117 protein-coding genes, 4 tRNA genes, 1 rRNA gene and 1 other annotated feature (1 of these 123 running past the window's edge) are annotated in these 115,343 nt (G+C 39.4%); of the genes, 18 read left to right on the top strand and 104 right to left on the bottom strand.

Features of this window, described 5'->3' with window-relative positions:
- A protein-coding gene (locus H9D55_RS01195; protein WP_186076116.1) for an ABC transporter permease crosses the window boundary here: on the bottom strand, positions 1-456 show its 5' portion. It extends 567 nt beyond the left edge of the window; 456 of the gene's 1,023 nt are visible here — the first part of the coding sequence; its start codon is at positions 454-456; its stop codon lies off the left edge, out of view.
- A gap of 78 nt (positions 457-534) precedes the next feature.
- On the opposite strand from H9D55_RS01195, the gene H9D55_RS01190 reads away from it, so the two are divergent.
- The 3 genes from H9D55_RS01190 (at position 535) to H9D55_RS01180 (ending at position 3,655) form a co-directional block, all read left to right on the top strand.
- Complete coding sequence (locus H9D55_RS01190) at positions 535-1,197, top strand: response regulator transcription factor (RefSeq protein WP_186076115.1); 663 nt, start codon at positions 535-537, stop codon at positions 1,195-1,197.
- Entirely contained in the window at positions 1,190-2,545 is a 1,356-nt protein-coding gene (locus tag H9D55_RS01185; RefSeq protein WP_186076114.1) for a HAMP domain-containing sensor histidine kinase, read from the top strand. The genes H9D55_RS01190 and H9D55_RS01185 overlap by 8 nt, the downstream gene beginning before the upstream one ends.
- Before the next feature lie 288 nt (positions 2,546-2,833).
- Positions 2,834-3,655: a hypothetical protein gene (locus tag H9D55_RS01180; protein WP_186076113.1), complete on the top strand. Its 822-nt coding sequence runs from the start codon at positions 2,834-2,836 to the stop codon at positions 3,653-3,655.
- 56 nt (positions 3,656-3,711) lie between these two features.
- Here H9D55_RS01180 and H9D55_RS01175 read toward each other — a convergent pair whose 3' ends face one another.
- The 19 genes from H9D55_RS01175 to H9D55_RS01085 all read right to left on the bottom strand — a co-directional run bounded on the left by H9D55_RS01175 (position 3,712) and on the right by H9D55_RS01085 (position 27,203).
- Positions 3,712-5,061 carry an IS1096 element passenger TnpR family protein gene (locus H9D55_RS01175; RefSeq protein WP_186076112.1) on the bottom strand — a complete coding sequence of 450 codons (1,350 nt, stop codon included), beginning with the start codon at positions 5,059-5,061 and terminating at the stop codon, positions 3,712-3,714.
- A 265-nt stretch (positions 5,062-5,326) separates the two neighbouring features.
- Entirely contained in the window at positions 5,327-5,554 is a 228-nt protein-coding gene (locus H9D55_RS01170) for a hypothetical protein (RefSeq protein WP_186076111.1), read from the bottom strand.
- A 59-nt stretch (positions 5,555-5,613) separates the two neighbouring features.
- A complete protein-coding gene (locus H9D55_RS01165; protein WP_186076110.1) occupies positions 5,614-7,212 on the bottom strand; it encodes an alanine/glycine:cation symporter family protein in 1,599 nt (532 codons plus the stop codon).
- 115 nt (positions 7,213-7,327) lie between these two features.
- Positions 7,328-8,188: a class C sortase gene (locus H9D55_RS01160; RefSeq protein WP_186076109.1), complete on the bottom strand. Its 861-nt coding sequence runs from the start codon at positions 8,186-8,188 to the stop codon at positions 7,328-7,330.
- An 8-nt stretch (positions 8,189-8,196) separates the two neighbouring features.
- A complete protein-coding gene (locus tag H9D55_RS01155) occupies positions 8,197-9,048 on the bottom strand; it encodes a class C sortase (protein WP_186076107.1) in 852 nt (283 codons plus the stop codon).
- The gene (locus tag H9D55_RS01150; RefSeq protein ID WP_186076105.1) at positions 9,041-9,898 is read right to left on the bottom strand and encodes a class C sortase; all 858 of its coding nucleotides are present in this window, start codon (positions 9,896-9,898) and stop codon (positions 9,041-9,043) included. Before H9D55_RS01150 ends, H9D55_RS01155 begins: the two co-directional genes overlap by 8 nt.
- An 84-nt stretch (positions 9,899-9,982) precedes the next feature.
- Positions 9,983-11,398, bottom strand: coding sequence for a SpaH/EbpB family LPXTG-anchored major pilin (locus H9D55_RS01145; protein WP_186076103.1), 1,416 nt, complete (start codon positions 11,396-11,398; stop codon positions 9,983-9,985).
- A 21-nt stretch (positions 11,399-11,419) separates the two neighbouring features.
- Positions 11,420-14,650 carry a SpaA isopeptide-forming pilin-related protein gene (locus H9D55_RS01140; RefSeq protein ID WP_186076101.1) on the bottom strand — a complete coding sequence of 1,077 codons (3,231 nt, stop codon included), beginning with the start codon at positions 14,648-14,650 and terminating at the stop codon, positions 11,420-11,422.
- A gap of 130 nt (positions 14,651-14,780) precedes the next feature.
- Positions 14,781-16,193: an aspartate ammonia-lyase gene (gene aspA, locus H9D55_RS01135; RefSeq protein ID WP_186076099.1), complete on the bottom strand. Its 1,413-nt coding sequence runs from the start codon at positions 16,191-16,193 to the stop codon at positions 14,781-14,783.
- Positions 16,194-16,213: 20 nt separating this feature from the next.
- A complete protein-coding gene (locus tag H9D55_RS01130) occupies positions 16,214-17,299 on the bottom strand; it encodes a M24 family metallopeptidase (protein WP_186076097.1) in 1,086 nt (361 codons plus the stop codon).
- An 11-nt stretch (positions 17,300-17,310) separates the two neighbouring features.
- On the bottom strand, positions 17,311-19,284 hold the full coding sequence (locus H9D55_RS01125; RefSeq protein ID WP_186076096.1) for an alpha/beta hydrolase family protein: 1,974 nt from the start codon (positions 19,282-19,284) through the stop codon (positions 17,311-17,313).
- Between the two features lie 47 nt (positions 19,285-19,331).
- The gene (locus tag H9D55_RS01120) at positions 19,332-20,273 is read right to left on the bottom strand and encodes a FecCD family ABC transporter permease (protein ID WP_186076094.1); all 942 of its coding nucleotides are present in this window, start codon (positions 20,271-20,273) and stop codon (positions 19,332-19,334) included.
- Entirely contained in the window at positions 20,263-21,090 is an 828-nt protein-coding gene (locus tag H9D55_RS01115; RefSeq protein ID WP_186076093.1) for an ABC transporter substrate-binding protein, read from the bottom strand. Before H9D55_RS01115 ends, H9D55_RS01120 begins: the two co-directional genes overlap by 11 nt.
- Positions 21,091-21,197: 107 nt before the next feature.
- The gene (gene argS, locus H9D55_RS01110) at positions 21,198-22,844 is read right to left on the bottom strand and encodes an arginine--tRNA ligase (RefSeq protein ID WP_186076091.1); all 1,647 of its coding nucleotides are present in this window, start codon (positions 22,842-22,844) and stop codon (positions 21,198-21,200) included.
- Between the two features lie 3 nt (positions 22,845-22,847).
- Positions 22,848-23,249: a DUF1934 domain-containing protein gene (locus H9D55_RS01105; RefSeq protein ID WP_208454716.1), complete on the bottom strand. Its 402-nt coding sequence runs from the start codon at positions 23,247-23,249 to the stop codon at positions 22,848-22,850.
- Positions 23,250-23,395: 146 nt separating this feature from the next.
- Positions 23,396-23,899 carry a YwhD family protein gene (locus H9D55_RS01100; protein WP_186076087.1) on the bottom strand — a complete coding sequence of 168 codons (504 nt, stop codon included), beginning with the start codon at positions 23,897-23,899 and terminating at the stop codon, positions 23,396-23,398.
- Between the two features lie 12 nt (positions 23,900-23,911).
- Positions 23,912-25,207, bottom strand: coding sequence for an HD domain-containing protein (locus H9D55_RS01095; RefSeq protein WP_186076085.1), 1,296 nt, complete (start codon positions 25,205-25,207; stop codon positions 23,912-23,914).
- A 10-nt stretch (positions 25,208-25,217) separates the two neighbouring features.
- Positions 25,218-26,387 carry an MFS transporter gene (locus tag H9D55_RS01090; protein WP_186076083.1) on the bottom strand — a complete coding sequence of 390 codons (1,170 nt, stop codon included), beginning with the start codon at positions 26,385-26,387 and terminating at the stop codon, positions 25,218-25,220.
- Between the two features lie 21 nt (positions 26,388-26,408).
- A complete protein-coding gene (locus tag H9D55_RS01085) occupies positions 26,409-27,203 on the bottom strand; it encodes a lipoate--protein ligase family protein (protein ID WP_186076081.1) in 795 nt (264 codons plus the stop codon).
- Between the two features lie 129 nt (positions 27,204-27,332).
- Here H9D55_RS01085 and hemQ point away from each other — a divergent pair, with 129 nt between their 5' ends.
- Together hemQ and H9D55_RS08185 are read left to right on the top strand one after the other, a co-directional pair.
- The gene (gene hemQ / locus H9D55_RS01080) at positions 27,333-28,079 is read left to right on the top strand and encodes a hydrogen peroxide-dependent heme synthase (protein ID WP_186076079.1); all 747 of its coding nucleotides are present in this window, start codon (positions 27,333-27,335) and stop codon (positions 28,077-28,079) included.
- A gap of 75 nt (positions 28,080-28,154) precedes the next feature.
- On the top strand, positions 28,155-28,277 hold the full coding sequence (locus tag H9D55_RS08185) for a hypothetical protein (protein WP_268883994.1): 123 nt from the start codon (positions 28,155-28,157) through the stop codon (positions 28,275-28,277).
- 215 nt (positions 28,278-28,492) lie between these two features.
- On the opposite strand, the gene H9D55_RS01075 is transcribed toward H9D55_RS08185, so the two are convergent.
- The 3 genes from H9D55_RS01075 to H9D55_RS01065 are packed head-to-tail and all read right to left on the bottom strand — an operon-like array spanning position 28,493 to position 29,756.
- Complete coding sequence (locus tag H9D55_RS01075) at positions 28,493-28,864, bottom strand: DUF423 domain-containing protein (RefSeq protein WP_186076077.1); 372 nt, start codon at positions 28,862-28,864, stop codon at positions 28,493-28,495.
- 12 nt (positions 28,865-28,876) lie between these two features.
- Positions 28,877-29,107 (bottom strand): hypothetical protein, encoded by a 231-nt coding sequence (locus H9D55_RS01070; RefSeq protein ID WP_186076075.1) that lies wholly within the window; start codon positions 29,105-29,107, stop codon positions 28,877-28,879.
- On the bottom strand, positions 29,100-29,756 hold the full coding sequence (locus H9D55_RS01065) for a uracil-DNA glycosylase (protein WP_186076073.1): 657 nt from the start codon (positions 29,754-29,756) through the stop codon (positions 29,100-29,102). The genes H9D55_RS01070 and H9D55_RS01065 overlap by 8 nt, the downstream gene beginning before the upstream one ends.
- A 117-nt stretch (positions 29,757-29,873) precedes the next feature.
- Between H9D55_RS01065 and thiD the strand changes: the two genes are divergently transcribed.
- The 4 genes from thiD to folE2 are packed head-to-tail and all read left to right on the top strand — an operon-like array spanning position 29,874 to position 32,718.
- On the top strand, positions 29,874-30,704 hold the full coding sequence (thiD, locus tag H9D55_RS01060) for a bifunctional hydroxymethylpyrimidine kinase/phosphomethylpyrimidine kinase (protein ID WP_186076071.1): 831 nt from the start codon (positions 29,874-29,876) through the stop codon (positions 30,702-30,704).
- 59 nt (positions 30,705-30,763) lie between these two features.
- Positions 30,764-31,129, top strand: coding sequence for a DUF1806 family protein (locus tag H9D55_RS01055; RefSeq protein WP_186076069.1), 366 nt, complete (start codon positions 30,764-30,766; stop codon positions 31,127-31,129).
- Between the two features lie 10 nt (positions 31,130-31,139).
- Entirely contained in the window at positions 31,140-31,838 is a 699-nt protein-coding gene (gene bshB2 / locus H9D55_RS01050; protein WP_186076306.1) for a bacillithiol biosynthesis deacetylase BshB2, read from the top strand.
- Between the two features lies 1 nt (position 31,839).
- Positions 31,840-32,718, top strand: a complete 879-nt coding sequence (gene folE2 / locus H9D55_RS01045; protein WP_186076067.1) for a GTP cyclohydrolase FolE2 — start codon at positions 31,840-31,842, stop codon at positions 32,716-32,718.
- 101 nt (positions 32,719-32,819) lie between these two features.
- Here folE2 and tadA read toward each other — a convergent pair whose 3' ends face one another.
- The 4 genes from tadA to H9D55_RS01025 are packed head-to-tail and all read right to left on the bottom strand — an operon-like array spanning position 32,820 to position 36,167.
- A complete protein-coding gene (gene tadA, locus H9D55_RS01040; RefSeq protein WP_186076065.1) occupies positions 32,820-33,305 on the bottom strand; it encodes a tRNA adenosine(34) deaminase TadA in 486 nt (161 codons plus the stop codon).
- Positions 33,295-33,993: an HAD family hydrolase gene (locus H9D55_RS01035; protein WP_186076063.1), complete on the bottom strand. Its 699-nt coding sequence runs from the start codon at positions 33,991-33,993 to the stop codon at positions 33,295-33,297. The genes tadA and H9D55_RS01035 overlap by 11 nt, the downstream gene beginning before the upstream one ends.
- A 14-nt stretch (positions 33,994-34,007) precedes the next feature.
- The gene (locus H9D55_RS01030) at positions 34,008-34,964 is read right to left on the bottom strand and encodes an NAD-dependent epimerase/dehydratase family protein (RefSeq protein WP_186076061.1); all 957 of its coding nucleotides are present in this window, start codon (positions 34,962-34,964) and stop codon (positions 34,008-34,010) included.
- Between the two features lie 15 nt (positions 34,965-34,979).
- Positions 34,980-36,167: a glycine C-acetyltransferase gene (locus H9D55_RS01025; RefSeq protein WP_186076059.1), complete on the bottom strand. Its 1,188-nt coding sequence runs from the start codon at positions 36,165-36,167 to the stop codon at positions 34,980-34,982.
- A 175-nt stretch (positions 36,168-36,342) separates the two neighbouring features.
- Between H9D55_RS01025 and H9D55_RS01020 the strand changes: the two genes are divergently transcribed.
- The 4 genes from H9D55_RS01020 to H9D55_RS01005 are packed head-to-tail and all read left to right on the top strand — an operon-like array spanning position 36,343 to position 40,196.
- Complete coding sequence (locus H9D55_RS01020) at positions 36,343-37,530, top strand: M20 metallopeptidase family protein (protein ID WP_186076057.1); 1,188 nt, start codon at positions 36,343-36,345, stop codon at positions 37,528-37,530.
- A complete protein-coding gene (locus H9D55_RS01015; RefSeq protein ID WP_186076055.1) occupies positions 37,521-38,705 on the top strand; it encodes a M20 metallopeptidase family protein in 1,185 nt (394 codons plus the stop codon). The genes H9D55_RS01020 and H9D55_RS01015 overlap by 10 nt, the downstream gene beginning before the upstream one ends.
- Before the next feature lies 1 nt (position 38,706).
- On the top strand, positions 38,707-39,885 hold the full coding sequence (locus tag H9D55_RS01010) for a M20 metallopeptidase family protein (protein ID WP_186076053.1): 1,179 nt from the start codon (positions 38,707-38,709) through the stop codon (positions 39,883-39,885).
- A complete protein-coding gene (locus H9D55_RS01005) occupies positions 39,885-40,196 on the top strand; it encodes a TM2 domain-containing protein (protein ID WP_186076051.1) in 312 nt (103 codons plus the stop codon). The genes H9D55_RS01010 and H9D55_RS01005 overlap by 1 nt, the downstream gene beginning before the upstream one ends.
- A gap of 232 nt (positions 40,197-40,428) precedes the next feature.
- Here the strand turns inward: H9D55_RS01005 and tuf are convergent, their stop codons facing one another.
- The 29 genes from tuf to H9D55_RS00860 all read right to left on the bottom strand — a co-directional run bounded on the left by tuf (position 40,429) and on the right by H9D55_RS00860 (position 70,901).
- The gene (tuf, locus tag H9D55_RS01000) at positions 40,429-41,616 is read right to left on the bottom strand and encodes an elongation factor Tu (RefSeq protein ID WP_186076049.1); all 1,188 of its coding nucleotides are present in this window, start codon (positions 41,614-41,616) and stop codon (positions 40,429-40,431) included.
- A 116-nt stretch (positions 41,617-41,732) separates the two neighbouring features.
- Positions 41,733-43,814 (bottom strand): elongation factor G, encoded by a 2,082-nt coding sequence (gene fusA / locus H9D55_RS00995; RefSeq protein WP_186076047.1) that lies wholly within the window; start codon positions 43,812-43,814, stop codon positions 41,733-41,735.
- Positions 43,815-43,874: 60 nt separating this feature from the next.
- Positions 43,875-44,345, bottom strand: a complete 471-nt coding sequence (gene rpsG, locus H9D55_RS00990; protein ID WP_186076045.1) for a 30S ribosomal protein S7 — start codon at positions 44,343-44,345, stop codon at positions 43,875-43,877.
- Positions 44,346-44,396: 51 nt separating this feature from the next.
- Positions 44,397-44,807: a 30S ribosomal protein S12 gene (gene rpsL, locus H9D55_RS00985; RefSeq protein WP_186076043.1), complete on the bottom strand. Its 411-nt coding sequence runs from the start codon at positions 44,805-44,807 to the stop codon at positions 44,397-44,399.
- A gap of 260 nt (positions 44,808-45,067) precedes the next feature.
- Positions 45,068-48,727 (bottom strand): DNA-directed RNA polymerase subunit beta', encoded by a 3,660-nt coding sequence (gene rpoC / locus H9D55_RS00980; protein ID WP_186076041.1) that lies wholly within the window; start codon positions 48,725-48,727, stop codon positions 45,068-45,070.
- 37 nt (positions 48,728-48,764) lie between these two features.
- A complete protein-coding gene (rpoB, locus tag H9D55_RS00975; RefSeq protein WP_186076039.1) occupies positions 48,765-52,313 on the bottom strand; it encodes a DNA-directed RNA polymerase subunit beta in 3,549 nt (1,182 codons plus the stop codon).
- A gap of 240 nt (positions 52,314-52,553) precedes the next feature.
- The gene (locus H9D55_RS00970) at positions 52,554-53,153 is read right to left on the bottom strand and encodes a class I SAM-dependent methyltransferase (protein WP_186076037.1); all 600 of its coding nucleotides are present in this window, start codon (positions 53,151-53,153) and stop codon (positions 52,554-52,556) included.
- 87 nt (positions 53,154-53,240) lie between these two features.
- Positions 53,241-53,612 carry a 50S ribosomal protein L7/L12 gene (gene rplL, locus H9D55_RS00965; protein WP_186076035.1) on the bottom strand — a complete coding sequence of 124 codons (372 nt, stop codon included), beginning with the start codon at positions 53,610-53,612 and terminating at the stop codon, positions 53,241-53,243.
- A gap of 39 nt (positions 53,613-53,651) precedes the next feature.
- Positions 53,652-54,170 (bottom strand): 50S ribosomal protein L10, encoded by a 519-nt coding sequence (gene rplJ / locus H9D55_RS00960; protein WP_186076033.1) that lies wholly within the window; start codon positions 54,168-54,170, stop codon positions 53,652-53,654.
- Positions 54,171-54,199: 29 nt separating this feature from the next.
- Positions 54,200-54,353 (bottom strand) — a sequence feature (ribosomal protein L10 leader region).
- Between the two features lie 44 nt (positions 54,354-54,397).
- Positions 54,398-55,096 carry a 50S ribosomal protein L1 gene (rplA, locus tag H9D55_RS00955; RefSeq protein WP_186076031.1) on the bottom strand — a complete coding sequence of 233 codons (699 nt, stop codon included), beginning with the start codon at positions 55,094-55,096 and terminating at the stop codon, positions 54,398-54,400.
- A 68-nt stretch (positions 55,097-55,164) separates the two neighbouring features.
- A complete protein-coding gene (gene rplK / locus H9D55_RS00950; protein ID WP_186076030.1) occupies positions 55,165-55,590 on the bottom strand; it encodes a 50S ribosomal protein L11 in 426 nt (141 codons plus the stop codon).
- Between the two features lie 139 nt (positions 55,591-55,729).
- Positions 55,730-56,272: a transcription termination/antitermination protein NusG gene (gene nusG / locus H9D55_RS00945; protein ID WP_186076028.1), complete on the bottom strand. Its 543-nt coding sequence runs from the start codon at positions 56,270-56,272 to the stop codon at positions 55,730-55,732.
- 18 nt (positions 56,273-56,290) lie between these two features.
- The gene (gene secE / locus H9D55_RS00940; protein WP_186076026.1) at positions 56,291-56,467 is read right to left on the bottom strand and encodes a preprotein translocase subunit SecE; all 177 of its coding nucleotides are present in this window, start codon (positions 56,465-56,467) and stop codon (positions 56,291-56,293) included.
- A gap of 19 nt (positions 56,468-56,486) precedes the next feature.
- Positions 56,487-56,621: a 50S ribosomal protein L33 gene (gene rpmG, locus H9D55_RS00935; RefSeq protein ID WP_186076024.1), complete on the bottom strand. Its 135-nt coding sequence runs from the start codon at positions 56,619-56,621 to the stop codon at positions 56,487-56,489.
- A gap of 52 nt (positions 56,622-56,673) precedes the next feature.
- The gene (locus H9D55_RS00930) at positions 56,674-57,258 is read right to left on the bottom strand and encodes a sigma-70 RNA polymerase sigma factor region 4 domain-containing protein (RefSeq protein WP_186076022.1); all 585 of its coding nucleotides are present in this window, start codon (positions 57,256-57,258) and stop codon (positions 56,674-56,676) included.
- A 59-nt stretch (positions 57,259-57,317) separates the two neighbouring features.
- Positions 57,318-57,842, bottom strand: coding sequence for an NYN domain-containing protein (locus H9D55_RS00925; protein ID WP_186076020.1), 525 nt, complete (start codon positions 57,840-57,842; stop codon positions 57,318-57,320).
- Between the two features lie 2 nt (positions 57,843-57,844).
- Positions 57,845-58,582 carry a 23S rRNA (guanosine(2251)-2'-O)-methyltransferase RlmB gene (gene rlmB, locus H9D55_RS00920; protein ID WP_186076018.1) on the bottom strand — a complete coding sequence of 246 codons (738 nt, stop codon included), beginning with the start codon at positions 58,580-58,582 and terminating at the stop codon, positions 57,845-57,847.
- Positions 58,583-58,587: 5 nt separating this feature from the next.
- Positions 58,588-58,968 (bottom strand): Mini-ribonuclease 3, encoded by a 381-nt coding sequence (locus tag H9D55_RS00915; RefSeq protein ID WP_235963072.1) that lies wholly within the window; start codon positions 58,966-58,968, stop codon positions 58,588-58,590.
- Positions 58,961-60,355: a cysteine--tRNA ligase gene (cysS, locus tag H9D55_RS00910; protein WP_186076016.1), complete on the bottom strand. Its 1,395-nt coding sequence runs from the start codon at positions 60,353-60,355 to the stop codon at positions 58,961-58,963. The genes H9D55_RS00915 and cysS overlap by 8 nt, the downstream gene beginning before the upstream one ends.
- Entirely contained in the window at positions 60,339-60,992 is a 654-nt protein-coding gene (gene cysE / locus H9D55_RS00905) for a serine O-acetyltransferase (RefSeq protein WP_186076015.1), read from the bottom strand. Before cysE ends, cysS begins: the two co-directional genes overlap by 17 nt.
- 256 nt (positions 60,993-61,248) lie before the next feature.
- Entirely contained in the window at positions 61,249-62,700 is a 1,452-nt protein-coding gene (gltX, locus tag H9D55_RS00900; RefSeq protein ID WP_186076014.1) for a glutamate--tRNA ligase, read from the bottom strand.
- Positions 62,697-63,182: a 2-C-methyl-D-erythritol 2,4-cyclodiphosphate synthase gene (gene ispF, locus H9D55_RS00895; RefSeq protein ID WP_186076012.1), complete on the bottom strand. Its 486-nt coding sequence runs from the start codon at positions 63,180-63,182 to the stop codon at positions 62,697-62,699. Before ispF ends, gltX begins: the two co-directional genes overlap by 4 nt.
- A gap of 1 nt (position 63,183) precedes the next feature.
- Positions 63,184-63,855: a 2-C-methyl-D-erythritol 4-phosphate cytidylyltransferase gene (gene ispD, locus H9D55_RS00890; RefSeq protein ID WP_186076010.1), complete on the bottom strand. Its 672-nt coding sequence runs from the start codon at positions 63,853-63,855 to the stop codon at positions 63,184-63,186.
- Complete coding sequence (locus H9D55_RS00885) at positions 63,856-64,896, bottom strand: PIN/TRAM domain-containing protein (RefSeq protein WP_186076008.1); 1,041 nt, start codon at positions 64,894-64,896, stop codon at positions 63,856-63,858.
- A gap of 24 nt (positions 64,897-64,920) precedes the next feature.
- Entirely contained in the window at positions 64,921-66,288 is a 1,368-nt protein-coding gene (gene radA / locus H9D55_RS00880; protein WP_186076006.1) for a DNA repair protein RadA, read from the bottom strand.
- Between the two features lie 193 nt (positions 66,289-66,481).
- A complete protein-coding gene (locus tag H9D55_RS00875; protein WP_186076004.1) occupies positions 66,482-68,932 on the bottom strand; it encodes an ATP-dependent Clp protease ATP-binding subunit in 2,451 nt (816 codons plus the stop codon).
- Position 68,933: 1 nt separating this feature from the next.
- On the bottom strand, positions 68,934-69,953 hold the full coding sequence (locus H9D55_RS00870; RefSeq protein ID WP_186076002.1) for a hypothetical protein: 1,020 nt from the start codon (positions 69,951-69,953) through the stop codon (positions 68,934-68,936).
- Positions 69,954-69,957: 4 nt separating this feature from the next.
- Positions 69,958-70,431 (bottom strand): UvrB/UvrC motif-containing protein, encoded by a 474-nt coding sequence (locus tag H9D55_RS00865; protein WP_186076000.1) that lies wholly within the window; start codon positions 70,429-70,431, stop codon positions 69,958-69,960.
- A gap of 5 nt (positions 70,432-70,436) precedes the next feature.
- Positions 70,437-70,901, bottom strand: coding sequence for a CtsR family transcriptional regulator (locus tag H9D55_RS00860; RefSeq protein WP_186075998.1), 465 nt, complete (start codon positions 70,899-70,901; stop codon positions 70,437-70,439).
- Positions 70,902-71,081: 180 nt separating this feature from the next.
- Between H9D55_RS00860 and H9D55_RS00855 the strand changes: the two genes are divergently transcribed.
- Together H9D55_RS00855 and H9D55_RS00850 are read left to right on the top strand one after the other, a co-directional pair.
- On the top strand, positions 71,082-72,296 hold the full coding sequence (locus H9D55_RS00855) for a NupC/NupG family nucleoside CNT transporter (protein ID WP_186075996.1): 1,215 nt from the start codon (positions 71,082-71,084) through the stop codon (positions 72,294-72,296).
- 100 nt (positions 72,297-72,396) lie between these two features.
- Positions 72,397-72,852, top strand: coding sequence for a stage III sporulation protein AH (locus H9D55_RS00850; protein ID WP_186075994.1), 456 nt, complete (start codon positions 72,397-72,399; stop codon positions 72,850-72,852).
- A 21-nt stretch (positions 72,853-72,873) separates the two neighbouring features.
- Here H9D55_RS00850 and rpsN read toward each other — a convergent pair whose 3' ends face one another.
- Positions 72,874-73,143, bottom strand: a complete 270-nt coding sequence (gene rpsN / locus H9D55_RS00845) for a 30S ribosomal protein S14 (RefSeq protein WP_186075992.1) — start codon at positions 73,141-73,143, stop codon at positions 72,874-72,876.
- Positions 73,144-73,261: 118 nt separating this feature from the next.
- On the opposite strand from rpsN, the gene H9D55_RS00840 reads away from it, so the two are divergent.
- Positions 73,262-74,575 carry a Mur ligase family protein gene (locus tag H9D55_RS00840; protein ID WP_186075990.1) on the top strand — a complete coding sequence of 438 codons (1,314 nt, stop codon included), beginning with the start codon at positions 73,262-73,264 and terminating at the stop codon, positions 74,573-74,575.
- A gap of 289 nt (positions 74,576-74,864) precedes the next feature.
- Here the strand turns inward: H9D55_RS00840 and H9D55_RS00835 are convergent.
- The 30 genes from H9D55_RS00835 to H9D55_RS00690 all read right to left on the bottom strand — a co-directional run bounded on the left by H9D55_RS00835 (position 74,865) and on the right by H9D55_RS00690 (position 100,458).
- Positions 74,865-74,938: transfer RNA gene (locus tag H9D55_RS00835), tRNA-Ile, on the bottom strand.
- A gap of 13 nt (positions 74,939-74,951) precedes the next feature.
- Positions 74,952-75,026, bottom strand: a tRNA-Gly gene (locus H9D55_RS00830).
- Positions 75,027-75,031: 5 nt separating this feature from the next.
- Positions 75,032-75,104, bottom strand: a tRNA-Thr gene (locus H9D55_RS00825).
- A gap of 25 nt (positions 75,105-75,129) precedes the next feature.
- Positions 75,130-75,202 (bottom strand) — tRNA-Val (locus tag H9D55_RS00820).
- Positions 75,203-75,433: 231 nt separating this feature from the next.
- Positions 75,434-76,924 (bottom strand): lysine--tRNA ligase, encoded by a 1,491-nt coding sequence (lysS, locus tag H9D55_RS00815; RefSeq protein WP_186075988.1) that lies wholly within the window; start codon positions 76,922-76,924, stop codon positions 75,434-75,436.
- Positions 76,925-76,937: 13 nt separating this feature from the next.
- Positions 76,938-77,930: a tRNA dihydrouridine synthase DusB gene (dusB, locus tag H9D55_RS00810; RefSeq protein ID WP_186075986.1), complete on the bottom strand. Its 993-nt coding sequence runs from the start codon at positions 77,928-77,930 to the stop codon at positions 76,938-76,940.
- On the bottom strand, positions 77,923-78,399 hold the full coding sequence (folK, locus tag H9D55_RS00805; RefSeq protein WP_186075984.1) for a 2-amino-4-hydroxy-6-hydroxymethyldihydropteridine diphosphokinase: 477 nt from the start codon (positions 78,397-78,399) through the stop codon (positions 77,923-77,925). Before folK ends, dusB begins: the two co-directional genes overlap by 8 nt.
- Positions 78,399-78,764 (bottom strand): dihydroneopterin aldolase, encoded by a 366-nt coding sequence (gene folB / locus H9D55_RS00800; protein WP_186075982.1) that lies wholly within the window; start codon positions 78,762-78,764, stop codon positions 78,399-78,401. Before folB ends, folK begins: the two co-directional genes overlap by 1 nt.
- The gene (gene folP / locus H9D55_RS00795) at positions 78,764-79,552 is read right to left on the bottom strand and encodes a dihydropteroate synthase (RefSeq protein ID WP_186075980.1); all 789 of its coding nucleotides are present in this window, start codon (positions 79,550-79,552) and stop codon (positions 78,764-78,766) included. Before folP ends, folB begins: the two co-directional genes overlap by 1 nt.
- Before the next feature lie 155 nt (positions 79,553-79,707).
- On the bottom strand, positions 79,708-80,643 hold the full coding sequence (cysK, locus tag H9D55_RS00790; RefSeq protein ID WP_186075978.1) for a cysteine synthase A: 936 nt from the start codon (positions 80,641-80,643) through the stop codon (positions 79,708-79,710).
- Between the two features lie 81 nt (positions 80,644-80,724).
- Complete coding sequence (hslO, locus tag H9D55_RS00785) at positions 80,725-81,591, bottom strand: Hsp33 family molecular chaperone HslO (RefSeq protein WP_186075976.1); 867 nt, start codon at positions 81,589-81,591, stop codon at positions 80,725-80,727.
- A 48-nt stretch (positions 81,592-81,639) separates the two neighbouring features.
- Positions 81,640-83,706, bottom strand: a complete 2,067-nt coding sequence (gene ftsH / locus H9D55_RS00780; protein WP_186075974.1) for an ATP-dependent zinc metalloprotease FtsH — start codon at positions 83,704-83,706, stop codon at positions 81,640-81,642.
- Positions 83,707-83,779: 73 nt separating this feature from the next.
- Positions 83,780-84,322 carry a hypoxanthine phosphoribosyltransferase gene (gene hpt, locus H9D55_RS00775; protein WP_186075972.1) on the bottom strand — a complete coding sequence of 181 codons (543 nt, stop codon included), beginning with the start codon at positions 84,320-84,322 and terminating at the stop codon, positions 83,780-83,782.
- A 5-nt stretch (positions 84,323-84,327) separates the two neighbouring features.
- A complete protein-coding gene (gene tilS, locus H9D55_RS00770) occupies positions 84,328-85,530 on the bottom strand; it encodes a tRNA lysidine(34) synthetase TilS (RefSeq protein ID WP_186075970.1) in 1,203 nt (400 codons plus the stop codon).
- A gap of 59 nt (positions 85,531-85,589) precedes the next feature.
- Entirely contained in the window at positions 85,590-85,967 is a 378-nt protein-coding gene (locus H9D55_RS00765) for a S1 domain-containing RNA-binding protein (protein ID WP_186075968.1), read from the bottom strand.
- Between the two features lie 97 nt (positions 85,968-86,064).
- On the bottom strand, positions 86,065-86,448 hold the full coding sequence (locus H9D55_RS00760; RefSeq protein ID WP_186075967.1) for an FtsB family cell division protein: 384 nt from the start codon (positions 86,446-86,448) through the stop codon (positions 86,065-86,067).
- A gap of 95 nt (positions 86,449-86,543) precedes the next feature.
- A complete protein-coding gene (locus tag H9D55_RS00755; protein WP_186075965.1) occupies positions 86,544-86,810 on the bottom strand; it encodes an RNA-binding S4 domain-containing protein in 267 nt (88 codons plus the stop codon).
- Positions 86,807-87,970: a MazG nucleotide pyrophosphohydrolase domain-containing protein gene (locus tag H9D55_RS00750; RefSeq protein ID WP_186075963.1), complete on the bottom strand. Its 1,164-nt coding sequence runs from the start codon at positions 87,968-87,970 to the stop codon at positions 86,807-86,809. Before H9D55_RS00750 ends, H9D55_RS00755 begins: the two co-directional genes overlap by 4 nt.
- Positions 87,967-91,440 carry a transcription-repair coupling factor gene (gene mfd, locus H9D55_RS00745; RefSeq protein WP_186075961.1) on the bottom strand — a complete coding sequence of 1,158 codons (3,474 nt, stop codon included), beginning with the start codon at positions 91,438-91,440 and terminating at the stop codon, positions 87,967-87,969. The genes H9D55_RS00750 and mfd overlap by 4 nt, the downstream gene beginning before the upstream one ends.
- The gene (gene pth / locus H9D55_RS00740) at positions 91,433-92,005 is read right to left on the bottom strand and encodes an aminoacyl-tRNA hydrolase (protein WP_186075959.1); all 573 of its coding nucleotides are present in this window, start codon (positions 92,003-92,005) and stop codon (positions 91,433-91,435) included. Before pth ends, mfd begins: the two co-directional genes overlap by 8 nt.
- Before the next feature lie 57 nt (positions 92,006-92,062).
- Positions 92,063-92,689 (bottom strand): 50S ribosomal protein L25/general stress protein Ctc, encoded by a 627-nt coding sequence (locus H9D55_RS00735; RefSeq protein WP_186075958.1) that lies wholly within the window; start codon positions 92,687-92,689, stop codon positions 92,063-92,065.
- Positions 92,690-92,813: 124 nt separating this feature from the next.
- Positions 92,814-93,794 carry a ribose-phosphate diphosphokinase gene (locus tag H9D55_RS00730; protein WP_186075956.1) on the bottom strand — a complete coding sequence of 327 codons (981 nt, stop codon included), beginning with the start codon at positions 93,792-93,794 and terminating at the stop codon, positions 92,814-92,816.
- Between the two features lie 13 nt (positions 93,795-93,807).
- Positions 93,808-94,929 carry a DapH/DapD/GlmU-related protein gene (locus tag H9D55_RS08240; protein WP_186075954.1) on the bottom strand — a complete coding sequence of 374 codons (1,122 nt, stop codon included), beginning with the start codon at positions 94,927-94,929 and terminating at the stop codon, positions 93,808-93,810.
- A 111-nt stretch (positions 94,930-95,040) separates the two neighbouring features.
- Positions 95,041-95,373 (bottom strand): septation regulator SpoVG, encoded by a 333-nt coding sequence (spoVG, locus tag H9D55_RS00720; RefSeq protein ID WP_186075952.1) that lies wholly within the window; start codon positions 95,371-95,373, stop codon positions 95,041-95,043.
- Between the two features lie 57 nt (positions 95,374-95,430).
- Positions 95,431-95,802, bottom strand: a complete 372-nt coding sequence (locus H9D55_RS00715) for a RidA family protein (RefSeq protein WP_186075950.1) — start codon at positions 95,800-95,802, stop codon at positions 95,431-95,433.
- Positions 95,803-95,826: 24 nt separating this feature from the next.
- The gene (gene purR / locus H9D55_RS00710; protein ID WP_186075948.1) at positions 95,827-96,657 is read right to left on the bottom strand and encodes a pur operon repressor; all 831 of its coding nucleotides are present in this window, start codon (positions 96,655-96,657) and stop codon (positions 95,827-95,829) included.
- A gap of 35 nt (positions 96,658-96,692) precedes the next feature.
- Entirely contained in the window at positions 96,693-97,535 is an 843-nt protein-coding gene (gene ispE / locus H9D55_RS00705) for a 4-(cytidine 5'-diphospho)-2-C-methyl-D-erythritol kinase (RefSeq protein ID WP_186075946.1), read from the bottom strand.
- A gap of 437 nt (positions 97,536-97,972) precedes the next feature.
- Entirely contained in the window at positions 97,973-98,890 is a 918-nt protein-coding gene (locus H9D55_RS00700; RefSeq protein ID WP_186075944.1) for a metal ABC transporter substrate-binding protein, read from the bottom strand.
- A 9-nt stretch (positions 98,891-98,899) separates the two neighbouring features.
- Positions 98,900-99,733: a metal ABC transporter permease gene (locus H9D55_RS00695; protein WP_186075943.1), complete on the bottom strand. Its 834-nt coding sequence runs from the start codon at positions 99,731-99,733 to the stop codon at positions 98,900-98,902.
- On the bottom strand, positions 99,730-100,458 hold the full coding sequence (locus tag H9D55_RS00690; protein ID WP_186075941.1) for a metal ABC transporter ATP-binding protein: 729 nt from the start codon (positions 100,456-100,458) through the stop codon (positions 99,730-99,732). The genes H9D55_RS00695 and H9D55_RS00690 overlap by 4 nt, the downstream gene beginning before the upstream one ends.
- A 204-nt stretch (positions 100,459-100,662) precedes the next feature.
- On the opposite strand from H9D55_RS00690, the gene H9D55_RS00685 reads away from it, so the two are divergent.
- Positions 100,663-101,226 carry an NADPH-dependent FMN reductase gene (locus H9D55_RS00685; RefSeq protein ID WP_186075939.1) on the top strand — a complete coding sequence of 188 codons (564 nt, stop codon included), beginning with the start codon at positions 100,663-100,665 and terminating at the stop codon, positions 101,224-101,226.
- Between the two features lie 148 nt (positions 101,227-101,374).
- On the top strand, positions 101,375-101,650 hold the full coding sequence (locus H9D55_RS00680) for a hypothetical protein (RefSeq protein ID WP_186075938.1): 276 nt from the start codon (positions 101,375-101,377) through the stop codon (positions 101,648-101,650).
- Positions 101,651-101,685: 35 nt separating this feature from the next.
- Here H9D55_RS00680 and H9D55_RS00675 read toward each other — a convergent pair whose 3' ends face one another.
- From H9D55_RS00675 to rrf, 17 genes are all read right to left on the bottom strand, one after another.
- Positions 101,686-101,967, bottom strand: coding sequence for a Veg family protein (locus H9D55_RS00675; RefSeq protein ID WP_186075936.1), 282 nt, complete (start codon positions 101,965-101,967; stop codon positions 101,686-101,688).
- 117 nt (positions 101,968-102,084) lie between these two features.
- Positions 102,085-102,969, bottom strand: coding sequence for a 16S rRNA (adenine(1518)-N(6)/adenine(1519)-N(6))-dimethyltransferase RsmA (gene rsmA, locus H9D55_RS00670; RefSeq protein ID WP_186075934.1), 885 nt, complete (start codon positions 102,967-102,969; stop codon positions 102,085-102,087).
- Positions 102,966-103,523, bottom strand: coding sequence for a ribonuclease M5 (gene rnmV / locus H9D55_RS00665; RefSeq protein ID WP_186075932.1), 558 nt, complete (start codon positions 103,521-103,523; stop codon positions 102,966-102,968). The genes rsmA and rnmV overlap by 4 nt, the downstream gene beginning before the upstream one ends.
- A gap of 36 nt (positions 103,524-103,559) precedes the next feature.
- Positions 103,560-104,330 carry a TatD family hydrolase gene (locus H9D55_RS00660; RefSeq protein ID WP_186075930.1) on the bottom strand — a complete coding sequence of 257 codons (771 nt, stop codon included), beginning with the start codon at positions 104,328-104,330 and terminating at the stop codon, positions 103,560-103,562.
- Between the two features lie 10 nt (positions 104,331-104,340).
- Positions 104,341-106,308, bottom strand: a complete 1,968-nt coding sequence (metG, locus tag H9D55_RS00655; RefSeq protein ID WP_186075928.1) for a methionine--tRNA ligase — start codon at positions 106,306-106,308, stop codon at positions 104,341-104,343.
- 26 nt (positions 106,309-106,334) lie between these two features.
- Complete coding sequence (gene rsmI / locus H9D55_RS00650; protein WP_186075926.1) at positions 106,335-107,156, bottom strand: 16S rRNA (cytidine(1402)-2'-O)-methyltransferase; 822 nt, start codon at positions 107,154-107,156, stop codon at positions 106,335-106,337.
- Positions 107,153-107,407, bottom strand: coding sequence for a GIY-YIG nuclease family protein (locus H9D55_RS00645; protein ID WP_186075924.1), 255 nt, complete (start codon positions 107,405-107,407; stop codon positions 107,153-107,155). The genes rsmI and H9D55_RS00645 overlap by 4 nt, the downstream gene beginning before the upstream one ends.
- Positions 107,400-108,128 carry a tRNA1(Val) (adenine(37)-N6)-methyltransferase gene (locus tag H9D55_RS00640; RefSeq protein ID WP_186075922.1) on the bottom strand — a complete coding sequence of 243 codons (729 nt, stop codon included), beginning with the start codon at positions 108,126-108,128 and terminating at the stop codon, positions 107,400-107,402. The genes H9D55_RS00645 and H9D55_RS00640 overlap by 8 nt, the downstream gene beginning before the upstream one ends.
- 44 nt (positions 108,129-108,172) lie before the next feature.
- Entirely contained in the window at positions 108,173-108,493 is a 321-nt protein-coding gene (locus H9D55_RS00635) for an initiation-control protein YabA (RefSeq protein ID WP_235963071.1), read from the bottom strand.
- The gene (locus H9D55_RS00630) at positions 108,490-109,290 is read right to left on the bottom strand and encodes a PSP1 domain-containing protein (RefSeq protein WP_186075920.1); all 801 of its coding nucleotides are present in this window, start codon (positions 109,288-109,290) and stop codon (positions 108,490-108,492) included. Before H9D55_RS00630 ends, H9D55_RS00635 begins: the two co-directional genes overlap by 4 nt.
- Before the next feature lie 5 nt (positions 109,291-109,295).
- Positions 109,296-110,189: a hypothetical protein gene (locus tag H9D55_RS00625; RefSeq protein WP_186075918.1), complete on the bottom strand. Its 894-nt coding sequence runs from the start codon at positions 110,187-110,189 to the stop codon at positions 109,296-109,298.
- A 3-nt stretch (positions 110,190-110,192) separates the two neighbouring features.
- Complete coding sequence (locus H9D55_RS00620) at positions 110,193-110,522, bottom strand: cyclic-di-AMP receptor (protein WP_186075916.1); 330 nt, start codon at positions 110,520-110,522, stop codon at positions 110,193-110,195.
- Positions 110,522-111,151 (bottom strand): dTMP kinase, encoded by a 630-nt coding sequence (gene tmk / locus H9D55_RS00615; protein ID WP_186075914.1) that lies wholly within the window; start codon positions 111,149-111,151, stop codon positions 110,522-110,524. Before tmk ends, H9D55_RS00620 begins: the two co-directional genes overlap by 1 nt.
- Before the next feature lies 1 nt (position 111,152).
- Positions 111,153-112,388, bottom strand: a complete 1,236-nt coding sequence (locus tag H9D55_RS00610; protein ID WP_186075912.1) for an aminotransferase class I/II-fold pyridoxal phosphate-dependent enzyme — start codon at positions 112,386-112,388, stop codon at positions 111,153-111,155.
- A 61-nt stretch (positions 112,389-112,449) separates the two neighbouring features.
- A complete protein-coding gene (locus H9D55_RS08220) occupies positions 112,450-114,006 on the bottom strand; it encodes a glycine betaine ABC transporter substrate-binding protein (RefSeq protein WP_186075910.1) in 1,557 nt (518 codons plus the stop codon).
- Positions 114,006-115,100 (bottom strand): betaine/proline/choline family ABC transporter ATP-binding protein, encoded by a 1,095-nt coding sequence (locus H9D55_RS00600; protein WP_186075908.1) that lies wholly within the window; start codon positions 115,098-115,100, stop codon positions 114,006-114,008. The genes H9D55_RS08220 and H9D55_RS00600 overlap by 1 nt, the downstream gene beginning before the upstream one ends.
- A 146-nt stretch (positions 115,101-115,246) precedes the next feature.
- A 5S ribosomal RNA gene (gene rrf, locus H9D55_RS00595) occupies positions 115,247-115,343 on the bottom strand; the annotation flags it as partial.

Genomic DNA, 115,343 nt, shown 5'->3' with positions numbered 1-115,343 from the left:
GACTTCATAGGCCACATCATCGTAATCACGCGCTTGGATTGTATCGCCGATTGCGTATGTTTTTGATAATGTTTCATCAAGTAAAATTTCGTTGTCTGACTTTGGTTCGTGACCTTCAACTACTAAATAGTTCACAGCGTCGTCACTGTATAAGAGTTGAATTGCGCTCGCCTCTTGGATACGTAGCATCTTCATACTGACGAAGTGGTAGCCGTTATCTTCGGCTAATTTTGTATCTTTATCTTCTAAAACCGATTGGTTAATTTGATTGTCGGCTTCTTCGTGCACTAAGATGTGATCACCATTTAGGTTCTCAATCATTGAAATGTTATCTTTACCTAACCCTTGTGCTAAACTAGAAACAAACATGACTAAGAACGCAAGTAGGAACAGAATTAGTCCGATAAGTAGATATTTAAACTTATAATATTTAAGTTCTTTAAATGCGATATTCATAAAAAAAGTCTCCTTTGTCTTATTAACTATCTATAAGTATAAGAATTTAATGTGAACAGAATATGAATGGAGGAAATTATGCGACATTTATTAATTGTGGATGATGAACAAGCGTTACGTGAAATGGTTGCGCACGGTGTAAGTAAGTTTTATGAGACACATACGGCGGTTAATGCAATGGATGCAATCAACGTTTTAGAAGAAATGATGATTGACCTTGCGATTATCGACGTGACGATGCCTGGCATGAACGGTTTCGACTTGTGTGCCCGCATCAAGGATGAGTATGAAATTCCTGTAATCATGCTGACGGCTCGCAGTGCTTTAAACGACAAAAGACAAGCCTTCGAAGCAGGGACGGATGATTATGTAACGAAGCCATTTGAGATGGAAGAGTTATTATTTAGAATCAATGCGGTGCTTGCAAGATATGGTTCACGCGATTTGTTGGAACTTGGGAATGTTACTGTGATTGAGTCGGAGTACGCGGTTGAGGTCGATGGTCAAGAGATGTATTTCCCAAGAAAAGAATTTGAATTATTGAATACACTCATTAAAAATTATCCGAATGTACTAACACGTGATCAGTTAATTGAAACAGTTTGGGGATATGATTTCGACGGAGACGAGCGCACAGTCGATGTACACATAAAACGAATTCGTAAAAGATTAACACAGGTCAACTCAGGAATAGAAATCGATACAGTGCGCGGTGTGGGATACAAGGTGTCCGATGTATAAAAAATTATCGACTCGATTTATTATTGCTACACTTCTAATGATGACACTCAGTAGTTTGCTTGGGTTCATCTTAACGAATGTGTACTATCACTACACTGAAAAGCCCAAGAATGACGCGCGCGTAACAAAGATTTTGCTGGAACAAAAAGATTTTGCCGAAACCCATAATATTGATGCTGTCGAAATGTTTTCGGAAATAGCGAGCTTAAATTTCCAGGTGCTCACGGTAAAAGATGGAGAGAAAAAATATTACGGTACACCATTTAGAAAAGATAACGTGCCGCTTGGTACATTGGAATCTGACGATTCAATTTATCACGGGATTGCTGATCGAGAGTTTAATTTATTTATAACTGGTTTTTTTGATAATGAAACGAAAAATACAGTTGGTACAAAGATGACGATAAATGACGAGACATATGAGGTATACTTACGACCTGATGTCGGGAATTCGATGGGTGAATTCAGAGTATTCCTTGCGGTGCTGCTTATCTTGGTCGTTGTTTTCTCAATCGTTTTCGTGTTTTTATCTTCAAAACTCGTGACATTACCAGTGGTAAGATTGTCGGAACAAACACGTGAAATCCAAAAAGGGAACTACGATGTGAGCCAATCTGTGGTGAGGCGAGACGAAATTGGAACGCTCGCACGCGAAATGCAAGCAATGAGCGAGTCCATCAAACAGCACCAAGAAATGAACGAACGATTCGTGGCGAACGTGTCTCATGAAATTCAGTCGCCAATCTCGAATTTGTTACTTTTACTTGAACGGATGAAAGAAACAGGTGATTTGTCCTATATCGAGTCTATGGAGCATCAGTCGACACGACTGTCGAACTTGACGAAGCAACTTTTATTGCTCGCGAGCATAGAACAGTCGGAGCAGACTCTGGAGAAAGAACCATTTGGTGCGAAGGCGTTTATAAAGGATCTCGTGTATACGTACAGTTATCTACTTGACCAGAAGGATATCTTCTTGGTGACGGATGTGAATGACATTGAGTTATATGGGAACGAAAACTTACTGTATACGGCGCTGTCAAACATTGTGAACAATGCCATCAAGTTCTCTTATGAAGGAGGAGAAATGAACATTTCATTGAAGCAAATTGGCAAATACGTGGAAATAAAGGTACGCGATAACGGTAAAGGTATGTCAGAAGAGATGCGCAGACACCTATTTGAGCGTTTTTACAAAGCCAATCAAAAAGAAGACCACATACCATCGAATGGCCTCGGCATGTCGATTGTACAAGAAATAATAGATCTACATGATGGCACGATAGATGTGTGGTCGAAAGAAAAAGAAGGCACGGTTGTGACGATGAAGATACCTCATATCAGTTAAATACAATTTGGATTGAACTGTTTCCTGATGCACTAGGAAACAGTTTTTTTCAAAAAACACTCTTAGAATAAGCAATCAAAACGTTATTCATGGAAGATAACTCATAGGATGATTTTTCTCTTCTAACCTCTCGTTTAATTTCCTTAGGTCACATTATAACTATCCCCCTTTTCATCTTGTTATTCGTTTAAGATTCTTTATGATAAATATGTTTAAAACGTCAGAAAAATGTTTCTATTTACGGTATTCGGAATGTAGTATATTCTAAATTTAGAGGGGGCGTCTGTTATGTATACCATTGTCGATTTAAGTAATGAAAAAAATGGCTATTACACATATCAATTAAAAAAAGACAATAAGATCGTTGTCCTGCTTCGCGCGCATCGCGAGCGTGAATATGGCAACTCATACATACTAAGAGTGATCGATACAACCTCGATGACCGACCTTTCTACGGTTCGAACTGAATGGCCTGTACCTTATTTTATGATCAGTAAGTTGCTTCAAGAGTTAATGAAAAATAATATCAAAGATGACATTTATTTGATCGATACATATGATCCACGGTTGGTGCGCATCATCTCGGATTTCAACTTTGAACTCGCCTACAAAAACTACTTTGGCTCGATTGAAATTGATACGCTTATTCATTATTTGGAGCGTCAGACAAAGACTCATGCCCTGATGAATTATTATCCTGTGACCGCATATAACAAGGAACCTTTAATTAAAAAAGCCATGGAAGTGTATGAATCAAACTTTAATATTGAAGATAAAAACAAGCTTCCCTATTCATACTGGGAAGCTCAATTAGCGAATGACCTAGACATGTTAAATTCCGTGGCTCTTTATCCAACAAAGACTATTCGTGGATATGCGTTTCTTTATAAAGTGATGTACGAAGTAGATATTGGCCACGTTTTTTACGATAGTTTAGAGTCGAAGGAACGCGTTGTGTCATCTCTATTGGCTTCACTACGCTCGATGCGTGGGGAGATTGAAGAAGTATTTTTAAATATTCGTGCGAGAGATATTTATACGTCAGATTTATTTAAAACGCTCGACAAATCTGAATTCTTTAACCAATGTGTATATAAAATGAAAAAATAAGACTTAGAGGGTTTTGCCTGATTTTTAGTTCAGGAGCACCACTTAAGTCTTATTTTTTACTCTGTCATTGGTCTTCTTATCATGAATTTACGCGATAAGTTTTTATTAATTGCAGTGATTGGGAATCTTTCGCGATAATTTTCAGATCGTGCTTTATTGTAAGTACGTGCGTAATCGATGTGCGTTTCATCTTCTAAAACTTCGAGTGCATCATTTAGCTTTTCGATTCCACCGATATTTTCAATTGGAATCGGTCCTCTGTATTCTGTGACTTTTGGAACTTCGCGGTCAACGATGCGAGTACCAATGAGTGAGACGTTCACCTCATAATTGTCATCACTATCATAGTAAAACTTAAACGATTGATACTTATTGAAAAGGTGGTCTACCTGAACGATGTTTGCAGACAAAGTCCCCTCTTTTTCGTAGATTTCATATCCGCCGATTTTGATTTTTGAATTCGTGCCGTTTGTCCATAAAAAAGATTCTTTCAATATGTACATCAGTTCATAAAAATTAAGTCTAACTGGAATGACTATATCTCTCTTGATTTCTCTTTTTCCTTCTATAGTGGCGTGGATGTGATACGCGTTATAGTTCGCATCTTCTTGTTCGCGTGTTTCAATCTTTTTAAAATCGATTGTGCGAAGTGCTTCTAAGACATCTTGGTGCATAACTAAATAATCCGGATGTACTTTGACGAGTAGCCCGATTTTTTCTGCGACGCTCCATCGCGGCTTGCGCTCGAAAACGTTATAATTGTCGCGGATCATTTCTTCGATATGCGTGAGGTCCTTGTAGCTCAAGTGTTCAAGGACATGAGGTAAGTGACCCGGTGCCGTGATATACGAAATGACAGCTTTTAGAAAATCATCTTTGTACTTTCCGTAGTGAGTGATACCAAGTGTACTTATAATTTTTTTTAGTTGCGTTGATGTTAGATTGTCGTATAGCCAGTAAATTGGACCCGTATACATATTGCTAAGTTTTGAAATTTCTTCAGGCTCTAGCGATTCATCATGCCCGATGCGCATGTTATAAGGACTCATGATGCCTCTGTTTAAAAGTGCTTGGTCGATCGCGTGCACGACATCTCTGTGGATCACGTAACTGTTCCTGTCTTCTTCCAACATATACTGAAAGTCATAAAGCGTGCCATAATGAGATTTATTTTTTACGTGATACACATTGTTATCTGGGTCTTCGTCTACTAAATCATGAATACGTTTCGCCTCTGCCATAGACAAGACATCCACCATTTTATTGAATTGGTTTTCATCTTCAAAGTCATCTAATTTAAAATCAATATAGTCGTCAATTGTTAAAAAATCACGTGAATGGATGAGCGTTGCGCGTAATAGTGCATCCTCTCCCATATATATCGAATAAAATTCTCTTAGTTCCATAAAATTCCCCCGCGTAACTCTTATCTCTATATTACTTGTTTCTTGCTAATTTCACTAGTAAAGGGAAAAATAATCTCAATATATTGGCGTAATTTTAATGAGTAAAGCGCATATGGTGCGATACTTAAAATCGTTAGTGAAGATACTTACACCGACTCTGTGATTTAAAAAGTCCGAGATGTAAATTCATAATTAAGTTTTGATGTGATTGCAGATAAAAACACGCACTGAATATTATATTCAGCGCGTAAAAATTCAAAAATGATCACTTATTTTTATCTTCAAAGGTATGATAAATCAAGCGAATAATCATTTCTAATACGATTATAAATACAATGACGCAAACGAGTTTCACAATCGTCGACGCTTCATTTAAAAAGTCTGAATTTAATAACAGGTTCCACAGTACAACAAACACGACAATTCTGATTAGGTTTGCTAAAAATGATTGACCGCCTCTATGGCCATCTCCTTCAATAATTTTATTATTCATAAACGCTCCTTAAAAAAGAGACCGGTCCATACAATGAAGTATGGTCCGGTTTCTTAACTTTATTTCTTGTCGTAACTTGGATTAAATGAGTCGATTTCTCCTGTTTCTCTGAGTCGATCCGGATAATCTTCAAGCCAGAATTTTGCTTCTGGTAGTACCTTCGGATCTGGTGTAAATAGTGCATATTTCCCAGAACCTTTTTCTTTCATCTGTTTTTCGTAGTCTTTCAGTGCAGCAACTGCTGGCTTAAACAGAATCCAAATACCAATAATATTTAGCCATGCCATCGCACCTACACCGAGATCCCCAAGGTCCCATGCGAGTTCTGCTGTACGGATTGTACCAAAAACAGTTGCAAAAATTAACATCGTACGCATGATATTCATGAATATCTTACTCGTTGATGCTGACATGTTTCGCGTCAGATAAGCAACGTTCGTTTCTCCCATGTAAGAATATGCTAAAATCGTTGTAAAAGCAAAGAAGAATAATGCGATTGCAACGAAGTATGAACCAAAGCCAGAGTATGCTGGGTCAAATACGTAATCAGCACCTGCAAATGCTTTGTCTATACCGGCTTGAACGTACATTGCAGTACCTGAGTAGTCTTTTGTTCCATCTACACTTTGTACATAGACATCTCCGTTATACAGTAAGCTCGGCATGCCGTTTCCATCAACTTCGCCGTTCGTTGTGTTATACGTTCCAGATAAAAGTATGATTAAACCTGTCGCAGTACATACAAATAATGTGTCAATATATACTGAGAATGACTGTACAAGTCCTTGCTTCGCAGGGTGAGAAACCTCAGCTGCTGCAGCTGCGTGAGGACCAGTCCCTTGACCTGCTTCGTTTGAATACAGCCCACGTTTTACACCAATTTCAATCATTGCACCTAATATACCACCAAATGATGCTTCTAAGTTAAATGCAGATTTAAAGATTAAAACAAATAGATCTGGCACTTCTTTAATATTCATAACAATCACTACAATCGCCATGATTATGTATAATATTGCCATAAATGGTACGATTGCCGTCGCTACTTTTGCGATAGATTTAAGGCCACCAAATACAATTAACGCTAATAGGATTGCAAGAACTACACCAACTACCCAATATGGTATGCCCCATGCGTTATGGAAGCCTGAAGCAATCGCGTTGGATTGTACTCCTGGTAATAGTAAACCCATTGAAATAATTGTGATAATTGCGAACGCGATACCTAAAACTTTACCAATACCGCCCTTGATACCATATTCCATATAGTATGCAGGTCCCCCACGGTACTCTCCACGTTCTTCGCGCTTGTAAATCTGACCGAGGGTGGATTCTATAAATGCAGTTGATGCACCTAGGAATGCAGTTGCCCACATCCAGAATAACGCACCAGGACCCCCGATGAAAATCGCTGTAGAAACTCCGACGATGTTACCTGTACCTACACGCCCAGCAAGCGAAAGCGCAATTGCTTGGAAAGAAGAAATACCTTTTGGTGATTTCTCACCTTGGAACATAAGTCGAATCATTTCTTTGATGTGTCTGACTTGGGAAAATCTTAGCATGAGCGAGAAAATAATACCTGTTGCTAATAGCCCGTATACTAAAGGTTTACTCCAAACCAAATCATTTAGAAATCCTACAAGTTCATTAAACATTGAACACACCTACTTTTCTGAATAATATAACAAATTTATTGATTTAATTATATACCATCATGAATGCGTTTTCAATGTTGTTTAAATATAAAGTGATATCCATTTAATACATTGATTATTTGTTCTGCTGATTTTTTATACTTCTTGAACGCCAAATATGGTAGAGAATAAGTATCGTTATAAATATAACTGTGCCAATCAAGTAATTCTGATATACAGAAATAAATCTCTTCCATCCTGGATGATCTTTATTAGTAACTTCTACCAATTCTTCGGAATAAGGAATTCGCTCGGCAGTAACAATAAGACGATGCGAATTAATCATGTACGGTGTACAAGTAATTAGCGTAAGCAAATCTTTGCCTTCTCTAATATTTAACACTTCAGTCTGATCAGGAGTCACTTCACGTATTTCAAAGACTTTATAAGCTAAAGTCTCTTTCATATTTGTAAAAAAGATTAAATCACCTTTTTTTACTTTTGGCAAATCTGTAAATAGCTTCTTATCCGGTAATCCTCTGTGCCCTGTGACAACTGAATGAGACGACTCACCCCCTACTGGAAGAGATGTCCGTTCTAGATGTCCAATGCCTTTTTGCAGTACTGTCTCTTTTGTACCAGCATATACAGGTAGTTCTTGATGGATTCTTGGAATTCGAATGGTTCCAATCATTTCATTCACTTTTAGCATATCCGCATATAAATCTTCGCCTTTTTTTATGTCATCCGCTGTAAAAAAATCAAGTAAAGTTTCATTTTCTGATAGTGTGGCATTATATGCTTTCGCCTGTTTAATACGTTCTTCTAGTTTTAACTCTTCCATTGTTTTTGTTTCTGATTTATACTGTTTTACTTCAGTTGTGCTCTGATAATCATAATAAACCGCAGTAATTAACGGATAAAGTAAAATACCGAATCCAACAGATAAAAATAATATAAATTTAAGTGTTTGCCATTTACTTGTTTTTTGTGTCATAAGTATACCTACTTTTTCAGTTGCTTTACACGTAGAATGAATAATATACCCAGTACATTAATCAACAGTATCAGTATCCAGGATTCTGATAGAACTTTTAATCTGTCTAAAAAGTCAATTTCATTTTTCTCGAATGTAGTCGCTAGAGGTTCGTTGTCTGGCGGTGAAATTTTCTCACCTGTTTCATCAGAACGTTCTGCATAAACAATGATCCTTTTTTCTGCATCTACTGTACAGGTAATCAAAGTGATCATATCTTTATTTTCACGAATCCGCAGTACCTCGGTTTGATTGGGCCATACGATTTCTCCACCTGTCACTCTATAATGCAGGGTTTCTTTATAGTTATTAATAATAATTTCGTCACCTTTTTTAAGTTTATCGATATTCGTAAACCATTCCACATAAGGTGAATAGGAGTGAGCAGCTATCGCACTGTTTGTGTTATTTCCTCCTACAGGATAACTTGTTCCTGAAACATGCCCAGCACCACGCTCCATGTTTTCAAGCGTTGCATCTGCATATATAGGATAGTGAATATCCAATGTAGGAATTTCTATTGTGGCTATCGCATCAGTAAAATCAGCATCATCAGGTAATGACGGTTCTTCTACTTCAAATGATTGTACCGGTGGTTCTTCTATACTTTGAGTTTCATTTGAATGATTGAGTTCATTATTTTGTCTTACAAATTGATTGTATTGGTTAATTTGAGCAGATTCACTCACTTGGAATCCCTCTGTAATCTCACTGGATATCTCAGACACACGATAGTTATAATACACTTTAGACACCAATGGATAAGTAACAACTAGAAGTCCAACTAAAAAAAGTAACGTTGCAAGCGTAATTCTATTCATAACCCTGACGTCTCTTTCTAGTTATTTTATAAATTATCCAGAGTAAGAGTGTAATTCCAATACCAATTACATAATATTTATATACTTTTAAGAATCTATACCACCATGGACTTTGTTCCTCTTCGTGGAGTGTTTCAATTTCTGGTGTATAAGGTACACGTTCTGCTGTTACGATTAATCGATGACTATTAACCATATAAGGCGTACACGTAATTAAGGTCATCAGATCTTTATCTTCTTGTAAGTTTAGGACCTCGGTTTGATGTGGAAGTACCGTTTTAATGTCATAAACTTTATACGCAATGATTTCTTTAATATTTTTAAAGTAAATCATATCTCCAATTTTTACTTTTGGTAAGTCCGTAAATAACTTTTTATTAGGTAGTCCCCTGTGTCCAGTTAATACTGTATTTGTATTATTACCTCCAACAGGCAGTGACGTACGTTCTAGGTGTCCGATTCCTTTTTGTAATACTTCTTCATTCGTTCCTGCGTATACCGGCAACTCCTGATGAATAGAGGGGATTTCTATTGTACCTATCATCTCATTGACTTCAAGCATTTGTGCGTACATATGTTTACCTACTTCTAATTCTTTTTCAGTATAAAAATCTTGTAGTGTTTCATCATAGGATAAACTTGCATTATACGCTTGTGCTTGTTCAATTCTCTTATTAATCTCTTTTGCTTCTATTGACTCAACCTCTTTATTAAAGGTATCTATGTCTTGGGATGCATCATAATCATAATAAACCGCTGAAATCATTGGATATATGAGTATCATAAAACCAATAATAAAAACCAGCGCTATCACCATGTTCATTATGTTCAGTTTCCCTTGTTTTTTCATAATACACACCCTCAGATACATTTAATAAAAAAGTAGAGATATACCTACTTTTAAAGTATAGTATATCTCTATGTCACTATAAATCTATTCTGCCATGTTTCTGCGACGTAACATCATAAATGCAGCAAACATAAGTAGTAAACCGACAACTGTAAATATCACAGTACCTGTACCACCTGTCATCGGTAAATCTTGTTTCTTGTTTAAAATATTCATTGCGTCTGCGGCTACTAATTCAAGAGCTGTTGGATCAGCCCAGTAAGAGTTCGCATCTACAGTAAATGACGTTTCAGGGGTAGTTGGTAGTGCGTACCCGCCTGGTGCTTTAGTTTCAACTAATGTATATTCTCCATATGCAAGCCCCGTTATTTCAAACGCACCTGTATCATCCGAAACTAAAACTTTAGCTTGAGATTTATCAGCTACCCAAGTTAAGTTTTCAGCTAAGTATTCTCCGGCACTATTTTTAATAACAAACTCAGCATCTTTAAGTGCTTCTTCAGACGCATTCACTTTCATGAACTTCTTACCACCAGTTGCTACTGTAGGTGGTGTATCCACATCAACTTCACCAGTAACTCCGTGGTTATTATCAAATTCTAGCATCGCATTGTTTTCAATATCTTTACCTATTACTGCGGTATCATTGATTACTGCTTCTAAGTAAATACGTAGTTGACCGTCGACACCTGCGTTAGCCAGCTTATTAAGACCAGCTTGTTCAAACATAACTTTTACATTTTGTCCATCGACCTCTAATGTATAGTCAGTGCCTTCTTCCATAGTCATTCCATTTAATTCAACACTTAAACTTTTATAAGTTAGTTGTGAATCTAATTTATCAGTAACAATAAAAGTCTTATACTCTTCAATACCTTTAACAATGGAAGGTTTAATAATCCAGTTAAACGAATCTCCGATATTAAACGAAGCCTCTTTCGTGCCTTCTTCCTCAACATCTTTGTCCACTGTTGGTGTATCTTCTAGAATATTTTTAGGATACACGTGTAGATTTCCTATAAATCCAGTTCCTGCCTCGTTAGTAAGTGGCAGTGCTAATCCAAATGGCACAGCATGTGATTCTTTTACAGCTGTCGAACCATTTTCTACAAACCAGTAAAACCCTTCTACTAATCCTGAAACAGTAGTTTTACCTGATGCATCTGTTGGACTAGTTGCTGTTCCTTCAACTCCTAAATATTTAGAAGCTTTTTCTACTGAGTCATAACTTCCTGGATCTGATTTCATAGTTGCCAATTGTTCTGCAGTCACTGACCAATAAGTAAATGTAATATTTGAGATCGGTTCTCCGTCAGGTGCAGCACTTCCTGTTAACTCTTCAAACGTTGTTTCTCTAACCTCATTACCTGTGATTTTGTGAATTGTTAAATCTGTCACACCGTTTGTTTCAGCGGAAGCCGTTTGTGTAAATGGCATTACTATACTGAAAAGCATAGTCAGCACAATCAGTTGTGAGAGTCTCTTAAATGTTTTTGACATAATCTTATTCTCCTTTAATTTTTATTTATAACTCCTACGTCTTTTATAAAGTACGTAAGTAATTATCATGATTCCTAAACCAAAAATCCATATTGTACCAAGACCGCCAGTATTCGGAAGCTCTTGAGTATCGTTGAGTACCTTAAAGTCGGTAATATCTTCACCTGACAATTCCACAGGTTCACCTGTTTCGTATGACCAAATTTTTATAGATCCATCAATGAGTATTTCGACTTCATATTTATAATCAATTTTTCTATAACCACTTGGTGCTTTTACTTCCGTAAGCGTATATTTACCTGGTATCAGATCGTTAAATATAACTTGTCCTACGTTGTTCGAAGTAACATTCTGAGTCATCGTCGCAGCTTCCTTATTTGTAAGTTTAAACTCAGCTCCACTTAAACCTTCATTTAAATCATTTACTTTTTTGAACTCAAACTGGTACGTTGTGGGTATATTTTTGAATTGATAGAGATTATTCGGCATCGAATAAATCACGTCACCTACTATATAACTTCCATTATCTAGCAACTTTAAAGAATATTCTTTTGTATCTAGTATATAGCCTGTAGGTGCTGTTTTTTCTTTTAATATATAAACGCCTGGTCTTAAATTATTAAAGCGCACATTACCATTTTGATATATTGAGGTCACGGTTTGGTTGTTTCCAGATAACGTAAACTCCGCACCCTCAATTTTCTCATTGGTCTTCGCATCCAACTTTTCGAATTCTACAAAGTACCCTTTCGCTTCAGGTACAGGATACTCTCTTAATTGGCTGGAACCTTGTGTCGGTTTTAATGTAGTTGTACCGTTCATTGGGTAGAAAACATTTGATTCAAAATTGGGCGAATCCGTCCTCAATTTCACTTTATAACTAATGTTTACCCAATCATTTTCACCTAAATTTAGTCCATTTAACTGAATCGTTCGAGTTGCATTATTATAACTCACTTGTACTGAGTTTAGTTTTTCTGGACTGGATGCAGTCAACACATAATCAGATGCATCGAACACATTATTGCTACCTAAATCTAGATCAAACATGCCACCAATGGGGTCGTTAATTTGTCCACTTCTAATACTATTCAATGTTATTTTAGTAATTTCTTCCAATACCGATTGTAATTCGGATGAGGCATTACTCGTATTGAAAGAATATGACGGGTCTGACGCAATTTTCTTTAACACGTTATCCATTTGTGCATTACTCGCGCCACTAGATCCCTGAGCAGTGTCCAAACCTATTGTAATAATTGGTACACTTGGATGATCATTTTGTATACGCTTCGCCTCGGAGATAACTGCTTGTCCATGGTTACTTACATTTACTCCATCTACACTATATCCCCCAAAAAGGAAGCTACTTCCTGTCCCTAATCTTTGATTATAATTAAAATTACTTAGACTCTCTTCTCCTGTAGCGTTTCGAGCTCTATAACTATATGTTGGTGCACCATCCGTGATAACGATCATCATTTTATTTGCAGCAGTAGAGTTTTTTAATATCTCTTCTCCTTCACGTAAACCGAGTTGCGTATTCGTTCCACCTGACGGAGTTGCAGGAATTCTACTCATAATTGTCGCGGCATTATTACTATAGGTTGTATTGCCGGATAAGATGTTTGTTGCGAAATTGACTACCGCAAATCGAACTTGTGCATTTGGGTTAGTGCTATTTTCCCGAGTCGCATTTGTGACAAAAGTGGTCAAGTCACGTTTCATATCCCTCCATCTAGGGCCCGCCATACTCCCTGAATTGTCTACAACTAGTACGATGTCTAGTGGCTCTTTTTTCTCTATTTTTTTCCCTTGTGTCTTAACATTCACGGTATAAGTATTTAAGTCGTTTTCTACTGCCTCGCCAGTTTTTGATAAATATCCTTCTTCATACTCAACTGGCTGGGGGACTCTGTTTCTGTGTAATCCTTCAACATTCCAACTCATACTTGTGATACTACCTACGTGAGTATTCTCAGGCTGAGTTAATGCTGAAAGTGATCGTTGACTGTAACCCATCATGGTTTGAGTTGATAACGCTGGATATTGAGGCGCACGATAATCCTCATAACTCGGTGGCTCTTCAGAATCGATCACATCTTTTGGAATCTCATCAGTACTTTCAGGAGAAAGTTCATCTTCTAATTCGTCTTTAGGCGTGTCTACTTCTTCCTCTTCATTAGCTGAATCTGTTTCGTTCTCTTTTTCTTCACTACCATCTTCAGCACTTTCAGGTGATTGTTCAGACTCACCCTCTTCCTCTGATGTCTCTAAATCGCTAATGCTGAGATTGTATCCGTCTATATCAACTTCTACATCTTCTGAATTTACACTTACTTTGTAGTCATTCTCAATATTTGGTGAGGAATATTTAGGTAAATCGTGTACCGTGTAATTCGTGTCATCAGGTGAGATCTCAATACTTTTTACTTTTGAGTTGTCTTGGTTATGTACATCTAACGTGAATCCTTTTTTAGATGTATTATGAATGTCGCCAGATATGTCTGTGCTTTGGAAGTGATGTAGAATTGTATAATCTTCTACTTCTGTTTTGTAATTAAGTAAGGGTTCTACTTGAATATCATATTGAATTAAGTTTAGATTATCATCAAATTTACGTAGTTCTGTATATTCGTAATTAGCTGTGTCACGAAGTTCTCTATAGGAGTTTGGAACTTGTACTCCATTAGAGAGTAATGTTATTTTAGTCGGAGTTTTTTCGTAGTCTTTCGGAGTATTTTGATAACTTACCTTTCCGTCTATAGTAATATACTGGTAAATTGCATCTTTCGCTGTAATACGGCTACCATTATATGTGGTTGATAATGTTGCATGATAATCTGAAACGTTAGTATCTGTAATGTTAGTAAAAAGTTCAATTCGTACATGCTTTTCTTTATCTGGAACTTTTATAAGATAATATCGTTCATTCGCATCATTATAGTGCTCTGTAATACTAATCCCATTGTGACGAATATTTTCAAGCGTACGTTGGAGATTTAACACATGGTCTCCTTTAAGACTCAACTTTAAAGTGTCTTGGGTTAATGAGCGTTCATCTATATTAATGTCTGCCATAAAACTAATGGTTTTTTGGTCTAATTGATTGGCAGTAAGGGTCATGATCTGCTCATTATTAGACGACCGAGTTTGAACATCTGCTCGAGCAATACTTAAAAATGATTCGAAAATAATCATATTAAGCAATAGTACCAGGACAAAAATAGAGTGTACCTTAGCATATTTCATCAAATACCTCCTATATTATTACATTTTATAATTTTATAATTTTATCACTTATATTATATCATATCTAAATTTTAAACGCTTACTTATTTAAAATAAAAAAAGCTCAACTGTGTACAGTTGAGCTTTGATATTATTCTTCTGGCAACTCAGTGATGCCAATATTTGTCATTTCAAACGCGTTTAGCACATGGTTAATTTGATTTTCAGACAATATACCTTTTTCTAGTATTAACTCGCGAACGCCTTTGCCTGTCTTCATAGCATCTTTAACGATATCTGATGATGCTTTGTAACCGATGTGTGGTACAAGTGCTGTAATGACTCCAAGTGAACGGTCTACATATGCTTGCATTACTTCTCTGTTCGCTTCGATACCTACTATGCAGTAGTCTGTAAATGAGCGGAATGCGTTTGTCATAATGTCGATTGATTGTAATAGGTTGAACTGAAGTACTGGACCCATAACATTTAACTCGAACTGACCTGCTTCAGAGGCAAGAGTTACTGTAAGATCGTTTCCTTGTACCTGGAATGCCACTTGGTTGATCATTTCTGGCATAACCGGGTTTACTTTACCAGGCATGATTGAAGATCCTGGTTGACGAGCTGGTAATACGATTTCTGCGAGTCCTGCTTTGGGACCTGAAGCCATCATACGGATATCATTCGCAATCTTAGACATGTTTATCATCGCGATTTTAAGGTTAGCAGAAACTTCTACATATCCATCAGTGAATTGAGTTGCATCTACTAAGTTTTCTGCAGATACAAGTTCATATCCTGATATCTCGGATAAAATTTTAACAACATGCTTGATGTACTCAGGTTGAGCATTTAAACCCGTACCTACAGCTGTTGCACCGATATTAATTTCTTTTAAGTGTTCTAATGAAAGTTCTATTCTAGCAATGTCTCTTCCAATTACACGCGCGTGAGCACCAAATTCTTGTCCTAAACGAATTGGCACCGCGTCTTGTAAGTGGGTACGTCCCATTTTAATTACGTCGTCAAACTCTTCAGCTTTTTGGCTAAATGCTGCTTGCATATCTCTCATAACATCGAGAAGTTTTTCTGCACGCATGATTACTGCAATGTGGATTGCCGTTGGAACTGAGTCGTTTGTAGATTGAGCCATGTTTACGTGGTTGTTTGGGCTGATGAAATCATAATCGCCTTTTTCACGGCCAAGGATTTCGAGCGCACGATTTGCAATTACTTCGTTACCATTCATGTTAATTGATGTACCAGCTCCACCTTGGATTGGGTCAACAATAAATTGGTCGTGTAATTTACCTTCAATAATTTCTTCTGAAGCTTGTACAATAGCGTTTTTAATCTCTTCGTCAAGATCACCGATCTCAAAGTTTGCGATTGCTGCTGCTTTTTTTACCATCGCAAGTGCACGGATTAAATCATCGTTGATTTTGTTTCCTGTAATTGGGAAGTTCTCTAATGCACGAACTGCTTGTACCCCGTAATATGCACTATCCGCAATTTCTTTCTCTCCAATAAAATCTGATTCAATTCTTGTCTTAACTGACATTCTAACTATTCCTCACTTTGCTATTTTAATTTCATGTCATCAAGGTTTTTAGGGAATTTATTAAATACGTAAGCACCTGAATCCTCTACATAGAGTGCATCTTCTATACGAACTCCAGCCACTCCAGCCTTATAAATCCCTGGCTCAATCGTGATAACGTTTCCAGTGTCTATTATATCATGATTGTTGCTATCAACAGAAGGACTTTCGTGTAAATCATGTCCGAGTCCATGTCCTACTCTGTGTGTAAAGAATTCACCAAATCCATCCGCTTCAATAGAATCACGCGCCGCTTTGTCTATCTCACTGAATTTAGTACCCACTTTAGCTGCTTCAATCCCTGCTATATTTGCCTTTAAAACAGATTCGTAAATGGCTTTTTGTTCTTTATTTGGTTCACCAATAATAAAAGTACGCGTCATGTCTGATACGTAGTTATCTTTAGTAACAATACCGAAGTCGATAAGTAGGAAATCACCTTTCTTAATTACCGTGTCACCAGTGTCACCATGTGGTTTTGCTGCGTTCTTACCCGCTAGGACAATCGGACCGAATGATGGAGCAACTGCGCCAAGTGATTTGAACGTGTCAACCAAGTGATCTGAAACTTGCTGCTCGGTCATGCCTTCTATTTCCATATCGAATAATGTATGCAGCGTTTTTTCTGTGATGTCAACAGCTTCTTGTAACTTTTGTTTGTCATCTTCGTCTTTGATGCCACGCAGTTTGTTAACTGCGTCTTGAATAGATGTGATGTTTTTATCTTCTACAATTTCAAGGAGACGCTTGTAGCGGTTAAATGTAAAGTGATCTCCTTCAACAGCTACAGTTGTTGCGCCATCAAGTACTTTAAAGACTTCCTTGAATGCATCTTCACCATCACGGTGTGGCAAGAACTCGTCGACCTTCGCGCTACCTTTTACCGCTTCGTCGTCGAGCGCTGGGTATACAAGTGATGTCGTGCCGTTTTTCTTAACGATTAACGCAAGTAAACGCTCGTGTGGGTCTGAAAACATTCCTGTAAAGTAAAATACGTTCATGGGATCTGTGATAATTGCAATATCTGTATTCATTTCTTCTGTAAGTAACTGAATTTTATCTGACATAAATACTCTCCTTATTGTTCTAAATACTGGTTAAACCAGTTTGTCATGTACTCGAGTCTTGCGATTCTTAAATTTGGTGCGCCTGTACGAGATAAGTTGTGGTCCGCATCTGGGAATCTCACAAACTGAGTATCTTTACCTCTATATTTTAACTCAGTATAGAGTTGCTCGGCTTGCTCGATAGGACATCTGAAGTCATACTCACTATGTAAAATGAGTAGTGGCGTTTCAATGTCATCAACATACTTGAGTGGTGAATGCTTCCAAAGCGTATCTAAGTCATCGATCCCTGCCATAATCTGCCAGTCTGTGAAGTAGTACCCGATATCCGATACACCTCTGAAGCTGATCCAGTTTGAAATTGAGCGCTGCGTCACTGCCGCCTTGAAGCGATTCGTATGACCAACGATCCAGTTCGTCATGAATCCACCGTATGATCCGCCCGTAACGCCAAGATTGTTTCCATCAATAAAATCATACTTTTCTAAGATAAAATCAACCGCTGCCATGATGTCTTTGTAATCACCATTGCCGTAATCGCCACGAACCGCGTCAACAAATTCTTGTGAGTAACTATGAGAACCTCTTGGGTTAACGAACAGTACTGCATAGCCTTGTGATGCCAACACCTGCATCTCATGGAAGAACGTGTTTGCGTAAAATGCGTGTGGTCCCCCATGAATGTTTACAACCATCGGGACTTTTCCTGATTCGTAATTTGCAGGTTTCATGAACCAGCCGTGAACTTCGGTTTCATCGAAACTTTCGAACACGATATCCTCTGGGTCAACAAGTTCTGTCTCGTCAACATAGTCTTTGTTGACTTCCGTTAACTGCTCAAGTGTTTCTGATGCTAGGTCAAATTTATACAGTTCACTTGGTGACACTGGAGTTGAAATCGTCATGTACACTGCGTCAGAGTTCGCGTCCATACCATATATGTAATGACGTCCTTCTAGTAATGGTTTAACCTCTCCGTCAATGTTACCTTTCCAGAGATTCACAGAACCGTCATCCGATAATAGGAAAACAAACGCCGTGTCGTTCACCCAAACAGCTGGGCTACCTTCAGTGGATTGTTGAATGTCTTGAACAACAGCATCACCTGCTGGCTTATCGAGTTTACCTGTCAGGTCTATACGTTGGCCAGAACTGATTTCATACAGTTCTATGTTTGGATGCGTCGCGTTTTCATACTTACGGTCCATTGCAGTAATGAGTAAGTGTGTGTCATCTTTATTAGTCTCAACGCTAATTATGCCACCCTCTGATCTCTCAATTTCAGTGTCCTCACCGTTTAGATGAATATATAACTTTTGTGAGAAGTTGAAGTCTGGATTCTCACTCTTATCTGTCGCGTATACAAATCCACCGCGAATCGTTTCATACAGTGTAAAGTTCTCTTCTCCGCTCTTCACTGTCGTCACTTCGCGCGAGTCCAGTTTAATCATTTTGATTTGTCTGAACGCAGGTTCAACAGATCCAAATGGACCTGGGAGGCCATCAGATTTGTATTTCATGCGATTGACAACAACTGGTTCTGGGAACTTCTCGTCGTTGTCCTTATTTTTAGAGTGTTCGTCTTTTTCATCAACGGGCACTGATACATGGTAGAACACTTTGCTACCACCCTTGCAGAACATGGCGTTGGACACACCATATTTCTCGTCTGTTAACTGTTCACGTTCTCCTCCTGCTTCACGCAGGATAAACAACTGTGGCTTATCATTATCGCCATTTGCAATAAATACTGACATATTGCCTGTTGGGCTATGCATGATGCTGCTTAAACGTTCTTTGCTATACGTTAATTTTAGGTTTCCTTTGTCACTATACTGATGTAAATGTGTGTAATACGTGTTGTTGTCTTCATCGAGACTTGTCACATAATACGTCACGCGTTCAGAATTCGGCACCACTTTTGGCGTAGATACTGACTTGATGTTAAAAATATCGTTAATTTGTACTGTTTTCTTCTTGTTCATGCGCACTCTCCTAAAAATCATCTTTAAATTTATTCTAACAGATATAATTATGTCATTCTTATCATGCGTTTATAAAGCAATATGAATATGATTGGCACACCAGATAGCATCACGATGATCCCTGTCGGTACTGTATATGGCATTAGAATCACGCGTCCCACTACATCCGCAACAACTAAAAATATACTTCCAAATAATGCTGATTGCATTAATAGCTCTCTTGTTTTCATCGGTTTAAAATACTGCAACGTTTGTGGAACAATGATTCCGACGAGTCCGATGATTCCTGTTAGGCTGATGAGTGCGAGTGGGGCCAAACCTAAAACCACAAGCATCATGAAGCGTAACCTTCCGACATTGACACCTAAACTATGTGCACGCAATTCTCCGAGCGTTAGATAATCTAATAATAGAGCATTTTTTAATGCATAGATTGCAGAACCTAAAAACAGAATTCCTACGATCAAACAATGATAAATATTTGCGTTACCGAACGAGCCAAACATAAATGTGAGTAAGTGATTAGTCTTGTCCGGCTGAAACAAAATAAAGATGTACAACAGTCCACTAAATAGTGCCCCGAGTAATATCCCCGTAATAATCAGCGTCGCTGGCGCATATTTATAGTCTAGCCTTTTCGAAATTAGAAGTACGATTCCGAGAGTCATTAACCCTGTCGTTATCCCAAATAATGAGATAAAAACAATCGGTAAGCCTAACGAAATCGCAAAGAATGCACCGAGCGTTGCACCGTTTGCCATACCTAGCGTGAAACTATCGGCCATCCTGTTCTGAAGAACCACTTGATACACTGCACCACTCATTGAAAGAGCCGCTCCTCCAAGAGCCGCGAGCACCGTCCTGGGAATTCGTATTTCTGTCAACACAAATAATTGTCCCTGTAGATCATTAAAAACGTTGATTGGTCCAATGAGAATCGACAGCAATGAGACAATGATGAGTCCCATCACTAAGTTACTAGTTTTCATCGTTAAAACACTCTGCGAGTGACTTCATGCCTTGGATGATCCTAGGTCCTGGACGGGATACTAGGTTCACATCTGGTGTACACTGATTTCCAAGATCTGTAATATCTAAAGATTTCAGACCTGGTGTCGATTTCAACATATCTCTGAAGTCTTTATCACTCATATCTGTCAAGTTAATTGCCACTTGTGGTTCATGCTTCACTAAAGATTCGTTCGATACAACAGGATAGCCTTTTAAATCACTGAAGACGTTGACCATCCCTGCCCCTTTTAACAAGCTAGAAATAAATGTATCTCTACCGACCGTGTAGATTTCAGGTGTTGGAGATAAAAACACGACTGCCCTTTGCTTGGTCTTTGGCTCAATACTTTCTTTGAACTCCGTAAACTCTGCTTCAAGCCTCTCAACAACATCATCTGCTTCTTGAGACTTACCTAGGAAGTTTCCGACTGTTTCTATATCACGAAATACATCTTCAATAGAAGTCGCATCTGCTACCACGAGTACTTTCGCACCAGTCGCTTTTTTAACACGTTCTATTTCTGAACTGATACCATCATTTATGCTTTCATGAGATACGATATGTGTTGGCTTCTCAGCAATAACTTTCTCAACGTCAAAGTTGAACGTGTCGATTTTAGTAATATCATCAGACTTTACCATGTCCGGAAAGTCATCAGATACCGTCACCATGACAAGCGAATCAAAAAGCCCGAGCTCTGACACAATCTCAGTATTAGACGGAATGAGAGAAACGATTCTCATTTCTGTATCATGTTCTTTTTGACACGCAGCGAGCGTTATCATAATAAGCATTATTAGCACTAAATATACTCTCTTCATAGATTCTCCTTTATATATTAGTTATTTTTCTAAAGATATGTAAAAAGCCAAGCGTACATTTATGTACGCTTGGCCCTATCTTACATTTTTTCTGGCGCTGATACACCAACGAGTCGTAATGCATTCTCAATTGTTTGACGCGTAGCCTCAATCATAGCTAGGTATGCGTAGGTTTTGTCTTCATTTTCACCAAGTACTTTTTCTTGGTTATAGAATTTATGGAACTCGCTTGCGAGTTCTTGTACGTAGTTTGTGATTCTTTGGTTTGCACGATTTTTCGCTGCATTTTTAACAATTTCAGGGAAGCTACCGATCTTTTTCAGTAACTCTAACGCCTGTGGATGTTCGATGACATCATAGCCTTTTGTCGTATCAATCTCGAATCCTTGCTCTTTTGCTTGGCGTAGAATTGAGCAAATACGCGCGTGTGCATACTGAACGTAGTACACAGGATTTTCGCTTGATTCAGATTTCGCTAAGCTTAAGTCGAAGTCAAACGGCGTGTCTGCACTTCTCATCGCTAAGAAGAAACGCGCTGCATCTACTCCAATTAATTCCATGAGCTCACGTAACGTAACAGCATTACCTGTACGCTTACTCATCTTCACTTCTTTACCATCTTCAATTAAACGAACCATCTGCATGATTTCAATTTCTAGGCGTTCTGGATCTTGTCCTAATGCACCAATCGCACCTTTAAGACGGTTAATGTAACCGTGATGATCTGCACCAAATAGATTGATGAGGGTATCGAAACCACGTTCTAACTTGTCGTAGTGGTACGCAATATCTGGCATTAAGTACGTGTACGAACCGTCAGACTTAATTAAAACTCTGTCTTTATCATCTTTAAAGTCTGTCGTACGCAACCATAACGCACCGTCTTCTTCATAAGTGAACCCATTTGCTTTAATAGCCTCAAGTGCCGCTTCAACTTCATTTTTCTCGTACAATGACATTTCACTAAACCAGTTATCGAAATGAACACCAAAGTCAGCTAAGTCTTGTTTTAAGTTTCTCATCTCATATTCGACACCGAGTTCACGGAATTTTTTAATACGTGTTTCGTCGTCTAGGTCTTTGTATTCAGGGTGTCTCTCGGCAAGTTCGACACCGATTTCCTTGATGTCCTTTCCATGATACCCATCTTCAGGAAGTGACATGTCTTCTCCGAGCGCTTGGAAGAATCTCGCATCGATTGAGCACGCTAAATTGTTAATTTGGTTACCCGCATCGTTGATGTAATACTCACGGCTCACATCGTATCCAGCGAAATCTAATATATTCGCTAACGTTTCACCGACCGCTGCGTTTCTCGCGTGACCAATGTGGAGTGCACCTGTTGGATTCGCTGAAACAAATTCTATTAGGATCGACTCTTTGTCGTCACGAACCGTGCGACCGTAGTTTTCTTTCTCTTCTAACACGCGGTCGATGATATTTGTAAGTGATGCGCTGCTCATTTTAAAGTTAATAAACCCAGGCCCCGCAATGTCTACAGATTCAATACTCAGTGCCTCTTTGTCTAAATTATCAACAAGTTCTTCCGCAATGACTCTCGGGTTCTTACGAGCAAGTTTCGTTAACACCATCGCCAAGTTTGTTGAGAAGTCTCCGTTGTTTTTATCTTTAGGGATTTCAATTTTAATATCTGGAATCGTTTCGATATTTTGAGTCTCAGTGACTGCTACTTTTAAAGCGTCTTGTAGTTGTTGTTTAATATCCATACGCTATTTTTCCTCTTTCTTTAATGTGTACTTGTAGTTACCAAGTTTTTCATCGCCTTCATAAAGATCGTAATCAATGTGTATAACATTATCATTTAATTGAATATCGTTCGTGTGTACAAAAAAATGGTGTCGCCCTGCAAGTGATTCATAAAACGTATCGGTAAGTGTGTCTTTAACAAACGTAAAGTTCATATTGATGACACCACGTCGCCTAATTTTGACTCTATTTTCTTCAACTTTCAGTACGCATTTTAATTTGTGCTCATCGAGCGCTTCGGTATACAGATAATACGTGCTTCCTTTTTTCGTTTTAACATTGACATCAAGCGTCTGTTCAAAGCGTTTATTCTCAGTACTTGTTGCCACAACTTGTGTTAATTTATACGTTTGTCTCACCACCATGATTTGTATATTATAGCATAAAAAGGTACTAAAAAAGGCAGAGCATGCGCTCCACCTTTAGTGTCTTAGTTATACTATATAACTATATTTTATTGTATCTTTATTTTGATTATATATCAAATGGTTATTTGAAAAACCGAGCTATTTTAGAGTACTTTTTGTAATTCTTTAGAATTTGTCCACATTTCTTTGTTATGATTCATCAGAAATTCTTTTAATACCGCTTTTGCCTTATCGTCTAAAATACTCAGGTCAATGCGCCCTTTTAGTGCGTGGTCAAGTGAGTTCACGTGTTCGTGCATCATTTTATATCCACGGCGTTTTTCTTTATTGACCATTTCGTAACATGCAGTTACTCCGCTGTATGCCGGACCTTGCTCTAGTCTTTCAACCGCAACCCACACTAGGAAATATTCTTTTTTTCCTTCCCCTTCTGCTTCACTCTTATCCGTTACCCATTTCACACGCTTCTCAACTTCAGCGCGCGCATGTAATCCACCCATGTCGATCCAAACCTCATATGTGTCTAAATCGATAAACACAGGTGCAACGTTTTCTAAAGATATTGCTCCAATATTTACACCCCGGTGTCCATCTAGTGGATCATTTTTAATGATATTAAATTGGAATCCTGGTTTTTTATCTGACAACAAAATCTCCTCCTATGACAATTCGTCAAGCAAATCTAAAATACGCGATTTTAGCTTCTCATTCTCTATATTATTGACTTTTTCCTTAGGAAAGTACAACTTTGAGTCAAATCTATGAATTCCTGTAATTGAATTTATGATGATTGACTGAGAACTAATTTCTCTGACTTCACCATTACTTTTTAACAGGTGAATCGGTCTTCTCGTATCCTTGCTACCTGGACGATCATAATCGTATGGCATGTCAGAATAGCTATCTGAGAACAAGTTGTACTTCGGATCAATGCCTGCTTCAGTAAAGAGCATATTAAGTTCGCTCATCGTGATATATGAGCCGTCAAACGGAATGTACTTGAAAAGTTCACGGTTCACAAAACGGTCCGCGAGTTCACTTAAGACCTCATCTTTCTCATACATCCACTCCTGAAGATAAAAATTCACGACCATCTCGTCCAGTATCAGATAATCTTCGACAGAAACATCCTCGTCGAAAAATGGCTTCAAATATTTAGGCTCTTGTAAGAATCTATATCCTTCTTTATATAGTTCTTGCGCACGTCTAAATATTAATGTAAGTAATACTTCCCCTCCACGTGAAACTGGATGGAAGTACACTTGCCAATACATTTGATAACGGCTCATCAGATAATCCTCGACCGCGTGCATTCCCGTTTCTTTAATTAAAATCTCATCTTTCGTTGGAATCATCACACGAAGCAGTCGATCAATATCAAACTTACCATACTCTACTCCCGTGAAATAAGCGTCTCTCTGAAGGTAATCCATGCGATCTGCATCAATCTGACTCGAGATCATGCTCACGATAAGCTTATTCGGATGCGTATGATCGATAACACTCGCGACTTCTTCAGGAAACGTGTCTGATACTCTTCTTAAGACCTTATTGACTTCAGTGTCTCCTAAAATAATTTTTCTCGTATAATATTCGTGATCTGTGTTAAAAATTTTTTCAAAACTGTGAGAGAACGGTCCATGTCCAAGGTCATGTAGGAGTGCCGCAGATAATGCGAGCACTCTGTCTTCATCATTCCACACTTCGTACTTTCTGAAGTTACGAATCATAATTCTCACAATTTCATACACACCGAGTGAGTGATTGAATCTCGAATGTTCTGCTGAGTGAAAAGCCATATATAACGTACCAAGTTGTCTGATACGTCTTAGTCTCTGGAACTCACGTGTTTTTATGAGATCCCAGATCACTTGGTCAGTGACGTGTGCATAGCTGTGGATTGGATCCTTGAACACTTTCTCATCTTTTAATTTTTGGTTTTTATATGGAATCATGGCGTCCCTCCTATACAGGACGTGTTAATTTTGGTTTTACAAAGATAATAAAATGAATTAATGCAATTGCAATTGGTAGCACCATCAGTTGATACATCTGACCGTAACCTACGGCTCCTGCAATCAAACCTAAGATCAGTGGTCCAAAGCCAAGTCCGATCTCTAAACTAATGAAGAATGTAGATGTTGATAGGCCGATATTGTCTTTATCTCCAAGTTCAACACATGTTGCTTGTGCGATACTCTGATAGTTCCCCATTCCGAGACCAATCACCGCGGCACTCACAAGAACCATCCAATCACTGATTGCACCACCTAGAATGTAATATCCTATTGCGTTGAATATAATCGTTGTGATGATTAAACCAACCGAACCTTTTTGGTCTAAGATACGACCAGTGATCGGACGTGTGAGCATCGTTGCTGCTGAGTATACGATAAAGAACAGCGATGCTGCAAGTACGTAACCATTCAGTATTGTGTACGTACCAATAAATGCGAATATCGTCGACTGTGTGAAACCAAGAATCAGGATACCAGGTGCCATCACTGCTGCTTTTTTATCAATTACTTTGAATTGTACATTCCTATATTTACTATAACTGTTATTTGTCTTCACGAAAAGAAACAATACCGTCGTAACCGCCATGATAATACCAACAATGACTAGCATCTGATTGAAAGACATATCTTTAAATATAGTAAAGCTTGCAAATGGACCGATTGAAGATGCAAGAACTAAACTCAAGCTGAAGTAGCTGATTCCTTCTCCCCTTCTATCTTTCGGAAGAATAATTGTCGCAAGCGTATTTAAAGCAGTACTGATATATCCAGTTGCGAAACCGTTTAATAGTCGCACAATAATTAAAAAGATAAGACCATAATCTAAAAAGTAGAACGCGTATGTTAGAAAGAACATCGCTACTCCACCCCACACTACATTTTTAACCCCAACTTTATTAATTAGGTTACCACTTACGGCGCGCCCTGATAAAATACCCAAAATAAATACACTCGCAACAAATCCTGCGAGTGATGGTCCAATTCCATATTTTTCCATGGACACACCACTCACCGTAACTAGTGTTGTGTACATACTAAACATCAAAATAAAATGAAAAATAAAAACAATAATAAATTCTAAAGTAAATATTCTTGAGCGTACTTCGCTCACACTCATGATAAAACTCCCTTCATTGCTCTATATGTCAAAACGTGCATTCCGCTTTTTCATATTGAGAAGAAATTTTTTGTAATCTTCGTGTGTCTTGTCGAATGGCGGTAACACGCTCATTCCGCCATAGCGTTTCGTTAACACATCCTTTATGCGACCTTCAATGAGCTCTACAGTGAATGGCTCTCCTGTCAATTCCGACAAGCTCGCCATGACGTCTGGCACAATTTTTGGATACATAAATTTAGACGATTCTTCTGCTCGTGCGTGCGAGTAGAATTCCTTCATGATCCTCGCACGATCTGCACCGCTTCCCATTACTGCTATATATATTTGAATTGAAACACCATCGCGAATGCGTCGTTGAGAGATTCCCGCAAACTTTTTGCCACCGATAGATAAATCAAAATTTCCTGGGCAATAACTCCCCACAATTTCATACGCATCGATTGTTTCGTGTGGTAAGATATCTTTCATTAAGTTGAACATGAGTTCATATCCAATCTCTATCGTTGAAGCTTCATCTTTATGTACAATCATAGAAAGATTCAATATTCCTTTGTCTAACACAACACCAAGTCCACCACTGTTCCTCACAATGTAGTTCATGCCACTGTCCTCTAGAAATTTTATTCCAGACTCTAAATTCGGTAAACGCATATCTTGTAGACCAAGAATAACAAATTCGTCGTGCACCCACGTTCTTGCTTTATTAATATGGTCCTCTGACACCAAGTGCATCAAGAGATCATCGTATGCAAACGATTCAAACGGATGCTTTGTGTATTCAATCGGTAAAAAATGCCAAGTCTGTTCGTTCATAACTACTCCTCAAAAATTTCATTATTTTTATATTATACTTAATTCGTCACAATTTTTCAGAATATCAACTTTAAGTTCAAATTTTAATTAGATACAATGAACTTAACCGTAAATTCTGGAGGGATTTTAATGAGTGAAGCAGTTAGTACATTAGATGGTTGGTGGAGTCTGCACCTACTCTACAACGTAGATTGGACAGCACTCCGTCTACTTGACGAGGCAGAACAAGACGCACTGATCTCTGAATTACAAGCTTTCTTAGATAAACAACAAGCTGTACAAGATGAAAAGAATGGAAGTTATGCGTTCTACAACATCACAGGTCAAAAGGCAGATTTATTATTATGGTTACTTAGACCAACTGTAGATGAGTTAAACGCACTTGAGCTTGAATTCAACAAGCTTCAGATATCTGAATTCTTAATGCCATCATATTCATATGTATCTGTTGTTGAAATGTCATCATATCTTGCAAAAGATTCGGATGAAGATCCGTATGAGAACCCATACGTGAAATCAAGACTATATCCTGACTTACCTAAGTCACAGTACATTTGTTTTTATCCTATGGACAAAAAACGTGATGGAGATGACAACTGGTATATGCTACCAATGGAGGAACGCCAGAAACTGATGCGTGACCATGGGATGATCGGACGTTCTTATGCAGGTAAAATCAAGCAATATATTACGGGCTCACAAGGTTTAGATAAATACGAATGGGGAGTAACTCTCTTGTCTGATGACATGTTAGAGTTCAAGAAAATCATCTACGAGATGAGATTCGATGAAACATCTGCACGTTATGGCGTGTTCGGTGACTTCTACGTTGGTGTCCACATACCTAACGATCAATTAGATCTGCTTTTCAAATAATTAATATTAAAATGTTTCGTGTTTTCCAAAACTGTGTATTATATAAAGTACAAAGAATTTAGGAGGACACATTGAATGAGTAGACTAATTAAACGTGCGCTTGTCTTTATCGCTCCAGTTGTTATTGGTAAAGTAGTGGACAAGATCATGAATAAAAACACTTCAAAAAATCCGTATACAACCGGCAAAAAACGCTAATATATATTAACGCCTCTTAAATTGTACTTAATTTAAGAGGCTTTTTGTGTCTGTAGACTCTGTGCAAAAACATAGGTGGAATGGCGAAATTTACAAGTTGGCATTTACTTACCAAATCCAGAAAAACAAATGAACATTTTCTGGAAAACATGATTACCCTCAAATAAAATTAAAAAATCATGCTACCATACTGGTAACATGATTTTACTGAATCACTAAGCAGGGATTTTAAGTGCGCCAATGATCACCATCACCCAAGATGCAATAAAGAATACGCCACCAATCGGTGTAACTGCACCTAAAATCTTAACGCCACTCAATGCTAATACGAAAAGGCTCCCGCTAAATAAAATAATACCCACTAACATAATCCAACCAGCTGTTCCAAATAGTTGTATACCCGTCATATGCTTTAACACACCAATCAATATGATTCCTAACCCATGATACATCTGGTAACGACATGCTGTTTCCCATACTTGTAAGTAATGCTCTGATAATTTCCCTTCTAATCCGTGTGCGCCAAACGCTCCACAAGCTACGCTTATTAGCGCGTTAATTGCTCCAACAATAATTAATACCTTCATAATTGTACTCCTTTAAAAATCAAAAATAGATGTTGCATTTGTCTTCTCTTCAGCGAGCAACAGCCCGTCCAAATTTTTGCGCTCTGGAATCTTACGTTCCTTAGGCTCTTCTTTCACTTCCATGTTTTTATCTTCTTTTAACACTGCCACAAGGCGCTCTACCGCATATAAGTGCTTGTCGTCATTCGACGCTTCGTACTTATCAAGTTCTTCATGAATCTCATTTAAAATACGTTTACGCATCTCTCTCACTCCATTCTACCTCAGTCTTTCCAACTGATTCCAAGAAGTCATTCGTTTCGCTGAACGGCTTCGATCCAAAGAATCCACGGTATGCTGATAATGGGCTCGGATGGGCGGATTGAATAATCTTGTGCTTACTCTCGTCAATTAGTTTAATTTTCGATTGCGCAGGTTTTCCCCACAAGATAAAAACAACGTCCTCTCGATACTTGGAAACGGCCTCGATCACCGCGTCCGTGAAAACTTCCCAGCCGATACCCCTATGGGAATTGGCTTGGTGCGCATCAACTGTTAGCACGGTATTCAAGAGAAGCACACCTTCTTTTGCCCAGTCTGATAAAGAACCAGTCGTACGTGTAATCCCTAAATCATTCTCTAATTCCTTATAGATATTTCTTAGGGATGGTGGGAACTTCGCCCCGTCACGCACCGCAAATGCCAAACCATATGCTTGATTGATGTTGTGATATGGATCTTGCCCGAGAATTACGACCTTCACATCTTCAAACGGCGTTAGATCAAATGCTTTATATATCTCATCGCGCTTCGGAAATACCTTCCCCTCACTATACTTCTCATCTAAAATTTCGTTAAGTCGTGTAAAATCATAGTTATTTTTAATCTCACTAAAGACATCTTGCCATTCCACAGGATCCCCCCTATTTCTTTAATATTATACCATTTTTATAATGAGCATGAGGGTAGAATGTTACATGATTTAATAGTAGAATATAGATATTATTTGATTCTTAAGGGGCGTTAAAACATGGCATTAAAGAAGACTTTAACAATTGCAGGAACGGACTGTTCAGGTGGCGCAGGCTACGCTGCAGATTTAAAAGCATTTGAACAACACGGAACGTATGGATATTGCGCATTAACTTCTATCGTTTCTATGGATCCAGAAACATGGTCACACCGCGTTTCACAAGTTCCACTTGAAGTCGTAAAACAACAAATTGAAACTGCACTATCTTTAAACCCAGATGCAATCAAGACAGGAATGCTTCCAAGTGAAGAAATTATTTCTGTTGCGAAAGATGCATTCTTAAATAGCAGCGCTAAATTCTTTGTCGTTGACCCAGTTATGGTATGTAAAGGTGACGATGAGGTGTTAAACCCAGGTTTAGTTGTAGCGATGCAGAAACATTTAATTCCGAATGCAACGATTGTAACGCCAAATTTATTTGAAGCAGGTCAACTTGCGGAGGTTAAAACACCAGCCACACTCGATGAAATCAAGGAAACTGCTAAGATTATCCACAATAAAGGCGCTAAATACGTCGTAGTTAAAGGTGGTACTGGTATTGTTGGAGATAAAGCCATCGATGTGTTCTATGATGGTGAAACATTCACGTTACTATCTGCAGACAAGATTGATGCATCATATAACCACGGTGCTGGGTGTACATTTGCAGCAAGTGTAACTGCAGACTTAGCAAACGGTAAGACACCACTTGAAGCAGTGCGTGACGCGAAAGCATTTGTCACTAGCGCAATCAAGCATGGTTGGAAAATGAATGAGCATGTCGGAGTTGTGACTCACGGTGCTTACAATACAGTTGAAGAAATCAAAGTAGAGACTGAAACTTTATAAATGTTTAATGAAAGAGATAGAGTCTTCTATCTCTTTTTAAATATAGATTGGAGATTATCATGGAACTAAAACCACTAGATGAAGAAAAAGTTCAAGCGCTCTTGGACGAATATAAAAATGAACCCGTATACATTCACGTCGAAATCACAAATGGTGTATATGCGAGCCACAATAACGATGACGTATTTAATACAGGAACATTCTTAAGAAATATTCCCGTGACGTACACTGAAGGTAAACTAAAAGGTGGCAACAACTTCGAGCATCGTGTTGGTTTAAAACTCGATAACGGCGGCTGGGTCTACGTGACTGGACTATCTCACTACACTGTTAATAAGAACGATGAGTTTATCTTACATGGTATCGATCACTCAGGTAAACTTGCAGCAGCCTTAGAGATTTCAAGGAAAGAATTTAAAAAATAGGAGTTTTATGATGACTTTAAAAGAAGAATCACATGTACTTGTTGTATTCCCACACCCAGACGATGAAGCGTTTGGTGTGTCAGCAACAATTATGAAATATAGAGATATGGGTGTGCCTGTGACCTACGCATGCTTGACGTATGGCGATATGGGACGTAACGTTGGTAACCCACCGACGACTAGAGAAGATTTATGGAAGATTCGCAAGGCTGAACAAGAAGAAGCCGCACGCTTAATGGATCTCTCTGAACTTAAGTTTTATGGTTATAGAGATAAAACGCTTGAGTTCGAAGAAAAAGGTAAGGTTAAAAACGATGTTCTTGAATTACTGCACGAGTTAAAACCTACAAGATTAATTTCTTTTTATCCTGGATATTGTGTGCACCCAGACCACGAAGCTACAGCAGCTGCGGTCTTAGATGCAGTAGCTGAATTGGATAAGAAAGACCGTCCAACACTTACTCTCGTTGCGTTTGATAAACGTACGTTCGAAGATTTAGGAGAACCAGACATTCAAACAGAAGTTAAAGATTATACAGATCGTAAATTGAAAGTGCTATCCGCACACGTGTCACAAACAGCTAAATTATTAATTGATTTGAGCAAAGATACACAAGTCAGTGAGATGGCACGAGAACGTTGGTTTGAAAAAGAGAACTTTTACCTTTATGATATAGAAGATTGGATTAATAATAAGGGGAACAATTAATATGGTTGGAATAGATTTTTCTAATCGCGAAGCGCGATATAGACACTTTGGTTCAGTCGAACCAATTAAAGGTACGAAACCTAAAAATAAAGAAGACATGGTAGATCTTCAAAACACAAAAAAGGACTTTCTATTTAGTGTAGATTCAGTTGGTATTAACAACTTAAAATATCCTGTAGTGATTGGCGATTACCAATCTGTTGGTACATTTGAACTTGCGACGAGTTTAGAACGCGACGAAAAAGGGATTAACATGAGCCGTATTTTAGAATCACTAGAAACTGAAAACAACAAAGGGGTTTCACTAGACTTTGAAACAATTGAAAAAGTATTAAGCGTACTTCAAAAAAATATGAAGCAGAAGTCAGCTGAACTTACAGCAACAGGTACTTGGTTCTTCAGTAAATATTCACCCGGCACGAACCTACATGCTGTGGCGAACGCTGATGTTAAATACCATGCTGAATATGATGGTGAGACGCTCACTAAAAAGCAGTTTGGTATGACTGGTATGATTACGACACTATGCCCTTGCTCTAAAGAAATCAGTGAGTATAGCGCACATAACCAGCGCGGTTACATCAAAGTTCTTCTCGATATTGACAATACGAAAGAACTTCCTGAAGACTACAAGGAAATCGTCTATAACGCGTTAGAAATTAACGCATCGAGTCAGCTCTATCCGATTTTAAAACGCACAGATGAAAAAATGGTAACAGAGCGCGCGTATGAGAATCCACGCTTTGTAGAAGACTTGATTCGTTTAGTCGCATATGACCTTGCAGATCTAGACTGGGTAAAAGGATTCGAAGTAGAATGCCGTAATGAAGAAAGTATTCATCAGCACGATGCTTTTAGTAGACTTAAATATACAAAATAAATAAAACACGCAACCCTTTGAGAGATTGACTCCCATAGGATCGCGTGTTTTTTGTGAGAATTTAGAAGCTGAATGTTGTGCCTTTCAAAATATGCACCACCTCATTCGGTAGTGCGCTCTTTTTTCTCTCGCTTTTTCCGGTTTCTTAATTCTCTAAAGAAGACTTTCAACATCTGTCTGGATTCTTCTTCCAAAACGCCTGATATCACCTCTGCACGGTGATTGAATTCTGTCGTGTCTAAAAGATTCATGAGACTGTCGACCGTGCCGCCTTTTGGGTCGCGTGCTCCGTACACCACTAGTGGCACACGACTCATCACAATTGCCCCACTACACATGACGCACGGCTCTAGCGTGACATAGAGCGTACTGTCTTCTAAACGAAAACTGCCCACCTCTTTACACGCCGCTTCAATCGCTAAAAGTTCCGCATGCGCCGTCGGCTGCTGCGTCGTCTCTCTCAGATTATGCGCACGCCCAATTATCTCTCCGTCTTTCACAACCACTGCGCCAATCGGGACCTCATCTTTTAAACGCGCGAGCTCTGCTTCTTTCAGCGCCTCTCTCATGTAGAATTCATGATTCATCTAAGATAAACTTCCCGTCTTTAAATAGATCTTTCACGCTGTCCACGATGTGGTCGGCACCTTCAAGGTGGACACTCTCACACGTGCCCGACAATACTCCGATTGTCGTTACGCCTTCGTCTTTTCCTAGAAGTGTGTCCGCACTGTTGTCTCCAACCATCACGACTTCTTTAAGATTAAGCCCCGCTTCAATTTGATCTTGCAGCACCCTAATATCCGGTTTGCTGTACGGTGTGTCGTCCCCACACACAATCTCTGATATATATTCCTCAAGCTCAAATTTTTTAATGAAATTAAGTGTGCTCTGTCTGGAATCTGAAGTAAGTATCATATTGGTGTAGCCGAGTTTTTGTCCAGTTTTGAGCGCTTCTACAGCACCATCGATGAGTACCATATTATCATGCAACTCGTCCAAACTGTTCTCATAGTATGCTTTTGCCCACTTGCCTCCACCTTCATGAATACCTTCAAATGCATGGTGAATATCTTTACCCGTGCCAGATGCGATCACTGAGTTCGGCATTATTTCTCCGTCTCGTATACCGAATGTTTCTGCTAGCTCTTTTGGATCATCATTTATTTCAAATTCATCAATAAAGTCGCTGATGCACCTGTGCGCATACGGTATCCAAATTTTATGATAGTCAAGGAGCGTACCATCTTTGTCATATATGATCACTTTCTTCATTTTCTATCCCTACTTTATTTTGCTGTATTCATCTGTTCACGAATACCAGAAAGCATCTTTTCAGTCATCTTGTCTAAGTCGTACGCGCATTTAAAGTTCCATTGTTTCTTCGCTTCATCACAGTTTAAACTATTTGGCCATGACTCAGCAATTGCTTGACGCATTGGATCTACGTCATATCCAAGTTCAAATTCAGGTATATGTTTTCTAATTGAAGCTGCAACCATCTCTGGATCTACACTCATCGCGCTTACGTTGAACGCGTTGCGTACAGTTAATTTCTCTGGATCGGCTTCAAGTAAATCGATAATACAGTTGATTGCATCGTCGATATACATCATATCCATGAATGTACCTTTATCTATAAAGCTCTTGTAAGAACCGTTTTTCAGCGCTTCAAAATAAATTTCACACGCGTAATCTGTCGTGCCGCCACCTGGTTCTTGTTCGTAAGAGATTAAGCCAGGGAATCTAACTGAGCGAGTATCCACGCCGAATCGCTCATGATAATAATCAAGAAGGAGTTCACCAGCTACCTTATTCACACCATACATAGTCGATGGACGTTGAACAGTCTCCTGTGGTGTATTGTCTTTTGGTGTAGATGGACCAAACGACCCTATTGAACTTGGTGTAAAGTATAGTGCACCAACCTCACGTGCTGCTTCAAGCGTGTTCATTAAACCACCCATGTTAATTTCCCATGCGCGTTTAGGCTCTCTTTCAGCCACAGCACTTAAGAGTGCTGCTAAGTGAATAATCGTGTCTGGTTTGAATTTTTTAGTCATTTCCATAACCGCATCACTGTCAGTAACGTCAAGAATTTCGAATGGCGTGTCTTTCATCTTTCCCCGCTCTGGAATTCTTAAGTCTGTAGGTAATACGTTTTCTTCTCCATACAATTCACGTAGTTTAACGGTTAATTCTGTACCAATTTGACCAAGGGCACCGGTAATTAAAATTCTTTTCATTGTGCTTAAATCCTCCTAGATAATGCCGAGCTCTTTTCCAACTTTTTCATAAATTTTTAATGCGTCATCGAGCATTTCTTTTGTGTGTGCTGCAGTTGGCATGTTACGTACACGTCCCGTACCTCTTGGTACTGTTGGGAATACGATTGATTTCGCGTATACACCCTCTTCTTTAAGTCTCTTAGAAAATTCCTGAGTTAATTTTTCTTCACCAATGATTACAGGTGTGATAGGCGTTTCTGAATGCCCGATGTCGAATCCTAAATCTTTAAGACCAGCCTTCAGGTAGTCCCCATTTTCCCATAATTTGTCGTGAAGTTCAGTAGATGCCATTAGCTTTCTCACCGCTTCAGTGATTGCTTTCGTGTCTGCAGGTGTTAGTGCTGTTGAGAATAAGAATGGACGTCCGGCTACTTTTAAGTAGTCGATTAATTCTTGCGAACCTGCAACGTATCCTCCTACAACACCGATAGCTTTAGATAAAGTACCCATTTGCATATCGACTTCTTTTTCTAAACCGAAGTGCTTAACAGTTCCAGCACCTTTACCCATAACACCCGAACCATGCGCGTCATCAACATAAGTGATTAGGTCATACTCTTTAGCGATTTCCATGATCTCAGGAAGTAATGCAACATCTCCGTCCATTGAGAATACACCATCAGTAATAAACATTACTTTGTTGTACTCGCCAGATTCAGTTGCTTCTTTCGCTTTTTGTCTTAAGTCTTCCATGTCTGAGTGGTTTACGCGTATAATTTTTGCACCAGATAAGCGACATCCATCAATGATTGATGCATGATTTAACGCGTCAGAAAGAATTGCATCACCTTTTTTCATGATTGCTGGAATTGCACCTTGGTTTGCATTGAAACCAGAAGTAAACGCGATTACAGCTTCTGTACCTTTGAATTCAGCTAAAACGTCTTCTAACTCTTTGTGTAAATCTAACGTACCGTTGATTGTACGTACGGCGCCTGCACCTACTCCGTGACTATCTACTGCATCTTTAGCGGCTTGCTTCAGGTCTTCATCAGTAGCAAGACCTAAATAGTTGTTTGACGATAGGTTAATAAGCTTTTGGCCATCAATTGTGATGACAGGTCCGTTTGCACCGTCAACAACATCGATTTCATTGTATAACCCATTATCTTTTAACTCAGTGAGTTGTGTGTTTAAATATTCTTTTAAAATTTGAGACATAAAAAATGCCCTCCTTATAATGTTAATTCTATTTTAACAAAAGTAAGCGATACCCTTAACTAAAAACATTTATTTGTATAAAGTTTCAATATTCTTTCAATTTATAATCGTTCATCTTTAGAATAGTCTGATTTTTTGCTAAAATTAAACAAACGCGACTTATGGAGGAATAGAGATGTCAATTAAAGAAATTGCAACAAGTCTAGAAGACAAGATGGTAGAAACGAGACGTTACATGCACATGCATCCTGAAGTTTCGTTTAAAGAAGAAAAAACATATGAATTTATTTTAGATAAACTTAAGCAATATGATGGGTTAAAGATTCGCGAAAATGTGGGTAAGAACAATGAAACAACAGGGAAAGGACTGTTCGCTACATTTGGTGAAGGTCATCCGCACATCGCATTCCGTGCTGATTTTGATGCACTTCCTATTGTCGATCAGAAGGATGTACCATATAAATCACAAAACGAGGGCGTAATGCATGCGTGTGGTCATGACGGACACACGTCTACCCTAATCGCTCTTGTCGATGCTGTAAGTCATAATAAGGATAAACTTAAAGGATCCGTGTCATTTATCTTCCAATTCGGTGAAGAAACAGCCCCTGGTGGTGCGAAGTTCATGATAGAAGACGGCATTTTAGAAGATGTCGATAAGGTTTATGGTCAACATTACTGGAGCCAATTTCCAACTCATGAAATTCGCACGCGTAAAGGTGAGCTGATTTCATCCCCAGATACATTTAAAGTAAAAATTAAAGGTCGTGGTGGACATGCTGCTCACCCTGGAAATAATATCGACGCAATCTTAATTGCAGCTGAAATGATCACGAGTCTGCAAACTGCGGTCGCACGTCAAATTGCGCCATTAGAAAATGCTGTTGTGACGATTGGTAAGATATCTGCTGGTAATTCATTTAACGTCATGCCAGACGTTGTAGAGTTCGAGGGTACAGTGCGTACGTTCAAGCCAGAAATAAAACAAAAGATTAAAGAAATTTTCGAATTAGAAGTCGAATATACAGCGAAAAAGCGTGGCGCTATTGGAATGCTAAACTACATAGAAGGATATCCCGCGGTTGTAAACCTTGACCGTGAAGCTGAAGTGGTTGAAGAAGCAGCTAAAGCGCTCGGACTCGAATTCGTTGAAGCAAAACCATCGATGATCGGTGAAGACTTCTCGATGTATATTCAAGACAAGCCTGGTGCGTTCTTCTATACAGGATCAGGTAGTGAAGGTAAGAACTCAACATTTGCGCACCATCACGAAAAATTCGATTTAGATGAAGATGCAATGAAGACTGCACTACAGATGTTTATGAAAATTCTAGAAATTGAGGAAGTGGTGACATGGGGATAGACCTCGTAGAGGAAGCGCGCGAACACTTCGCTGAAACCGTACGACTGCGACGTCACTTTCACATGCACCCAGAACTTTCCTTCAAAGAAGTTGAAACACCGAAATTCATAGCCGAGTACCTAAAGGATATTGGAATTGAAGTGGAAACAGGTGTTGGTGGCAACGGCGTTGTTGGTAGACTTAATATAGATAGAAATAAGCCAACCGTCGCACTCCGTGCTGATTTTGACGCACTTCCGATTCAAGACGAAAAGAAAGTTCCATATAAGTCGCAAGTAGACGGAGTTATGCATGCGTGTGGACATGATGCTCATACTGCTGTACTACTTACTGTAGCGAAGATTCTTACTAAACATAAAGATGAATTGAAGGGTAACGTTGTTTTTATATTCCAACATGCGGAAGAAGTGGACCCTGGTGGTGCCATTCAGATGATCAACGACGGTTGTCTCGAAAATGTCGATGCAATTTTTGGTATGCATGTTTCGAGCCATATGGAAGTCGGTGAAATGGGGTACAAATATGGTGTCGCAACTGGGATGCCAGATGATTTCACGATTACTTTAATTGGTGAAGGTGGCCACGCGGCGAAACCACATAAGACGATTGACCCGGTGGCTGCTGGAATTGTGCTCTGTCACGACTTGCAATACAACATTACGCGTAAGATTTCACCTATGGATAACGCTGTATTATCTATCACCATTTTTAATGCGGGAACTCAGCATAATGTTATTCCGGATCGTGTGATGATTGGAGGCACTCTGCGCACGTTTAGCTATGAGACACAGAAGAGACTGATAAAAGAACTGAATCGCTCTCTGCGAGGCGTACAGACCTCTCATGGAGTCCGTTTCGAGCTTGACTATATGAAAGGCTATCCTCCTGTTATAAATGATGACGAGATGGTTGATTTAGTTCGTGGCGTGATGGATAACGTATCCACAGTGACTAGAACGAATAAATTAGAGAAAGATCTTGGTGGAGAAGATTTTGCGTACTACTTAGAAAAAGTGCCTGGCGCATTTTTCTATACTGGGACTAAGAATACTGCACTAAATACTGATTATGCACACCACACATCTCACTTTGATATTGATGAGCATGGGATGAAAAACGGCGTTGCCGTGATGCTTGGTGCTGCACTTGATTACTTAAATAAGGAGCATGAATAATATGGATATAAAAAAAGTTATAGAGGATCATTTTGAAGACACACTTAGGATGCGTCGCCATATGCACATGTATCCAGAGCTTTCTTTCCAAGAAGAAAACACGAAGCAATACATTTATGATGAACTAAAAAATCTAGGCATTGAGGTTAGAAGAGACGTTGGTGGAAATGGTCTCGTTACAAGACTTCACGTAGATGATGAATACCCTACAATCGCATTCCGTGCAGACTTCGACGCATTACCTATCGATGAAGAGGCGGATGTTGAGTTTAAATCTAAGAACCCTGGCGTCATGCACGCCTGCGGACATGATGCACACACAGCAACTCTCATGACGCTTCAAAAAATATTAGTTAAACATAAAGATAAACTCCCGGTTAACGTTGTGGCGATTCACCAACATGCGGAAGAACTTCCACCAGGTGGCGCGATTTCTATGATCGAAGATGGTGCATTAGACGGAGTCGATTATTTCTTTGGCACTCACGTGTCGTCATTATTTCCGGTGAACCACATCGGTTGGAACTACGACACGATGTACGCAAATGCTGATTCATTTACGATTACTGTAAATGGACACGGCGGACATGGAGCAGAGCCAGAAAATGCAATTGACCCGATTGTTGCATCAGCATCTTTAATCTCGCAACTACAAACGATTGTGTCGCGTTCGGTGAGTCCACTCGACTCTGCAGTTGTATCAGTAACAGCATTTAACTCAGGAGTTGCGTTTAACGTTATTCCAAATAAAGCAGAAATTAAAGGTACGATTAGAACATACGAGCAAGATGTGAGAGAACTCATAGCAAAACGTATCAAGGAGCTCTGTACTGGAATTGAAGTAGGTTTCGGTGTTAAGATTGATGTGGATATAACATACGGATATCCTTCTCTTAAAAACGATGTGGATATGACAGACTATGTTGTAGATGTCGCATCGAATGACAAGATATTCATAAGAGACGTTGTTGAAATCCCATCATCCATGGGTGCAGAAGACGCTGCGTATTACTTACAAAAAGTACCTGGATGTTACTTCTCCACAGGAGTTGGAAATGTGGAAAAAGGAATAGATGTGCCACACCATAACCCACTGTTCAACATTGACGAAGAAGGGATGAAAGCAGCCCTCGAAGTATTCTTAAAAATTATAATTAACTTTGATCAGGTGAAGAAATAATGAGAAATCTTTCTCTAAACGAAAAGATATATGTTGAATCATATGTCGAAAACAATAAGAAAAGTATGCTACTTGCATACCTATTGTGGTTCTTCCTAGGAATGCTAGGAATCCATAGATTCTATTTAGGGCGCTGGATTAGCGGACTCATACTTCTATTACTCACGGCACTCACATCATGGTGGACAGCTGGAATACCAACAATTATCTGGTTATTCATAGACATGTTCTTAATCATACCAATGGTAAATAGCACAAAGCGTAAAGCATATCGCGAAGCGATAAGAGAAATTAATAGAAGTAAAAGATAGGATATGAAGAGACCCCTTAGGGTCTCTTTTTTAATAATTGGTTTAATTTTGACAGGTATAGGATAATATTGGCAATTGCTTATAATCAATTAGAAGATGAAGAACACATCTCCCTGTTCCGACATCTCATTTCTAATCTTTCTTTCATCCTTAATAGTCTAATCTTTCTAAAACAAAAAAACACTTCTAGACATTGTCTAGAAGTGTTATAAATCATAAGATTTAATTTTTATTAAGCGTCGATTCCAGTTACAACACCAGAACCTACAGTACGTCCACCTTCACGGATTGAGAAACGTGTACCGTCTTCAATCGCGATTGGAGAAATTAATTCAACATCCATTTCGATGTTGTCTCCAGGCATTACCATTTCAGTACCTTCTGGTAAGTTCACTACGCCAGTTACGTCAGTTGTACGGAAGTAGAACTGAGGACGGTAGTTAGTGAAGAATGGAGTATGACGTCCACCTTCTTCTTTAGATAAAACGTAAACTTCAGCTTTGAATTTGCTGTGTGGAGTGATTGATCCTGGAGCAGCTAATACTTGACCACGTTGGATGTCTTCACGTGATACACCACGTAATAACGCACCAATGTTGTCTCCTGCTTCAGCGTAATCTAATAATTTACGGAACATTTCTACTCCAGTTACAGTTGTCTTAGAAGGAGCTTCAGTTAAACCAATAATTTCAACTTCTTCTCCAACTTTAACTTGTCCACGCTCAACGCGTCCTGTAGCTACAGTACCACGACCAGTGATTGAGAATACGTCCTCAACTGGCATCATGAATGGCTTGTCAGAGTCACGCTCTGGAGTTGGGATGTACTCATCCACAGCTTCCATAAGTTCTAAGATTTTCTTCTCATACTCTTCGTCACCTTCAAGTGCTTTAAGAGCTGATCCAGCGATTACAGGAATGTCATCGCCAGGGAAGTCATATTCAGAAAGAAGTTCACGAACTTCCATTTCTACTAATTCAAGTAATTCTTCGTCGTCTACCATGTCAACTTTGTTTAAGAATACAACAAGTGCTGGTACACCTACGTTACGTGAAAGTAGGATGTGCTCACGAGTTTGTGGCATTGGGCCATCTGCAGCAGATACTACTAAGATTCCGCCGTCCATTTGAGCAGCACCAGTGATCATGTTTTTAACGTAGTCTGCGTGTCCTGGGCAGTCAACGTGAGCATAGTGACGTGATGGTGTTTCATACTCAATGTGTGAAGTATTGATTGTGATTCCACGCTCTTTTTCTTCAGGTGCGTTGTCTACTTGGTCATAAGACTGAGCAGCTCCACCATAGTGTTTAGCTAATACAGTTGCGATTGCAGCTGTTAATGTTGTTTTACCGTGGTCTACGTGACCAATTGTACCAATATTGGCATGCGTTTTCGAACGGTCAAATTTTTCTTTTGCCATTTTGAAATACCTCTCCTTATTATAAGAAAATTATTATTATTCTGCCCAAGTAAATTGGGCAGAAGTGTATCTATACAATTTATACATGTTTACCAATGAAAAATCAAGTATATTGATTATTCACCCGTGTTTTTCTTGATGATTTCCTCAGAGATCGATTTAGGAACTTCCTCATAATGGTCAAATACCATTGAGTAAACTCCGCGACCTTGAGTATTTGAACGCAAGCTAGTTGCGTAACCAAACATCTCTGAAAGTGGAACGAATGCATTAACTACTTGTGCGTTACCACGAGCGTTCATACCTTCTACACGTCCACGACGTGAAGTTACGTCACCCATGATATCTCCAAGATATTCTTCAGGCATAACGATTTCAACTTTCATAACAGGTTCTAAGATTACTGGTTTACATTTCTTAGCCGCTTCTTTTAGAGCAAGTGATGCTGCGATCTTGAACGCCATCTCAGATGAGTCAACGTCGTGGTAAGATCCATCAAATAATCTTGCTTTAACGTCTACTAATGGATATCCAGCAAGAACACCGTTTTCAAGTGCATTTCTAAGTCCATCTTCTACAGCTGGGATGTATTCACGTGGAACTACACCACCAACAACGTTGTCGATGAATTCAAATCCTGCACCTTGTTCATTAGGGATAAATTCAATGTGTACGTCACCGTACTGACCGCGTCCACCAGACTGACGGCTGAATTTACCTTGTACTTCTGCTGATTGTGTGAATGTTTCACGGTAAGAAACCATTGGCGCACCAACGTTACATTCTACCTTGAATTCACGTTTCATACGGTCAACAAGTACGTCTAAATGTAATTCACCCATACCACCGATGATTACCTGACCAGTTTCTTGGTCAGTATAAGCAGTGAAAGTTGGGTCTTCTTCTTGTAATTTAACAAGGGCAGTAGTCATTTTATCTTGGTCAGCTTTTGATTTAGGCTCAACAGATAAGTGGATTACTGGCTCAGGGAATTCCATTGACTCTAAGATAACGCCAAGTTTTTCTTGAGTTAATGTGTCACCTGTACCTGTATCTTTAAGTCCAACTGCAGCAGCGATATCACCAGAGTAAACTGTTGAAAGTTCCTCACGTGAGTTCGCGTGCATTTGAAGAATACGTCCTACACGTTCACGTTTACCTTTTGTTGTATTTGAAACGTAAGAACCAGACTCTAGTTTACCTGAGTAAACACGGAAGAATGTCAACTTACCAACGAATGGATCCGTCATAACTTTAAATGCTAAAGCCGTGAATGGCTCGTCATCGCCTGGTTTTGCTACGTATTCTTCTTCTGGGTTGTCAACCATGTGACCAACGATAGGTCTTACGTCAAGTGGTGATGGTAAGTAAGAAATAATACCATCTAGGAGTAATTGAACCCCTTTGTTTTTGAATGCTGTACCACAGAATACTGGATAGAATTCAACAGCACAAGTCGCATCACGAATAGCTTTCTTAAGCACGTCTTCTGGAATGTCTTCTCCACCGAGGTATAATTCCATGATTTCTTCGTTAACGTCAGCTAAGCCTTCGATTAACGCTTCGCGCATTTCAGTTGCTTTTTCTAGGAATTCTTCCGGAATGTCTACTTCTTCAACGTCTTGACCTAAGTCATCATTGTAAAGGTAAGTTTTCCAGTGAACTAAGTCGATGATTCCTCTGAAATCATCTTCTGCACCAATTGGGAATTGAACTGCATGAGCGTTTGCTTGTAAACGATCTCTTACAGTACCAATTGCGTATTCAAAATCAGCACCAATTTTGTCCATTTTGTTTACGAATACAATACGAGGTACCCCGTAAGTAGTCGCTTGTCTCCATACTGTTTCAGTTTGTGGCTCAACACCTGATTGAGCGTCTAATACTGTTACAGCTGAGTCAAGTACACGTAAAGAACGTTCAACTTCAACCGTGAAGTCTACGTGTCCAGGAGTATCAATGATATTAACACGGTGACCATCCCACTCAGCAGTTGTTGCAGCTGAAGTGATTGTGATTCCACGTTCTTGTTCTTGCTCCATCCAGTCCATCTGTGATGCACCTTCGTGAGTTTCTCCAAGTTTGTGGATACGGCCAGTGTAATAAAGGATACGTTCTGTAGTAGTCGTTTTACCAGCATCGATGTGAGCCATGATACCGATATTACGAGTATTTTCTAATGAAAATTGTCTTGTCATAGAACTTGTTTCTCCTTCCAAGAGTTAATCTATTTTAACTAACAGACTACTAGCCGAAAATTACCAGCGGTAGTGAGCAAATGCTCTGTTAGCTTCTGCCATTTTATGCATTTCTTCACGACGCTTAACTGAAGCGCCTGTGTTGTTTGCTGCATCAAGAATTTCGTTTGCAAGTCTTTCAACCATAGTTTTCTCTCCACGAAGACGTGAATAGTTAACTAACCAACGAAGTCCTAAAGTTGTACGTCTTTCTGGACGTACCTCAACTGGTACTTGATAGTTAGATCCACCAACACGGCGTGCTTTAACTTCAAGTAATGGCATAATGTTATCAAGTGCTTCTTCGAAGACTTCCATCGGATTTCTACCTGAACGTTCTTCTACTAAATCAAACGCACTATAAAGAATTTTTTGAGATGTACCACGTTTACCATCAACCATTAACTTGTTGATTAATTTAGTGATTAATTTAGAGTTATGAATTGGATCCGGTAATACGTCTCTTTTAGCTACTGGGCCCTTACGTGGCATAGCAAGTTCCTCCTTCCATAAAATGATTGCTTTTTCGAGTTTATTTTTAATTTATTTAGGTTTCTTAGCACCGTATTTAGAACGTCCTTGCATACGTCCATCAACACCTGAAGTATCAAGCGCTCCACGAACTACTGTGTAACGTACCCCTGATAAGTCTTTTACGCGTCCACCACGAACAAGTACAACTGAGTGCTCTTGTAGGTTGTGTCCAATCCCTGGGATATATGCGTTAACTTCCATGTTGTTTGAAAGTCTAACACGTGCATATTTACGTAAAGCTGAGTTCGGTTTACGTGGAGTCATCGTACCAACACGTGTACATACACCACGTTTTTGTGGAGCATTGTTACGAGTAACTTCTTTCTTCAAGCTGTTGAATCCTCTGTTTAATGCAGGCGCTTCAGATTTAGTCGTTTTAGATTTACGAGGTTTTCTGATTAACTGATTAATTGTAGGCATTCTTCATTTCCTCCTCTCTTGATTCAAATAGTCCACACATCCAGGTGGTTCATTTTTAAACAATAAAAAATTTGTAAGAATTTTAAGCTCTTACAACACATTTTTATCCGTGCGTTACCCCAATATGAGTAACCTTAAATATTGTAACACCCAACCAAAGGTGCTGTCAATTATTTCTAGGACATTTTTTAAGTTAAAATTAATAAAATAAACACTTCCGACCAAACAAATTTTTGACCGGAAGTATTCAGTTTTAAATATTATTTTTCACTTGTGGCTTCTTCAGCTGCTTCTTTCTCCGCTTGAATTCTTTCTTCTTCAGCGTCGATTCTAGTTTGTTGACCTTCTACTTCAACTTCAACGTCACGGTATTTAGGCATACCTGTACCAGCAGGAATCAACTTACCGATAATAACGTTCTCCTTGAGTCCAAGTAAGTCATCGCGTTTACCTTTGATTGCTGCATCTGTAAGAACACGAGTTGTTTCTTGGAATGATGCTGCAGAAAGGAAGCTTTCTGTTTCAAGTGATGCTTTTGTAATCCCAAGTAACACAGGCTTAGCTGTAGCTGGACGCTTTCTTCCTTGGAATACAACTTTGTTTGCTTCTTGGAACGTGTGAATATCTACTAATGCACCTGGGATAAGTGTCGTTTCACCCGCATCGATGATGCGAACTTTACGTAACATTTGTCTGACCATTACCTCAACGTGCTTGTCGTCGATTTCTACCCCTTGCATGCGGTATACTTTTTGAACTTCTTTCAATAGATATTCTTGCGTTCTATTTAAACCAGCAACTTTCAGGAGCTCTTTAGGTTCAATAGATCCGTCTGTTAGCGTTTCACCTGGTATGACTGTTTGTCCTTCTTCAACAATCACGCGTGCTGCTCCAGGAGCTACGTAAGTTCTTGTCTCTTCATGGCCCTTAACCTTAATTTCTTGCTGGCGATCTTTGATGAGTTCGATTGATTGGATTGTACCTTCAATCTCAGTAATTACAGCTTGACCTTTAGGGTTACGCGCTTCGAAAAGCTCTTGGATACGCGGTAAACCTTGAGTGATGTCTGACCCTGCTACTCCACCTGTGTGGAATGTACGCATCGTAAGCTGAGTTCCTGGTTCACCAATAGATTGCGCTGCAATCGTACCAACCGCTTCCCCAACTTCAACTTTTTCACCCGTCGCAAGGTTTTTACCGTAACATTTTTCACATACACCATAGCGCGTGTTACATGTAAATGCTGAACGGATGTAAACTTCTTCAATTCCTGCATTGACAATTTCTTTCGCGATATCAGATGTAATTAATTCATTTGCACCAATGATAACTTCATCCGTATTTGGATGTCTCACTGTTTCTTTCACATAACGACCTTCGAGACGATCAAATAGTGGTTCGATAATTTCTGAACCTTCTTTGATCTCACTGACTTTAAGCCCTTTATCAGTACCACAGTCAGCTTCTCTAACGATTACGTCTTGCGCAACGTCTACGAGACGTCTTGTCAAGTAACCTGAGTCTGCTGTCTTAAGTGCTGTATCCGCAAGACCTTTACGCGCACCGTGTGTAGAGATAAAGTACTCGAGTACTGTTAAACCTTCACGGAATGAAGATTTAATTGGTAATTCGATAATCTGACCAGACGGGTTTGCCATGAGTCCACGCATACCTGCAAGCTGAGTGAAGTTTGACGCGTTACCACGTGCTCCTGAGTCTGCCATCATGTAGATTGGGTTGAACTTATCAAGGGACTCCATCAGCTGATCTTGAATGTCGTCTTTAACTCTAGTCCACATTTCAATTACAGTGTTGTAACGTTCTTCTTCAGTGATTAAACCTCGATCGTATTGTTTTTGAACAACTTCAACTTTTTCTTCTGTTTTAGCAATGAGTTCTTGCTTGTTCGGAAGAACGATAATGTCTGATACCCCAACTGTGATACCTGCACGCGTTGAATATTTGAATCCTAAGTCTTTCATTAAGTCTAGCATTACAGATGTTTCTGTGATGTGGAACTTGTTGAAGACTTCGGCAATAATTTGTCCTAAGAATCCTTTGTCAAAAGGCTTTACAACCGCGGTATCTCTAAACTTGCCTACAAGCCCTTCTTCACCTAGATCTTCTGCTTTGATGAAGTAACGATCTGGAGTTTTACGTTCCAAGTTTTCGCGCGTCGGCTCGTTGATGTACGGGAAGCTTGGTGGCATAATTTCGTTGAAAATCACTTTACCAACGGTAGTCATAAGGATTTTATCCGTATGCTCTTCGCCGATTTTCTCAACAGGCATATTACCTGTGTGAACACCGATTCTTGTGTGAAGTGATGCATAGCCCGAACGGTATGCCATGATAACCTCTTCATAGTCTTTAAAGATGTGTCCTTCACGTTTTGTGTTTTCTTTTTCAAGTGTTAAGTAGTAGTTACCAAGTACCATGTCCTGAGATGGTGTAACAACTGGTTTACCATCTTTTGGGTTAAGGATGTTAGAGGCCGCAAGCATGAGCATGCGTGCTTCTGCTTGTGCTTCCTTAGATAAAGGTACGTGAACCGCCATCTGGTCACCATCGAAGTCTGCGTTATATGCAGTAGTTACGAGTGGGTGAAGACGAATTGCGCGACCTTCTACTAATACTGGTTCGAATGCTTGGATACCAAGTCTGTGTAAGGTAGGTGCACGGTTTAACAGAACTGGATGCTCTTTTATTACGTCTTCTAATACGTCCCAAACTGATTCGTCTAAACGCTCAATTTTGTTTTTCGCATTTTTAATGTTTGTAGCAAGATCTCTTGCAACAAGCTCTCTCATTACGAAAGGTTTGAATAACTCTAATGCCATTTCCCTTGGTAAACCACATTGGTACATTTTAAGACTCGGACCTACAACGATAACCGAACGTCCTGAATAGTCTACACGTTTACCAAGTAAGTTCTGTCTGAAACGACCTTGTTTACCTTTAAGCATATGAGAAAGTGATTTAAGTGGTCTGTTGCCAGGTCCTGTTACAGGACGGCCACGACGACCGTTATCGATTAAAGCATCTACTGCTTCTTGTAACATACGTTTTTCGTTTTGAACGATGATGCCAGGAGCACCAAGGTCAAGAAGACGTTTTAAACGGTTGTTACGGTTGATAACACGGCGGTATAAGTCGTTTAAATCGCTTGTCGCGAAACGTCCACCATCTAATTGAACCATAGGTCTGATATCTGGTGGAATAACTGGAAGTGCATCGAGAACCATCCACTCAGGTTTGTTTCCAGAGTGACGGAATGCTTCTACAACTTCTAAACGACGAATTGCACGAGTTAAACGTTGACCTGTCGCAGTTTCAAGTTCAGTTTTTAACTCTTCTAATTCTTTTTCTAAGTCTACTTTTTGAAGAAGTTCTTTGATTGCTTCCGCACCCATTTTTGCAGTAAACGTATTACCGTGCTTCATGTAATATTCACGGTATTCACGTTCCGATAATAGTGTCTTCGATTCAAGTCCAGTTGATCCTGGTTCAATGACTACATAAGATGCGAAATAGATAATTTCTTCTAAATTACGCGGAGACATATCAAGTAACAGTCCCATACGTGAAGGTATTCCTTTGAAATACCAAATGTGTGAAACAGGGGCAGCGAGTTCAATGTGCCCCATTCTTTCACGACGTACTTTCGCACGTGTAATTTCTACACCACAATTTTCACACACATGACCTTTGTATCGTACACGTTTATATTTACCACATGCACATTCCCAGTCCTTTGTTGGTCCAAAAATCTTCTCACAGAATAAACCGTCTTTTTCTGGCTTAAGTGTTCTGTAGTTAATTGTTTCTGGTTTTTTAACTTCTCCGCTAGTCCATGAGCGGATTTTCTCAGGTGATGCAAGCCCGATCTTCATATACTGAAATCTATTTACATCTATCAATGAGCTTTCCTCCCTAAAAGTTTCTTGTAAGTGGAGCTTACTCTGTAACAGTTTTCGCTGCTTCAGCTTTCTCATCTACTTCTTTTGGTTCACTCGGTGCAAAATCATCTTCTGATGCATGCATTTCTACTTCATTGTCGTCTTCGTCCATGATTGAAACATCAAGACCAAGTGATTGTAGTTCTTTTAAGAGTACACGGAACGATTCTGGAATGCTTGGCGCTGGTAAGTTTTCACCTTTAACAATCGCTTCATAAGTGTTCACACGACCGATTGTGTCGTCTGACTTAACCGTAAGAATCTCTTGTAATGTATACGCTGCACCATATGCTTCAAGCGCCCATACTTCCATCTCACCGAAACGCTGACCACCGAATTGCGCTTTACCTCCGAGTGGTTGTTGTGTAACAAGTGAGTATGGTCCTGTACTTCTTGCGTGTAGTTTATCGTCTACCATGTGTGAGAGTTTAAGCATGTACATGACGCCGACAGATACACGGTTTTCAAATGGTTCCCCTGTTCTTCCGTCATAAAGTACTGTTTTACCATCTCTAGCAAGTCCTGCTTCTTCCATAGTGTTCCAAACGTCATCTTCGTTGGCACCATCGAATACAGGTGTTGCCATCTTAAGTCCCATTTCACGAGCGGCCATACCCAGGTGTAATTCAAGCACCTGACCAATGTTCATACGTGATGGTACCCCGAGTGGATTTAACATGACATCGATTGGCGTACCGTCCGGTAAATAAGGCATGTCCTCTTCCGGTAAAATCTTAGAAATTACACCCTTGTTACCATGGCGTCCCGCCATTTTATCTCCGACTGAGATCTTTCTCTTCTGAACGATATACACGCGAACTAACTGGTTAACACCAGGTGATAGTTCGTGCCCGTCTGCTCTATTAAATACTTTAACATCTAAGACGATACCACCCGCACCGTGTGGCACACGTAATGAAGTATCACGTACTTCACGTGCTTTTTCACCAAAGATTGCGTGTAACAGACGATCTTCTGGCGTTTGCTCAGTAACACCTTTAGGCGTTACTTTTCCGACTAAGATATCGCCGTCTTTTACTTCCGCACCGATGTGAATAATTCCACGTTCATCAAGCTTCTTCATTGCACTTTCTGCAACGTTTGGAATATCTCTTGTGATTTCTTCTGGACCAAGTTTTGTATCTCTTGATTCCGATTCGTATTCTTCAATGTGAATAGAAGTATACACGTCGTCTTTAACAAGACGTTCTGACATGATTACAGCATCTTCATAGTTATAACCGTCCCACATCATAAATCCAACAACTAAGTTACGGCCTAATGCCATTTCTCCATTGTCCATGGATGGTCCATCTGCTAAGATTTCGCCTTTTTCTACTTCTTCTCCAACTTCAACAATTGGTTTTTGAGTGTAGCACGTTCCTGCGTTTGAACGCACGAATTTCACTAGATTGTATTTGTCGAGTTCAGTTTCAACAAATTTGCCGTCACCTTTTTTATCTTCTAAACGGCGTACATGAATCTCACGAGATTCTACGTGTTCAACGATACCTTTGTAGCGTGACACAATTGCTGCACCTGAGTCTTTTGCTGCTACGTGTTCCATGCCTGTACCAACATACGGTGATTCAGGAATTAATAGTGGCACAGCTTGACGTTGCATGTTCGCACCCATTAGTGCACGGTTCGCGTCGTCGTTCTCTAAGAATGGAATACATGCTGTCGCTGCAGATACAACCTGCTTAGGAGATACGTCCATGTAGTCCATACGTTCGCGTGGCATAACAGTGTTGTCACCGCGGAAACGACAAATGATGTCCTCATTTACGAATGAGCCATCTTCTGCAAGAACTGCATTCGCCTGAGCAACTACATAGTTGTCTTCTTCATCGGCTGTTAGATAGTCAATTTCTTCCGTGACTCTGTTCGTTTCTCTATCTACTCTTCTGTATGGTGTTTCAATGAAACCAAACTCATTCACGCGCGCATAGCTTGAAAGTGAGTTGATTAGACCAATGTTTGGGCCCTCTGGAGTTTCAATTGGACACATACGCCCGTAGTGAGAATAGTGAACGTCACGTACTTCCATTCCTGCACGTTCTCTAGTTAACCCACCAGGCCCCAGTGCTGATAAACGACGTTTATGTGTGAGCTCTGCAAGTGGGTTTGTTTGGTCCATGAACTGTGATAATTGCGAGCTACCAAAGAACTCTTTAATAGATGCAATTACAGGACGGATATTAATTAATTGTTGTGGTGTAACTGTGTCGATGTCTTGGATAGACATTCTTTCACGGATAACACGTTCCATACGTGCAACACCAATACGGAACTGGTTTTGCAGTAATTCACCTACAGAACGTAAACGTCTGTTACCAAGGTGGTCAATATCATCTGTGTCTCCAACACCATGTAATAGGTTGAAGAAGTAGCTGATTGACGCAATGATATCTGAAGGTGTAATAGATTTTACTTCGTTGTCAGGGAATGCGTTCCCGATAACGTTAGTAGTGCTATCTGGTAATTCTGAGTTATTTGAGTTAACTCTGATTGATTGAATCTCAACAGGTTCATCTAAAATACCTTGTTCAAAATCAAATGTTTTCATGTTTGCACTTGTTTCAAGTACTTCCATAATAGAGTCGAGCGTGCGTCTATCAACTGTAGTACCTGCTTCTACTACAATTTCACCTGTTTCAGAATCTACAATAGGCTCTGCTAAAACTTGGTTGAATAGACGGTTTTTAAGATGAAGCTTTTTGTTCATCTTATAGCGTCCTACTGCTGCTAAGTCATAACGTTTCGGATCGAAGAAACGTGTATATAGTAGGTTTCTCGCGTTTTCTACTGTTGGTGGTTCACCTGGACGTAGACGCTCGTAAATTTCTAAGAGTGCTTGATCGACAGTTTCAGTTGTATCTTTGTCTAAAGTATTACGTAGGTACTCGCTGTCCCCAAGAAGATTTACGATTTCTTGGTCAGTTGTAAATCCAAGTGCACGTAAGAGCACTGTAATTGGCATTTTACGAGTACGGTCAATTTTTACGTACACAGTGTCTCTAGCATCGACTTCATATTCGAGCCATGCTCCACGATTTGGTATAACCGTTGCTGTGTAACTCGTTCTTCCATTCTTATCTACCTTATCTGCATAATAAACAGATGGGCTTCTTACAAGCTGAGATACGATAACACGTTCAGCACCATTGATGATAAACGTACCAGTATCCGTCATGAGTGGGAAGTCACCCATGAATACTTCTTGCTCCTTAACTTCACCAGTTTCTTTAATAATGAGTCTTACTTTAACGCGAAGTGGCGCAGAGTACGTTGCATCGTGGTTTTTAGCCTCTTCAACGTTATACTTTGGCTCTCCAAGTTTATAGTCGACAAACTCAAGCGAAATGTTTCCTGTAAAATCTTCTACAGGAGAAATATCTTTGAACATTTCGATTAAGCCAGAATTTAGAAACCATTCGTATGAATTTGTTTGGATCTCTATTAAGTTTGGTAACTCCAACTTCTCTTCGATACGTGCATAGCTTCTACGTTTTGCATGTTTTCCATACTGAATCACTTGACTCATCGACAGATTCACCCCTAAAAAAATTTCCCACTATTATCAACAGATAGACCTCATAAGACAAAAAAGAAAACGGAATTACATAACCCCATTTCCTATTTAGCATTGACTTATTCGTACGGAACTATCAATATCATCGCAAAAATGTGCATACTTATTGATAATAATATTCATTTAATAACTATAACACAATGAATTTGTCAAGTCAAATTTATTTACTTTAACATTTGACAAATTAAACATTTATATTTTTGTTTCTTTAAATGCTTTTAAAATATAATATCCTTTGTCTTTTCTAACGATTTCTACATTCCCAAAAAGACGTTCTAATTCTTTCTTGTAGGATGGCATACCCTGCTTCTTCTGAACGACCATATAAAACAAACCACCACTATTTAATCTATTAAAACCATCTTGTAAAATTTCCATGACAACTTTTTTACCAACTCTAAACGGTGGGTTCGTAACATACAGATCAGTCCTAAAATCTGTTACGTCGTAGCTCTCGCGTTCCATAACCTGTCCCGTGACTTGATTCACTTCTAAGTTTTCGAGTGACACATCGATCGCATCTCTATTGACTTCAACCATCAGCGGCTTTGTCTTAAAGTGATCAGCGATAATCACTGATATTGCGCCGTAACCTGATCCCATATCGATAAAGTCAGAAGGACTCTCAACTGTGTCGATCACTGCTTCAATTAAAACATTCGAGCCATAGTCGACTGCGTCTTTTGAAAACACACCTCGGTCTGTTTTGAATATATATGTCTTTCCGCGAAACGTGTGCTTAATACGTTGATATACATGCGCTGTATCATCAGTTGTGTAGTAATGAGACAATTCGTACTCCTCCTTATCACTTACAAAGATAGCAGAAAAAAGACTCATAAACCAATGTTTATGAGTCTTTTTTATTTAGACACAAGATTATTTAATTTCTACGCCTGCGCCAACTTCTTCAAGTTTAGCTTTAAGCTCGTCTGCTTCTTCTTGTGAAACGCCTTCTTTGATAACTTTAGGAGCGTTGTCTACCATTTCTTTAGCTTCTTTAAGACCTAAACCAGTTACCTCACGTACTACTTTGATAACTTTGATCTTAGAAGCACCAGCGTCTGTAAGTTCAACGTCGAATTCAGTTTTCTCTTCAGCGCCAGCGTCTCCGCCTGCTGCTCCAGCTGCTGCTACAGGAGCTGCTGCAGTTACTCCAAATTCTTCTTCAATTGCTTCTACTAATTCGTTTAATTCTAAAACTGACATTTCTTTGATAGCTTCAATGATATCTTCTTTTTTAAGTGCCATTTTAATTTTCCTCCATTTTAATTTAATTAAATAACTTGATTAAGCTTCTTCTGTTGCTTCTTCTGTACCTTCTTCTTTTTGCTCGCTAACAGCTTTAACTGCATAAGCGAAGTTGCGCATTGGCGCTTGTAGAACAGAAAGGAACATAGAGATAAGTCCTTCTTTTGAAGGTAATGTTGCGATCTTTTTGATGTCTTCAGCAGAAGTTACTACACCCTCAACAACTGCACCTTTAATTTCTAAAGCTTCGTTGTCTTTACTAAATGTGTGAAGTACTTTTGCAGGCGCAATTACGTCTTCATTAGAAAATGCGATTGCGTTTGGCCCTGATAGAAGTTCATCTAATCCTTCGATTCCAGCTTCTGCTACAGCACGACGTACCATAGTGTTTTTATAAACGTGGAAGTCTACACCTGCTTCACGTAGTTGTTTACGTAATTCAGTTGCTTCCGCTACTGAAAGACCTTGATAGTCTACGATTACAGTTGAAACCGAGTTTTTGAATTGCTCTGCGATTTCTGAAACGAGTTGTTTCTTCATCTCGATAACATTTGACATTCAGTTACACCTCCATAATATTGTGTCTTGGTGCAATAAAAAAAGCACCTTTTACCTTCGGCAAAAAGTGCTTGAATATATATAGTATATACAAGTCATTTTTTCATTGCCTCGGCAGGATGGTCTTTTAAGTATTCAAATAATAAATACTCCTACTGTCTTAGGTAAGTTTATTAAAATTCACAAGAGTAAATATATCAAATATATCTACCCTTGTCAATATATAATTAGTCGATTCTTACTGCAGATGGCTCAATAGTCACACCAGGACCCATTGTGCTTGAAACTGTTACACTCTTGAAGTAAGTTCCTTTAGCTGAAGCAGGTTTCGCCTTAACTAATGCATCATGTAATGCATTGAAGTTTTCTACTAATTTGTCTGTACCGAATGAGACACGACCGATAGTAGCGTGAACAATACCAGATTTTTCAGCGCGGTATTCTACTTTACCAGCTTTAATTTCTTCAACTGCTTTTTTAACATCCATAGTTACAGTACCCGTCTTAGGGTTTGGCATTAAACCTTTTGGTCCTAATACGCGACCTAGTTTACCAACTTCACCCATCATGTCAGGCGTTGCAACGATTACGTCAAAATCAAACCAACCACCGTTGATTTTTTGTGCAAGTTCAGCCTCACCTACGTAGTCTGCTCCTGCTTCTTCAGCTTCTTTAATTTTGTCGCCTTTAGCGAATACTAATACACGTTGTGTCTTACCTGTTCCGTTAGGTAAAACCATCGCACCACGAATTTGTTGGTCGTTTTTACGTGTATCAATACCTAGGCGGAAAGCTACATCTACTGATGCATCAAAGTTAGCAATGCTTGTTTCTTGAGCAAGTTTTACTGCTTCTTCGATTGAGTAAGTAGATTCTTGATCGAATTTCTCTAGCGCTGCTAGATACTTTTTACTTCTCTTAGCCATTATATATCCTCCTTGTGGTTATAGCGGGTTAACCTCCCACATTGTACCAATACTAATTTTAAAATTTATTATCCTTCTACAGTGAAGCCCATGCTTCGTGCTGTACCTTCGACCATACGCATAGCCGCTTCTACGTCAGCTGCGTTTAAGTCTTCCATCTTCGTTTCAGCAATTTCACGAACTTGATCTTTAGTTACTGTTGCCACTTTAGTTTTGTTTGGCTCTCCAGAACCTTTTTCAACTTTAGCTGCTTTTTTAAGTAATACAGCCGCAGGTGGAGTTTTAGTAATGAAAGTGAATGAACGGTCTTCATATACTGAAATCTCTACTGGAATAAGTAAACCAGCCTGATCTTGCGTTTGTGCGTTAAATTCTTTTGTGAATCCCATGATGTTAATACCTGCCTGACCTAATGCTGGCCCAACTGGTGGTGCAGGAGTTGCTTTACCTGCAGGGATTTGTAACTTAACAACGTTGATAACTTTTTTAGCCACGATGTCAACCTCCTCTTTATCGTGATGTGGTCACAGGATGTTAAAATTTCATCCTCCCACTCGCATTCTTTATAAAAAAAGATGGTCGTAATTTACGACCATATTATAATACCATATTAAACTTTAGAGTTCAAACGTTTTAGTTATGTTTTTCAATTTGATCGTATTCAACTTCAACTGGAGTTTCACGACCAAATAACTCAACAAGAACTGTCAGTTTAAATTTCTCTTTGTCGATGTAATCAATGACGCCTTCTTGATTTTTGAAAGGTCCATCGATAATCGTAACGTGTTCACCAAGTTCAACGTCGAAATCTACTGTACGCTCATTCATACCCATTGAACGTAAGATAAATTTCATTTCGTCTGGTAATAGTGGATTCGGTTTAGAACCAGCACCCTGTGAACCTACGAAACCTGTTACCCCAGGTGTATTCCGTACGACATACCATGATTCATCCGTCATCAGCATTTCAACTAATACATATCCTGGGAAAGTTTTCTTCTTTTGAACTTTCTTTTTACCGTCTTTAAAAGTCGTTTCTTCCTCTTCAGGAACGACGACGCGGAATATTTGATCTTGCATGTTCATAGACTCAAGCCTAGCAAGCAAGTTCTCGTTTACTTTGTTTTCATATCCAGAGTACGTATGAATTGCATACCACTGTTTCTCTTCGGACATCTAACCGCTCCTTTAATATTATACTTTGTCTATTAAGAAAGTGATGCCTAGGTCTATTGCATAGAAAAAGAATAAGAAAAAGACTACTGTAACTACTACAATCGTCGTGTAATTCACTACTTCCTTACCTGTTGGCCAACTTACTTTTTTCATCTCGCTAACTACATTAGCAAAAAAGTTTTTATCATTATTCATTGGAAATTATCCTCCTACCTCATATAGAGCTCTTATGAGTAGTATGACGGTTGCACGTCTTACAATATTTTTTAACTACTAATCTTGTGGAGAGTGAACCTTCCACTCTATAATTTCTGTTGCCACATTCACTGCAAATAAGCGCGACCTTCACATCGTTGCCTCATTTCAATTCTTATTTACTATACCGATTAGAAAGCGGTTTGTCAATAAACCCAAGACTTAAGTTTCTTCTGATTTATTCGGTATACCGTGTTTTTTATGGACTTTTCACTACGTTTAAACTGCGATGCAATTTCTCTAACGCTGAAACCCTTCTCTATATATGCATGTACTTCACTTTCAAACTCAGAAAGTGGTACGGATTTATAAAAGTTTCCTTTAAAGTCTTCTAATATAAGATTACCATACGTTCGGTATTCTGCCATCTCATCTCTTCTAGATTCGAGAACGCCTTCATGAAACACTTCGTTCTTCGTTTGCTCAAAGTTTCTCTTCCAATAATTCATGAGTTCAAAATACACACTTCTAAGACAATAGTTTTCAAAGTTACCAACAGCGGCTTCATATCTTTTACAAAGCTGAATCGTAAACTCCATCATCGCTTGCTCCATATCTTCTCTAGTGTGTGGGTCAAAAGTGTGTCTATATGTCATCTTTCGAACGTTCGGACGGATCACCTTGTCAATTTCATCAAACTTTTCTAAATTGCCGTTCTTAACGTCTAGTGCATACTGGTTTAGTTTCGCCTTCTCTCTGATAAGATACACGATTTTTCTTATAAAATACATGAAACCACCTCTTGTTTTTAAATCCATCATAAGTAGTACACATGTATTTTACAAATCAGTCAGTAGAGGCCACGACGCAGTTTCTCAAGTTTTAAAAGCGTTTCTTCATCAATGTCTAGTTTCGTCTTAGGGATTTTTCGATTATTAATAAAAACCTCTTCCGAAATATTTTTTTCAGCATAATCGAGTTCAATCCACATTTCTCTAGAAGACATGCGATACGCTCCGTAAGAAAATATTGCGTTTTGTTCAGGTAGGTCAGACGTGACTACCGTAATATCTGTTAAGTGAGGATGATACGTGTTGTAAACAAAACGTTCGATGTATTCATCTGCCGTTTCTTTTTCTTTAGTAAAAATAACCTTGATATCATAAAAGTCATATTCTGTTTCTTTAGACCTCACTTCGTACGCATCAAACACACAGAGTATTTCATACTTTGATACTGCTGCGAATTCACTAAGAACGCTCAACAATTCTTCGCGTGCGAGCTCTAAACTATTCAGGCTGTCTTGAAATAGTCGTTCTTTCGCACCGATCAAGTTATATCCGTCTACTAACAGTATATTTCTCTTCTTTCGCACTGTTATTCACCTACCGGATTTTGCTTACGATACACCTCATACATGAGTAAAGCTGCAGATACACTCGCGTTTAAACTCGTGATCTTACCAACCATCGGAATCGATACTGTGAAGTCACATTTTTCTAAAGTCTTCTTAGAAATGCCTTCCCCTTCACTACCGATGATGAGTAGCGTGTTGACGTCTGCTGGATAACCACGATAGTCCATGTCTGCGTGTTGGTTCGTACCAACCGTCCAAAACCCCGCTTCTTTCAACTTATCAATCGTTTGGTTTACGTTTGTCACACGACACACAGGCACATATTCTATCGCTCCCGTAGATGTACGTGCAACCGTTTCAGTCACTTGAACACTACGTCGATTTGGAATAATGACTGCGTCAAATCCAGTTGCATCTGCCGTTCTAAGAATAGACCCTAAGTTATGCGGATCTTCTAATCCATCTAATAAAATAAAGTTCGCGCGTTTACCGCTGAACGCCTCAATCAATGTCTCTAAAGATGTGTAGTCATACGCACTGAGAAGAGCAATCACACCTTGGTGTCTTTCCTTTGTATGTTCTTCTAATTTATTTTTCGGTACTTTCTGAACGACAACACGTTCTTTTTTCGCCAATTTCATTATTTCTTTTAGTTGTTCCATTTGTGCAGTATCTTGTATGAGAATCTTGTTGATATCCCTAGATCCTTTTAACGCCTCACGTACAGCATTTCTTCCAACTACAACTGATTCAGTCACATGCTTCACCCCAATTTATATATTTCTTTCATTATTTCTTCGATTCGTTCATGTTTACCAGACAAATATAACTCCCCAATGAGCGCTTCCATGCCTGTCGCATTGCGATACTCTTTAATCGATGCGTTCTTAGCTCTCGTCGCGCTGGATTTATTGCGCGCTTTTCTCGCGATATCCCACTCTTCCTCAGTGATAAATCCCGCTTCACGAAGCGTAAGTAGCGCGTGGGATTGACCCTTCGCGCTAACTAATGCATTCGCTTCCCTATGTGCAACATCAGCTCTAATAGTTGGAGTCTCTTCTATAATATTCCTTCTAATATACGTGCCATATACCGCATCACCAAGATATGCTTTCGTTAAGTCGTGTACGTCTATATTACCCACGACGGAATCTCACTCCGTCTTTTGTATCTTCTAAGATGATACCTTCAATTGTTAGATAATCACGAATTTCATCTGCTCGCTCGAAGTTCTTTTCTTTACGTGCAATTTCTCTTTCTTCAATTAAGCGCTCAATTTCTTCATCAATTAGTACTTCAATTGTGTTTAACTCAATGCCAAGCACTGATGTGTATACGTCATATGCATCAATATAACGCTGCAAGACTACTTTATTCGTCGTCGGTTTTCTTAGGTAACGGTTCAATCCGCTTGCAAGATCGTGCCATGCACTCACTGCGTTCGCTGTGTTGAAGTCATCATCCATGTAGCGTTCGAAATCTTTTAAGTTATTTTCAACGAAGTCCAGTTCATACTGATCGACTTCCGTTGAAATCGCACCTTTAAGACGCTCTTTGGCATCTTTAATGGCATTTTCGATACGGAATAGTCCTTGTTTCGCACTTTCAATCAGCTCTAAGTTGTAGTTGATTGGACTTCTGTAATGTACTGAAAGCATGAAAAACCGTAAGACGTTCGGGTTAACTTCTTTGATGATGTCATGTACTAGGATAAAGTTCCCGAGTGACTTAGACATCTTTTCGTTGTCGATATTGATGTACCCGTTATGCATCCAGTAGTTTGCGAATGTCTTATCTGTACGACACTCACTCTGTGCAATTTCATTTTCATGGTGAGGGAATGTTAAATCTTGCCCACCCGCATGGATATCAATCGTATCACCAAGATGGCGTCTCGCCATTACTGAGCACTCAATGTGCCAGCCTGGACGACCGTCTCCCCATGGTGAATCCCACTTAATTTCACCGTCTTTTGCTGCTTTCCATAATACGAAATCAAGTGGGTCTTGCTTCTTCTCACCTTGAGCGATACGTGCGCCGACTTTTAAGTCATCGATCGATTGATGAGAAAGCTCACCATAGTTTTCGAAAGAACGGGTCTTAAAGTAGACGTCACCATCCGCTTCGTATGCGTGACCTTTATCGATTAAAACTTTAATGAAGTCTATGATGTCATCCATGTGATCCATAACACGTGGATGCACTGTTGCGCGCTTAACGTTCAATGCCCCCGTATCTTCGAAATACGCTTCAATAAAACGCTCTGCGATTTCAGGGACAGTCTTTCCGAGCTCTTTGGAAGCTTTAATTAATTTATCGTCAACATCTGTAAAGTTAGAGACAAAGTTTACGTCGTATCCTTTGTATTCGAGGTAGCGCCTCACCGTGTCAAATGCGATCGCTGGTCTTGCGTTACCGATGTGAATGTAGTTATACACAGTAGGACCGCAGACATACATCGAAACTTTACCCTCTTCTAGCGGCTTAAACTCTTCCTTTTGTCTTGTTAGCGTATTATATATGTGAACCATGGTTAACTTCGTTCCTTTCTGCTTGTTTTAACTCTTGTAATTCGCGTTCTACCTCTAGTATTTTAGTTAAAATTGGATCTGGTAAGTTTCTGTGCTCAAAGTCTTGTTTAGGTACACGTTTCCCGTTCTGCCTCACGATGTGACCTGGAATACCAACCACTGTTGAATATTCTGGAACATTTTTTAAGACAACGGAGTTCGCCCCAACATTTGAGCCTTCACCAATTCTAATATTGCCGAGTACTTTAGCACCTGTTGCAATGAGTACGTTGTTCTCAATATCCGGATGACGTTTGCCACACTCTTTACCTGTACCACCTAAAGTAACCCCTTGGTAAATCGTTACGTCATCACCAATTGTTGTCGTTTCACCGATGACGATACCCATTCCGTGGTCAATAAATAATCGTCTCCCGATTTTTGCACCCGGGTGAATTTCGATTCCTGTAAAAAATCTTGTGACCTGACTGATCACTCTCGCCGTTATAAATAATTTCTTTTTGTAAAACCAATGTGCGATTAAGTGCATCCACACTGCATGTAATCCTGAGCTTGTTAAGAACACAAGCCACTTACCTGTTGCTGCTGGATCGACTTCACAGACCATTGTTAGATCTTCTCTTATACGCTTAAACATTGTTCCTCCTTAATTAAACTCTCTAAATGTTGGTACTAAAAAGCACCTCTGCCCGTAGATTCGGACAGAGGTGCTTCGCACGGTTCCACTCTGAAGTTTAGCTTTTATATTTAAATTATACTGCAAAGGGCAATTTTCTACTTAGTTTTGTTGCCCTCACACCAACCGGACAATCGCTGATTTACAAACTAAATAAATACTAAATCTTTGCAGAGTGATTATACACCAACTCGTGCGTCTCTTTCAACAGTTCTGTTTAGGCTAATGCTTTAACGCGATCGAGCACTTTGTCTTTTCCAATCAGTGAAATTGCGTTGGGAAGTTCTGGACCTTTTGTCTCTCCAGTAATTGCTACACGGATTGGCATAAATAGATTTTTACCTTTAATGCCTGTCTCTTTTTGAACTTCCTTGATTGCTTTCTTGATTGCTTCTGGTGAAAAGTCTTCTAATGTTTCGAACTTCGTATATAGCGCAGTCATTAACTCAGGTACCTGTTCACCTTTCAGTATATCTTCCGCATCTTCATCAAACTCAATTTCGTCGTTAAAGAATTGCTCAGAAAGCTTCGTAATTTCTGCAGCGTAACTCATCTGTGGTTGATATAACTTTACAAGTTCGCGTGCCCAGCCCTTAACTTCTTCAGAAGGATTCTCTTCAATCATACCCTCTTTAATTAAGAATGGTAGGGCCATCTCAAAGACAGTTTCTGAATCTTTTTGCTTCATGTACTGATTATTTACCCACTCAAGTTTCACCTTATCAAAGAACGCTGGTGCTTTTGATAAACGGTTTTCATCGAATAACTTGACGAACTCCTCTTTAGAGAAAATCTCTTCTTCTCCTCCTGGAGTCCAACCGAGAAGTGCAATGAAGTTGAATAGAGCTTCTGGTAAATAGCCCAGTGCTTTGTAGTCTTCAATAAATTGGAGTATTCCGCTGTCACGCTTAGATAATTTCTTACGTTCTTCATTAACGATTAACGTCATGTGACCAAATTTAGGCTCTTCCCAACCCAATGCCTCGTACACCATTTGTTGACGTGGTGTATTTGAAATGTGGTCATCTCCACGTAATACGTGTGAAATTTCCATAAAGTGGTCATCCACTACAACCGCAAAGTTGTATGTTGGCATGCCGTCTTTTTTAACGATGACCCAGTCACCGATACCGTTTGAGTCGAATGACACATCACCTTTTACGATGTCTTTGAATGTGTAAGTCTTATCTTTTGGAACACGGATACGAATCGCTGGTTCACGACCTTCTGCAATAAACGCGTCCTCTTCTTCTTTAGTTAAGTTCGCGTGTTTCCCAGAATACATTGGTTGTACTCCACGTGCTAATTGCTCTTCACGTTCAGCTTCTAACTCTTCAGCTGTCATGTAGCAACGGTATGCTTTGTCTTCATCTAATAATTGTTGAACGAGCGGGTCATATATATGACGACGTTCAGATTGTCTATAAGGACCGTAGTCTCCACCAACGTCTACGGACTCATCCCATTCAAGGCCGAGCCATTTAAGGTAATCAAGTTGTGATTTTTCCCCTTCTTCGACATGACGCTCTTTGTCTGTATCTTCAATGCGGATGATAAAGTCTCCATCGTAGTGACGTGCAAATAGGTAATTAAATAGCGCACTACGTGCATTTCCGATGTGTAAAAATCCTGTTGGACTTGGTGCGTATCTTACTCTTACTTTACTCATTTTGTACCTTCTTTCTTTTTTAACAACACAACTGCCTCTGACGCGATGCCCTCTTGCCGTCCAGTAAATCCTAATTGTTCAGTTGTCGTTGCTTTTACGTTCACATTGCCAATATCTGTCTTGAGTAAACGCGCGATGTTTTCACGCATTTCATCGATAATCGGTCTAAATTTTGGACGCTCTGCCATAATGACTGCGTCAACATTGCCGATTTCATATCCTAATTCACCCATTTTTTCAATTACTTCAGATAAAAGGATTGCTGAATCTATGTCTTTATATTTTTCATCTGTATCTGGGAAAAACTTCCCGATATCTCCGAGTGCTAAAGCTCCTAAGATCGCATCTGTTATAGTGTGAAGTAATACATCTGCATCTGAGTGCCCTGCGAGACCAAACGGATGGTCAATTGTAATACCACCGATAATTAACGGCCTGTCTTCCACGAGTTTATGAACATCAAAACCATGTCCAATGCGCATCTCATTCGCTCCCTAACAATATATTTAATACTGCGAGATCTTCTCTTGTTGTAACTTTGAGATTATTATAATTCGATTCTACGACGTGAACTTTTTTTCCTAGTGCTTCCACCATCATTGAATCATCAGTCACAATTAAGTTTTTCTCGCGTGCATTTTGATATGCATCCATTAATAAATTATAACAAAAAGCTTGAGGTGTATGAACTTCGAATGTGGAACTTCTATCAATTGTTTCTGTAACGACACCATCCACAACTGTTTTTAACGTACTCTTCACAGGCACGCCGCATATGACTGCATCTTTTTCCATTAAAGCTGTCTTTATCCGTTTCAAAGTCTCTCTGTCTAAAAGTGGTCGCGCACCGTCATGTACCATGATGTGTGTTGCATCTTTTACATGCACGAGTGCATTGTAAATTGAGTCTTGTCGCTCTTTCCCACCTTCATAGATCCCTTTCACCTTTTTAAACGATGAGAGGATTTTTCTGAGATCGTCGATCTCATCTTTACTTGCAGCAAGGTGAATCTCTTTACAATCTGGGTCGTTCTCGAATATCGCGACTGTATGATAGATGATCGACTGACCGTAAACTTCATGAAGAACCTTGTTATAACCAAGTTCCATACGCTTCCCCATGCCTGCTGCCGGAATTACTACTGAATAATTCATTTAATTCGCCAACTTTGTAAATATTATACGTCCAGAGTTTGTCTGGAGTATTGAAGTGACTTGCACTTTTTGTAACTCATTGATATATTCATCCGCTTCGTCCACAACGACCATCGTTCCGTCTTCTAGATAACCGACACCTTGACCTTTCTCTTTACCCGACTTCGTGATGAGGATTTTAAATACATCCCCTTGGGTCAACATGAGCTTCAGTGATTCTTGTAGCTCATTGACGTTCAACACTTTTATGTCATGCACTTGAGCCACACGGTTTAAGTTGTAGTCTGTCGTAATGATTGACGCACCAATGTCGTTCGCAAGTTCAATCAATTGATGGTCAACATCTAGCTTGTCATACTTTACTGGTTGTACACTTACGTCTTCACTTTCAGACCTTAGTTGATTTAATACATCTAAACCACGCTGACCTTTTTCACGCTTCACATGATCTGTCGAATCTGCGATGAGTTGGAGTTCATCTAACACAAATTGTGGAATGATAATTTCTCCTTCTAAGAATCCCGTGTTTAATACGTCCAATATTCGTCCATCAATGATTGCACTCGTGTCTACGAGTTTTTTAACAGATACTGTTTGTGCCGTCTTCGGTGATTTTTGGAATAGTTCAAGCACTTCGCCAAATTTCTTAAGCCCAACTTGAAATCCTAAGTATCCAAGTATTACCGCGGAAATAATCGGGAAAATTTCATTGACTACTGGAATGTCTAATGTATTAATTAATAAAGTAAGTAAAACAGCCACCAACAATCCAAACAACATTCCAATTGATGCAAAGAATATTTCCGAAATATTTCGTCCTAATACTTTCTTTTCTAATTTCTCCACTTGTGTCTTAAGCCAAGGAATGCTCCAGGCGGTCGCCGCTAAAAAGATGAGTCCGCCCACGGCACCATATACAAATACATTTCCGATGACTTTCGGTAATTTGATATCCGTCATACTAATGAGTTCAGGGAATAACCAAATACCTATAGACATACCGAGAAGAAAGTAGACAACTGTGAGCAATGCTCTTAACATACTGCCACCTTCTTTATATTAATTTTAATTAATCACTTTCATCATTTCTCTGAGTGTTTTCACACCGATAACTTCTAGTCCTTCTGGAATCTCAATCCCATACATGTTGGATTTAGGGATGATTGCTCGTTTAAATCCTAACTTCGCTGCTTCAATCAATCTGTTTTCAATCTTCGTCACACGTCTAATTTCACCTGTTAACCCTACTTCACCTATGAAGCAGTCTTCACCGCGCAACTCTTTACCTTTAAACGAAGATGCAATCGACATGATAATCGATAAATCGACTGCTGGCTCATCGAGCTTCACGCCACCTGCAACTTTTACGTAAGCGTCGTGTTGTTGCATCAGCATGCCTTCTGACTTTTCAAGCACTGCCATTAATAGAGATAATCTGTTGTGGTCAATACCGCTTGACATGCGTCTTGGGTTATGGAAATGCGTCGGTGTCACGAGTGCTTGCACTTCAACGAGCATCGCACGTGTCCCTTCCATTGTAGCAACGATTGCGCTGCCCGGTGCATTCTTTGACCGCTCTTCTAGGAATACTTCTGATGGGTTCAACACTTCTTCGAGTCCGCTTGATTTCATCTCAAAGATTCCCATCTCATTTGTAGAACCAAATCTGTTTTTGACCGCACGCAAAATTCGGTATGTATGATGTTGGTCCCCTTCGAAATAAAGAACAGTATCTACCATGTGTTCTAAGAGTCTTGGACCCGCAATTTGTCCGTCTTTCGTAACGTGTCCAACGATGAATGTTGCGATGTTTTGCCCTTTGGCAATGTTCATTAAGCTTTGCGTACACTCTCTTACTTGTGATACGCTACCTGGCGCACTTGTTACGTCTGGATGATAGATTGTTTGAATAGAATCAATAATTAAGAAGTCGGGTTCTGTCTTGTTGATTGTGTCTTGAATATAGAATAGGTTCGTCTCAGCAAAAACGCTTAAATTCGACGTTTCCTTAGTAATGCGATCTGCGCGCATCTTGATCTGTTCAAGTGATTCTTCTCCTGAGACGTAGAGAACGTTGTGATTTTTCGCTAAAGTGAGTGCTGTTTGAAGTAGGATTGTCGATTTTCCAATACCAGGATCTCCCCCTATTAAAATGAGTGATCCATCTACAATTCCGCCACCAAGCACACGGTCGAATTCTCCCATATGGGTTTTTGTGCGCGGTGTATCCTTCTTTTTCACTTCTGAAAGTTTCGTCGCTTTACTAGGTGTCGCTTCATTTTTACCTAAAGTTCCACGTACCTTCGCAGTTTCCTTGCGAACAATGGATTCTTCCATCTGATTCCACGCACCACAGCTTGGACATTTACCGTACCATTTTGGTGATTCAAAACCACATGCTAAACATTCAAATACTGTTTTCGCTTTTGCCATTTACGCATAATCCTCCGAGCAAAGTTTTGTAATCTAATTATATAAGTTTATCTCTTACATTTAAAGCAATCAATGAAAAAACAGGTTCATTGAAGGACCGTGTTCTCTCAGCTTTAATTTATTATTAAAAAAGCCCGTTGGTAATTTTATTACCAACGGGCCTAAGTGTTTCATGCAACACTTAATGAATGACTTAAGCTTCTGTCTCTTTTAGTACTGGTTGTTCTGTCGTACTTACTACGAACTCGTCGTCTTTATAGTCTACTGTAACGAGTTTGCCATGTAAATCTTCTCCGCGAAGGATTGATTCACTTAGGTTGTCTTCAATATTCTTCTGGATACTTCTCGCAAGTGGTCTTGCTCCAAATTCTTTGTCGTATCCGTCTTCCGCGAGTTGTTTCTTCGCTGAGTCTGTCACCGTGAAGTGAATATTTTGATCTTTTAATCTCTCTGCTAATTCATTTATCATAAGAGTTACAATTTCTTCTAAGTGTGATTTTTCTAGGCTGTGGAACACAATGATGTCATCTACACGGTTGATAAATTCAGGTCTGAACGTATTTTTCAGCTCTTTCATCATCGTGCTACGTATGTTCTCATAGTCTTCTTTTTCTTCATCGTTACTTCCGAATCCTACGAACTTGTTGTCGCGAAGTTCTGTCGCACCCACGTTTGACGTCATTACAATGACTGTGTTTCTGAAATCTACAGTGCGTCCTGTCGCGTCTGTTAAACGACCATCATCTAATACTTGTAACAGCATGTTAAACACATCTGGGTGTGCTTTTTCAATTTCGTCAAACAGGATAAGTGAATACGGTTTACGTCTCACTTGTTCGGTTAACTGACCGCCCTCGTCGTATCCAACGTATCCTGGGGGTGATCCTACAAGTCGTGATACACTGTGTTTTTCCATATACTCAGACATATCTACTCTGATCATAGCGTCATCTTCACCAAAAAGTGCTTCAGATAATGCTTTAGCGAGCTCTGTTTTACCTACACCCGTTGGCCCTAAGAAGATAAAGCTACCGATTGGTTTCTCAGGATCTTTCAGTCCTGCACGTGCACGACGTACTGCTTTAGAAATAGATTCTACTGCCTCATTTTGTCCAATGACTCTTTCATGCAGAATACTTTCTAAATTTAATAGTCGCTCTGATTCTTCTTCAGCAATCTTAGAAAGTGGAATGCCTGTCATTTTAGAAATCACAAGCTCGATATCCGATCTCTTCACTTCTTGTTTCGCACCAGACTGCTCATTCTTCCAGTCATTTTGACGCGCTTCGATTTCTTTTTCAAGTTTCGATTGGTCGTCACGATATTTAGCTGCCGCTTCAAACTCTTGCGCTTGAACTGCTGCATCTTTTTCTTTCTTCACTGTCTCTAACTGGTTTTCTAAATCTTTTAAGTCAGGTGGAGATGTGTAATTTCTAAGTCGTACTTTAGATGACGCCTCATCAATTAAGTCAATCGCTTTGTCTGGTAAAAATCTATCTTGAACGTATCTTGTAGACATTGTCGCTGCTGCTTCTAACGCCTCATCTGTAATTGTGATTCCATGGTGCGCTTCATATCTATCACGCAGTCCTTGTAGGATTAAAATTGTGTCTTGTACAGATGGTTCTTTAACTATAATTGGTTGGAAACGACGTTCTAACGCTGCATCTTTCTCGATATGTTTTCTGTATTCATCTAAAGTCGTTGCACCAATAACTTGCACATCACCACGAGATAACGCTGGTTTCAGAATGTTTGATGCGTCGACTGAACCTTCAGCACCACCTGCACCAATTAACGTATGCATTTCGTCAATAAACAGGATGACATTCTTAGATTGTCTAATTTCATCCATCACTTTCTTCATGCGCTCTTCGAACTCACCCCGATATTTCGTACCAGCGACAACCGTCCCCATGTCCAATGACATTACACGTTTGTCTTTAAGAGTTGCGGGCACTTCATTTCTCACGATTGCTTGTGCAAGCCCTTCAGCTACTGCTGTCTTACCCACTCCTGGCTCACCAATTAATACAGGGTTATTTTTCGTTCTACGAGATAAAATCTCAATCACACGAGTGATTTCTTCTGAACGACCGATTACCGGATCCAGTTGACCATCACGTGCTACTTGCGTTAAGTCGCGCGCAAGTGAATCAAGTGTTGGTGTTTCAGATTGCTCTTTCTCACCTTTACGTTGATAAGCTTCGGGGTTTCCGAGCATGCGGATCACCGCTGCACGCGCTCTCGTAATATTGAGTCCTGCCGCTGCAAGAACTCGTGAAGCTACTCCTTCAGACTCTCTAATTAAACCGAGTAGGATATGTTCAGTGCCTACAAAGTTATGGTGGAGTTTACGTGCTTCGTCCATCGATAATTCGATGACGCGTTTTGCACGTGGCGTGTAATGTAAGCTCGTTGGCATTTCAGTACCTTCAGTGATGAGCTTGAATACACCGTCGCGAATTTGTTCTTCAGTAATATCAAATGACTGTAGAACTTTTGCAGCAATTCCTTCTTGTTCTTTAACAAGACCAAGCAATATATGTTCTGTTCCAATATTTGAATGTTTTAGAGCAATTGCTTCTTCTTGAGCAAATGCAAGCACGCGTTGTGCGCGCTCAGTTAATTTTCCAAATAACATATTATTCATTACCTCCCAGTAATTCTTTTAGTAATATCGCACGTTCACGATTTTCCGCTTCTTCTAGGCTTGTATATTGTAAATTCTTATCTTCAATTCGTTTTCTAATGAATGCATGTTGGATTACGCACATCCATCTCTGGAAATGGAAGTGGTCGACTTCCAAGATTTTCATATCCACACCGTATTTCACATTCGATAAATGTTCCGCGGCTTCCTCTAAAGACATCTTCTGAGCATATTTCAATAATCCATATGATCGGAAGACAAAGTCTCGGACGGACAATGCTCTATTATGATAAAACCACTGTCTCGTCTTCTCTTCCTCATTTACGATCTGATTCTTGATGTCTTTTAAGTTTTCTAGAATCGTGTATTCATCTACACCGAGCGTCACCTGGTTAGATAGTTGGTAGATCTCACCGAGTGGTGCGCTGCCCTCACCATAAATACCGCGAAGTGTATAACCCATGCGCGTTAAAGCATCCATGATACGCTTAATACGGCGATTCTTTGTGAGTGCCGGTAAATGTAACATGACACTTGCTCGAAGTCCAGTTCCGACGTTTGTGGGGCATGCTGTCTGATATCCGTAATCTGTGTCAAAAGCATACTCAACGCTCTTTTCTAATTTATCATCGAGGGTGCTCGCTGTCTTATAAAGTTCTTCCAACGACTTATCCGTGTCGACGACTTGGATTCTGATGTGATCTTCTTCGCCTATCATGATGGACGTGTGTTTATCTTCTGATAAAATCAGGCGCACGCCTTGTTTTAAAAAGCGTGGGCTGATGAGAAACTCTTCCACCAAGAGTGCTTTTTCTAAGATATTGTATTCACTCATGTCTAGATTCTTGAAGTCAATGAATGTTTCACTGACTACATCAGCTAGTTTTTCCAATTCTTCAGTAGAATTTAACATATGTGGAAACGCAAGTCCTTCAATATTACGTGCGAGTCTGATACGTGATGACATCACGATTGGTGTGCTTGTTTTCTCGTCTAACCATGTATCTGTCATGCCGTCACACTCCCTTCAGCGCCTTGATTTCATCTCTCACTACTGCTGCTTCTTCGAAATCTTGCGTCTCGATAAGCGTAGTGAGTTTCTGTTCAAGTCGTTCAATGCGCTTTTTCGTTTCAACACGCCCAGTATGTGACTCTGGAATTTTTCCTTTGTGTTCTTGTTGGAGATGTTGAACTCTGCGTACGATTTTTGGCACTTCATTTTTGAATGTGTTATAACAATCTGGACAACCAAAGAGCCCTTTTTCTGCTATAGATGTGAGTGTTGAGCCACATGTTTGGCATGATACTGTTGTTTTAAATTGTCCCATCATGCTGTTTAATAATTGATTTACATTAAAGTTATCTTGATCTTTCTCTAAGAACACTTCGTTTGCACATACATCACATAAAAACATTTCTTTATTGCCTTCAATCGTTTTTACTGACATATGTAATGTCGCTTCACGTTCCTTACATCTTTCACAGAGCATGGTGGTCACTCCTCATATAAAATTACCTCTATTATTTTCTTTAGGATTTGCGCACGTACGATGTCTCGTTCTGGTAAACCAATCATCAGAGTCTCACGTGCAATTACTGTATCGATGATTTTAGCTTCCCGGAACGAAATGACGTCAGCATCATACATCGACTGAATGATGTGCATTGCGTTCGTTTGGCTGAGGCCGTCACCGATTAGGTTCAGTAGGTGCTCGAGATAATCTGCTTTCTTGTGCGTCTCAATCTTCGTGATACGAATATAACCACCACCACCGCGTTTACTTTCAACAACATAACCAAGTTCATTCGTAAATCTTGTCTTAATTACATAGTTCAGCTGCGAGGGTACACAATCAAACTTTTCAGCGATCTGAGCACGCTTGATTTCAACGACTTCGTTATGGGATTCTGCAATCTTTTGTTTTAAATACTGCTCAATAATATCCGACATATTTCGCATACTTACACCTCTTTTTTGACCTTCTTTGACTTTATTGTACAATCTTGACCATTTTTAATCAAATAAGATGTTTTCAATAACGAGTTAAAAACCATTATAAAAATACATGTAAGCACTTTACACGGTATTATGAAAGACTTATAATGAAGTGTATTATTAATTTCCTTATGAGGTGAACCAATGAATATTTTATGGGGGATAATTGGTATTTTAGTCACTTTTGGACTTGCATGGATTGCATCTACCGACCGCAAGCTTGCATTCTCTAAGTGGAAAAATATCGCCCTACTTATCGTCTTACAAATTGTATTTACGTGGATAATTTTTGCTACGACAATTGGACAAACTGTTGTTGAAAAACTAGCATTCGTATTTGGCAAATTACTTGAGCACGCAGGTGTCGGTGTCGCATTTGTATTTGGACCTATGGTATCAGTAGACGAAGGCGGATTCGCTTTTGTTTTCTTCTTTAATGTATTACTTCCAATTATCGTTATTTCAGCATTAATTGGTATCCTACAATACCTTAGAATACTACCATTAATCATCCATGGTTTAGGTCTAGTATTATCTAAAATCACTGGTATGGCATTTATCGAGTCTTACAACGGAGCAGCTTCAATGTTCTTAGGTCAGTCTGAAGTATTTATTTCACTGAAAAACCAAATTCCGTTACTTGGTGAAAAACGTCTTTATACATTATCAGCACAAGCGATGAGCTCGATTTCATTATCAATGGTTGCAGCGTACATGACGCTTCTAGAACCACAATATGTTATCGCAGCAATCGTACTTAACCTATTGAGTGTATACATCATCGTACATATCATCAACCCATACACAGTACCTGCGGAAGAAAACTACACGGCTGAAGAAAATAACCCTGATAAAGGTAAATCATTCTTCCAAATTCTTGGTGATTATATCACTCAAGGTGGGATTATTGCAGTAATCGTAGGTGCAATGTTAATCGGATTTATTGCGCTAATTTCGATTCTTAACAACCTATTCTTACTCATCCCAGGTTTAGAATTATCATTCCAAGACATCCTAGGATATATCTTTATGCCAATCGCATTCGTAATGGGTATTCCATGGGCTGAAGCACAACAAGCTGGTCTTTTAATGGCTACAAAACTTGTAACAAATGAATTCGTAGCAATGGAAAACTTCCAATCAATTAAAGAAGGCTTATCACCTAGAACTCAAGCAATGGTCTCTGTATTCTTAGTATCATTCGCTAACTTCGGTTCTATCGGTATCATCGTTGGTACTGTAAAAGGACTTCACGATGCTTCTGGTAATATGATCGCGAAATTCGGTATGAAACTTGTTTATGGTGCAACACTTGTATCTATTCTAAGTGCTGTAATCATCGGTTTCTTCGTAAGCTAACATTCAACGTCTCTCTTTTATGAGAGGCGTTTTATTATCTTATCTTTTATTTTTTACAACATGCGGCATACGGTACACTATTTTAATAGGAGTGATCTTGTTGTTAACAATACAAAATGAACCGAAGAGAGAAGCGTATAACGCGCTAATCGACTTCGCTTTTGATATATGTGAAGAGTTCCAGTTGGTCGTTCGCACAGATATTTTACAGTATAAGGATAGCTTCCTTGATTTAAATGATTGGTTCGGGGATGCGTTCGTGGAAGTACACGAGCAGCACGAGTGGCCATCCACTAACCTTTTTGATGACACTGCAAAAGTCTATTACTTTAAGACGACGGATGAGGCGAAACGTGTGTTAAAGGAAAATGCGGAAAGCATGTTTGAATGGATACATCCAGAGTTACCTGAAGATCTTTGCTTCTTTAAAGATGGTGAAGCGTGGCTGTCTTCATCTAGCGAACTCAAGGAGTTGTATGTATATCCTACCAGCGTCAATGAAATACACGCATTGAAGAACATTGATGGTTTAAAGGTTCTAGATATTCAGTTCTAACAGAAAAAGCGAGTTGGTAAATTACCAACTCGCTTTTTTTACGCCTGGAATCTGCCCTTTATGAGCAAGTTCTCTAAATTTAATTCTTGAAAGACCAAAGTCACGCATCACGCCACGTGGTCTACCCGTTACTTGGCAACGGTTCGTCAAACGTGTTGGTGATGAATCTCTCGGTAATTTCGCGAGTCCTTCATAATCACCTTGTGCTTTTAACTCCGTACGAAGTTCACGGAACTCTTCTACCAACCTTTGTCTTTTTATCTCTTTAGCAACTTTTGATTTCTTAGCCATAAATCCTCCTTAATCGTAATTATTACGTTTTATAATTATAACAGGTGACTATAATATTTCAAGATAATATGCTCAAAAAATGCTATAATAAATAGTATTCAAAAAGAGGTGTATATAAATGTCAATACGAACTAAAGTTGCACAACTTGCTGGGCGTTCAGTTAAAACAGCACTTAAATTAACTACTGGCGGTGGCTCAAGCTTACCAGGAAAAGTCGCTCACAGCATTAGCCCAAACATCATAAACGATCTCGCAAAAAATTATGATGTTGTGATTATTACCGGTACGAACGGGAAGACTCTGACAACAACACTTACATATAATATTCTTTCAAAAATTTTCAATAATGTGATTACAAATAGAGCTGGTTCTAACATGACCCAAGGAATCGTCGGTGCATTCTTAGATGCTAAGAAAACTAAGGAACGTAGCATCGCAGTCATTGAAGTAGATGAGGGCAGTCTAAACAAAGTGGTTAAAGCACTTGACCCGAAACTTATCGTACATACGAATCTATTTGACGACCAAACCGATCGTTACGGTGACACAAAAGCGGCATATCAGTTGCTCGTTGAGGCAGCGAATAAAGCTCCAAACGCAAAAATTTTGGCGAACGGCGACCTACCATTATTTAATTCAATAAATCTCATAAACGAAGTTGAATACTTTGGATTACTACCTAACTTAACTGATGAGACAGTCCGAATTGCGTGTCCAAAGTGTGGTGGTAAGCTCGATTACCATACACGCACATACTCAGAGCTTGGGGATTACGAGTGTTCATCATGTGGAGTTAAGCGTCCTGAACTGAAATATTCAGTGAGTGAAATTACGAAATCAGATCTTTCGAGCTCAACGTTCACGATAGACGACGAATCATTCACTATACCGATTGCAGGCATTTACAATATCTATAATGCACTTGCAGCATATGCGGTTGCGAAAAACTTTGGCGTAGAATCAGAAGTGATTAGAAATAGCCTTCAGACAACAGAGCGCGTTTTCGGTAGACAAGAAATTATCCCTTTAAACGATAAGACAGCTATCCTGAACGTGGTTAAAAATCCAGTTGGACTAAACCAGGTCATTGACTTAATTAAAAAAAATAAAGACCCGATGACATTTGTTGCAATTCTGAACAACCGACCAGCGGATGGTGTGGATTTGTCTTGGCTAATAGACGGAGACTTTGAAAAACTCGCAAAAATGGAAATTGAAGAAGTGTTAACAGGTGGAATCCGAGCAGATCGCATGACAGAAACATTAGTCGAAGCAGGATTCGAACGACACACAATCGACGAATTCGAAACATTAGAAGCACTCGTGAATCGCATCACACAAGCTAAACACAAAAACATACAGATCATCGCAACTTACACCGCGATGCTCGAGTTAAGAAAAGTACTTAAAGAAAAAGGATTGTTGAAATAGTGTTGATAGATTAAGATTTTTGACAAACGTCTTTTGAAGCACGTTTCCTGAATGGGGAACGTGCTTTTTTGTAGACATCATGGCTTACATTACTTTTATTAATAAGGTAATGTTACTTATCAACTGCGAATGATACTTATAAATATGGATTCACGAAATTAACCTCAATAAGTATTCAGTATTTCACTTTACATCTTTTATCAGATCATTTAATTTCAAATTGTTGGATAACATGATTCAAGTTAACCCCAAACAAAAAAGACAACTCGCAGGAGTTGTCTCATAATAATGGGCCTAGGTAGACTCGAACTACCGACCTCACGCTTATCAGGCGTGCGCTCTAACCAACTGAGCTATAGGCCCTTAAAAAATAAAATGGAGCGGAAGACGGGATTCGAACCCGCGACCCCCACCTTGGCAAGGTGGTGTTCTACCACTGAACTACTTCCGCAAATATGCCGGCCAGAGGACTTGAACCCCCAACCTACTGATTACAAGTCAGTTGCTCTACCAATTGAGCTAGGCCGGCTAATAAATTTATGTATAAATATGAATGGAGAATGGCGGGCTCGAACCACCGACCCCTTGCTTGTCGAGCAAGTGCTCTCCCAGCTGAGCTAATCCTCCTCGTCAATAACAATATTCATAGTACTACATATTCATGTACTCGTCAAGATGATTTTGCATTTTCCTACAATTCTTATAAATAAAGAAGTCATTCAATAAATTGAATGACTCCGCATAATATTAATCCCTCTTTTGTCCGAATAGGCGTACGCATTGAATGAGTAAAAAAACAATACAACTGTAATAATGATACTCTTCGGCGTCAATGAGACAAAAGTCATATAATCCACCCTAACGGTGTCTCATGTAAGGGAATAAAAGTACATCTCTGATAGATGACGCGTCTGTTAAGAGCATCACTAATCTGTCGATACCAATTCCAAGTCCACCTGTTGGTGGTAAACCGTATTCTAATGCTTCGATGAATTCGTCGTCCATTTCGTGGGCTTCGTCGTTACCTTCAGCTGCTTCTTCTACCTGTTGTTGGAAGCGTGCTTTCTGATCGATTGGGTCATTTAACTCAGTAAATGCATTCGCATGTTCACGACGTACGATAAATAATTCGAAACGATCCGTGAATCTTGGGTCTTCTGGGTTTTTCTTAGATAATGGTGATACTTCTACTGGGTGACCAAATACAAATGTTGGTTGCACTAAGTGCTCTTCTACTTTTTGTTCGAAGAATTCGTTTAATACATGACCAAATGTGCTGTGGAATTCGTCCACTTCAACACCGTGTTCTTTCGCAAGTTTAAGCGCTTCTTCATCAGATAAGTCTTGGAAGAAGTCCACACCAGTATATTCTTTAACAATTTCAGCCATGTGAACGCGGCGCCATCTTGGTTCTAAATGAATTTCTTCGCCTTCATACTGTATTGTCGTTGAACCTAAAATTTCTTTTGCAACGTGTGCGATAAGCTCTTCAGTTAAGTCCATAATATCTTCATAGTCAGCATATGCTTCGTATAACTCAAGCATCGTGAACTCAGGGTTGTGACGCGTAGATACACCTTCATTACGAAATACACGACCAATTTCATAGACCTTGTCCATGCCACCGACAACGAGGCGCTTTAAGTGAAGTTCTAATGCGATACGCATGAATAGGTCCGCATCTAATGCGTTGTGATGAGTAACGAATGGTCTTGCTTGAGCACCACCTGCAATCTGGTGCATCATTGGTGTTTCAACTTCTAAGAATCCTTTAGTGTCTAAATATTTACGTATTTCTGTAATGATTTTGCTGCGTAAGATAAAGCGCTCCTTAGACTCTTCATTAGTTAATAAATCTAAATAACGTTTTCTATAGCGCTCTTCTATATCTTGAAGACCCGCGTGCTTGTCTGGAAGTGGACGTAATGCTTTCGTCAAATGAGTGTATTCAGTTGCTTTAACCGAAAGTTCTCCAGTGTTTGTCTTGAACATTACACCTTTGATTCCAACAATATCTCCAAGGTCAGATTGGTTCCAGATTTCAAAAGCTTCTTCTCCAATTTTATCTTTACGAACGTAGATTTGGATTTGTCCGTCTACGTCTTGGATGTGTGCGAAACCAGCTTTCCCTTTACCACGCTTAGTCATAATACGACCCGCGATTGTTACGCTTGATTCATCTTCTTTTTCTGCTAATTCCTCTTTAGAAAATTCATCCCATTTTTCAATTAGTTCATTAGATGTGGCTGTCGTTACAAATTTTTGTCCAAATGGATCTTGGCCTTTTTCAGCAATGTCCGTCATTTTTTGGCGGCGCACTGCCAATTGGTCTGTTAACTCTTCAGTCATTCAATTTTTCTCCTTATACGTGAATTTCTTGTTTTTCTTTTACTTCTCTACTGAATTTTTCTAATAATTCAACGAGCTCGTCTCGTGTGCTCACTTGGTTAATCTCTTTTCTAACCGTACCGTTTCCACGCACACCTTTAAGGTACCATGATGCATGCTTTCTCATTTCAAGTAGTGCTTGTTTTTCATCTTTTAATGCGATTAAGCGATCCATGTGCAACTTCAATACTTCAATCTTTTCATCTAGATCTGGTTCATCAATGAGTTCGCCTGTTTCTAAGTAATGCACAGTTCTATAGATCATCCATGGATTACCGAGTGCAGCACGTCCGATCATTACTGCGTCTACTCCAGTTTCTTTTAACATTTTTTCAGCAAGTTCTGGCGTTGTAACGTCACCATTGCCGATTACTGGAATGTTGACAGCTTCTTTAACTTGTCTGATAACTTCCCAGTTCGCTTCACCTTCGTACATTTGGACACGTGTACGTCCATGTAGCGCGATTGCAGATGCTCCTGCTTTTTCAGCCATCTTCGCGTTTTCTACAGCATAAATGTGGTCTTCGTCCCAACCGATTCTCATCTTAACTGTAACTGGTTTTTTAACGTTATCTACAACAGCCTTAACCATCTCATAAATTTTAGGTGGGTCAAGTAACCATTTTGCTCCCGCTTCACAGCGGATAATTTTATTTACCGGACATCCCATGTTGATGTCAATGATGTCAGCTTCCGTGTTTTCATCTACGTATTTCGCTGCCTCAACAAGTGACTCTTTCTCACCGCCGAAAATTTGAAGTGACATTGGATGTTCATTCTCTTCAATGTGAAGCATCTTTAATGTCTTTTCGTTTTTGAATAGTAATGCTTTGTCACTGATCATCTCTGCACACACGAGTCCTGCGCCGAATTCTTTCACCGTCAGTCTGAATGCTGCGTTTGAAACTCCGGCCATTGGCGCTAGTACGACTCTGTTTGGTATTTCAACATTTCCAATTTTAAACATCCATTACACCTCGCTTTAAATCTTTATATAATTCTTGAATTGTTTTTTTAAATGTTGGATGCATCACTTTTGGAGCGATTTCGTTAAATGGCTCCAGCACAAATTCTCGCTTGTGCATTTCAATATGTGGCACTGTTAAGTCGTCGATATTCAGTTCTAAATCTTCATAGATTAAAACATCCACATCGATGATTCGTGGACCCCATACTTCTTTTCTTACTCGTCCAAGTTTCTCTTCTATTTCAAGACCGAAGTATAACAGATTTGTTGGAGACAGGTTAGTCTCTACTTCAATCACCATGTTTAAGAAGTCTGGTTGGTCTGTCATACCATATGGTGCTGTCTCATAAATTTGAGATTCTTTTCTAACTGTAACATCTGGGTTTTCTGCTAGTAACTCGATCGCATTTCTTAAGTTTTTGTAACGCTCTCCGATGTTAGTTCCTAATCCTAAATAAGCAATTGCCATTAATTTTCACGCTCTCTCACTATTTCCACGCTGACGTTTTCGTATGAACCGTCTATTGGTGGGCTCGGTTTAGTTACTTTAATTTCTAGTTTTTGTGCTTTGGCGAATCCTTTAAAAATTGCCGTAGCAATTTTTTCTGCTAAGTGCTCAATCAAATTCACTGGTTCTATTATGACTTCAGCTTCTATCACATCGTAAACGTCTGCGTAATTGATCGTATCATTCACTTCATCTGATTGTCCTGCTGGACGCAAGTCCGTATGAATAACACAATCAACTAAGAAGTATTGACCGATTTCTCTTTCGGCACTTAAGACGCCATGATATGCGTAGAGCTTAATGCCATTTACTCTTATCTTATCCATTATAAATCTCCCTGCAATTTCATGTAAACGTCTGCGATTTGACGGTTCATTGCTACATTGTGTACGCGTACTCCGTGCACACCTTGATTAATACCGATAATCGTCGTTGCCGCTGTAGCTGGGTCGCGTTCTTCAGGTGATGTCTCGGTGCCGATAAGCTCTTTAACCATACGCTTACGACTTGTTGCGAGCAGCACTTTGTACCCTTTTGCTACGAGCTTGTCCAAGTTTCTCATTACTTCAATTTCTTCATCACGTGATTTTTGGAATCCGATACCTGGATCGAGCCAGATGTTTTTATCTTCAATACCTTTGTCTTTACATAGCTGTACAGATTCCATGAGTTCAGCAATCATATCGTCTACGACACTTTCATATGTCCCATGGCTATTATTGTGCATCAGAATAATTGGCACTTCGTATTTTTTAACAACGTCAAGAATTGTATCATCATACGTCCCACGCCACTGGTCGTTGATCATCGTTGCTCCTGCCGCAAGAACGGCTTCTGCGACTTCACTACGAAACGTATCGACAGAAATGTCTACTCCGAGATCAAGATTCGCGATTCTCTCTACTACTGGAACGACACGAGAGATTTCTTCCTCTAAAGTAATCTCAGTATAGCCTGGCCTTGTTGAATAACCACCAACATCAATAATGTTAGCTCCCTCATTCGCGAGCCGCTTCGCATGACTGACTGCATCGTCCAGTGCATTGAATTTTCCACCATCACTAAATGAGTCTGGTGTGACGTTTAAAATGCCCATAATTTGAAGTTGTTCCACGGACCATCATCCTTACACATAGAATATTAGTATTATACCATTTTTCTACAACGAATTTAACTGTAAAAGCCTATATTCTCACGTTCCCTACAAACAAAAAGCACCAGAACTCTAACGAGTTCTGGTGCTTTTTAAAAATATCTTATTATTGTCTATTAGTCTTCAAAATTAAACAGTGGCGTTGAGAGGTATCTCTCACCATTTGATGGCAGAACAGTCACAACAGTTTTACCAGCACCAAGTTCTTTTGCTTTTTCAATTGCTGCATATACTGCTGCACCTGAAGAAATACCACCAAGTATTCCTTCATGCTTCGCGAGTGCACGTGCTGTTTCAAACGCGATATCGTTGTCTACTTTAATGACACCGTCATACACTTCAGTATCAAGTGTTTTAGGTATAAATCCAGCACCTAACCCTTGTAGTTTATGCGGGCCTGGAGTTTCGCCAGAAAGTACTGCTGAATCGGTAGGTTCTAAAGCAAACACTTGTGTGTCTTTGTTATGTGCTTTTAACACTTTACCTACACCAGTTACAGTACCACCAGTACCAACACCTGCTAAGAATGCATCTATTATAAATCCGCCCGCTTGTGCTTGTTCAACAAGTTCCGGACCTGTTGTTAATTCGTGAACACGTGGGTTCGCCATGTTTTCAAATTGTTGTGGCATGAAGTATCCAGGCTGCGCTGCTAATTCTTCAGCCTTTTTAATAGCACCTTTCATACCTTCAGCACCCGGTGTTAAAACGAGTTCAGCACCATAAGCTTTTAAGAGGTTTCTTCTCTCTTTACTCATTGTGTCTGGCATAACAAGTACTGATTTGTAACCTTTACTTGATGCGACCATTGCTAAACCAATTCCTGTGTTACCACTTGTTGGTTCTACAATTGTTGTATCTTCATCAATTTTACCTTCTTTTTCCGCCGCTTCGATCATCGCTTTAGCAATCCTGTCTTTAACAGAACTACCAGGATTCATAAATTCAAGTTTTACATATACGTCCGCTGCACCTTCTGGCACTAACTTGTTCAACTTCACAAGTGGCGTGTTACCAATTGCTTCAGAAATATTATTAAATACGTTAGACATTTGTCTACCTCATTTCATAGTAATCAACTAGGATTAGTATACCATGCGATGATTTAAACTTTCAAACTTTTGAATTCTAATCTATAACAATTCTTCAAGTTCTTCTTTTTCAATCCAAATAGTGTTTCTACAAAAGTTACATGTCGCTTCTGCTCCACCATCTTCTTCGATCATTTCTTTGATATCTTCTTTTTCTAACGAGGCCATCGCATTTAAGAAACGTTCTTTCGAACACGTACATTTGAATTCAACTGGCATCTCGTCAAGCTTTCTCCAGTTGTCCGCACCAAGTGCTACATCTACAATTTCTTCAGGTGCCATACCTTCATCGATTAACTTAGAAATTGGTGTCATTTTACTCGCTGCTTCTGTTAAGTAATCAATCGTCTCTTCAGTTGCATTTGGAAGCACTTGAATGACTAGTCCACCCGCTGCTTTAATTGTGTTGTCCGGATTCACAAGAACACCTAGCGCAACGATTGAGGGTACTTGCTCTGAACTGTAGAAGTAGTATGAGAAATCCTCACCGAGTTCACCGCTGACAAGCTCAACATTTCCAACAAAGTTATCTTTTAAGCCAATGTCCTTCGCAACACGGAGGTATCCATTTGTACCTACTGCACGTCTTACGTCTAGTTTACCGTGTTCGTTTAGATCGAAGTGAACTTGAGGGTTCTTAAGGTATCCACGCACTTCACCTTTCGAGTTTGCGTCCGTTACGATGGCACCGATTGGTCCTCCACCTTCAATTGTTACTGTTACTTTTTCTTCACCTTTTAACATTGCGCCTAAAACTACTGTCGCAGTCATTGCACGACCCAGGGCTGCTGCAGCTGTTGGATATGCGCCGTGACGCTGTACTGCCTCGTTTACTGTTTCTGTTGTTTCGAGCGCAAAAATACGCACTTCATCATTGACTCCGAGACCTCTAATTAATCTATCACTCATTTATATTACTCCTTTTTTCACAAGAAAAGTCGCCACGAGGGCGACTTCTTATCTGTTGTCTTTATCTTCGTCCACACGATTGTGTGATTCTTGTTCGATTTCTTCTTCAAAATTATTATCAGACGTCATATCTGGTTCTTGTACAGGTTCTTCATCTTTAGTTACATCTTCGTTATGTGTTAACTTGTTTTTAATTTCTTTATAAGATGAACCCACGTGTTCCTCGTCGTCTTTTTTCTCTTCTACTAAATGAGAGTCATCGTAAACACGGTCTGGTAATTTACCATGATGGAAGAGTCCTTCGATTTGTTCTCTGTCGAGCGTCTCTTCAACAAGAAGTGTTTCAGCAATTAAGTTTAACTGCTCTTGATGATCTGTAAGGATTTGAGTACAACGATCATATGAGTCTTTGACAATTTTTTGTACTTCTAAGTCAATTTCATAAGCAAATTTGTCTGAGTAGTTTGGTTCGTTACCCATTTCTTTACCTAAGAAGACTTGTCCGTTTGAGTCGCCAAATTGGATTGGACCAAGTTTATCACTCATACCGTATTCCATTACCATGCTACGCGCAAGGCTTGTTGTTCTTTGGAAATCGTTGTGTGCACCTGTTGATGCTTCACCAAATGTAACTTCTTCGGCTACACGTCCTCCGAGTAATCCAACGATACGGTCTAATAATTCTGGTTTAGTCATGAAGTAACGATCTTCTTTTGGAAGCATTACTGCATATCCACCAGCTTGTCCACGAGGGACAATCGTTACTTTATGGACTGTTTCCGCTTCGTCTAGTACCATACCGATTACTGTGTGACCTGCTTCGTGGTATGCAACAATACGGCGTTCTTTTTCGCTCATCACACGTGATCTTTTAGCTGGACCAGCAATTACTCTGTCCGTTGCTTCATCTACGTCACGCATATCTATTGTTGATTTACCTTGACGCGCTGCAACTAGGGCTGCTTCGTTCAGTAAGTTTTCTAAGTCCGCACCTGAGAAGCCTGGTGTTCTTTGTGCGATTGCTTGTAAATCTACCGTTTCGTCTAAAGGCTTGTTCTTAGAGTGTACTGTAAGAATTGCTTCACGACCTTTAACGTCCGGGCGTCCAACTTGAATTTGTCTGTCAAAACGACCTGGACGTAGTAACGCTGGGTCAAGAATGTCTGGACGGTTTGTCGCAGCAATCATAATGATACCTTCGTTATCTGAGAATCCATCCATTTCTACGAGTAATTGGTTCAGTGTTTGTTCACGTTCATCGTGTCCGCCACCTACACCAGCACCACGTTGACGACCAACTGCATCAATTTCGTCTATGAAGATAATACATGGCGCGCTTTTCTTCGCTTGTTCGAATAAGTCACGTACACGTGAAGCACCAACCCCAACAAACATCTCTACGAAATCTGAACCTGAAATTGAGAAGAAAGGTACGCCTGCTTCTCCTGCAACAGCACGTGCAATTAATGTTTTACCTGTTCCTGGAGGTCCTGTTAAGAGTACCCCTTTAGGAATTCTTGCGCCCATCTGATCGAATTTACGATGGTCTTTTAGGAAGTCTACGACTTCAATTAATTCAGCCTTCTCTTCGTCAGCACCAGCAACGTCACTGAAGCGTACTTTCTTTTCACTTTGGTCATACAGTCTCGCTTTCGACTTACCAAAGTTCATCATTTTATTCCCGCCTCCGCCACCTTGCGCGTTTGACATCAAGAAAAGGAATAAGAATAGAATTAATAATAATGGAATAAATGTAAACAGCATTCCAGTCCATGGACTTGGTTCCTCAGCAGGTTCTACTGTGAACTTTAAATCTTTGTCTGCTTTCGCAGTATCAAGAATAGAATCAAGGTCTGTTCCTGCGTTGTATGGGATAACTGTTGTAAATGATTCGTTTTCTTTTTGATTTTTTAGCTTACCTTCAACAAGATACACACTGTTTTCTGGTTGAATGGTCATTTGTTCGATATTACCCTTGTCTAAGTTCGACATGAAAGCTTGATATTCAAGCTCTTTCTGTTGACCAGTTCCATCATTGAAGCGTTGGAAAACTCCAAACAGAATCACTGTTAGAACAGCAAGGAGTAATATATTTCGGCCTGTATTCTTCGGCATCCGTAATCCTCCGTTTCTAATACACTAAAAGAAATATTAACACAAACTAGTACAATGGTACTAGTGAAATGGCTTAACTATAAAGTTCCGGTTTTAAAAGCCCGATATATGGTAAGTTTCTATAAAATTCATTGAAATCTAAACCATATCCAACAACGAATCCGTCAGGAATTTTTGTACCGATGTATTTCACTTCAACATCTAATGTACGGCTTGGAACTGGCTTGTCTAAAAGCGTACAAATCTCAACGCTTGCTGCTTTTCTATATTGTAGGAAATCGACGATTGAGTTTAAAGTGTTTCCAGTCTCAACGATGTCTTCGACAATTATGATGTGTCGACCTTCAATAGATGAAGACAAGTCTTTTAGGATCTTAACTTCTCCTGATGACTGAGTGCCAACGTAACTTGATACGTCCATAAAGTCGATTTCAATATGGGTGTCGATGTTTTTAATGAGGTCTGTCATGAACATAATTGACCCTTTTAAAAGTGCGACTAATATAGGTTTCTTACCTTCGTAGTCTTTTGTAATTTGCTCTCCTAATGACTTAGCAAGTGAAACAATTTCTTCTTCGGTTAAAACAATTTCACTTATATCATTTTTCAATGTCATGAGAATTACTCCTTTATGTCTAGTTTAATATCAAATTTCAAATGATTGAATGATTTAATTATATTATAAATTGGCCCAACTGCAATGATTTGACCATCAGAATTCACGATAATCGGCATTTTGTCTCGCAAGTGATTCGGAATTTTTTTATCAATGAAAATCCGGTTCACTTTCTTAGTGCCTAAATTCGGTAACAAGATCCTGTCCCCTACACGTCTCGTGCGAACGGTAATCGGCTCCTCTACTAATTCAACGTCAATCGTGTACCCGTTAAACTTATATTTCCCGGGTGACGAAATCACACGCACTTCATCAATTATTTCGTCATCAATTTTCTTTACTGTAAACGTGTCGTAAGACACAACTAACTTGAAGTCATTCTTAGAGAGTTCTGCTTGTGCTGTATTCCTTTCTAGGATGCTCACGCACTCTTCTATAAATGCGCGTTCAATGTAGTCATTAAATAGAATAGATAATACACGTAATTTCACAATCTTGTTCAACTCATTGAATGCATCGCGGTTGAACGCGTTTTTGTCTTTTAAAAATGCCTTGGCTGTTTCAGTGACGAGTGAATCCATATCAGAGAAGTCTTCCTTAAATTGTAGGAGTGCTTTCGTGCTCAATGACGGATGCACATCAATCGCAGGCACCACATTGTGCCTGATGTAATTGCGCGTGTAATCATCTCTCTCGTTCGAAACGTCTTCTAAGACGAGAACTCCATAAGTTTTTGCGTAATCTAATATTTTTACTTTCGAAAGGTGCAACATCGGTCTTAAAAACTTTCCATGCCTCTCCTTTATGCCAACGCCGTATAAGTGACGCGTAGATAACAGTTCATGTAGAATCGTCTCCACATCATCATCTGCGTGATGTGCAGTTAAGCAGTAATCAATACCGTGACTCTCCATCATGGCAGAGAAGAATTGATAACGTGCTGTGCGACCCTTCTGCTGTGTGAAGTCATCTAACTCAAGCCTAATAGATAAAAACACATGCCCATTTTTAAGCGCAAGTCTTTCCAGCACTTCTTGTTCGTGCTTGGACTCAACACGCACCCCGTGGTTCACGTGGAATATAGTAAGCGACTGATACGTATCTTTGTAACTGGTCGAAAGCATGTGATAAAGCACACTTGAATCCACACCGCCCGACAAGGCGATTGCGATATGATCTGTTTTTGCCCAGCGCACGTTTAATTTCACGTTATTACACCTCTAAACAAGAAAAAGGCCAGAAGTGTATTCTCGCCTCTTTAGAATTATTAACGCCCTTTGCCACCACGACGTGACTCAGCTTGTCTTTTTATTGTAGACATGCGTTCTTCGCTGTCTTTTAAGAACATTGATAATTTTTTCTCGAAGTCTTCAGGAGATTGTTCTCTCTTCTCTCTGCGTTCTCTTTTAGGTTTTTGTGCTTGCTTGATAGAAAGTGAAATTTTTCCGTCATCTCCAACTGAGAGCACTTTAACTTCGACTTCGTCATTGACCTTAAGGTGTTCATTTATGTCTTCGACAAATTTATTTGCTACCTCACTAATATGAACGAGTCCACTTTTTCCTCCAGGTAATTCTACGAATGCACCAAAAGGTTTAACACCTGTTACTTTTCCAATGACTTTTTCGCCAACTTCTACTGACATGTTGAATATTATCCTCCCAAGATTAATCTTTATTAAGTCAATGATACCATTAAACAAAAAAATAATCATTACCGACGCAATGATTATTGATATATTACTATTTATCTTTTTCCTTCTTTTTATCAGATTCTGGTAATGAAAATACCATCTCGCCACTCTCTGACATGAAGAATTCACTACGCGCGATTCTTCTGATGTAGTTATCATCGTTTAACTGCGCAATTTCACGCTCTAAGTCCTCATAAGTACGATTCTTTTCGTCGAGCACTTTTTCTGTCTTAACAATCTGGTCTTCTAAAATACCATTTTCGTATTTTTGATAAAGCCCCATTGAAACGAGGATGAGGCAAACTGTAAGCAAAATCCCAGTAAAGAGCAACATTCTGTTTCGTATAACACGCGCTTCACCTTTTAGTCTCTTCTTTTGACTATCCGTATTAAATGTATATTTATTTAACAGTTTAATCACTTTGTTGCTCATTACCTCACCCCTTTAAAGGCCTTTATTATATTAATATTTTATAAAACTATAGTACTTTTGATTTTACACTAAAACCAAACTCGTTTCTATTAATATCAAAAATCTCTTTCAATTTTTTCTTCTTCAAGTAGCTTGTACATGAGTGATGCCTCGTCTTTACGCACGTGTTCACGTAGATCCGTCACTTCGTATGTCACAATGCGTGTACCGAAACGGATTTTGATTCTATCTCCAACCTTAACAACAGTGCCTGCTTTCGCTATTGCACCATTTACATCTACACGACCGTCGTCACTTACTTCTTTTGCAAGCGTACGGCGTTTTATGATTCGGGAAACTTTTAAGTATTTATCGAGTCTCAATTTTCACCCTCCAATATATCTCTGAGCGCTCGCTTGTTATGAATCGTTTCTTTCATCCAAGGAAGAATAATATCTGCATACTCCTTCTCGTATTTCACGCGAGCCTCTTTACCTTCTTTTTCCTTCTGTTTGTTCCAAACTTGATGAACGTCAGATGTTGTCTCAGCTTCAACGTCACCAAAGACATGCGGATGACGATGTACGAGCTTCTCATTTAAACGGCTTAAAACATCATAGAAATCAAAATAACTATCCTTGTTCGCGATCGCTGCATGAAGCCCCACTTGCAACAAGATGTCACCGAGTTCTTCAATCAGAAGTTCATCATCTTCAGTTTCAATGGCTTCGATGACTTCGAATGCTTCTTCAATTAGATATCGTTCGAGTGATTCATGCGTCTGTACTTTGTCCCATGGACATCCATCTTCACCTACAAGCGTATTGAACAGATCGTTCATGTGGTGTATCGAACGGTTATCAAGTGCATTAGATTCCACTTTCGGCACATACATCGTCATTAAGTTCGACGTCGGAACGTTGTGGTCAATCTCGCTGAGCTCCGCTTTAATGATGCGTTGATCTATAGAGCCTGCTTTATCTACTAAATACACAGTCGTATCATGCGGATAAAATTCTAATAGTTCGAGTTTCGCGTTCGACACTGAAAACAGGTCATAGACTTGAGTGATTAAAGTATGTTGATGATGGTTGAAGTCGGCAAAACGTAAGTTTGAACCATCTAAGATTTGGAATCCATCGTTCACTGGAATTTCGAGCGCTGCAATACACACATCTATAAAGCTTTGACCACCAATGATTTCGACTTCAAGATCATTACTATTTTTCGCATGACTCAGTAACATCTCTGTGGTCGTTTCATAAATAAGCGGGCTACCTGGAACAGCGTACACAATGTCTTTATCTTTTGATGCTTCAATCAAGATGTCCGCAATCGTTTGATAGGTATCTGTAAATGTATCGTTGGCTTCGTAAATATGATCGAATGATTCATACTTAATGCCTTCGTCATCTAACATTTGAACAGCAGGATGATCGTTTGTTCTTAGATATAGATGCTCTGAATTTTGAAGAGCACGGTAAATGCGGAGTGACATTTGGTCAACGTCCGAACTTCCGAGTCCTATTATTGTAATCTTCATGCCACTTCCTCCATTCTTGCATCAACACTCGCTTTTAGGATACTGATGAGCGAGTCGATTTTCTTCGTCCGTACAATAAATCTAATTTCCCCATCAACGACTTTTATGCTTAAGATGCGTTTAAATTCCTCTGTATCCATAAATAGTTTTGATCCATCAATTTGACTTGTTGCTTGTTTCGATAAGTTCACGTAGAAGTGACGCTTGTCTTCTTTCACGTTGTACGCACCAAGAATGAGTGCGTAAATCTTCACTCTCACAAGCTTAATTAAGTTTTCAACCTCTACTGGGAAATCTCCAAAGCGGTCGATGAGTTCATCCTCAATATCTCTCAGTGACTCGATGCTGTTCACTTGTCTTAAACGCTTGTACAGATCGATTTTAGACTGTTCATGCGCAATATAACTTGCAGGCAAATATGCGTCGAGTTCGATATCGATTGGAAGGTTTACTGGTTCCGGTTCTTTTTTAATTCCACGTTTTTCGTTCACGGCTTCTTCTAACATGTCAGAGTATAATTCGTATCCAACTGAATCGATGAAACCGGACTGGTGTTTACCGAGTAAGTTACCCGCGCCACGAATATTTAAGTCGCGCATCGCGATCTTAAAACCACTTCCGAGCTCTGTATATTCCTTGATTGCAGATAGACGTTTTTCCGCCACTTCTGTAAGCACTTTGTTTGATTGGTGGAAGAGATACGCGTAACTAATACGGTTACTGCGTCCCACACGTCCTCTTAACTGATAGAGTTGCGATAACCCAAAGCGATCCGCATCCTCAATGATCAGCGTGTTCGCGTTAGGCACGTCTACCCCTGTTTCAATGATCGTTGTCGTTACGAGTACATCATATTCTCCATCAATGAATGCATACATCGTCTCTTCAATCTCACGCTCAGTCATCTTCGCATGCATAACAGCAACGTTTGCGTCCGGTACTAACATTTCAATGTGCGCTGCTTTTTCATAGATTGTACTCGTGCTGTTATGAAGATAAAAAACTTGACCATTCCTTGCGAGCTCGCGGTCAATTGCTTCCTTCACGAAGTTCGCGTTGAACTCTAAAACGTACGTCTGAACAGGGAATCGGTTCAGAGGCGGTGTTTCTATTACAGATAAGTCACGCACACCCATTAAACTCATGTGAAGTGTTCTTGGAATCGGTGTTGCTGTTAACGTTAGTACATCAACGTTTGTCTTAATCTGTTTGATTGCTTCTTTATGTTTTACACCAAAACGTTGTTCTTCATCGACGATCAATAATCCAAGATCTTTAAATTCAACAGACTTGCTTAAAATCGTATGTGTGCCAACTACAATATCGACCGTTCCCTCTTTTAGTCCTTGTCGCACTTCACGCATTTCTTTAGCAGTTCTAAATCTACTCAACATTTCCACGTTTACCGGAAAATCTTCAATACGCTCAATGAATGTTTCAAAGTGTTGTGCTGCTAGAATCGTTGTCGGTACGAGCACCGCAACTTGCTTTCCATCTTGTACTGCTTTAAATGCAGCACGAATCGCAACTTCAGTTTTACCATACCCGACGTCACCGCATAGTAATCGGTCCATCGGCTGAAGGTCTTCCATATCCTTTTTAATTTCATTAATAGACGCAAGTTGGTCAGGTGTCGGTTCATATGGGAACTTCGCTTCGAACGCTTCGACCATGTCGTTATCTTCGCTGAATTTAAATCCAACAGAAGCTGCACGTTCTTGATAGAGCTTTAACAGTTCTTCTGCTAACTCGTTGACGTTCGCTTCAACTCTTGCCTTCGTGCGCTTCCACTCAGTACCGCCGAGCTTGTGCATCTTCGGCGAACCATCATCTGAAGAAACATATTTTTGCACGAGTTGCATTTGATCTACAGGAATGAATAGCTGGTCCGTCCCTTTATACTGAAGCTTCATATAGTCTGAGTGAATGCCTCCGACTTCAAGCGTCTCAATACCAAGATATCGACCAACTCCATGGTGAATATGCACGATGTAATCTCCGACATGGAGATCCTGATACGACTTAATTTTTTCAGCATTCGATAATTGCTTCGTTCGCTTCTTTCTCTTTGCTACACGATTATATAACTCTTTTGAAGATAAAACAGCCACATGCATGTATGGAAGAATAAATCCTTTTTCAATTCCACCTGTTGTAAGTACTACCCCTGTTACAACGTCTTCAGGTAAATCGTATAGATATGTGTGAATGTTTAAGTCATCAAAGAGTTGCTTGGTTTTCTTTACTTCATCCTCATCACGTAAGATGATGTTGACGAGATATAGATTTTCAATAAATTTATTGATATTAGACGCTAATATATCGTACTGACCATAATAAATTTCTGTCGGCTTCACTGAAATTTTAATGATTTCTTGGAACTTCACTGGCATACTCTTTAAGAATAATGTCATATAAGTTGCGTTTCTGTTCATGAGGCGCGACAACTGATGCTCATGATAGTTAGCTCCACCTACAAGAAACTTCCCTGCTTCCAGCATAGAGTCATAGAAGTTATTAATTGCATCAGTTTCTGTCTCATAAGCCATTTCGATATTTTTAATTTCATCGATAAAAATACGCACATCCGCGTCGAGGTAATCTAGGATTGAGATCTCGTCTTCACGAAGAAGATGACTAAACTGAACAAGATACTGGAACGTAAAGTCTTCATGAATAAGCGTTGCATAATACTCATCTAAAGCTTCTAGTTCTTGTCCTTTTAATTTCAATCTCGTGTTTTCGTATAGTTCTTCTACAATCTCCAACAGTTGCGCTCTATCTGACTGATTTAGAATGTACTCAGCATATGGTTCGAGCGTGACTTTATCGACATTCTGCTTAGAACGTTGCGTCTCTTCATCAATTAAACGCAGCGAGTCTACCTCTTCGTCAAACAGCTCAATACGCACAATACCATTTGGTGTATACACATCAAAGATATCACCACGAACAGCGAACTCTCCAAAGTTTTGCGCTTCTTTCATGCGTTTATAACCAATACTCACAAGATATTCAATGAATATTTCGTACTCTATAATGTCACCCAACTTTATGTGCTTTTGATATTCTTTTATAATATCTTTTGGCATAAGTGGCTTTAATAGAGCTTCTGTAGGTACAATAAAGAGCCCTGGTTTCTTCTCAATCAGCGCGTAGAGTGTGTTCATACGCGCTTTTCTAAACTCAGGGCTTTCTGTTGCCATTGTCTCAATCATGATATCGCCGACAGGAAATGTGTAAATATCATCTGTTAGTTCTAACAGGGATGCTTCTAATCGTTCCATCTTGTGATTGTTTTCAACAAAAACGACGACCTGTCCTTCTGAAAGCTCTTGTATCTCGTTAAAGAACACGCCTTTAAACTCGTCACTAATCCCAGTAACGAGTAAATTTCCATCATGATTCGGTTTTACAATTTCTTTAATACGATCATCATTTTTAATGCGTGATTTTACTAAACTATACATCGACATCACCGTTGTATTTGTTCATAACATCAATAAACGATTCATTTAAGAATCCTTCACACGCGTTCGTTGTGTGCTTGACAACTTTTTCTAAGAGTACTTTCTCCTCATCAGTAAACCGACCGAGCACCCAGTTCACAACAGGCATTCTACCATCAGGACGGCCGATACCCATGCGGACACGCTTATATTTTTCAGTACCAAAGTGTTGCGTCAGAGATTTAATACCATTGTGGCCACCGGCACTTCCTTTTTGTCTGAGCCTCACGCGACCAAGTGGTAAATCTAAATCATCATATAAAACAACAACATCTTCTAGTTCAACATTGAAATAATCAATTAATGGACGTGCACCTTCACCAGACAAGTTCATAAATGTCTGTGGCATCACTAGCATGACTTTTTCAGTACCCACAAACCCTGTACCATAAATACATTTAAACTTCGATTGGTTCATATCTATGTTCCATTCTCGTGCAAGATCCATTATTCCGATAAACCCAATATTATGCCTCGTGTTTTCATACTTAGGCCCAGGGTTTCCGAGTCCAATAAATACTTTCAAAAAAATCCCACCTAATTAAAAGAGGCGGTGGATACACCACCGCCTAGTTGTTCGATATTATTCTTCGTCTTCTTCTGCTGAAGCTGCTTCCGTTTCTTCACCTTCAGCTTCTTCTGCCTCTTCATCTTCTTCTGGCTCTTCAGCTGGGATGTGGCAAGTAGCAAGTACATAATCGTCTTCATCTTCGATAGTGAACTTGAAGTTTCCACGAATATCTTCAACGTGAATTGCTGAACCTACTTCTAGGTCAGTAACATCGATTTCGATTTCCTCTGGAAGATCAGCTGGACGTGCTGTAACTTGAACTGTGAAGTTTGGTTGTTCAACAACTCCACCTTCTTTAGTTCCTACAGCATCTCCAACTACAACTACGTTTACGTCAACTGTTCTTTCGATATCCATGTTGATCGCAATGAAATCGATATGTTCGATTTTATTTTTAAGTGAATCGAATTGGTAGTCGTTTACCATCACTTGTGTTGTTTTACCATCGAAATCTAATTCGATTACTCCGTTACGTCCAACCTCACGAATTACTTTGATGAATTCGTTCTCGTCGACAGAAACAGATGTGTTTTCTACTTTGTATCCGTATAGGATCGCTGGTACTTTACCCGTGTTACGTAACTCGTTACGTGAAGACTGAGTATTACCAGTTCTCTCAGCAGCAACTAATTTTGCCATTTCTAATTTCCACCTTTCAAAATTTGCAGTTCATATTTACCGCATTGTATCAAATAGCCATACGTTATAATACCACAAATACCCCATGGTTGTAAAAGTATTGTGACATTTTAATTACTTATTTTTATTTGTCGTCAAAAAGTCTGCTTACAGAACGCTCTTGGTGTACTCGAAGTACAGCTTCTGCAAGAAGTTTACCCACTGAAATCTCCGTCACTTTGCTAATGCGTTTTTCTTCCGGTAATTGAATTGAGTTTGTAATGATAACTTCTTTTATTTTAGACTTGTCTAAGTTTTCGATTGCTGGTCCAGATAATACTGGGTGCGAACAACATACATATACTTCTTTTGCTCCTTCTTCGATGAGCTTGTCTGCTGCTAGAGAAATTGTACCGCCTGTGTCAATGATATCATCAATAACAATCGCAGTTTTACCTTTGATGTCACCAACGATACTCATTACTTCAGCAACGTTCGCTCTTGGACGGCGCTTATCAATGATTGCGATTGGTGATCCTAAACGTTCTGCCATACGACGTGCACGCACTACGCCACCGTGGTCTGGAGATACGATTACTACGTCATCTGTGTAATTTAAATTACTCTTCTCTTTCGCAAAGTAATCCGTGATTAAAGGTACTGCTGTTAAATGGTCAATTGGAATGTCGAAGAACCCTTGAATTTGTGCTGCATGTAAATCGATAGAAATTACTCGGTCAGCTCCAGCTACTTCTAAAAGGTTTGCTACAAGTTTTGCAGTAATTGGTTCACGTGGACGGCTCTTTCTGTCTTGACGTGCATAACCGTAATAAGGCATTACAATGTTAATACGTTTTGCTGATGCACGTTTAAGCGCATCGATCATGATTAATAATTCCATTAAATGTTCGTTTACTGGTTCAGATGTTGATTGTACAACAAATATGTCCTTACCACGGACACTCTCTAACACATCAACTTGGATTTCTTTATCAGAGAAATGTTTTACGATACATTTACCAAGTTCTACACCTAAATTCTTGGCAATTTCCTCTGCAAGTGGTTCGTTTGAAGATAAAGTAAATACCTTTAAGTTATTGTCTTTACTTTCGATAGAAGTATTCATAATAGCCCCCGAATTAATTTTTATAATAGTCTTCTTTATTGGTTTGTCTTTCTCTTGCAATAGCTAAACTATCATCTGGCACGTCATCAGTCACTGTAGACCCTGCCGCAATAACTGATCGATCACCTATTGTGATTGGTGCAATCATATTTGAATTACACCCAATAAATGCGTCGCTACCTATAGTCGTCTTAAATTTGTTTATACCATCGTAATTTACAGTGATTGAACCACATCCGATGTTTGTGCGTTCTCCTACCTCAGCATCACCAATATAGCTTAAATGAGAGACTTTAGCTTCGTCATGAAGCATCGCTTTTTTCGTTTCCACGAAGTTACCAATTTTAACTTTTTTACCAAGGACGGTACCTGGTCGTAACTGAGCAAATGGACCAACTGAAGTGCCGTCACCAATTTCTGAGTCTGATATCACCGATTGCTTAATTTCTACATCGTTACCAATTTGTGCATTCGTGATCTCACAGTTTGCTCGAATGATAGTACGCTCGCCAATCTTCGTTTCTCCTGTGATCACTGTTCCAGGATAAATAACACTATCCATTCCAATCTCTACTGTTGAATCAATATATGTGTTGAACGGATCGATGAGTGTTACTCCATTTTCCATTAAGCGCTCATTAATGACTCCGCGGAGTATATGTGCTGCATTTGCAAGATCCGTTCTTGATTCAATTGTAAATACAGAAAAATCACCTTCCACAGCACCAACTTTTCTTGCAATGTTTGAGATAGTATCGTGTGTGATGTGTTTAGTGTTTTCTTTAGAAACTTTCAAGCAGTCCGCATCGACTACGTAGATATTATCTTCATCTTCATTAAATAGTGAATCAATCATTTCACTATTTAAGAGTGGAGATACTGCGCTGATCACCATTGTGTCCACCGCTTCAATATTATGGTCTGTGAGCACTGGGAGGCCGACATAAGCTTCCTTTACGTGCACAGAGGATGCTGGATCTACCGATAAGAAAATATCGTGTACATTCGCATTTTTTAAGTTATTGATGACATGTTGGATTACTGGTGTTCCAACTAGGTCATGTAGAGCGGGATGGGTGCTTGATTTCATATTTAAAAAGTCTTCATCGATTACGATGATTGCTTGTCTTTCCATGGGACCCTCCAATGTTTTATCTCTTAACCATTATATTTTACATATAGTACTCATGCAAGGCTTAAAGACGTTAAAAAAAGCCAGAAGTCATGGCTCCTGGCTCATATATACCTACTCTTCGTCTTTGTCGTAAGATATTTCTTCAGACTCAATCTCTTCGATCGATTCTTCATCTTCTACGACTGGGTCATCCGTCTCCTCATACACCTTCATCACAGCTTCTTGAATATGCTGACGCATTTCAGAATTGATAGGGTGTGCGACATCACGGAATTCTCCGTCTACCGTTCGTTTCGACGGCATTGCCACAAAGAGTCCATTATTACCATCAATTACTCTTAAGTCATGAATCACAAACGCGTCATCAAAAGTGATTGACGCCAATGCCTTCATGCGAGTATCAGGGTTGTTTACTTTGCGTAGTCTTACATCTGTTACTTTCATAATTAAATCCTCCCAAAATTAATAGATCGGACATGTGCTTAATTTAAAAGTTCAAGATTAAAATGCTGCAATTACCTCAATTTCAACATTGACATCTTTAGGAAGTCTGCTTACTTCAACACATGATCTTGCAGGTAATTTACCCTTAAAATACTGTCCGTAAACTTCATTGACGTCTTGGAAGTCATTCATGTCTGTAATAAATATCATCGTTTTGATTACGTTACTGTAGTCTAAGCCAGCTTCTTCAAGTACTGCGCCAATGTTTTTCATAACCTGTTCTGCTTGTTCAGTAACTGAACCATTCACAACTTCTCCGTCTTTAGTTAACGGAATTTGTCCTGAACAGTATAATAAATCGTTGACTTTCACTGCATGGCTGTATGGTCCTACTGCAGCTGGTGCATTCTTTGCATTGATTGGTTCCATAGTAAAACACCTCGTGGTTTGTATTTATCCTTTATTGAAAAACTCTAAACAATTCCCCGGCTCTACATCAAACGTTTCATTGTATTCATCGATATTTGCAACTTTCGCAATAGATGTGTAATCCGTAAATACGCGGTCTACGATGTCTTTCGATTCGACTAATACAGAAACTCCGACAACTTCTGCTTGGAACTCCTCCATCAATCGTATCACTCCGCTGATAGATCCACCTGCTCTAAGGAAGTCGTCAACAACGAGTACGCGTGCACCGTCCTCTAAAGTACGCTTCGCGAGTATCATCGTTTCAATCTTTCTTGTAGAGCCAGACACGTAGTTCACAGATACAGTAGACCCTTCTGTGATCTTGTTGTCTTTACGTATGACTGCAACTGGCACGTTTAATTTTCTAGCTACCGCGTGTGCTAGTGGAATTCCTTTGGTCGCGATTGTGACAACGGTATCGATTTTTTTATCTTCATACATCGTCACGATGAGTCCCGAAATCTCGTCCATAACGCGCGTGTTCCCTACAAGGTCGGACATATATAGATATCCGCCTGGGAGCAGTCTGTTCTGCTTAGACAGTTCTTCGCTAAAATGTCCGACGATCTGTTCGGCCTTCCCTTTACTGATTCTTGGGATAAAAGTCACGCCTCCAGAAGCACCTGCAGTCGTCTGTATGAGACCGATGCCTTCTGATTCAAACACTTCTTTCAATATGCGAATGTCTTCACTGATTGAAGATTTCGCTTGATTAAACTTATTCACAAATGTTGTCAGTGGTATCAAATCATTTGGACGTCTTGTCAAATACTCAGTCATAAATACGAGACGTTCACTGCGTTTATATTTCATAGTAAGCTCCTTTATAAACTCTAATTCCTACTTTTCTAACCGAGCAGTCGCACTTTGTATACTTCGTCGCAAAATCCTTTGAGTGCATTGTAAAAGTGTGCCGCTTGTCTTTCTTTTTTGAAGATCGCAAACACAGTTGGCCCTGAACCGCTCATCAGTACGCCCTCTGCACCGAATTTCTTGAAAACTTCAATCAGGTGGTCGACTTCTTTGTATCTCTCTCTCGTGACCGCTTGTAAGTCATTCTTTAACGCACGGATCATTTCGTCGAAATCTCCTGATTCTAACGTTGTCTTCATCTTTTCTGTTCCCGGGATAAATTTACGTCCTCTTATTCCGCTGTAAATTTTTGGTGTAGATACAGAAATGGATGGCTTTGCCAATATGACCCAACCGTGTGGTGGGCTCTTGATTGATTCTATTTTTTCTCCGCGACCAGTCGCTAAGGCAGTGCCGCCTTTTACACAAAATGGAATGTCAGAACCAAGAGTTGCCCCGTATTCCATCAATGTTTCAATCTTTACGTTCAGTTCATAAAGTTCATTCATGCCGCGCAGCGTTGCTGCTGCGTCACTAGAACCCCCTGCGAGTCCCGCTGCGATTGGTATGTTTTTTTCGATGTGAATCTCAACACCCGGTGTATTGTACTTTCTTTGCATCAACTCTGCTGCTTGATAGACAAGATTCTTTCTTCCGAGCGGCATAAAGCTAGAATCAGATGTAAGTACGATACGTTTGTCTGTTCTCTTTTCAAACGTGAGATAATCATTTAAGTCGATTGTCGTCATAACCATACTGACTTCATGAAAACCGTCCGGTCGCTTACCAAGAACATCGAGTGAGAGATTGATTTTAGCTCTCGCTACCTCTATATGCATATAACCACCTATAAATTTATAAATTATCTCTTATTTTACTTGTCTTTCATCTAACTATAAAGGAAAAAAACAATATCTGTGTAAAAGTTTGTTTATGAGAGGGAGAACATTTGGTGGAATGTACGATGGAGCGCAGGTTTTTATCGTGTGAAGTGCGGTGATAAGGACGGGGAATGTTGCTCGTAATTCAGGATTCTAAAAAGCCGAGTGACAATTAGTACTTAATCATTATGTCTAATCTCGAAATCACGAAAACCGAGTGATGAATATCACGTAATCATCATGTCGAATCTTGAGATCACGAAAACCACATTTCATTTAGACTATAATTAGGTCGTGTAAGTTCTACTTCTCATAATCCATGGCTTATCCAAAATTAAAAACACCCCTCAAATCGGATTTCAATTCCAACTTAAGGGGCGCGAAGATTACTAAAATCACTCTTCTCCAAGACCTTCATAAATCACGTCTAGATTATATTCTAAATAATGCAGATAACTGTCGACTTCGTCGCCTTTTCCACCTATTTCATCAGAGTAAATCGGGCGTTCAAAGATTGGCACTCCCGTCTCGTTGGACACCGTTTCCATTGGTCTTCTGTCTACATTTGATTCTACAAATATCACTGGCGGCTTATATTCATTTATAAAATCTACCGCATTTTTTATCTGTTCTGGCGTGCCGCTTTCCTCCGTATCAATCGCAAATAAATATCCATCTTTCAAACTATATTCTGCAGTTAAATATTGAAATGCAAACTCGCTTGTCATGAGTATTCTATTTTCTGGTTTTATCTGTCCCAGCTTCTCATCATAATTCTTCTTAATTTCTTTTAATTTCTGTAGATACGCTTCCGCATTTTTACGATAAAATTCCGCATGCTCTGGGTCTTTTTCAATCAAAGCATCGCGAATTGCTTCAGAAATTAAGATAGCGTTTGATGGTGTGGTAAACGCATGTGGATTCGGTTCTTCCGTTCCATCCGCTTCAACGATATACATAGGGTCAATCACTTCTCCAACCTCAACGTATTTCGACTCATCTAAGTTCACTGAACGTATGAGTTTTCCGAGCCATCCATGCTTCCCACCTTCAAGATTAAGACCAAAAGCAAACACTATATCTGCTTCGGAAACTTTTCTCACGTCAATTGGTTTTGGTTCGTATTCGTGTGGATCCATCCCACTCGGCACTAAGTTATGCACCTGTACGTACTCTCCTCCTATTGCTTCAACGATATCCGTGACCATAGTAAATGAAGACGCAATCTGAACACGCGTTTTATCTGTCTGTTCGCCTGCGCCACATCCGACTAAAATGAGCATGAAGGCTATAAGAATCAGCCACTTTTTCATAATAACCACCTACAAGTATTTAGCGATTAATCCGCGACGTGGGGCGAATAAAAACGCTAAAATAAAGAATACTGTCGCAACAACCACGATTGACGGTCCGCTCGATAAGTTGAAGCTAAAGCTAAAGAATAGTCCTACAATCGCGCTGACTGCCCCAATGAGTGCTGATAAAAATATCATCGTGGACATGCGGTACGTGAGTAGATATGCTGTTGACGCTGGCGTAATGAGCAGTGACACAACAAGCACAACACCAACCGTTTGTAATGACACGACTGTTACGAGTGTCAGCATCAGCATGAGTAGGTAATGAATGAGCCCTACTTTCATACCGCTTGCTTCAGCCATCACTGGGTCAAACGACGTAAGGACAAGTTCTTTATAGAATACGAATACCAAAATAAGTACCAGTGCACCAATTATAAGTGTCATCGAGCGATCTGTGTCAGATACTGTTAGTACGTTTCCGAATAGTATTTGTGTCAAGTCGATTGCCGTCTTCGCTTTAGCGATTAAGAGTACACCAACCGCAAAGAACAGACTGAATACAATACCTATGGATGCATCGTTCTTCACAATGGAGTTTTGATTTATAAACCCAATGCCAAACGCCGCAATCAGGCCGACGATTGCTGCACCTACGAAGAAGTTAATTCCAAGCATGTATGAAATTGCTACACCTGGTAAAATCGCGTGAGATATTGCGTCACCCATGAGTGCGAGTCCGCGTAGGACAATAAAACATCCAATGACTCCACAGACAATTCCAACAGCAACACCTGTGAGCAATGCTTTCTGGAAAAATCCATACTGAATCACTTCTTCAATAAACAAACTAATCATGAATTTTCCCCTACTTTCACAAATATGTTTGAGCCGTATGCCAACTTTAGATTCTCTTCAGTAAAAACATCGTCTACGTTCCCGTATGCAAGAATCGTTTTATTGATGAGAATCAATCCATCAAAGTAATCACGTGCTTTACTTAAGTCATGGTGAATGATAAAAATCGTGACGCCTTCTTTACGCAGATCTCGAATCACTTTGATTATGATTTCCTCACTATGTACATCAATTCCGACAAATGGCTCATCTAAGAATACGAGCTTACTTTTTTGTGCCAAAGCACGTGCAATTAAGACACGTTGGAACTGTCCGCCTGACAACTCTCCAATTTGATTATCTTTATAATCAAGCATGCCAACTTTTTCAAGCGCTTCTTTTGCAATCTCGAATTCTTTCTTACCTGGGCGCTTGAAGAGGCCGAGACCAGGAATCGTTCCAAGCACCACACACTGTAATACAGATATCGGGAATGTCATATCCAAATCACTACGCTGTGCTACGTATGAGATGTCACGTTGCTTCTTTTTAATCAACGTACCATCAACTGTTACTTCTCCTGTATGTTTAACTAGATTCAAAACTCCTTTGATAAAGCTAGACTTCCCTGCCCCGTTTGGGCCAATAATTCCGTATATTTTACCAAGAGGGAGTTCTACATTTGCATTTTCAAGTGCACGTACTTTATTATTGTACGTTACGCCAAGGTTATTAACTTTAAACATGCAATCATCCTCTCTTAATTTTTGTTATATTTAGATTACCCTAAATATAATTGTTAGTCAATCCTAAAACATGGATTTAAGTTTATAGTTAAAATTATCTCGAATTAGAGTTATTTGTCTTGAATTCGAGATAATTTTAGTATAATATAATATTTGTGCAAAATTAGCAGATTAAAAGACACAAATTTATTGGAGGAATATTTAATGACAAAAATCGGTATTGTTACAGGATCTACACGCGAAGGACGCGTATCAAGACAAGTTGCGGACTACATTTTAGATCGTGCAAATAAATTAGACATAGACGGAGTTGAGTTTGAAGTAGTAGACATCAAAGACTATCCCCTTCCATTACTAGACTCAATGCCACCAGCAATGTTGAATAAAAACTACGACCTGGATGAAGTTACAGCTTGGTCAAAAAAAATCGATAGCTTAGATGGATTCATCTTCGTTACACCTGAATATAATAAAGCCCCAGCTGGCGTACTTAAAAACCACCTTGACCAACTTGGATCAGAGTGGATGGGTAAAGCGGCAGGTCTTGTAGGTTACGGTTCAACTCTTGGAGTGACAGCAGTTCAAGCATTACGCTTAATTCTTTCTAACTTCAATATGCCAACTGTAGGACCATTCGGTGCATTCAGCCTGTTCACTGACTTCGAAAACATGTCAGAGTTCAAACCAGCTGAAGTACACAACGACACAATTGATACAGTAATCAAAACTACTGCTGACTGGGCACAAAAACTAAGCCCAAAAGCATAATTTGAAAAGAAAAACTCCCAACTATAGTAGAAAATATACTTCTGTTGGGAGTTTTTTATATGTAAGTTTATATAATATTAAGCAAACCTTACTATATTCATCACTTTCATTTATAATATATGAAACTATATGAAACTTGAGGTTAGATATGAAGAAGAATATTCCTGCGTTAATACGCGTTATCGATGTACTTTTATTCCTTGTTATTTTTATTGGTCTCTTTTGGGTGACTAATCACATATTAGAGTCGAATGTTTTCTCAAGAACTGTTCATACCATTGTTCAAATCATCGGCCTCAGTACTGCGCTTCTTTTTGCAATGTTCATCAGCCGCTTCACTGCTACGAGGCTCGTTAAAAAATATGTCGCTGAAGATGAAAACCTAAAGACTCAATACACCTACAAGCACAAAAAGAGAAAATAAAAAAAGCCTTGAACTTACGTTCAGGGCTTTACTTATTAATTCGCTACTTCTTCCATAAGTACAAGTTTTTCTGTGTTGTCATCGTTGAATACCGTTACTTCAACGTGTTTTGTTAAAATGTCTGCATACGTATAAGATACACATTCAAAATTATGTTTTTCTTGATCTAATTCCACTACAAAAACTGCAGGGTGAGTTTCTCTCAAGATTCCGCGACGCTTAATAATCGTTCTTCTTCCACCTTGAGCCTCAAGTAAAACGGGATTACCTAATTCATACTCTAAGACTTCTCTGATATCTCTTATTGTTTTTGGCATAGTCATCCACCTCTATCAATACTCTATAATATTGTAACAATTTTTAGAAAAATTGTCAACTCGTTCTTGAAAGCGTTCTACTTTTATGTTATTGAAGACCAAATTGTGGATGTGCTTTTATGCCATTTCTAAAGCGCTTTTCTTGAATGCATCATAGATTTGTTTGTATTCTTCAATTGATAAAGATTCGCCTCTGCGACGTGGGTCAATTCCTGCTTTTTCAATCATCTCTGTGATTTCTGCCTTCTTCTTTTTCCCTTCAACGAATAGCGACTGATAGTTATTTACAATCGTTTTACGGCGCTGAATGAACGCGCCACGCGTCAGTTTGAAGAATAATTTCTCATCGTCCACTTCAATAAGTTTCTCTTTGCGTGTTTTCAGTTCAACAATAATAGAGTCCACATTCGGAGGCGGCATGAATACAGTCCTTGGTACATTCTGTACAACCTTAGCGTCCGTATAGTAGCTGATTGCGATTGATAAAGACCCATAGCTCTTAGAGCCTGGTGTCGCACTGAGACGCTCTCCTACTTCTTTCTGCATCATAGTATAATATCTGGAAATCGACGTCGTCTTTTCAAGAAAGTTCATGAGAATGGGAGTCGTAATATAATACGGCAAGTTCGCCACAACGACAACCTCATCACAATCCGACAGGTGTTTAGAAATCGTCTCCTCAATATTAGCCTCAAGCACGTCTTTATGAATCACCGTCACGTTATCGTACGGGCTTAGTGTATCCGCTAAAACAGGGATCAGACGCTGGTCAATCTCAAACGCAACCACTCTCTTAGCTACTTTCGCAAGTTGTTCTGTCAATGAGCCAATCCCAGGACCAACCTCAATTATGCCAGTATTTTTCGTCACGTCTGCTTTATGTAGCACTTCTCGGATTACGTTCGCGTCAATCAGGAAGTTCTGACCGAGACTCTTCTTAAACGTAAACTTGTATTTATCTAAAATTTCTTTTGTGCGTTTCGGCGTCGCAATATCTTTCATCGCTTTTCTCCTTCATAAGTATCTAGCAAAGCTAGGACTTCACCTTTATTAATACGGTATCGATTTAATTTGTTACGCATCTGGTTTGCATTCGCATATCCGAGGTTTAAGTTTTCTGACAAAAACTCGCGACGCGCTTTTGAGTCACTCTGCCCTGTGAGTTTTAAATCGACCATGTCTGAAATCGTATACATGTCTTTTATTTGTATATTTCTCGTCATGACTTTGTCTAATGCATCCATTATATCTTTAGGTTTTGCGTGCTCAATGCCGATTTTACCACGCTGTCCGCGTGCTTTATTTCTCGCTAGATGTGCTTCTTTGATATTAGGGAAACGTTCTAGGATAATGTTTCTGATGCGTTCTCCAGGATAATCTGGATCCGTAAAAATGATGGCTCCACGCGTCTCTAGTGCAATTCCAATTTCGTCTAACGTTCTTTTGTTTATAGCAGATCCGTTTGTTTCAATCGTATCACAGTCGAGTACTTCCTTAAGTCGGTTTGTATCGTCACGACCCTCGACTATGATGATTTCTTTTATTTTTTGTTTCATATAATCCTCTTAATAAAAAACGGAGCAGAGCTCCGTTTATTTGATATTGTATATTCTCTTTGCATTTTTAGATGTGTGTGTGGCGATCTCTTCATACGACATATCGCGAAGGCGTGCAATTTCCTCCGCAATTAATTTTATGTGCATCGGTTCGTTGCGTTTCCCACGATATGGATGCGGCGTAAGGTACGGTGCATCTGTTTCTATAAGCAAACGGTCAAGTGGCACAAGTCTCGCTACTTTTTTAGGTACTTTCGCATTCTTGAACGTAACTGGCCCACCGAGTGACACATAAAACCCAAGAGCTAACACTTCTTTTAACTCTTCTTCTGTTGCATTTGCAAATGCATGCATGATACCGCCAACTTCTTCTACATGCATCTCTTTTAATATATCAATCGTATCGCGTGTTGCTTCACGGTTGTGAATCACAATTGGAAGTCCTACACGTTTTGCGAGTTTAATTTGTTTTTTGAACACTTCTTTCTGTACTTCTTTTGGTGATTTGTCCCAATGATAATCGAGTCCCATCTCACCGATCGCAACGATTTTTTCATGCTTTGATAACGCTTCAATCCATTTGAGGTCTTCATCTGTCATATCGATAGCATCTACTGGATGCCATCCAATTACACCGTATACATTCTCATACTTAGTGATTAACTCCATGGTGCGTTCAATTGTCTTGCGGTCAAACCCGATGACAACAAACGTATTTACTCCGTTATCTTCAGCGCGTTTGATGACATCATCAACCTCGCCGACATACTGATCTGCGTTTAGATGTACATGTGTATCTACTAACATAGACTCACTCCTACTTTACGATACTACCGTTTTCGATTCCGTTTGGTACTGACACAAGCGTCAAACGGTTATCTTTTTCCGCAGTTAAAATCATACCTTGTGATAACTCACCGCGTAATTTAACTGGTTTTAGGTTTGTTACAACTAAAATCTTCTTACCGATGATGTCGTCTGGTGAGTAATGCTCAGCAATTCCTGAGATGATTTGACGTTCTTCTTCACCCAGATCGACATTAATTTTTAATAACTTGTCTGCTTTTTTAACGTTTTCTGCGTAGATGATTGTTGCAACTTTGATTTCAACTTTGTCAAAATCATCAATTGTAATTTCGTTCGCCATTTTTTTCACCTCTTCTTCTGGCTTAGTTTTATGCATTTCATTTTTGATGAACTCTACTTCTTCTTCCACATCAAGTCTTGGGTAAATTGGTGTTGGCTTACTAATTACTGTGCCATCCACTTTTATGCTACCGTACTTGTGAATAGAATCGTATTCGAGCAGGGATTCATCTGATATATTTAATTGTTCAAAGATTTTCTTAGGTCCATGCGTTAAGAATGGTTGTAAGAGAATCGCTGCGATACGGATGTTTTCTGCTAAATGAACCATCACATTTCCGAGCTCTTCTTTCTTATCTTCATCTCTCGCAAGTACCCAGGGCTCTGTCTCATCAATATATTTGTTTGTTCTACTGATGATTGTCCATACACGCTCTAGTGCTTTGTTGAATAAAAGATCTTCGATATCCGTTTCGTACTTCTCGATGTTTTCTTTCACTGTAGCTTCTAAGTTTTCATCAATTTCGTTTTGAACACCATTGTACTCAGGTAATGCTCCATCGAAGTACTTATTAATCATTGCGATTGTACGGTTCACTAGATTACCGAGGTCGTTCGCAAGATCAAAGTTTGTGCGGTCGATGAACCCTTCTGGAGTAAATACACCATCGGAACCGAATGGCACTTCACGCATTAGGTAGTAGCGCAGTGCATCTAATCCGTAGCGGTCTACAATCATATCCGGGTACACAACGTTACCTTTAGATTTAGACATTTTACCATCTTTCATGAGTAACCAGCCGTGACCAAATAAACGTTTTGGTAATGGAATATCGAGCGCCATTAACATAATTGGCCAATAAATTGCGTGGAAACGTACGATTTCTTTACCAAGCATTTGCACGTCTGCTGGCCAGTATTTGTCGAATAAAGTCTCGTCAGCACTGCCGTAACCAAGTGCTGTGATATAGTTAGCAAGTGCGTCAATCCACACGTAAACAACGTGTTTTGGATTTGACTTAACCGGAACACCCCACTTGAATGATGTACGTGTCACGGCAAGGTCTTCTAGACCTGGTTTAATGAAGTTGTTGATCATCTCATTTTTACGTGATGCTGGTGAGATAAACTCAGGGTGCGCTTCGTAATACTCTAGAAGACGATCTGCATACTTACTCATCTTGAAGAAGTAACTCTCTTCTTTAACCAGTTCAACTTGATGTCCACTTGGTGCAACACCACCGATGACTTTACCATTCTCATCTTTATACACTTCAGCTAATTGGTTTTCAGTGAAGAACTCTTCGTCTGAAACTGAGTACCAACCCTCGTACTCTCCAAGGTATATATCACCTTGCTCCAACAAGCGTTCAAAGATCTTTTGAACTGCTTCTTTATGCGCTTCATCAGTTGTACGAATAAATTTATCGTTTGTAATTTCTAGCTTTTCCCAAAGCTTCTTGATATCATCCGCCATGCCATCAACGTACGCTTGTGGTGACATACCAAGTTCTTCAGCTTTCGTTTCAATCTTTTGACCGTGCTCATCTGTACCTGTCAAATAAAACACATCGTAACCACGTAGGCGTTTGTAGCGTGCTAAAACGTCTGTCGCTATTGTTGTATACGCGTTTCCAATGTGGAGTTGTCCACTCGGATAATAAATCGGCGTTGTTATATAAAATGTTGGTTTTGACATAATTAAACTCCTTGAATCTACTGTATTTATTTTTTCATGTGATAGAGATCGTAGACCTCTTGTGTTTTCATACCACGAAGACTTGCAACTTCTTTTATTGCCGCTTTCGTTTTCATACCCGCTTCTATAAATGATTCTACGTGAGCATCTATCGCTTCGTCGTATTCAACTTCTTTCTCATCATATCCACTTATAACTATAACAAATTCGCCTTTTAAAGGCATTTCTGCACCTAGTTTTTCATGCATTTCTTTTGCCGTACAAGTAAGTGTTTGCTCGAATTTCTTCGATATTTCACGAGATACTGAAATGATGCGTTCTGGATCATTCTCTTTAATGTTTTGAACGAGTTTCTTAATACGATGTGGCGATTCGTAAAGTACCGACGTCTTATAATGGAATAATATCTCTTCTAGTTTTTCACGCTTTTTCTGATTCGATTTTGGTAAAAATCCAAAGTACGTGAATTCAAATGATGGAATTCCTGAAAGTATGAGCGCCATCGTGAATGCTGAAGCACCAGGTATTACTGTGTATTCCAAGTTTTCCTTCTGCATCTCTTGGACGAGTTCGAATCCAGGATCAGAGATAATTGGCATCCCTGCATCTGAGACAAGCGCAAATGTTGTGCCTATTTTCATCTCTTCGATGATTTTTGTAGTCACGGTTTCTTTGTTGTAGTCATGATAGCTGATTAATTTCGTATCGATTTCAAAGTGGTTTAATAGTTTGCGCGTCACTCTCGTGTCTTCTGCTAATATGACGTCAACATCCTTTAACGTTGAAATTTGACGGTAGCTCATGTCGTCTAAGTTACCGATCGGCGTACCTGTGATATACAGATTCATTCCATCACCTCCATCAATTTAAATTTCTCATTTCGCGATAACTGTTTGATTTCGTACTCGCGCTTCAATGCTTCGCTCTTTGTGTCGAACAACTCCACATACTTTAATTCAACAGGAAGTCTTGCACGCGTATACTTCGCACCAGCACCTTTGTTATGTGCGGTCATGCGTTTATCTATATCTACTGTATAGCCCGTGTACAATGTGTCGTCACTACACATGACGATGTATACAAAATATGTGTTAGCCATAATACACCTCAAGCATCTCTTCCGTATACGTACGGTCGTGATTATAGATGTAGAATGACGGCTCGACTTTAACAAATGCATCACTGTTAAAAATTGCTTCTACTAAGACAAAAAGTGCATTCTTGCTCGTCTTTGTCGAATACACAAACTGCATGCGGGATACTCTAAATCCGTGCCGATGCATGTGCTCAATGACTTCTCCGATTCGTTCTGCACGGTGTACCATATAGAATTTACCTTTGTTTTTAATCAAGTATTTAGCTGCTTTAACGATTGACTCTAAGTTGATTAGAATTTCCGTTCTCGCAATTTGGTGATGCGTGTTCTGATGGACCGGTTGATTATTTTTAAAATACGGTGGATTCACCGACACGATATCTGCTACGGAATGTTTAAACTCAGATTTAATGTCATTAATATCGAGTTCTACCATATCGATTTGCTCTGACTTGTCGTTCATCGCGATGCTTCGATTGGCCATATCTACAAGTCTTTCTTGTACTTCTACTCCAGTGATTTTTGCATTCGTTTTATGCGATAAAAGAAGTGGTACGATGCCGTTTCCTGCGCATAAATCAACGATTTCTGTCGTGCGTTTAGTCGTAGATACAAAGTTGGCTAATAAGAGTGCATCCACAGAAAAACTAAACGTCTCATCACTTTGTATGATCTTCATGTTTTCACGGAATAATTCATCTATCCGTTCTAAATTTTTTAACATATGCTTCTCCCCTTAACCAAAATAAAAGCAGCCAAAAGCTGCTTTTATCCTCTACGATCTAAAAATTCTAAGCAGAAGAGGCATGACTCACCATGTCGATGCTCTCCAAACTTAACGCTACATACGTGAAATCCTTCATCGTATAGGCTCTTTAGAGTATTTCTTTTAAATGATTCATCTTTTTCATTAGATGATTCCTTTAATAGCTTTTTGTAATTATCTCTTTCTATTTCCAAGCTGACGTTTTCTTCAGCAAGGGCAACAGCAAGGGTCTTTACTTTCGTGAAATTTTCGCTGAGTGCTTTGATTTCTCGTTCGAGTCGTTCAATTTCACTGAACAGATCATCTCTCATCACGCGTTTCACGCCTCCCCTTGTAGTTCATCCATCGTAAATTCGTGTATGTAGTTTTCCTTATCTTTAGCTCTAACAATGAGATCTAGAATGTTGATACCAATCACTTCTAAGCGACCCGCCGGAGTTTTAATTCTAGAGCCAACGTCTGGCATCTCTCTGCGTGCTTCTTCATAGTAATCATTCTCATAGCTCAAGCAACACATGAGTTTTCCGCATGCACCTGAAATTTTAGTCGGTGTGAGTGATAAGTCTTGGTTCTTCGCCATTTGAATAGATACTGGTGTAAAATCACCAAGATAACTCGAGCAGCAGTGAGAAAGTCCACATGGACCGACGCCACCTAAGAAGCGTGCTTTTTCACGTAGACCAATTTGTCTCAGTTCAATTCTTGTTCTAAACTCTGTTGCCAGTGTTCTAACGAGCGTTCTAAAGTCTACTCTCGCATCTGCTGTGAAGAAAAATATCAGCTTCTTTTTATCTAATGTATATTTTGCGTCAACGAGTTTCATTTCAAGTTGCTCATCTTCCACCGCTTGTTTACAGAATTCCATAGCATCTTTTGCTAGATTCCCGTTTGCATCATCCATAGCAATATCTTCTTCTGTAGCAATGCGTAGAACTTTACCATCTGGTTCAACAATATCTTTTTTCTTAACATCATAATTGGTTTTAAGTACTCTAAATAATTCAATACCACGCTTTGTTTCCGCAACGATTATTTCGTCGGCACAAAACACTCCAATTTCCACTTGGAGATATGTGTGTTCAAAAAAATCGAGTGGCGTGGCCTTCACTAATGTAATCACAATGCTCAACCTTTCAAGCGGATAATCATACTTTCAAAAACGAGTGTCGGATTGACATTACTCGTGATGAGTTGATTCGCTTTTTCTATCTCTTCTAGCATTTTAGATAATCTTCCTATATTCACAGCGTTCGTTAGTGGTTCAGACTTAAACGGTGAGAATCCTTCTATACCGAGAAGTTCATACATCGCTTGTCTCACATAACCGTCAAGGAGAGTGAGCATTAATATATAATCTCTACGTTCTTTTAAGACATCCAAAACACGAGTTAAATCAATTAAAACAAGGGGATGATCATTCAACCACCTTGCACCAAAGTGATTCGCTGCATTCACAATTTCACTGAAGCCTTCTCCTAAATCAAGCACATGATTCGTGTCGAGTTTAAGAATATGTGCGATATTTTGTAGTGGCTCACTTAATTCAGTGAGCGCAGACTTTCTATCATCATCTGTGCCTTTAAACGACAGATGTTGGGCTCTTGAATGAATAGTCGGTAGAATACTGCTTTTATCTGTAGTTAAAAGGAGAGCCACCGTTTTTTGCGGTGGTTCTTCTAAAAACTTCAATATACTGTTTTCAGCCTGAACTGTGAGTTTCTCAAATGATTCGATGATATACACCTTATATTCTGAGTGAATTGGCTTTTGGTTCATTAGTCGTACAACGTCAGAAATATCGTCTTTTTTAATCGTCATCTCATCTGTGCGTAGATAATAATAATCAGGATGATTGCCACTCTTAATGAGCGCACGCGTTTCCTCATCACCCCCGAGAATCATTGTTGCAAAATCAATACCAACACGTCTCGCAGTTTCAATCGCATCGCTATCGATCATATAGGTATGCACGAGGCGATTATTCTCGATGATTGCTTTTAACGTAGCGTCATGTGTCATATCTTAAAATCTTTCGAATTGTTCAATCGGAAGTACGAATACTGTTGCGCCACCAACTTCTACTTCTACTGGATATGGGATATATGAGTCCGCGTTACCACCCATTGGTGTTACTGGAGCAACTGTTTGCTCGCGGTTACCACATGTGTCGTCGATAAGTTGTAAAAGTTCATTTACACGCTCGTCTTGTACACCACATAGGAATGTTGTGTTTCCAGCACGTAAGAATCCACCTGTAGATGCAAGTTTCGTATTACGGAAGTTATTCTTTGTTAATTTATCTGTAAGTCTTTGACTGTCATGATCCTGTACAATTGCAATTACCATTTTCATTATAGGTCACCTCTAGAATTTATATATATTCTGATTTGTTCTATTGCGTCTTCAATAACCGCTTCAAGCGGCTGACTTGCATCAATTGTCTTGATGCGCTCTGGATATAACTCTGATAGTTTATTATACCCTAAAACCACATACTTATGAAAGTTGAGTTCTTCGTTGTCTAGCCGATTATGTTCGACGTCGTTTGCTTTCTTTCTCGAGAGGCCAATTTCTGGCTCGAGCTTTAAATACAGCGTTAAATCTGGCATGTGGTTTTCAACTGCAATTTTGTTGATTTCCATTACGATTTCAAATCCGAGATTCCTTGCGCTACCTTGATATGCGAGTGAGCTATCGATATAGCGGTCACACAGCACCATCTGTCCGCTCTCTAATGCGGGAAGTATCTTTTCTCTTAGATGTACGCGTCTACTTGCCGCAAACAGCAAGGCTTCGGTTATCCCATCTATATTCGAGTCTTCATCTAAAATAATATCTCTGATCTTTTCGCTAACATGTATGCCCCCTGGCTCACGTGTCACCATCACTTCTGTGTCTTGTTCAAAATGTTTTTGAACAGCTTTAATGACCGTCGATTTCCCAGAACCTTCCGGTCCTTCAAAAGTTATAAATACAGACATCTTATCGCTCCGTGTAGTAATCTAGAGTATCCTCTAGTCCCTCTATTTTAACATTATTTTTAAGCTGCTGCATGATTTCAGCGAGATGCGCATCTGTGAACAAATCGTTCTTTTTAATATACGGAACTCCTGGTGGATAAGGTACGATATTTCGAATCGCTTTTTTTCCTTTAAGAACCGAAAGATCTATTTGTTTTGATTGTATCTCGTTTTTCACTTGAACCATGCTAATTCTCTCTAAGAATAGCTCGAACGGGAACGTATCCCCATCATGCCAGAGTGGCAAGCACCATAAGACACCTCTATCTGTAACCATCTCAGAGTATATATTTTGTTTTCTGAACGCCTTTTCAAGCGCGTATGGCGAGTAGTCTTTCTTGTTTAAAATTAACTTAGTTGGATCATTTGATTCTTCGACGGTGATGTCGCTTTCTTCAAGTGCTTTTTTAACAGATTTTTTCATTAAGAAGAATACTTCGTCATCGAATTCTTCGTAAAATCCTTGTCCAGATTCGATAGAAGCTAGTGACAAGTATGACGGACTCGACGTTTCAAACATGTCAACGTACTTCATAACACGACGTTTGGTGTCTTTATCTTTAATGAAGACAACAGACGCGCCCGTTAAGCTCGGCAATCCTTTATGGTAAGACTGCACGACGATGTCGGCGCCGAAATTCATAGATGATTTCGGGAAGTTTTCTGTTATATCGAAGTGTGAACCATGCGCTTCGTCGATGAAAACCTTACCGCCTTTTGAATGGATGTGTGCAATCATCTCTTCGATGTCTAATAAGTCACCATGATATGTCGGATACGTGATGACAACGACTGGATTATCGTTTAGTTTCGTATTATTCATTTCACTGCTCTTAATGTGAATTGGAGTCACGTTTAAAAGTTCTGTCGCGTGATAAACAGATTTATGTGCATCATCGACGATGTACAGTGTTTTCCCTTCTTCGTAAAGAGCGTGAAGTCCACTTAGTACACCTGTTGTACTGCCATTGACTAACGCTTGTGCTTCATAGCCTGTATATTTTTTAGCAAGGCGCTCGTTCAACTCACGGAGTACTTCCGCTGGATCATGCAAGTTGTCGAGTCCTGGTATCTCCGTCATATCGAAGCTAATCAACACATCATTTAAATTACCGATTGTTTTATTTTTATGTCCCGGTACATGCATAGAAATTGCATGCACGGATTTTAATTCATTTAGTTTTTCTAATAAACCCATTGTCTTAACTCCTTTTATTCTCACTAATGGTACATGATTTTATGGGTTTAAAAAACCTTCATTACTCTTTTTCTTTTAACAAATTGTTTTCTTTTAAGAATTCGTGAGCCACCTCTTCTTCAGTCATGCCATCGATGTCAGCTTTTTTGTTTAAATTACGCATTGTATCATCGTCGATCATACCAGCGAGTTGGTTGATAATATCTTCAAGCTCCGGGTGTTCATTTAACAATTCTTTATTGATCGTTGGGACCGCGTAATATGGCGGGAATAGCTCTTTGTCATCTACTAGCACCTTGAGGTTAAACTTCTCGATACGTGCATCTGTTGCATAGACATCTGCTACATCAATTTCACCACTGTCTAGAGCTGCATAGACAACACCTGAGTCCATCGTTTGAACCTTGCCAAATGATACGCCATAGACATCCTCTATCCCTTTGTAACCGTCGCTACGCTCTAGGAACTCTGCTGATGAACCAAACTTCATGCGGTCTGCAATATTCCTTAAATCACTGATTGTTTCGATATCATTCTCTTTCGCGAAATCTTCACGCACCGCAATGGCATAGGTATTGTTAAAACCGATTTCTTCTAACCAAACGGAATTCTTGTCTTTATCGTAAATATCTTTAACGTGTTCGTAGACTTCTACTTGCGTCTCATATTCAAAATCATCTTCTTTTAAAATGTCTACTAAGGCAGTGCCCGTGTACTCGACGTACATATCATACTGGCCGTTATCCATGCCTTGAACAAGGTTAGGAGTACCAGTGATATATGATTCTTTCTTGACTTTAATATCTGTCTCTTGCTCGATTAGCTCTTTGTACATATAAACGAGAATTTCCTGTTCAGTATCCGCTTTACCACTAATCACCATGTCTTCATTCGACATGACTGTCTTAAATATACCTGCCGCAAATATAAGCAATAGCCCGGCAATAATCGTGTAAAATGTTACCTTAGATGCTCGAGACTGGTTTTTTTTGCCAGGTGTCGCGTGGTTCTCTACATACTTCAGCAAAAAGTCAAAAAGAAGGGCAATAAGCGCAGCCGGAATAGCTCCAGCCATAATGAGTCCCGTACTATTCGTTGATAGTCCTCTGAAAATAAAGTCTCCAAGACCACCCGCTCCGATAAGACCGGCGATTGTTGCCACTCCGACGACAAGAACAGTCGCCGTACGAATACCACCCATTATAACGCTTGCTGCAAGCGGAATTTCTACTATGAAGAGTTGCTGTCTGTTTGTCATACCCATACCCACACCTGCTTGAATCGTCGATTTATTCACCGTGTTAATGCCGACATAGGTGTTTCTCAATATAGGTAATAATCCATACACTGTTAGAGCAATAATGGCTGGTAGGCGACCAGTACCAATGATCGGTACCATAAAAACGAGTAACGCTAAACTTGGGATTGTTTGGAATACTGATGTAATACCGATAACAGGACCCGCCAGTTTTGGCGTACGCGTTAAGAGAATGCCAAGTGGCACCGCGATCACGATTGCGATAAGTAGCGCAATCATTGATATACCAACGTGTTGCACAATCAGACTCCACAACTCACTCGTTCGTGTTGTTACAATATCATAAACTTCACGCCACATTATGACTCACCTCCGACAGGCTCAGCAGTGAGCATAGATAAGAGTTTAGTGTGATCTAATACTCCGGTATACATGTTTTTATCTACTACTATTGGAAGAAGTTGGCGATTCTCATTCACACGCTTGATGACGGAATCTAAATCAAGATCGACAGATATAGAAATAAATGTTTCTTTAAGATCAAAATCACCGTTAAGTACGTCATATAGACTCAACGTGCCAACAACACGACTGTTTTCTAGCACAGGCAACACATTGACCTCGTGTGTCTTAAATATGTTAACGAGATCTGTATTGTCGAGACTCCTATGATCAACAGTCGGGTAGTCATTATCCACCCATTTTTCAATATTAAATTTCTGCATAGCAAAACGTCTCGGACGATCCTTACCGATAAACTCTCGCACAAACTCATTTTTTGGAGAAAACAATAGTTCATCAGGCGTACCAATTTGCTCAATCTTACCATCTTTCATGAGCATAATACGATCACCGAGTTTAAGCGCCTCATCAATATCGTGTGTGACAAAAACGATTGTTTTCTTTACTTCAGTCTGAATTCTTAGAAACTCCTCTTGTAATTGGAGTTTGGAAACTGGATCGAGTGCCGAGAACGGTTCGTCCATCAGAATAATATTCGGATTACTGTAAAGTGCACGGATGACACCTATACGTTGCTGTTGTCCTCCAGAAAGCTCTTCCGGATAACGCTCCCTAAATTCATTAGGTTTCATACCCACCAAAGTAAGGAGCTCGTCCACACGCGCATCATCACGTTTCTCACCTTTCAAGCGATTGACCAGACTGATGTTCTCTGCAATCGTCATGTGTGGCATTAACCCAACATCCTGAATAACATACCCCATACTTCGACGAAGCTCCACAGGATCAAAATCGTTAACATTTTTATCATCGATATAAATTGCGCCTTCAGTTGTCTCTATCAATCGGTTAATCATCTTCATGGTTGTAGACTTTCCACTACCAGAAGGACCGATGATGACAAAGAGCTCAAAAGACTCGATGTCGACAGTCAAATGATCCACCGCTACAAAGTCATTGTAACGTTTTGTAACATTTTTCATTGAAATCATTACGCACCCTCAATTCTATGTATTTATTATGTTTATATATACCCTAACTACAAGTAAACACAACATAAACTAAATATTTAAACCGATAAATAAGTAATTGATAACAAAAAAAGACTCAAAGCAAATTTGCTTTGAGTCTTAATTTTGCCTAGCAGCGTCCTACTCTCGCAGGGAAACCCCAACTACCATCGGCGCTGGAGAGCTTAACTTCTGTGTTCGGCATGGGAACAGGTGTGGCCTCTC

This window comes from Phocicoccus pinnipedialis (assembly GCF_903994035.1).
GTDB classification, from domain to species: Bacteria; Bacillota; Bacilli; order Staphylococcales; family Salinicoccaceae; genus Phocicoccus; species Phocicoccus pinnipedialis.
Note: the sequence above shows the minus strand (reverse complement) of the source record. Positions and strands in the feature narration are given on the sequence as shown.

Excerpts from the sequence above, each read along its gene's own strand:
- H9D55_RS01190 (WP_186076115.1), top strand. The coding sequence starts at position 535 with ATGCGACATTTATTAATTGTGGATGATGAACAAGCGTTACGTGAAATG.
- H9D55_RS01185 (WP_186076114.1), top strand. The coding sequence starts at position 1,190 with ATGTATAAAAAATTATCGACTCGATTTATTATTGCTACACTTCTAATG.
- H9D55_RS01180 (WP_186076113.1), top strand. The coding sequence starts at position 2,834 with ATGTATACCATTGTCGATTTAAGTAATGAAAAAAATGGCTATTACACA.
- H9D55_RS01175 (WP_186076112.1), bottom strand. The coding sequence starts at position 5,061 with ATGGAACTAAGAGAATTTTATTCGATATATATGGGAGAGGATGCACTA.
- H9D55_RS01170 (WP_186076111.1), bottom strand. The coding sequence starts at position 5,554 with ATGAATAATAAAATTATTGAAGGAGATGGCCATAGAGGCGGTCAATCA.
- H9D55_RS01165 (WP_186076110.1), bottom strand. The coding sequence starts at position 7,212 with ATGTTTAATGAACTTGTAGGATTTCTAAATGATTTGGTTTGGAGTAAA.
- H9D55_RS01160 (WP_186076109.1), bottom strand. The coding sequence starts at position 8,188 with ATGACACAAAAAACAAGTAAATGGCAAACACTTAAATTTATATTATTT.
- H9D55_RS01155 (WP_186076107.1), bottom strand. The coding sequence starts at position 9,048 with ATGAATAGAATTACGCTTGCAACGTTACTTTTTTTAGTTGGACTTCTA.
- H9D55_RS01150 (WP_186076105.1), bottom strand. The coding sequence starts at position 9,898 with ATGAAAAAACAAGGGAAACTGAACATAATGAACATGGTGATAGCGCTG.
- H9D55_RS01145 (WP_186076103.1), bottom strand. The coding sequence starts at position 11,398 with ATGTCAAAAACATTTAAGAGACTCTCACAACTGATTGTGCTGACTATG.
- H9D55_RS01140 (WP_186076101.1), bottom strand. The coding sequence starts at position 14,650 with ATGAAATATGCTAAGGTACACTCTATTTTTGTCCTGGTACTATTGCTT.
- aspA (WP_186076099.1), bottom strand. The coding sequence starts at position 16,193 with ATGTCAGTTAAGACAAGAATTGAATCAGATTTTATTGGAGAGAAAGAA.
- H9D55_RS01130 (WP_186076097.1), bottom strand. The coding sequence starts at position 17,299 with ATGTCAGATAAAATTCAGTTACTTACAGAAGAAATGAATACAGATATT.
- H9D55_RS01125 (WP_186076096.1), bottom strand. The coding sequence starts at position 19,284 with ATGAACAAGAAGAAAACAGTACAAATTAACGATATTTTTAACATCAAG.
- H9D55_RS01120 (WP_186076094.1), bottom strand. The coding sequence starts at position 20,273 with ATGAAAACTAGTAACTTAGTGATGGGACTCATCATTGTCTCATTGCTG.
- H9D55_RS01115 (WP_186076093.1), bottom strand. The coding sequence starts at position 21,090 with ATGCTTATTATGATAACGCTCGCTGCGTGTCAAAAAGAACATGATACA.
- argS (WP_186076091.1), bottom strand. The coding sequence starts at position 22,844 with ATGGATATTAAACAACAACTACAAGACGCTTTAAAAGTAGCAGTCACT.
- H9D55_RS01105 (WP_208454716.1), bottom strand. The coding sequence starts at position 23,249 with ATGGTGGTGAGACAAACGTATAAATTAACACAAGTTGTGGCAACAAGT.
- H9D55_RS01095 (WP_186076085.1), bottom strand. The coding sequence starts at position 25,207 with ATGATTCCATATAAAAACCAAAAATTAAAAGATGAGAAAGTGTTCAAG.
- H9D55_RS01090 (WP_186076083.1), bottom strand. The coding sequence starts at position 26,387 with ATGAGTGTGAGCGAAGTACGCTCAAGAATATTTACTTTAGAATTTATT.
- H9D55_RS01085 (WP_186076081.1), bottom strand. The coding sequence starts at position 27,203 with ATGAACGAACAGACTTGGCATTTTTTACCGATTGAATACACAAAGCAT.
- hemQ (WP_186076079.1), top strand. The coding sequence starts at position 27,333 with ATGAGTGAAGCAGTTAGTACATTAGATGGTTGGTGGAGTCTGCACCTA.
- H9D55_RS08185 (WP_268883994.1), top strand. The coding sequence starts at position 28,155 with ATGAGTAGACTAATTAAACGTGCGCTTGTCTTTATCGCTCCAGTTGTT.
- H9D55_RS01075 (WP_186076077.1), bottom strand. The coding sequence starts at position 28,864 with ATGAAGGTATTAATTATTGTTGGAGCAATTAACGCGCTAATAAGCGTA.
- H9D55_RS01070 (WP_186076075.1), bottom strand. The coding sequence starts at position 29,107 with ATGCGTAAACGTATTTTAAATGAGATTCATGAAGAACTTGATAAGTAC.
- thiD (WP_186076071.1), top strand. The coding sequence starts at position 29,874 with ATGGCATTAAAGAAGACTTTAACAATTGCAGGAACGGACTGTTCAGGT.
- H9D55_RS01055 (WP_186076069.1), top strand. The coding sequence starts at position 30,764 with ATGGAACTAAAACCACTAGATGAAGAAAAAGTTCAAGCGCTCTTGGAC.
- bshB2 (WP_186076306.1), top strand. The coding sequence starts at position 31,140 with ATGACTTTAAAAGAAGAATCACATGTACTTGTTGTATTCCCACACCCA.
- folE2 (WP_186076067.1), top strand. The coding sequence starts at position 31,840 with ATGGTTGGAATAGATTTTTCTAATCGCGAAGCGCGATATAGACACTTT.
- tadA (WP_186076065.1), bottom strand. The coding sequence starts at position 33,305 with ATGAATCATGAATTCTACATGAGAGAGGCGCTGAAAGAAGCAGAGCTC.
- H9D55_RS01035 (WP_186076063.1), bottom strand. The coding sequence starts at position 33,993 with ATGAAGAAAGTGATCATATATGACAAAGATGGTACGCTCCTTGACTAT.
- H9D55_RS01030 (WP_186076061.1), bottom strand. The coding sequence starts at position 34,964 with ATGAAAAGAATTTTAATTACCGGTGCCCTTGGTCAAATTGGTACAGAA.
- H9D55_RS01025 (WP_186076059.1), bottom strand. The coding sequence starts at position 36,167 with ATGTCTCAAATTTTAAAAGAATATTTAAACACACAACTCACTGAGTTA.
- H9D55_RS01020 (WP_186076057.1), top strand. The coding sequence starts at position 36,343 with ATGTCAATTAAAGAAATTGCAACAAGTCTAGAAGACAAGATGGTAGAA.
- H9D55_RS01015 (WP_186076055.1), top strand. The coding sequence starts at position 37,521 with ATGGGGATAGACCTCGTAGAGGAAGCGCGCGAACACTTCGCTGAAACC.
- H9D55_RS01010 (WP_186076053.1), top strand. The coding sequence starts at position 38,707 with ATGGATATAAAAAAAGTTATAGAGGATCATTTTGAAGACACACTTAGG.
- H9D55_RS01005 (WP_186076051.1), top strand. The coding sequence starts at position 39,885 with ATGAGAAATCTTTCTCTAAACGAAAAGATATATGTTGAATCATATGTC.
- tuf (WP_186076049.1), bottom strand. The coding sequence starts at position 41,616 with ATGGCAAAAGAAAAATTTGACCGTTCGAAAACGCATGCCAATATTGGT.
- fusA (WP_186076047.1), bottom strand. The coding sequence starts at position 43,814 with ATGACAAGACAATTTTCATTAGAAAATACTCGTAATATCGGTATCATG.
- rpsG (WP_186076045.1), bottom strand. The coding sequence starts at position 44,345 with ATGCCACGTAAGGGCCCAGTAGCTAAAAGAGACGTATTACCGGATCCA.
- rpsL (WP_186076043.1), bottom strand. The coding sequence starts at position 44,807 with ATGCCTACAATTAATCAGTTAATCAGAAAACCTCGTAAATCTAAAACG.
- rpoB (WP_186076039.1), bottom strand. The coding sequence starts at position 52,313 with ATGAGTCAAGTGATTCAGTATGGAAAACATGCAAAACGTAGAAGCTAT.
- rplL (WP_186076035.1), bottom strand. The coding sequence starts at position 53,612 with ATGGCACTTAAAAAAGAAGATATCATTGAAGCTATCAAAGAAATGTCA.
- rplJ (WP_186076033.1), bottom strand. The coding sequence starts at position 54,170 with ATGTCAAATGTTATCGAGATGAAGAAACAACTCGTTTCAGAAATCGCA.
- rplA (WP_186076031.1), bottom strand. The coding sequence starts at position 55,096 with ATGGCTAAGAGAAGTAAAAAGTATCTAGCAGCGCTAGAGAAATTCGAT.
- nusG (WP_186076028.1), bottom strand. The coding sequence starts at position 56,272 with ATGTCCGAAGAGAAACAGTGGTATGCAATTCATACGTACTCTGGATAT.
- secE (WP_186076026.1), bottom strand. The coding sequence starts at position 56,467 with ATGAATAATGATAAAAACTTTTTTGCTAATGTAGTTAGCGAGATGAAA.
- H9D55_RS00930 (WP_186076022.1), bottom strand. The coding sequence starts at position 57,258 with ATGTATTTTATAAGAAAAATCGTGTATCTTATCAGAGAGAAGGCGAAA.
- cysS (WP_186076016.1), bottom strand. The coding sequence starts at position 60,355 with ATGGTTCACATATATAATACGCTAACAAGACAAAAGGAAGAGTTTAAG.
- cysE (WP_186076015.1), bottom strand. The coding sequence starts at position 60,992 with ATGTTTAAGCGTATAAGAGAAGATCTAACAATGGTCTGTGAAGTCGAT.
- gltX (WP_186076014.1), bottom strand. The coding sequence starts at position 62,700 with ATGAGTAAAGTAAGAGTAAGATACGCACCAAGTCCAACAGGATTTTTA.
- ispF (WP_186076012.1), bottom strand. The coding sequence starts at position 63,182 with ATGCGCATTGGACATGGTTTTGATGTTCATAAACTCGTGGAAGACAGG.
- ispD (WP_186076010.1), bottom strand. The coding sequence starts at position 63,855 with ATGAATTATTCAGTAGTAATTCCGGCAGCAGGCATGGGGAAGCGTATG.
- H9D55_RS00885 (WP_186076008.1), bottom strand. The coding sequence starts at position 64,896 with ATGTTAAGAGCATTGCTCACAGTTGTCTACTTTCTTCTCGGTATGTCT.
- radA (WP_186076006.1), bottom strand. The coding sequence starts at position 66,288 with ATGGCAAAAGCGAAAACAGTATTTGAATGTTTAGCATGTGGTTTTGAA.
- H9D55_RS00875 (WP_186076004.1), bottom strand. The coding sequence starts at position 68,932 with ATGTTATTTGGAAAATTAACTGAGCGCGCACAACGCGTGCTTGCATTT.
- H9D55_RS00870 (WP_186076002.1), bottom strand. The coding sequence starts at position 69,953 with ATGACAGATACATGGTTAGACGAGAAAACAAGCACACCAATCGTGATG.
- H9D55_RS00865 (WP_186076000.1), bottom strand. The coding sequence starts at position 70,431 with ATGCTCTGTGAAAGATGTAAGGAACGTGAAGCGACATTACATATGTCA.
- H9D55_RS00860 (WP_186075998.1), bottom strand. The coding sequence starts at position 70,901 with ATGCGAAATATGTCGGATATTATTGAGCAGTATTTAAAACAAAAGATT.
- H9D55_RS00855 (WP_186075996.1), top strand. The coding sequence starts at position 71,082 with ATGAATATTTTATGGGGGATAATTGGTATTTTAGTCACTTTTGGACTT.
- rpsN (WP_186075992.1), bottom strand. The coding sequence starts at position 73,143 with ATGGCTAAGAAATCAAAAGTTGCTAAAGAGATAAAAAGACAAAGGTTG.
- H9D55_RS00840 (WP_186075990.1), top strand. The coding sequence starts at position 73,262 with ATGTCAATACGAACTAAAGTTGCACAACTTGCTGGGCGTTCAGTTAAA.
- lysS (WP_186075988.1), bottom strand. The coding sequence starts at position 76,924 with ATGACTGAAGAGTTAACAGACCAATTGGCAGTGCGCCGCCAAAAAATG.
- dusB (WP_186075986.1), bottom strand. The coding sequence starts at position 77,930 with ATGTTTAAAATTGGAAATGTTGAAATACCAAACAGAGTCGTACTAGCG.
- folK (WP_186075984.1), bottom strand. The coding sequence starts at position 78,399 with ATGGCAATTGCTTATTTAGGATTAGGAACTAACATCGGAGAGCGTTAC.
- folB (WP_186075982.1), bottom strand. The coding sequence starts at position 78,764 with ATGGATAAGATAAGAGTAAATGGCATTAAGCTCTACGCATATCATGGC.
- cysK (WP_186075978.1), bottom strand. The coding sequence starts at position 80,643 with ATGTCTAACGTATTTAATAATATTTCTGAAGCAATTGGTAACACGCCA.
- hslO (WP_186075976.1), bottom strand. The coding sequence starts at position 81,591 with ATGAGTGATAGATTAATTAGAGGTCTCGGAGTCAATGATGAAGTGCGT.
- ftsH (WP_186075974.1), bottom strand. The coding sequence starts at position 83,706 with ATGCCGAAGAATACAGGCCGAAATATATTACTCCTTGCTGTTCTAACA.
- hpt (WP_186075972.1), bottom strand. The coding sequence starts at position 84,322 with ATGACATTGAAAAATGATATAAGTGAAATTGTTTTAACCGAAGAAGAA.
- H9D55_RS00765 (WP_186075968.1), bottom strand. The coding sequence starts at position 85,967 with ATGTCAGTAGAAGTTGGCGAAAAAGTCATTGGAAAAGTAACAGGTGTT.
- H9D55_RS00760 (WP_186075967.1), bottom strand. The coding sequence starts at position 86,448 with ATGAGCAACAAAGTGATTAAACTGTTAAATAAATATACATTTAATACG.
- H9D55_RS00750 (WP_186075963.1), bottom strand. The coding sequence starts at position 87,970 with ATGAAGATTACAATAATAGGACTCGGAAGTTCGGACGTTGACCAAATG.
- mfd (WP_186075961.1), bottom strand. The coding sequence starts at position 91,440 with ATGTATAGTTTAGTAAAATCACGCATTAAAAATGATGATCGTATTAAA.
- H9D55_RS00735 (WP_186075958.1), bottom strand. The coding sequence starts at position 92,689 with ATGGCAAAATTAGTTGCTGCTGAGAGAACTGGTAATACTCAGTCTTCA.
- H9D55_RS00730 (WP_186075956.1), bottom strand. The coding sequence starts at position 93,794 with ATGAATACTTCTATCGAAAGTAAAGACAATAACTTAAAGGTATTTACT.
- H9D55_RS08240 (WP_186075954.1), bottom strand. The coding sequence starts at position 94,929 with ATGGAAAGACAAGCAATCATCGTAATCGATGAAGACTTTTTAAATATG.
- spoVG (WP_186075952.1), bottom strand. The coding sequence starts at position 95,373 with ATGAAAGTAACAGATGTAAGACTACGCAAAGTAAACAACCCTGATACT.
- H9D55_RS00715 (WP_186075950.1), bottom strand. The coding sequence starts at position 95,802 with ATGGAACCAATCAATGCAAAGAATGCACCAGCTGCAGTAGGACCATAC.
- purR (WP_186075948.1), bottom strand. The coding sequence starts at position 96,657 with ATGAAATATAAACGCAGTGAACGTCTCGTATTTATGACTGAGTATTTG.
- ispE (WP_186075946.1), bottom strand. The coding sequence starts at position 97,535 with ATGCATATAGAGGTAGCGAGAGCTAAAATCAATCTCTCACTCGATGTT.
- H9D55_RS00700 (WP_186075944.1), bottom strand. The coding sequence starts at position 98,890 with ATGAAAAAGTGGCTGATTCTTATAGCCTTCATGCTCATTTTAGTCGGA.
- H9D55_RS00695 (WP_186075943.1), bottom strand. The coding sequence starts at position 99,733 with ATGATTAGTTTGTTTATTGAAGAAGTGATTCAGTATGGATTTTTCCAG.
- H9D55_RS00690 (WP_186075941.1), bottom strand. The coding sequence starts at position 100,458 with ATGTTTAAAGTTAATAACCTTGGCGTAACGTACAATAATAAAGTACGT.
- H9D55_RS00685 (WP_186075939.1), top strand. The coding sequence starts at position 100,663 with ATGACAAAAATCGGTATTGTTACAGGATCTACACGCGAAGGACGCGTA.
- H9D55_RS00680 (WP_186075938.1), top strand. The coding sequence starts at position 101,375 with ATGAAGAAGAATATTCCTGCGTTAATACGCGTTATCGATGTACTTTTA.
- H9D55_RS00675 (WP_186075936.1), bottom strand. The coding sequence starts at position 101,967 with ATGCCAAAAACAATAAGAGATATCAGAGAAGTCTTAGAGTATGAATTA.
- rsmA (WP_186075934.1), bottom strand. The coding sequence starts at position 102,969 with ATGAAAGATATTGCGACGCCGAAACGCACAAAAGAAATTTTAGATAAA.
- rnmV (WP_186075932.1), bottom strand. The coding sequence starts at position 103,523 with ATGAAACAAAAAATAAAAGAAATCATCATAGTCGAGGGTCGTGACGAT.
- H9D55_RS00660 (WP_186075930.1), bottom strand. The coding sequence starts at position 104,330 with ATGTTAGTAGATACACATGTACATCTAAACGCAGATCAGTATGTCGGC.
- metG (WP_186075928.1), bottom strand. The coding sequence starts at position 106,308 with ATGTCAAAACCAACATTTTATATAACAACGCCGATTTATTATCCGAGT.
- rsmI (WP_186075926.1), bottom strand. The coding sequence starts at position 107,156 with ATGAATCTGTATATCACAGGTACGCCGATCGGTAACTTAGACGACATG.
- H9D55_RS00645 (WP_186075924.1), bottom strand. The coding sequence starts at position 107,407 with ATGGCTAACACATATTTTGTATACATCGTCATGTGTAGTGACGACACA.
- H9D55_RS00640 (WP_186075922.1), bottom strand. The coding sequence starts at position 108,128 with ATGTTAAAAAATTTAGAACGGATAGATGAATTATTCCGTGAAAACATG.
- H9D55_RS00625 (WP_186075918.1), bottom strand. The coding sequence starts at position 110,189 with ATGACACATGACGCTACGTTAAAAGCAATCATCGAGAATAATCGCCTC.
- H9D55_RS00620 (WP_186075916.1), bottom strand. The coding sequence starts at position 110,522 with ATGAAAATGGTAATTGCAATTGTACAGGATCATGACAGTCAAAGACTT.
- tmk (WP_186075914.1), bottom strand. The coding sequence starts at position 111,151 with ATGTCTGTATTTATAACTTTTGAAGGACCGGAAGGTTCTGGGAAATCG.
- H9D55_RS00610 (WP_186075912.1), bottom strand. The coding sequence starts at position 112,388 with ATGGGTTTATTAGAAAAACTAAATGAATTAAAATCCGTGCATGCAATT.
- H9D55_RS08220 (WP_186075910.1), bottom strand. The coding sequence starts at position 114,006 with ATGTGGCGTGAAGTTTATGATATTGTAACAACACGAACGAGTGAGTTG.
- H9D55_RS00600 (WP_186075908.1), bottom strand. The coding sequence starts at position 115,100 with ATGATTTCAATGAAAAATGTTACAAAACGTTACAATGACTTTGTAGCG.